Source organism: Paracoccus acridae (assembly GCF_014642735.1).
Taxonomy (GTDB): Bacteria; Pseudomonadota; Alphaproteobacteria; order Rhodobacterales; family Rhodobacteraceae; genus Paracoccus; species Paracoccus acridae.
The window spans coordinates 110,941-220,933 of sequence record NZ_BMIV01000001.1 but is presented as its reverse complement, the minus strand read 5'-3'; the positions used below and the strand labels follow the sequence as shown (position 1 = coordinate 220,933).

The 109,993-nt window shown below is 67.0% G+C and carries 114 protein-coding genes, 1 tRNA gene and 1 pseudogene (2 of these 116 running past the window's edge); 38 read left to right on the top strand and 78 right to left on the bottom strand.

Features of this window, described 5'->3' with window-relative positions:
* From rnhA to IEX25_RS01115, 4 genes are all read right to left on the bottom strand, one after another.
* On the bottom strand, positions 1-274 hold the 5' portion of the coding sequence (gene rnhA, locus IEX25_RS01130) for a ribonuclease HI (RefSeq protein ID WP_188713678.1). It extends 194 nt beyond the left edge of the window; only the first 274 of its 468 coding nucleotides appear in the window; its start codon is at positions 272-274; its stop codon lies beyond the left edge, outside the window.
* On the bottom strand, positions 267-881 hold the full coding sequence (locus IEX25_RS01125) for a glutathione S-transferase family protein (protein WP_229664984.1): 615 nt from the start codon (positions 879-881) through the stop codon (positions 267-269). Before IEX25_RS01125 ends, rnhA begins: the two co-directional genes overlap by 8 nt.
* A 62-nt stretch (positions 882-943) precedes the next feature.
* Positions 944-1,900 carry a 4-hydroxy-3-methylbut-2-enyl diphosphate reductase gene (gene ispH, locus IEX25_RS01120; protein ID WP_188713677.1) on the bottom strand — a complete coding sequence of 319 codons (957 nt, stop codon included), beginning with the start codon at positions 1,898-1,900 and terminating at the stop codon, positions 944-946.
* A gap of 47 nt (positions 1,901-1,947) precedes the next feature.
* Positions 1,948-3,381 carry a cobyric acid synthase gene (locus IEX25_RS01115; RefSeq protein WP_188713676.1) on the bottom strand — a complete coding sequence of 478 codons (1,434 nt, stop codon included), beginning with the start codon at positions 3,379-3,381 and terminating at the stop codon, positions 1,948-1,950.
* Between the two features lie 72 nt (positions 3,382-3,453).
* Here IEX25_RS01115 and secG point away from each other — a divergent pair, with 72 nt between their 5' ends.
* Both secG and pyrG read left to right on the top strand, forming a co-directional pair.
* Entirely contained in the window at positions 3,454-4,008 is a 555-nt protein-coding gene (secG, locus tag IEX25_RS01110) for a preprotein translocase subunit SecG (RefSeq protein WP_188713675.1), read from the top strand.
* A 165-nt stretch (positions 4,009-4,173) separates the two neighbouring features.
* Positions 4,174-5,817, top strand: coding sequence for a CTP synthase (gene pyrG / locus IEX25_RS01105; RefSeq protein WP_103171877.1), 1,644 nt, complete (start codon positions 4,174-4,176; stop codon positions 5,815-5,817).
* A gap of 37 nt (positions 5,818-5,854) precedes the next feature.
* Here the strand turns inward: pyrG and IEX25_RS01100 are convergent, their stop codons facing one another.
* Positions 5,855-6,409, bottom strand: coding sequence for a LabA-like NYN domain-containing protein (locus IEX25_RS01100; RefSeq protein WP_188713674.1), 555 nt, complete (start codon positions 6,407-6,409; stop codon positions 5,855-5,857).
* Positions 6,410-6,502: 93 nt separating this feature from the next.
* Here IEX25_RS01100 and folK point away from each other — a divergent pair, with 93 nt between their 5' ends.
* From folK to IEX25_RS01080, 4 genes are all read left to right on the top strand, one after another.
* A complete protein-coding gene (gene folK / locus IEX25_RS01095) occupies positions 6,503-7,102 on the top strand; it encodes a 2-amino-4-hydroxy-6-hydroxymethyldihydropteridine diphosphokinase (RefSeq protein WP_188713673.1) in 600 nt (199 codons plus the stop codon).
* A 71-nt stretch (positions 7,103-7,173) separates the two neighbouring features.
* A complete protein-coding gene (gene rpoZ, locus IEX25_RS01090) occupies positions 7,174-7,527 on the top strand; it encodes a DNA-directed RNA polymerase subunit omega (RefSeq protein WP_188713672.1) in 354 nt (117 codons plus the stop codon).
* A gap of 30 nt (positions 7,528-7,557) precedes the next feature.
* Entirely contained in the window at positions 7,558-9,672 is a 2,115-nt protein-coding gene (locus tag IEX25_RS01085) for a RelA/SpoT family protein (protein WP_103171881.1), read from the top strand.
* Positions 9,673-9,707: 35 nt separating this feature from the next.
* Positions 9,708-10,346 carry a DUF2062 domain-containing protein gene (locus IEX25_RS01080; RefSeq protein WP_188713671.1) on the top strand — a complete coding sequence of 213 codons (639 nt, stop codon included), beginning with the start codon at positions 9,708-9,710 and terminating at the stop codon, positions 10,344-10,346.
* 43 nt (positions 10,347-10,389) lie between these two features.
* Here the strand turns inward: IEX25_RS01080 and IEX25_RS01075 are convergent, their stop codons facing one another.
* Together IEX25_RS01075 and otsB are read right to left on the bottom strand one after the other, a co-directional pair.
* The gene (locus IEX25_RS01075; protein ID WP_188713670.1) at positions 10,390-11,745 is read right to left on the bottom strand and encodes an alpha,alpha-trehalose-phosphate synthase (UDP-forming); all 1,356 of its coding nucleotides are present in this window, start codon (positions 11,743-11,745) and stop codon (positions 10,390-10,392) included.
* A complete protein-coding gene (gene otsB, locus IEX25_RS01070; RefSeq protein ID WP_229665005.1) occupies positions 11,745-12,491 on the bottom strand; it encodes a trehalose-phosphatase in 747 nt (248 codons plus the stop codon). The genes IEX25_RS01075 and otsB overlap by 1 nt, the downstream gene beginning before the upstream one ends.
* A gap of 145 nt (positions 12,492-12,636) precedes the next feature.
* Between otsB and IEX25_RS01065 the strand changes: the two genes are divergently transcribed.
* The 3 genes from IEX25_RS01065 (at position 12,637) to msrA (ending at position 14,613) form a co-directional block, all read left to right on the top strand.
* The gene (locus IEX25_RS01065; protein WP_188713668.1) at positions 12,637-13,602 is read left to right on the top strand and encodes an NAD(P)H-dependent flavin oxidoreductase; all 966 of its coding nucleotides are present in this window, start codon (positions 12,637-12,639) and stop codon (positions 13,600-13,602) included.
* A 61-nt stretch (positions 13,603-13,663) separates the two neighbouring features.
* Entirely contained in the window at positions 13,664-14,110 is a 447-nt protein-coding gene (gene msrB / locus IEX25_RS01060; protein ID WP_103171886.1) for a peptide-methionine (R)-S-oxide reductase MsrB, read from the top strand.
* Positions 14,107-14,613 carry a peptide-methionine (S)-S-oxide reductase MsrA gene (gene msrA, locus IEX25_RS01055; RefSeq protein ID WP_188713667.1) on the top strand — a complete coding sequence of 169 codons (507 nt, stop codon included), beginning with the start codon at positions 14,107-14,109 and terminating at the stop codon, positions 14,611-14,613. Before msrB ends, msrA begins: the two co-directional genes overlap by 4 nt.
* Positions 14,614-14,622: 9 nt before the next feature.
* On the opposite strand, the gene IEX25_RS01050 is transcribed toward msrA, so the two are convergent.
* On the bottom strand, positions 14,623-15,234 hold the full coding sequence (locus IEX25_RS01050; RefSeq protein WP_229664983.1) for a YqgE/AlgH family protein: 612 nt from the start codon (positions 15,232-15,234) through the stop codon (positions 14,623-14,625).
* 102 nt (positions 15,235-15,336) lie between these two features.
* Here IEX25_RS01050 and IEX25_RS01045 point away from each other — a divergent pair, with 102 nt between their 5' ends.
* Complete coding sequence (locus tag IEX25_RS01045) at positions 15,337-16,107, top strand: protein-disulfide reductase DsbD domain-containing protein (protein WP_188713666.1); 771 nt, start codon at positions 15,337-15,339, stop codon at positions 16,105-16,107.
* On the opposite strand, the gene IEX25_RS01040 is transcribed toward IEX25_RS01045, so the two are convergent.
* The 3 genes from IEX25_RS01040 to IEX25_RS01030 all read right to left on the bottom strand — a co-directional run bounded on the left by IEX25_RS01040 (position 16,104) and on the right by IEX25_RS01030 (position 18,148).
* Complete coding sequence (locus tag IEX25_RS01040) at positions 16,104-16,847, bottom strand: uracil-DNA glycosylase (RefSeq protein WP_188713980.1); 744 nt, start codon at positions 16,845-16,847, stop codon at positions 16,104-16,106. The genes IEX25_RS01045 and IEX25_RS01040 overlap by 4 nt on opposite strands.
* Before the next feature lie 74 nt (positions 16,848-16,921).
* Positions 16,922-17,626, bottom strand: coding sequence for a response regulator (locus IEX25_RS01035; protein WP_188713665.1), 705 nt, complete (start codon positions 17,624-17,626; stop codon positions 16,922-16,924).
* Between the two features lie 9 nt (positions 17,627-17,635).
* Positions 17,636-18,148, bottom strand: coding sequence for a MarR family winged helix-turn-helix transcriptional regulator (locus IEX25_RS01030; RefSeq protein WP_103171890.1), 513 nt, complete (start codon positions 18,146-18,148; stop codon positions 17,636-17,638).
* 152 nt (positions 18,149-18,300) lie between these two features.
* Here IEX25_RS01030 and IEX25_RS01025 point away from each other — a divergent pair, with 152 nt between their 5' ends.
* Positions 18,301-19,170 (top strand): branched-chain amino acid aminotransferase, encoded by an 870-nt coding sequence (locus IEX25_RS01025; protein ID WP_103171891.1) that lies wholly within the window; start codon positions 18,301-18,303, stop codon positions 19,168-19,170.
* Positions 19,171-19,962: 792 nt separating this feature from the next.
* Entirely contained in the window at positions 19,963-20,220 is a 258-nt protein-coding gene (locus IEX25_RS01020; RefSeq protein WP_103171892.1) for a hypothetical protein, read from the top strand.
* A gap of 53 nt (positions 20,221-20,273) precedes the next feature.
* Here IEX25_RS01020 and IEX25_RS01015 read toward each other — a convergent pair whose 3' ends face one another.
* From IEX25_RS01015 to chvE (IEX25_RS00895), 25 genes are all read right to left on the bottom strand, one after another.
* A complete protein-coding gene (locus IEX25_RS01015) occupies positions 20,274-20,465 on the bottom strand; it encodes a hypothetical protein (RefSeq protein ID WP_229664982.1) in 192 nt (63 codons plus the stop codon).
* 60 nt (positions 20,466-20,525) lie between these two features.
* Entirely contained in the window at positions 20,526-20,987 is a 462-nt protein-coding gene (locus tag IEX25_RS01010; RefSeq protein WP_103171893.1) for a PTS sugar transporter subunit IIA, read from the bottom strand.
* An 82-nt stretch (positions 20,988-21,069) separates the two neighbouring features.
* The gene (hpf, locus tag IEX25_RS01005; RefSeq protein WP_103171894.1) at positions 21,070-21,645 is read right to left on the bottom strand and encodes a ribosome hibernation-promoting factor, HPF/YfiA family; all 576 of its coding nucleotides are present in this window, start codon (positions 21,643-21,645) and stop codon (positions 21,070-21,072) included.
* Positions 21,646-21,822: 177 nt separating this feature from the next.
* Positions 21,823-22,572 carry an LPS export ABC transporter ATP-binding protein gene (lptB, locus tag IEX25_RS01000; RefSeq protein WP_188713664.1) on the bottom strand — a complete coding sequence of 250 codons (750 nt, stop codon included), beginning with the start codon at positions 22,570-22,572 and terminating at the stop codon, positions 21,823-21,825.
* Positions 22,572-23,048, bottom strand: coding sequence for a lipopolysaccharide transport periplasmic protein LptA (gene lptA, locus IEX25_RS00995; RefSeq protein WP_103171896.1), 477 nt, complete (start codon positions 23,046-23,048; stop codon positions 22,572-22,574). Before lptA ends, lptB begins: the two co-directional genes overlap by 1 nt.
* 19 nt (positions 23,049-23,067) lie before the next feature.
* Positions 23,068-23,637, bottom strand: coding sequence for a hypothetical protein (locus IEX25_RS00990; protein ID WP_188713663.1), 570 nt, complete (start codon positions 23,635-23,637; stop codon positions 23,068-23,070).
* A gap of 4 nt (positions 23,638-23,641) precedes the next feature.
* Positions 23,642-24,586: a KpsF/GutQ family sugar-phosphate isomerase gene (locus IEX25_RS00985; RefSeq protein WP_188713662.1), complete on the bottom strand. Its 945-nt coding sequence runs from the start codon at positions 24,584-24,586 to the stop codon at positions 23,642-23,644.
* Positions 24,587-24,657: 71 nt separating this feature from the next.
* Entirely contained in the window at positions 24,658-25,272 is a 615-nt protein-coding gene (locus tag IEX25_RS00980) for a ribonuclease D (RefSeq protein ID WP_188713661.1), read from the bottom strand.
* Positions 25,273-25,407: 135 nt separating this feature from the next.
* Complete coding sequence (locus tag IEX25_RS20020; RefSeq protein WP_229664981.1) at positions 25,408-26,091, bottom strand: hypothetical protein; 684 nt, start codon at positions 26,089-26,091, stop codon at positions 25,408-25,410.
* A 97-nt stretch (positions 26,092-26,188) separates the two neighbouring features.
* Entirely contained in the window at positions 26,189-26,821 is a 633-nt protein-coding gene (locus IEX25_RS00970; protein ID WP_188713660.1) for a 2-dehydro-3-deoxy-6-phosphogalactonate aldolase, read from the bottom strand.
* The gene (locus IEX25_RS00965; RefSeq protein WP_188713659.1) at positions 26,818-27,696 is read right to left on the bottom strand and encodes a 2-dehydro-3-deoxygalactonokinase; all 879 of its coding nucleotides are present in this window, start codon (positions 27,694-27,696) and stop codon (positions 26,818-26,820) included. Before IEX25_RS00965 ends, IEX25_RS00970 begins: the two co-directional genes overlap by 4 nt.
* Positions 27,693-28,664 carry an aldose epimerase family protein gene (locus tag IEX25_RS00960; RefSeq protein ID WP_188713658.1) on the bottom strand — a complete coding sequence of 324 codons (972 nt, stop codon included), beginning with the start codon at positions 28,662-28,664 and terminating at the stop codon, positions 27,693-27,695. Before IEX25_RS00960 ends, IEX25_RS00965 begins: the two co-directional genes overlap by 4 nt.
* Positions 28,661-29,500, bottom strand: coding sequence for an SMP-30/gluconolactonase/LRE family protein (locus IEX25_RS00955; RefSeq protein WP_229664980.1), 840 nt, complete (start codon positions 29,498-29,500; stop codon positions 28,661-28,663). The genes IEX25_RS00960 and IEX25_RS00955 overlap by 4 nt, the downstream gene beginning before the upstream one ends.
* Positions 29,500-30,483, bottom strand: coding sequence for a galactofuranose ABC transporter, permease protein YjfF (gene yjfF / locus IEX25_RS00950; protein WP_188713656.1), 984 nt, complete (start codon positions 30,481-30,483; stop codon positions 29,500-29,502). Before yjfF ends, IEX25_RS00955 begins: the two co-directional genes overlap by 1 nt.
* Complete coding sequence (locus IEX25_RS00945) at positions 30,480-31,493, bottom strand: ABC transporter permease (RefSeq protein WP_188713655.1); 1,014 nt, start codon at positions 31,491-31,493, stop codon at positions 30,480-30,482. The genes yjfF and IEX25_RS00945 overlap by 4 nt, the downstream gene beginning before the upstream one ends.
* Complete coding sequence (locus IEX25_RS00940; RefSeq protein ID WP_229664979.1) at positions 31,493-33,016, bottom strand: sugar ABC transporter ATP-binding protein; 1,524 nt, start codon at positions 33,014-33,016, stop codon at positions 31,493-31,495. Before IEX25_RS00940 ends, IEX25_RS00945 begins: the two co-directional genes overlap by 1 nt.
* Before the next feature lie 24 nt (positions 33,017-33,040).
* Complete coding sequence (gene ytfQ / locus IEX25_RS00935) at positions 33,041-34,000, bottom strand: galactofuranose ABC transporter, galactofuranose-binding protein YtfQ (protein ID WP_188713654.1); 960 nt, start codon at positions 33,998-34,000, stop codon at positions 33,041-33,043.
* Between the two features lie 60 nt (positions 34,001-34,060).
* Positions 34,061-35,575, bottom strand: a complete 1,515-nt coding sequence (locus IEX25_RS00930; RefSeq protein ID WP_103171907.1) for an aldehyde dehydrogenase (NADP(+)) — start codon at positions 35,573-35,575, stop codon at positions 34,061-34,063.
* A gap of 10 nt (positions 35,576-35,585) precedes the next feature.
* Entirely contained in the window at positions 35,586-36,497 is a 912-nt protein-coding gene (locus tag IEX25_RS00925; RefSeq protein WP_188713653.1) for a Gfo/Idh/MocA family protein, read from the bottom strand.
* Entirely contained in the window at positions 36,497-38,239 is a 1,743-nt protein-coding gene (gene araD, locus IEX25_RS00920; protein WP_103171909.1) for an L-arabinonate dehydratase, read from the bottom strand. Before araD ends, IEX25_RS00925 begins: the two co-directional genes overlap by 1 nt.
* 9 nt (positions 38,240-38,248) lie before the next feature.
* A complete protein-coding gene (gene araD1 / locus IEX25_RS00915; RefSeq protein ID WP_188713652.1) occupies positions 38,249-39,238 on the bottom strand; it encodes an AraD1 family protein in 990 nt (329 codons plus the stop codon).
* A 4-nt stretch (positions 39,239-39,242) separates the two neighbouring features.
* Positions 39,243-40,448, bottom strand: a complete 1,206-nt coding sequence (gene mmsB / locus IEX25_RS00910) for a multiple monosaccharide ABC transporter permease (protein WP_188713651.1) — start codon at positions 40,446-40,448, stop codon at positions 39,243-39,245.
* A complete protein-coding gene (gene mmsA / locus IEX25_RS00905) occupies positions 40,445-41,977 on the bottom strand; it encodes a multiple monosaccharide ABC transporter ATP-binding protein (RefSeq protein WP_103171912.1) in 1,533 nt (510 codons plus the stop codon). The genes mmsB and mmsA overlap by 4 nt, the downstream gene beginning before the upstream one ends.
* A 51-nt stretch (positions 41,978-42,028) precedes the next feature.
* Positions 42,029-43,090, bottom strand: coding sequence for a multiple monosaccharide ABC transporter substrate-binding protein (gene chvE / locus IEX25_RS00900; RefSeq protein ID WP_188713650.1), 1,062 nt, complete (start codon positions 43,088-43,090; stop codon positions 42,029-42,031).
* 63 nt (positions 43,091-43,153) lie between these two features.
* On the bottom strand, positions 43,154-44,209 hold the full coding sequence (gene chvE / locus IEX25_RS00895; RefSeq protein WP_188713649.1) for a multiple monosaccharide ABC transporter substrate-binding protein: 1,056 nt from the start codon (positions 44,207-44,209) through the stop codon (positions 43,154-43,156).
* Positions 44,210-44,328: 119 nt separating this feature from the next.
* Here chvE (IEX25_RS00895) and IEX25_RS00890 point away from each other — a divergent pair, with 119 nt between their 5' ends.
* A complete protein-coding gene (locus IEX25_RS00890; protein ID WP_188713648.1) occupies positions 44,329-45,273 on the top strand; it encodes a LysR family transcriptional regulator in 945 nt (314 codons plus the stop codon).
* Here the strand turns inward: IEX25_RS00890 and IEX25_RS00885 are convergent.
* The 11 genes from IEX25_RS00885 to fliF all read right to left on the bottom strand — a co-directional run bounded on the left by IEX25_RS00885 (position 45,251) and on the right by fliF (position 54,381).
* A complete protein-coding gene (locus tag IEX25_RS00885; RefSeq protein ID WP_188713647.1) occupies positions 45,251-46,054 on the bottom strand; it encodes an ABC transporter permease in 804 nt (267 codons plus the stop codon). The genes IEX25_RS00890 and IEX25_RS00885 overlap by 23 nt on opposite strands.
* Complete coding sequence (locus tag IEX25_RS00880) at positions 46,051-46,932, bottom strand: ABC transporter permease (protein WP_103174998.1); 882 nt, start codon at positions 46,930-46,932, stop codon at positions 46,051-46,053. The genes IEX25_RS00885 and IEX25_RS00880 overlap by 4 nt, the downstream gene beginning before the upstream one ends.
* Positions 46,925-47,989 (bottom strand): ABC transporter ATP-binding protein, encoded by a 1,065-nt coding sequence (locus IEX25_RS00875; protein ID WP_188713646.1) that lies wholly within the window; start codon positions 47,987-47,989, stop codon positions 46,925-46,927. Before IEX25_RS00875 ends, IEX25_RS00880 begins: the two co-directional genes overlap by 8 nt.
* 55 nt (positions 47,990-48,044) lie before the next feature.
* On the bottom strand, positions 48,045-49,169 hold the full coding sequence (locus IEX25_RS00870) for an extracellular solute-binding protein (RefSeq protein WP_188713645.1): 1,125 nt from the start codon (positions 49,167-49,169) through the stop codon (positions 48,045-48,047).
* A 162-nt stretch (positions 49,170-49,331) separates the two neighbouring features.
* Entirely contained in the window at positions 49,332-49,877 is a 546-nt protein-coding gene (locus IEX25_RS00865; protein WP_188713644.1) for a biotin transporter BioY, read from the bottom strand.
* Between the two features lie 2 nt (positions 49,878-49,879).
* Complete coding sequence (locus IEX25_RS00860) at positions 49,880-50,497, bottom strand: energy-coupling factor transporter transmembrane component T family protein (protein ID WP_188713643.1); 618 nt, start codon at positions 50,495-50,497, stop codon at positions 49,880-49,882.
* On the bottom strand, positions 50,472-51,230 hold the full coding sequence (locus IEX25_RS00855; protein ID WP_229664978.1) for an energy-coupling factor ABC transporter ATP-binding protein: 759 nt from the start codon (positions 51,228-51,230) through the stop codon (positions 50,472-50,474). Before IEX25_RS00855 ends, IEX25_RS00860 begins: the two co-directional genes overlap by 26 nt.
* A 67-nt stretch (positions 51,231-51,297) precedes the next feature.
* On the bottom strand, positions 51,298-52,017 hold the full coding sequence (gene fliP, locus IEX25_RS00850) for a flagellar type III secretion system pore protein FliP (protein ID WP_188713642.1): 720 nt from the start codon (positions 52,015-52,017) through the stop codon (positions 51,298-51,300).
* Entirely contained in the window at positions 52,014-52,271 is a 258-nt protein-coding gene (locus IEX25_RS00845) for a FliM/FliN family flagellar motor switch protein (RefSeq protein ID WP_103173426.1), read from the bottom strand. Before IEX25_RS00845 ends, fliP begins: the two co-directional genes overlap by 4 nt.
* Positions 52,259-52,825 (bottom strand): hypothetical protein, encoded by a 567-nt coding sequence (locus IEX25_RS00840; RefSeq protein ID WP_188713641.1) that lies wholly within the window; start codon positions 52,823-52,825, stop codon positions 52,259-52,261. Before IEX25_RS00840 ends, IEX25_RS00845 begins: the two co-directional genes overlap by 13 nt.
* Positions 52,822-54,381: a flagellar basal-body MS-ring/collar protein FliF gene (fliF, locus tag IEX25_RS00835; RefSeq protein WP_268236115.1), complete on the bottom strand. Its 1,560-nt coding sequence runs from the start codon at positions 54,379-54,381 to the stop codon at positions 52,822-52,824. The genes IEX25_RS00840 and fliF overlap by 4 nt, the downstream gene beginning before the upstream one ends.
* A 127-nt stretch (positions 54,382-54,508) precedes the next feature.
* On the opposite strand from fliF, the gene IEX25_RS00830 reads away from it, so the two are divergent.
* From IEX25_RS00830 to IEX25_RS00790, 9 genes are read left to right on the top strand one after another with little or no spacing between them, the layout of a single operon-like run.
* On the top strand, positions 54,509-54,973 hold the full coding sequence (locus IEX25_RS00830) for a flagellar basal body-associated FliL family protein (protein ID WP_103173429.1): 465 nt from the start codon (positions 54,509-54,511) through the stop codon (positions 54,971-54,973).
* Complete coding sequence (locus tag IEX25_RS00825) at positions 54,970-55,335, top strand: hypothetical protein (protein ID WP_188713639.1); 366 nt, start codon at positions 54,970-54,972, stop codon at positions 55,333-55,335. The genes IEX25_RS00830 and IEX25_RS00825 overlap by 4 nt, the downstream gene beginning before the upstream one ends.
* On the top strand, positions 55,328-55,870 hold the full coding sequence (locus IEX25_RS00820; RefSeq protein WP_188713638.1) for a MotE family protein: 543 nt from the start codon (positions 55,328-55,330) through the stop codon (positions 55,868-55,870). Before IEX25_RS00825 ends, IEX25_RS00820 begins: the two co-directional genes overlap by 8 nt.
* A gap of 12 nt (positions 55,871-55,882) precedes the next feature.
* Positions 55,883-56,749: a flagellar motor stator protein MotA gene (gene motA, locus IEX25_RS00815; protein ID WP_188713637.1), complete on the top strand. Its 867-nt coding sequence runs from the start codon at positions 55,883-55,885 to the stop codon at positions 56,747-56,749.
* Entirely contained in the window at positions 56,749-57,027 is a 279-nt protein-coding gene (locus IEX25_RS00810) for a hypothetical protein (RefSeq protein ID WP_188713636.1), read from the top strand. Before motA ends, IEX25_RS00810 begins: the two co-directional genes overlap by 1 nt.
* Complete coding sequence (locus tag IEX25_RS00805) at positions 57,024-59,108, top strand: flagellar biosynthesis protein FlhA (protein ID WP_188713635.1); 2,085 nt, start codon at positions 57,024-57,026, stop codon at positions 59,106-59,108. The genes IEX25_RS00810 and IEX25_RS00805 overlap by 4 nt, the downstream gene beginning before the upstream one ends.
* A complete protein-coding gene (locus IEX25_RS00800) occupies positions 59,108-59,863 on the top strand; it encodes a flagellar biosynthetic protein FliR (protein WP_188713634.1) in 756 nt (251 codons plus the stop codon). Before IEX25_RS00805 ends, IEX25_RS00800 begins: the two co-directional genes overlap by 1 nt.
* On the top strand, positions 59,860-60,921 hold the full coding sequence (gene flhB, locus IEX25_RS00795; protein ID WP_188713633.1) for a flagellar type III secretion system protein FlhB: 1,062 nt from the start codon (positions 59,860-59,862) through the stop codon (positions 60,919-60,921). Before IEX25_RS00800 ends, flhB begins: the two co-directional genes overlap by 4 nt.
* 7 nt (positions 60,922-60,928) lie before the next feature.
* Positions 60,929-61,300, top strand: a complete 372-nt coding sequence (locus tag IEX25_RS00790; protein ID WP_103173437.1) for a hypothetical protein — start codon at positions 60,929-60,931, stop codon at positions 61,298-61,300.
* Positions 61,301-61,590: 290 nt separating this feature from the next.
* Here IEX25_RS00790 and IEX25_RS00785 read toward each other — a convergent pair whose 3' ends face one another.
* Complete coding sequence (locus tag IEX25_RS00785; RefSeq protein WP_188713632.1) at positions 61,591-62,619, bottom strand: endonuclease/exonuclease/phosphatase family protein; 1,029 nt, start codon at positions 62,617-62,619, stop codon at positions 61,591-61,593.
* Positions 62,620-63,068: 449 nt separating this feature from the next.
* Between IEX25_RS00785 and IEX25_RS00780 the strand changes: the two genes are divergently transcribed.
* Positions 63,069-64,652, top strand: a complete 1,584-nt coding sequence (locus IEX25_RS00780; RefSeq protein ID WP_188713631.1) for an OpgD/OpgG family glucan biosynthesis protein — start codon at positions 63,069-63,071, stop codon at positions 64,650-64,652.
* A 28-nt stretch (positions 64,653-64,680) separates the two neighbouring features.
* On the opposite strand, the gene IEX25_RS00775 is transcribed toward IEX25_RS00780, so the two are convergent.
* The 4 genes from IEX25_RS00775 to IEX25_RS00760 form a co-directional block, all read right to left on the bottom strand.
* Positions 64,681-65,337 (bottom strand): metal-binding protein ZinT, encoded by a 657-nt coding sequence (locus IEX25_RS00775; protein ID WP_188713976.1) that lies wholly within the window; start codon positions 65,335-65,337, stop codon positions 64,681-64,683.
* Positions 65,338-65,470: 133 nt separating this feature from the next.
* Positions 65,471-66,982, bottom strand: coding sequence for a malonate--CoA ligase (locus IEX25_RS00770; protein WP_188713630.1), 1,512 nt, complete (start codon positions 66,980-66,982; stop codon positions 65,471-65,473).
* On the bottom strand, positions 66,979-68,358 hold the full coding sequence (locus IEX25_RS00765) for a malonyl-CoA decarboxylase (protein ID WP_229664976.1): 1,380 nt from the start codon (positions 68,356-68,358) through the stop codon (positions 66,979-66,981). Before IEX25_RS00765 ends, IEX25_RS00770 begins: the two co-directional genes overlap by 4 nt.
* A 30-nt stretch (positions 68,359-68,388) precedes the next feature.
* On the bottom strand, positions 68,389-69,768 hold the full coding sequence (locus IEX25_RS00760) for an SLC13 family permease (RefSeq protein ID WP_188713629.1): 1,380 nt from the start codon (positions 69,766-69,768) through the stop codon (positions 68,389-68,391).
* A gap of 157 nt (positions 69,769-69,925) precedes the next feature.
* On the opposite strand from IEX25_RS00760, the gene IEX25_RS00755 reads away from it, so the two are divergent.
* The gene (locus IEX25_RS00755; RefSeq protein WP_188713628.1) at positions 69,926-70,585 is read left to right on the top strand and encodes a GntR family transcriptional regulator; all 660 of its coding nucleotides are present in this window, start codon (positions 69,926-69,928) and stop codon (positions 70,583-70,585) included.
* Positions 70,586-70,591: 6 nt separating this feature from the next.
* Here the strand turns inward: IEX25_RS00755 and IEX25_RS00750 are convergent, their stop codons facing one another.
* From IEX25_RS00750 to IEX25_RS00675, 16 genes are all read right to left on the bottom strand, one after another.
* Positions 70,592-71,632 carry an AbrB family transcriptional regulator gene (locus tag IEX25_RS00750; RefSeq protein WP_188713627.1) on the bottom strand — a complete coding sequence of 347 codons (1,041 nt, stop codon included), beginning with the start codon at positions 71,630-71,632 and terminating at the stop codon, positions 70,592-70,594.
* Positions 71,633-72,928 (bottom strand): MFS transporter, encoded by a 1,296-nt coding sequence (locus tag IEX25_RS00745; protein WP_188713626.1) that lies wholly within the window; start codon positions 72,926-72,928, stop codon positions 71,633-71,635.
* A gap of 152 nt (positions 72,929-73,080) precedes the next feature.
* Positions 73,081-75,657 (bottom strand): HWE histidine kinase domain-containing protein, encoded by a 2,577-nt coding sequence (locus tag IEX25_RS00740; protein WP_229664975.1) that lies wholly within the window; start codon positions 75,655-75,657, stop codon positions 73,081-73,083.
* Positions 75,654-76,184: a biliverdin-producing heme oxygenase gene (locus IEX25_RS00735; protein WP_188713625.1), complete on the bottom strand. Its 531-nt coding sequence runs from the start codon at positions 76,182-76,184 to the stop codon at positions 75,654-75,656. Before IEX25_RS00735 ends, IEX25_RS00740 begins: the two co-directional genes overlap by 4 nt.
* A gap of 103 nt (positions 76,185-76,287) precedes the next feature.
* Entirely contained in the window at positions 76,288-77,211 is a 924-nt protein-coding gene (locus IEX25_RS00730) for a 2-hydroxyacid dehydrogenase (protein ID WP_188713624.1), read from the bottom strand.
* On the bottom strand, positions 77,208-78,347 hold the full coding sequence (gene rodA, locus IEX25_RS00725; RefSeq protein WP_103173445.1) for a rod shape-determining protein RodA: 1,140 nt from the start codon (positions 78,345-78,347) through the stop codon (positions 77,208-77,210). The genes IEX25_RS00730 and rodA overlap by 4 nt, the downstream gene beginning before the upstream one ends.
* A 4-nt stretch (positions 78,348-78,351) precedes the next feature.
* Complete coding sequence (mrdA, locus tag IEX25_RS00720) at positions 78,352-80,292, bottom strand: penicillin-binding protein 2 (protein ID WP_188713623.1); 1,941 nt, start codon at positions 80,290-80,292, stop codon at positions 78,352-78,354.
* Positions 80,289-80,816: a rod shape-determining protein MreD gene (locus tag IEX25_RS00715; RefSeq protein WP_188713622.1), complete on the bottom strand. Its 528-nt coding sequence runs from the start codon at positions 80,814-80,816 to the stop codon at positions 80,289-80,291. The genes mrdA and IEX25_RS00715 overlap by 4 nt, the downstream gene beginning before the upstream one ends.
* Positions 80,816-81,751 (bottom strand): rod shape-determining protein MreC, encoded by a 936-nt coding sequence (gene mreC, locus IEX25_RS00710; protein WP_188713621.1) that lies wholly within the window; start codon positions 81,749-81,751, stop codon positions 80,816-80,818. The genes IEX25_RS00715 and mreC overlap by 1 nt, the downstream gene beginning before the upstream one ends.
* A gap of 27 nt (positions 81,752-81,778) precedes the next feature.
* The gene (locus tag IEX25_RS00705; RefSeq protein ID WP_103173449.1) at positions 81,779-82,813 is read right to left on the bottom strand and encodes a rod shape-determining protein; all 1,035 of its coding nucleotides are present in this window, start codon (positions 82,811-82,813) and stop codon (positions 81,779-81,781) included.
* A 236-nt stretch (positions 82,814-83,049) separates the two neighbouring features.
* A complete protein-coding gene (locus IEX25_RS00700) occupies positions 83,050-83,649 on the bottom strand; it encodes a VPLPA-CTERM sorting domain-containing protein (RefSeq protein ID WP_188713620.1) in 600 nt (199 codons plus the stop codon).
* Positions 83,650-83,896: 247 nt separating this feature from the next.
* On the bottom strand, positions 83,897-85,453 hold the full coding sequence (locus IEX25_RS00695; RefSeq protein WP_188713619.1) for a 2-isopropylmalate synthase: 1,557 nt from the start codon (positions 85,451-85,453) through the stop codon (positions 83,897-83,899).
* A 318-nt stretch (positions 85,454-85,771) separates the two neighbouring features.
* Complete coding sequence (locus IEX25_RS00690; protein ID WP_103173452.1) at positions 85,772-85,993, bottom strand: DUF2798 domain-containing protein; 222 nt, start codon at positions 85,991-85,993, stop codon at positions 85,772-85,774.
* A 224-nt stretch (positions 85,994-86,217) separates the two neighbouring features.
* Positions 86,218-87,684 carry an ABC transporter substrate-binding protein gene (locus tag IEX25_RS00685; RefSeq protein ID WP_188713618.1) on the bottom strand — a complete coding sequence of 489 codons (1,467 nt, stop codon included), beginning with the start codon at positions 87,682-87,684 and terminating at the stop codon, positions 86,218-86,220.
* Positions 87,681-88,388 (bottom strand): CDP-alcohol phosphatidyltransferase family protein, encoded by a 708-nt coding sequence (locus IEX25_RS00680; RefSeq protein WP_103173454.1) that lies wholly within the window; start codon positions 88,386-88,388, stop codon positions 87,681-87,683. Before IEX25_RS00680 ends, IEX25_RS00685 begins: the two co-directional genes overlap by 4 nt.
* A 49-nt stretch (positions 88,389-88,437) precedes the next feature.
* Entirely contained in the window at positions 88,438-89,163 is a 726-nt protein-coding gene (locus IEX25_RS00675; protein ID WP_188713617.1) for an SseB family protein, read from the bottom strand.
* A 123-nt stretch (positions 89,164-89,286) separates the two neighbouring features.
* On the opposite strand from IEX25_RS00675, the gene IEX25_RS00670 reads away from it, so the two are divergent.
* A complete protein-coding gene (locus IEX25_RS00670) occupies positions 89,287-90,285 on the top strand; it encodes a serine hydrolase domain-containing protein (protein ID WP_188713616.1) in 999 nt (332 codons plus the stop codon).
* A gap of 33 nt (positions 90,286-90,318) precedes the next feature.
* Here the strand turns inward: IEX25_RS00670 and IEX25_RS00665 are convergent, their stop codons facing one another.
* Positions 90,319-90,768, bottom strand: coding sequence for an outer membrane protein assembly factor BamE (locus tag IEX25_RS00665; RefSeq protein WP_103173457.1), 450 nt, complete (start codon positions 90,766-90,768; stop codon positions 90,319-90,321).
* A gap of 145 nt (positions 90,769-90,913) precedes the next feature.
* Here IEX25_RS00665 and IEX25_RS00660 point away from each other — a divergent pair, with 145 nt between their 5' ends.
* From IEX25_RS00660 to IEX25_RS00645, 4 genes are all read left to right on the top strand, one after another.
* A complete protein-coding gene (locus tag IEX25_RS00660; protein ID WP_188713615.1) occupies positions 90,914-91,450 on the top strand; it encodes a YceD family protein in 537 nt (178 codons plus the stop codon).
* Positions 91,451-91,686: 236 nt separating this feature from the next.
* Positions 91,687-91,893, top strand: coding sequence for a 50S ribosomal protein L32 (gene rpmF / locus IEX25_RS00655; protein WP_103173459.1), 207 nt, complete (start codon positions 91,687-91,689; stop codon positions 91,891-91,893).
* A 22-nt stretch (positions 91,894-91,915) separates the two neighbouring features.
* Complete coding sequence (gene plsX, locus IEX25_RS00650; RefSeq protein ID WP_103173460.1) at positions 91,916-93,016, top strand: phosphate acyltransferase PlsX; 1,101 nt, start codon at positions 91,916-91,918, stop codon at positions 93,014-93,016.
* Positions 93,013-93,987 carry a beta-ketoacyl-ACP synthase III gene (locus IEX25_RS00645; protein WP_188713614.1) on the top strand — a complete coding sequence of 325 codons (975 nt, stop codon included), beginning with the start codon at positions 93,013-93,015 and terminating at the stop codon, positions 93,985-93,987. Before plsX ends, IEX25_RS00645 begins: the two co-directional genes overlap by 4 nt.
* A 4-nt stretch (positions 93,988-93,991) precedes the next feature.
* Here the strand turns inward: IEX25_RS00645 and IEX25_RS00640 are convergent, their stop codons facing one another.
* Positions 93,992-94,270 carry a DksA/TraR family C4-type zinc finger protein gene (locus tag IEX25_RS00640; RefSeq protein WP_188713613.1) on the bottom strand — a complete coding sequence of 93 codons (279 nt, stop codon included), beginning with the start codon at positions 94,268-94,270 and terminating at the stop codon, positions 93,992-93,994.
* 159 nt (positions 94,271-94,429) lie between these two features.
* Between IEX25_RS00640 and ihfA the strand changes: the two genes are divergently transcribed.
* From ihfA to IEX25_RS00620, 4 genes are all read left to right on the top strand, one after another.
* Complete coding sequence (gene ihfA / locus IEX25_RS00635; RefSeq protein WP_103173462.1) at positions 94,430-94,732, top strand: integration host factor subunit alpha; 303 nt, start codon at positions 94,430-94,432, stop codon at positions 94,730-94,732.
* A gap of 15 nt (positions 94,733-94,747) precedes the next feature.
* A complete protein-coding gene (locus tag IEX25_RS00630; RefSeq protein WP_188713612.1) occupies positions 94,748-95,326 on the top strand; it encodes a MerR family transcriptional regulator in 579 nt (192 codons plus the stop codon).
* 79 nt (positions 95,327-95,405) lie between these two features.
* A tRNA-Pro gene (locus tag IEX25_RS00625) sits at positions 95,406-95,483 on the top strand.
* Between the two features lie 56 nt (positions 95,484-95,539).
* Positions 95,540-96,607, top strand: coding sequence for a 2'-deoxycytidine 5'-triphosphate deaminase (locus IEX25_RS00620; protein WP_188713611.1), 1,068 nt, complete (start codon positions 95,540-95,542; stop codon positions 96,605-96,607).
* Positions 96,608-96,659: 52 nt separating this feature from the next.
* On the opposite strand, the gene IEX25_RS00615 is transcribed toward IEX25_RS00620, so the two are convergent.
* From IEX25_RS00615 to argS, 7 genes are all read right to left on the bottom strand, one after another.
* Positions 96,660-97,760, bottom strand: coding sequence for a THUMP domain-containing class I SAM-dependent RNA methyltransferase (locus tag IEX25_RS00615; protein WP_188713610.1), 1,101 nt, complete (start codon positions 97,758-97,760; stop codon positions 96,660-96,662).
* Positions 97,761-97,798: 38 nt separating this feature from the next.
* Positions 97,799-98,002 carry a hypothetical protein gene (locus IEX25_RS00610; RefSeq protein ID WP_188713609.1) on the bottom strand — a complete coding sequence of 68 codons (204 nt, stop codon included), beginning with the start codon at positions 98,000-98,002 and terminating at the stop codon, positions 97,799-97,801.
* 4 nt (positions 98,003-98,006) lie between these two features.
* Positions 98,007-98,639, bottom strand: a complete 633-nt coding sequence (gene scpB, locus IEX25_RS00605) for an SMC-Scp complex subunit ScpB (RefSeq protein ID WP_188713972.1) — start codon at positions 98,637-98,639, stop codon at positions 98,007-98,009.
* Between the two features lie 5 nt (positions 98,640-98,644).
* On the bottom strand, positions 98,645-99,457 hold the full coding sequence (locus tag IEX25_RS00600; protein WP_229664974.1) for a segregation and condensation protein A: 813 nt from the start codon (positions 99,455-99,457) through the stop codon (positions 98,645-98,647).
* Between the two features lie 52 nt (positions 99,458-99,509).
* Positions 99,510-100,499: a beta-N-acetylhexosaminidase gene (gene nagZ / locus IEX25_RS00595; RefSeq protein WP_188713608.1), complete on the bottom strand. Its 990-nt coding sequence runs from the start codon at positions 100,497-100,499 to the stop codon at positions 99,510-99,512.
* Positions 100,499-101,611 carry an SPOR domain-containing protein gene (locus IEX25_RS00590; RefSeq protein WP_188713607.1) on the bottom strand — a complete coding sequence of 371 codons (1,113 nt, stop codon included), beginning with the start codon at positions 101,609-101,611 and terminating at the stop codon, positions 100,499-100,501. The genes nagZ and IEX25_RS00590 overlap by 1 nt, the downstream gene beginning before the upstream one ends.
* A 72-nt stretch (positions 101,612-101,683) precedes the next feature.
* Positions 101,684-103,426, bottom strand: a complete 1,743-nt coding sequence (argS, locus tag IEX25_RS00585) for an arginine--tRNA ligase (RefSeq protein WP_188713606.1) — start codon at positions 103,424-103,426, stop codon at positions 101,684-101,686.
* A 277-nt stretch (positions 103,427-103,703) separates the two neighbouring features.
* On the opposite strand from argS, the pseudogene IEX25_RS00580 reads away from it, so the two are divergent.
* Together IEX25_RS00580 and lnt are read left to right on the top strand one after the other, a co-directional pair.
* Positions 103,704-105,230: pseudogene (locus IEX25_RS00580) on the top strand (DEAD/DEAH box helicase); the annotation flags it as partial.
* Positions 105,231-105,773: 543 nt separating this feature from the next.
* Positions 105,774-107,246, top strand: a complete 1,473-nt coding sequence (gene lnt, locus IEX25_RS00575) for an apolipoprotein N-acyltransferase (RefSeq protein ID WP_188713604.1) — start codon at positions 105,774-105,776, stop codon at positions 107,244-107,246.
* 66 nt (positions 107,247-107,312) lie between these two features.
* Here lnt and IEX25_RS00570 read toward each other — a convergent pair whose 3' ends face one another.
* Positions 107,313-107,939 carry a J domain-containing protein gene (locus IEX25_RS00570; protein ID WP_103173471.1) on the bottom strand — a complete coding sequence of 209 codons (627 nt, stop codon included), beginning with the start codon at positions 107,937-107,939 and terminating at the stop codon, positions 107,313-107,315.
* 67 nt (positions 107,940-108,006) lie between these two features.
* Between IEX25_RS00570 and IEX25_RS00565 the strand changes: the two genes are divergently transcribed.
* From IEX25_RS00565 to recJ, 3 genes are all read left to right on the top strand, one after another.
* A complete protein-coding gene (locus IEX25_RS00565) occupies positions 108,007-108,258 on the top strand; it encodes a BolA family protein (RefSeq protein ID WP_188713603.1) in 252 nt (83 codons plus the stop codon).
* 78 nt (positions 108,259-108,336) lie between these two features.
* A complete protein-coding gene (gene glpX / locus IEX25_RS00560; protein WP_103173497.1) occupies positions 108,337-109,302 on the top strand; it encodes a class II fructose-bisphosphatase in 966 nt (321 codons plus the stop codon).
* A gap of 46 nt (positions 109,303-109,348) precedes the next feature.
* Positions 109,349-109,993, top strand: partial view of a single-stranded-DNA-specific exonuclease RecJ gene (recJ, locus tag IEX25_RS00555; protein ID WP_188713602.1) — the 5' portion only. Its footprint extends 1,092 nt past the window's final position; only the first 645 of its 1,737 coding nucleotides appear in the window; its start codon is at positions 109,349-109,351; its stop codon lies beyond the right edge, outside the window.

Below are 109,993 nucleotides of genomic sequence, written 5' to 3'. Positions count from 1 at the left end.
TCCGCTTCCAGCCGTGGATCCACTGGGTCACGCCGTTCTTCACATAGGCGCTGTCGGTGGTGATGGTGATCGTGCTTGGCCGCGCCAGCACCTCGAGCGCGGAAATCGCGGCCATCAGTTCCATCCGGTTGTTGGTGGTCAGCGCCTCGCCTCCGGCAAGCTCGCGTTCCTTGACGATCCTGCCGCCATCCATGGCGCGCATCAGAACGCCCCAGCCGCCGGGGCCGGGATTGCCGCTGCAGGCGCCGTCGGTCCAGGCGAAAAGCTCAGCCATCCAACCCCACATATCCCGGAAGGGCCGCCACGCGGGCCAGCCATGCATTGACGGCAGGAAAGCGCGCCATGTCGAAGCCGCCCCGTTCGCCCGCTGTATGGGTATAGGCGTAAAGGCAAATATCGGCCAGGCTGGCCGCATCGCCCACCAGCCAGTCGCGCCCCGCCAGCCGGTCCTCCATCACCTGCAGCAGCGCGTGGCCGCTGTCCAGCAGCGCCTCCATCCGCTCGGGCGTGGCCTGGGCGCGGCGATGGGGATAGGTCCGCAAGGCGGCGCGCACGGCGATCACCCCTTCGTGCTGGTTCTGTTCCCAGAACATCCAGGACAGCATCTCGGCCCGCGCAAAGGGATCGGCGGGCACGAAGCCCGTCCCCTCGCCCAGCCAGCACAGGATCGCATTCGATTCGGGCAGCAGCCGCCCGTCATCCAGTTCCAGCACCGGTGCCTTGCCGAAGGGCAGCCGCCCCAAGGCCTTGGCCCCCTCCAGCGCCTCGGTCATGTATTCGACGTCAACCGTTTCGACCGTCCGCCCCAACAGCGCCAGCAGCAGCCGCACCTTGTAGCTGTTGCCCGACGAAGGCATGGAATAAAGCCGCATCCCTGGCATCTCTTGTGTCCAAATATCCTCGGGGGGTCCGGGGGGCGAAGCGCCCCCGGCGCATGCGTGCCTCAGGCGGTTTCCCGCAAGACCTTCGGCACCTTGAATTCCACATTCTCCTGCGCCGTCTCGACGATCTCGACCGTCACGTCATAGCGCGCGCGGAAAGCGTCGATCACCTCGTTCACCAAGACCTCGGGCGCGCTTGCTCCTGCGGTGACGCCCACGGCGGTCGCCCCGTCGATGGCGCGCCAGTCGATCTGGTCGGCGCGCATCACAAGCTGCGAATAGGCGCAGCCCGCCGCCCGACCGACCTCGACGAGGCGCTTGGAATTGGACGAATTCGGCGCCCCGATCACCAGCAGCGCGTCGATCTTGGGCGCGACCGCCTTGACCGCCGCCTGCCGGTTGGTGGTGGCATAGCAGATGTCTTCCTTTGCCGGACCGGCAATGGCCGGAAACCGCGCCTGCAAGGCCGCCACGATTTCCGCCGTGTCATCGACCGACAGGGTGGTCTGGGTGATGAAGGCCAGCCGTTCGGGATCGCGGGGCGTGATCCGCGCCACATCCTCGACCGTCTCGACCAGGATCACTTCGCCCTCGGGCAACTGGCCCATGGTGCCCAGGACCTCGGGATGGCCGGCATGGCCGATCATCACCATCTGCAGGCCCTCGGCGTGATGGCGCGCGGCCTCGTTATGGACCTTGGTCACCAGCGGGCAGGTCGCGTCCACATGGATCATGTTGCGCCGCCGCGCCTCGGCGGGCACCGCCTTGGGCACGCCATGGGCGGAAAAGATCACCGGGCGGTCGTCGGGCACGTCGTCCAGTTCCTCGACAAAGACCGCGCCCTGGTCGCGCAACCCGTCCACTACGAACTTGTTGTGAACGATCTCGTGCCGGACATAGACGGGGGCGCCCCATTTCTGCAGCGCCAGTTCCACGATCTTGATCGCGCGGTCCACGCCCGCGCAAAAACCGCGCGGGGCGGCAAGATACAGCATCAGGGGGGGCTTTGCGTGTTCCATCCCCCCGAGGTAGCGCGCCGGGGCCGCTTCGTCCAGCGTCAAGCCCGTCACAAACCGGCAACCGCCAGCAGCCCGCCCACGTCCAGATGCGCCTCGAGGTGGTCGGCCAGATCGTCCAGCGCCTGATCGACCCCTGCCTCATATCCCGGCTGCGATGCCGCGCCCAGCCGCGCCAGCCAGGCGGCCCGGAAGCCGTCGTCGGAAAACAGCCCGTGCAGATAGGTGCCCATGATCCGCCCGTCGCGGCTGACAGCACCGTCGGGGCCGGGAACATGGGCCAAGGGCCGCGCGCAATCGGGGCCGGTGGTGCGGCCCATGTGGATCTCGTATCCGGTGACGGTCTGTCCCAGCGCGGTCCCGGTCACGCGTTCCAGCCGCTTGTCGGGCGCCATGACCGTTTCGACGTCCAGAAGCCCAAGGCCCGCGACCTCTCCTGCGACGCCATCACTGCCCAAGGGATCGCGGACCACCCGCCCCAGCATCTGGAAGCCGCCGCAGAGACCCAGCACATGCCCGCCCCGCCGCACATGAGCGGCAAGGTCGATGTCCCAGCCCTGCGCGCGCAGGAAGGCGAGATCCCCCAGCGTCGATTTCGTGCCGGGGATCACCACCACGTCGGCATCGCCGGGAATCGCCCGGCCCGGACCCAGCATGGTCAGGCGCACCCCGGGTTCCGCCGCCAGCGGGTCCAGGTCGTCGAAATTGGCGATCCGCGACAGGCACAGGCAGACCACATGCAGCCCCTGCCCGGCCGAGGCTCGCAGATCCACCGCATCCTCGGACGGCAGGCGGTGCGCGTCCGCGAACCAGGGCAAAACGCCGAAGCCCCGCCAGCCGGTCGCCCCCTCAATCATCCGGTAGCCGTCGTCGAACAGGCGCAGGTCGCCCCGGAACTTGTTGACCAGAAAGCCCCGGATCGTCGCGGCGTCGGCTGGGTCGATCACCGCCTGCGTGCCCACGATCTGCGCGATCACCCCGCCCCGATCGATATCGCCCGCCAGCACCACGGGCACCCGTGCTGCCCGCGCGAAGCCCATGTTGGCGATGTCGCGGGGGCGCAGGTTCACCTCGGCCGGGCTGCCTGCGCCTTCGACGATCACAAGGTCATGGGCGGCGGAGAGGCGGGCGAAGCTGTCCAGCACGCCCGCCAGCAACCGGGGACGCAGCGTCGCATAATCTCGCGCCTCGGCGCGCGCGATGGCGCGGCCCTGCAGGATCACCTGCGCGCCGGTATCCGTTTCGGGCTTCAGCAGCACCGGGTTCATGTCGGCCAGCGGTTCCAGCCCGCAGGCGCGGGCCTGGAGCGCCTGCGCCCGGCCGATTTCCCCGCCATCCGCTGTCACGGCTGCGTTGTTCGACATGTTCTGCGGCTTGAAGGGCGCGACCGACAGGCCCCGGTTGCGCGCGGCGCGGCACAGGCCCGCCACCAGCAGCGACTTTCCGACATTCGATCCGGTGCCCTGGATCATCAGCGCGGGCATGGGTTTACTCTGCTTGCCAACATCTGCCCGGATGACTAGATAGGCGCGTCCGAAAGCGAAAGGCCGAAAGCCGTGGAAAACGTCGTCCTGACCATCCATCTGATCCTTGCCGTGCTGCTCACCGGCGTGGTGCTGCTGCAACGGTCCGAGGGTGGCGGGCTTGGCATGGGCGGCGGTGGCGGCGGCGTGATGACCGGCCGGCAGGCCGCGAACGCCCTGACCCGGCTGACCTGGTTCTTCGGCATCGCGCTGTTCGTGACCTCGATCGCGCTGACCATCATCGCCGCGCGGCAGGTGTCCAACAGCTCGATCATGGACCAGTTGGGCGTTCCGGCCAGCCGCCAGGAATCCACGCTGCCGGCGGCCCCGGCCTATGTTCCGCCGCCCTCCTCCACGACCGGCGGCGATCCCCTGACCCCGCCCGCGCCCGATGCGCCTGCGGCTGACACCGCCGCGCCCGAGGCTGCGGCACCCGCGGTCGAACCCGTGGCCCCGCCTGCGGCCGAGCCTGCGACCCCGGCACCCGCCGAACCCGCAGCGACCCAGCCCGCAGAACCGCAGGCCGCCACCCCGGCCCAGCCCGAGGCCCCGGCGCCCGTCGCCCCGGCCCAAGCCCCGGCGAACTAAGTCACACCACAACTAGGGGCGGCTGATCCCGCCCCCACATCAACTTGCGGTTCCTTGCGACCACGGGGCGAATCGGCTATATCTCGGGTCCCGTGATGCAGGTCGCAGGACCCGCAACCATTTTGAACTTGCGAAATCACGCTTTCAGGAATCACGGGGGCCTTCATGGCGCGTTACATCTTCATCACCGGCGGCGTCGTGTCCTCGCTCGGCAAGGGCCTGGCATCGGCGGCATTGGGCGCGCTGCTGCAGGCACGGGGCTTCACGGTGCGACTGCGCAAGCTGGACCCCTATCTGAACGTCGATCCCGGCACCATGTCGCCCTTTGAACATGGCGAGGTCTTCGTGACCGACGACGGCGCGGAAACCGACCTGGACCTGGGCCATTACGAACGCTTCACCGGCGTCAGCGCGCGCCGCACCGACAGCGTGTCTTCGGGACGCATCTATTCCAACGTGCTGGAACGGGAACGTCGCGGCGAATACCTGGGCAAGACCATCCAGGTGATCCCCCACGTCACGAACGAGATCAAGGACTTCCTGTCCGTCGGCGATGACGAGGTCGATTTCATGCTCTGCGAAATCGGCGGCACGGTCGGCGACATCGAGGGCCTGCCCTTCTTCGAGGCGATCCGCCAGTTCATCCACGAACGCCCGCGCGGCCAGTGCATCCTGATGCACCTGACGCTGCTGCCCTATCTGGCGGCCAGCGGCGAGTTGAAGACCAAGCCCACCCAGCACAGCGTCAAGGAACTGCAATCCATCGGCCTTGCCCCCGACGTGCTGGTCTGCCGGTCCGAACACCCGATCCCGGAAAAGGAACGCGCCAAGATCGCGCTGTTCTGCAATGTCCGCCCCGACGCCGTGATCCCCGCCTATGACCTGAAGACCATCTACGAGGCGCCGCTGGCCTATCACCGCGCGGGCCTGGATCGCGCCGTCCTGGACGCCTTCGCCATCAGCCCCGCCCCGCGTCCCGACCTGTCCAAGTGGGAAGACGTCATGGACCGGCTGGAGAATGCCGAGGGCCAGGTGAACATCGCCGTGGTCGGGAAATACACCCAGCTTGAGGATGCCTATAAATCCATCGCCGAGGCGCTGACCCATGGCGGCATGGCCAACCGGGTTCGCGTCAAGGCCGACTGGGTGGACAGCGAGAAGCTGGAAGGCGAAGGCGCGCATCTTCTGGACGGATACCACGGCATCATCGTGCCCGGCGGCTTCGGCGAACGCGGGACCGAGGGGATGCTGGCCGCTGCCAGATACGCGCGGGAAAAGAAGGTGCCCTATCTGGGCATCTGCCTGGGAATGCAGATGGCCGTGATCGAGGCCGCGCGCAACCTGGCCGGGATGCCCGACGCCGGGTCCGAGGAATTCGACCACGAGGCGGGCAAGACGCGCTTTACCCCCGTCGTCTATCATCTCAAGGAATGGGTGCAGGGCAATTACACCGTGCAGCGCAAGGTGACCGACGACAAGGGCGGCACCATGCGGCTGGGCGCCTATACCGCCATCCTGACGCCCAATTCGAAGATCAGCGAAGTCTATGGCGGCGCCACGGAGATCGAGGATCGCCACCGCCACCGCTACGAGGTGGACGCCACCTATCGCGAAGCGCTTGAACAGGCGGGCCTGTGCTTTTCGGGCATGTCCCCCGACGGCAAGCTGCCCGAGGTGATCGAATATCCCGACCACCCTTGGTTCATCGGCGTGCAGTCCCACCCGGAACTGAAGTCGAAGCCCTTCGAGCCTGCGCCGCTGTTTGCGGGCTTCGTACGGGCCGCGATGGAAGAAGGGCGGCTGGTCTGATCCCGTTGCCCGGCCCCATGCGGGGCCGGGACATGCCTTAGCCTTCCGACGACGCCTGCTGTTCGCGCGGCGGACGGCCCACGATGTCACGCAGGGCGTCCAGTTCGATGAAGTTGTCGGCCTGCCGGCGCAGGTCGTCGGCGATCATCGGCGGCTGGCTGCGGATGGTGGATACCACCGAGACGCGGACCCCCTGGCGCTGCAAGGCCTCGATCAGGGGCTTGAAGTCGCCATCACCCGAAAACAGCACGGCATGGTCCAGCCGGGGGGCAAGCTGCATGGCGTCGATGGTCAGTTCGATGTCCATGTTGCCCTTGACCTTCCGGCGGCCCAGCGTATCGGTATATTCCTTGGCGGGCTTCGTGACCACGCAATAGCCGTTGTAGTGTAGCCAATCCACCAGCGGGCGGATGGGGGAATAATCCTCGCCCTCCATCAGGGCGGTATAGTAATAGGCGCGCATCAGCTTGCCGCGCCGGTCGAATTCCTGCCGCAGCAGCTTGTAGTCGATGTCGAAGCCCAGAGCCTTCGCCGAAGCGTAAAGGTTGGCTCCGTCGATGAAGATCGCCAGGCGATCGTCCTTGTAAAACATAGTACTTGCCTTCAATGGGACTGCGCGGTCCGACGGGCGCGCAACCTTGCACACGCGTGTTAAACACAGGACTTCATAGAACAAAGGGGCCTCATGGAAAACTTGTCTTTCGGTATCGTTTCCCTGGGCGCGAACCTGCCGTCCGCCGCAGGCGATCCCGCACGATCTCTCCGCGAAGCCCTGAACATTCTGCATGCTGAACCGAACATTTCAATAGCGGCCATCAGCCGCATCTGGCGGACCCCCGCCGTCCCGGCGGGATCCGGCCCAGATTACGCCAATGCCGTTGCCGCCATCCGCACGGGATTGGACGCGGCCAGCCTTCTGGACCGCCTGCACGGGATCGAGGCCCGGTTCGGCCGCGACCGCAGCACCGGCCGCTGGTCGGCGCGGGTGCTGGACCTGGATCTGATCGCGCTTGACGGCCTGATCCTGCCGGATCCCGAAACGGTGCGGCACTGGATGGGGCTTGGCGCAGCCGACCAGCAGACCTTGGCCCCCGACAGGTTGATCCTGCCCCATCCCCGGATGCAGGACCGCGGCTTCGTCCTGGCGCCCCTGGCGGAAATCGCCCCCGGCTGGCGCCACCCCTTGACGGGACTAAGCGTGTCGCGGATGCTGGCTGCGCTTGGACCCGATGCCATGTCGGGCATGACACCGCTGCCGCCGGGCGGCGGGCTTGTCTGTTCTTGACAATTCCAGCCATGACGTTCACAACCTCGGTTTCCGCCCGGATATCCGATTCGCAACTGCACAGGTGAGACATGGCCCGAGTAACGGTTGAAGACTGCGTTGACAAAGTCCCGAACCGCTTTGATCTGGTGATGCTTGCCTCGCATCGTGCGCGTGAAATCACCGCCGGCAGCCCGCCCACGGTGGACCGCGACAACGACAAGAACCCCGTTGTCGCCCTGCGCGAGATCGCCGAGGAAACGCAGCCCGTGGACGACCTGCGCGAACGGATGATCGAATCGACCCAGACCCAGATCGAGGTCGATGAGCCGGAAGAAGACGCCATGGCCCTGCTGCTGGGGGTCGAGGTGGATCGGCCCAAGCCCGCCGACGAGGAATCCGAGGAACGGATGCTGCGCATGATGCTGGAAGCGAACCAGCGTTAAGGCGACACGAACAGGGGTCTTCGGCCAAGAATGATCGACGTCGAAGACCTTATCGCGCTTGTCCGCAACTATAACCCGCGCAGCAATGCCCGCCTGATCCGCGACGCCTATGAATACGGGATGCGGATGCATGAAGGGCAGTTCCGCCATTCGGGCGAGCCTTACTTCACCCATCCCATCGCCGTCGCCGCCATCCTGACGGAAATGCGGCTGGACGATGCGACCATCGTCACCGCCCTTCTGCACGACACGGTCGAGGATACCCGCTCGACCAAGGAAGACCTGACGGCCGCCTTCGGCCCCGAAATCGCCGATCTGGTCGATGGCGTCACCAAGCTGACCAACCTGGAACTGTCCTCCGCGCAGTCCAAACAGGCCGAGAATTTCCGCAAGCTGTTCATGGCCATGTCGCGCGACCTGCGCGTGATCCTGGTCAAGCTGGCCGACCGGCTGCACAACATGCGCACCATCCGGTCCATGCGCCCCGAAAAGCAGGTCAAGAAGGCCCGCGAGACGATGGACATCTTCGCGCCCCTGGCCGGGCGCATGGGGATGCAGTGGATGCGCGAGGAACTGGAAGACCTTGCCTTCAAGGTCATCAACCCCGAGGCGCGCAATTCCATCATCCGCCGCTTCGTCAGCCTGCAAAAGGACAGCGGCGACATCATCGGGGCGATCACCGCCGACATCCGCGTCGAACTGGAACGAGAGGGGATCGAGGCCGATGTCTTCGGCCGCGCCAAGAAGCCTTTTTCCGTTTGGCGCAAGATGCAGGAAAAGCAGTTGGCGTTTTCCCGGCTGTCCGACATCTATGGCTTCCGCATCATCACCCGGTCCGACATGGACTGCTATCGCGCGCTTGGGGTGATCCACCAGCGGTGGCGCGCCGTGCCGGGGCGGTTCAAGGACTATATCAGCCAGCCCAAGTCCAACGGCTATCGGTCCATCCATACCACCGTATCGGGCCGCGACGGCAAACGGGTCGAGGTCCAGATCCGCACCCGGCAGATGCACGAGGTGGCCGAGGCCGGGGTTGCCGCGCATTGGGCCTATCGCGACGGGGTGCGCACCAAGAACCCCTTCGCGGTCGATCCCGCCGAATGGATCGACGCCCTGACCGACCGGCTGGAGGGCGAGGACCACAACGAGTTCCTGGAAGCCGTCAAGCTGGAGATGTACCAGGACCAGGTCTTCTGCTTCACGCCCAAGGGCGACGTGATCCAGCTTCCCAAGGGGGCGACGCCCATCGACTTCGCCTATGCGATCCATACGCGGCTGGGCAATTCCTGCGTCGGCGCCAAGGTGGACGGGATCCGCGTGCCCCTGTGGACGCGGCTGAAGAACGGCCAGTCAGTCGATATCATCGCCGCGTCGGGGCAGCGCCCGCAATCGACCTGGCTGGACATCGTCGCCACCGGCCGCGCCAAGTCCGCCATCCGCCGGTCCCTGCGCGAGGAGGACCGCGACCGCTTCATCCGCCTGGGCCGGGAACTGGTGCGCGTCAGCTTCGAACATGTCGGCCGCAAGGTGACCGACAAGGCGCTGCGCACCGCCGCCAAGCAGATGGGCCTGGCCGACGGCGACGAATTGCTGGCCCGCATCGGCAGCGCCGAGAATTCAGCCAAGGAGGTGCTGCAGGTCCTGTATCCCGACCTGGCCGCCCATCAGGACGAGATCGACGGCACCCGCCCCTTCGCCGGGGTCGAGGCCGATGCCGATTTCAAGCGTGCGCCCTGCTGCCGTCCGCTGCCCGGCGAACGGATCGTCGGCATCACCTATCGCGGCAAGGGCGTGGTGATCCATGCCATCGACTGCCCGGTTCTTGCGGAATACGAAGACAGCCCTGACCGCTGGGTCGATGTGCAATGGCGCGCGGGCAGGCACCCGGCGGTCTATTCGACCGTGCTGCACCTGACGATCCGCCACGATGCCGGGGTGCTGGGCCGCATCTGCAGCCTGATCGGCGCGCAGGGGGCCAATATCTCGAACCTTGAATTCCTGGACCGCAAGCCCGACTTCTACCGCATCGAGGTCGAGGTCGAATTGCGCGACCAGGAACATCTGCACAACCTTCTGACCGCGCTTGAAGCCGAAAGCGATGTCGCGCAGGTTGCTCGTATCCGTGACATCGCGAAGAAGCCCTGAACGGATGTCGCGTTAAGAAATAAGGGAACGAAACCGTGTTCAAGCGCAGCAAGCCGCGCACATACGGGCAACTGGCCAGCGAATTCGTCTATCCGCCGGGCGGGTTTCGCCGGTCCACCACCTATTTGTGGTATCGGTTGCGGCGCCTGCCGGATCAGCCGCATCGCATCGCGCGCGGCATGGCGGCGGGGGTGTTCCTGTCCTTCACCCCGCTGCACGGCTTTCACTTCATCGTCGCCGCGCTTTTGTCGCTGGCCATCCGGGGCAACGTGCTGGCGGCCTTTGTCGGCACCTTCGCGGGCAATCCGCTGACCACGCCCTTTATCGCGCTTGGCGCGGTCGGGTTGGGGCGGACGCTGCTGGGCCTGCCAGGCGACATGTCGCCGCAGGTGATCTTTCGCGAATTCGCCCATGCCACGGCGGAAACCTGGCACAACGTCATGTCCGCCGTGGGCCCCGGTCCGACCAGCTGGAGCGGGCTTTCCGAGTTCTGGCAAGAGATCTTCCTGCCTTATGCGGTTGGCGGCGCGGTCTTGGGCGGGATCGCCGCCGTGCTGTCCTATTACCTGACGATCCCGGTCGTGCGCCGCTATCACCGGCGCAAGGCACAGGCCATGGCCGCACGCATCGCCAAGGTGCGCAAGGCTGCGGATCAGGGTCGCGGCACCGGCTGATCCTGCCCGGCGAAAGCTCAAGAGTCCGATCTCGGATTGAATATCAGCTTCGGACCTGGGACAGCGCGTCCAGATAGGCCGCCGACCACCAGCCGACATCCTGTTCCATCACCCTTTTCAGCAGGGCCGAATGGCGGGCGCGGCGTTCCTCCAGGGGCATGTCAATCGCCTGCTGCATCGCCTGGGCCAGTTCCCCCGGATCGTGGGGGTTGATGATCAGGGCATCCTCCATCACCTCGGCCGCGCCGGCAAAGCGCGACAGGATCAGGACGCCGGGATCTTCGGGATCCTGGGCCGCGACATATTCCTTGGCGACCAGGTTCATCCCGTCGGCCAGGGGCGTGACCAGGCCCACCCGCGCCTGGCGGTAAAGGCCCGCCAGTTCGTTCCGCGGGATCGGGCGGTGGATGAAGCGGATGGGCGTCCAGTTGACGGTGGCGAACTGGCCGTTGATGCGGCCCGCCAGATGTTCCGTTTCCTCGCGGATCTGCTGATAGGCGTCCACGGATTCGCGCGTGGGCGGGGCGATCTGCAGCAGCATCACCTTTTCCGTCAGCGAGGGGTCGTTTTCCAGCAGATACTGGAAGGCCCGGAATCGCTGCGGGATGCCCTTGGAATAATCCAGCCGGTCCACGCCGATCATCGACAGGGCGCCCGTCAGGCTGCGCATCCGGTCTTCCTCTCGGGCGCTGCCTGCCTCGGCGACAAAGGCCGCCGCGTCGATGCCGATGGGAAAGACGCCCGCGCGAAGGGGGCGCCCGGCGATAAGGAAATCCGTGTCGGACAGCTGTTCGGCATCCGCCAGGCTGCGGGCGCTTGTCGCGAAGCGATCCAGGTCACGCTGCGCTTGAAAGCCCACCAGATCGTAATGGGACAGCCATTCGAACAGTTCGGCCGGATTGGGCAGGGTGGCGCAGTCGGCGGGTCCGGGAAAGGGGATGTGCAGGAAATGACCGATCGGACCCTGCACCCCCAGCTTACGCAGTTCCTGGGCCAAGGGGAACAATTGATAGTCCTGCACCCAGATCTGGTCGTCCGGCCGCAGATGCGGCACCAGCAGCCGGGCGATGCGTTCGTTCACCCGGCGATAGCCTTCCAGATATTCCGGCAGGATCCGCATCAGGTCCGGCCGGCCATGACAGACCGGCCAAAGAACGGAATTGGAATAGCCAAGGTAATAGTCGTCGTGATCCTGGACCGTCAGGTCGAACGAGGCGCGCTGGAAAGCCGCCCCTTCATGAAAGGCCAATTCTTCGCAAGGGTCCTCCACCGTCTCGCCCGAGAAGCCGACCCACAGCCCGCCGGATGTGCGCAAGGCGTCTTCCAGGGCGACGACAAGCCCGCCGGACGGACTGTCCCCCAAGGGAATACGGTTCGATATGACGACCAGACGCGACATCAGCGCAACCCCTCCAGCGCGTCGTCCAGCCAGCGGGCAAGCGCGGCGGGATCGGGCAGGCGATGGCGGGCGACGGTTTCGCCCGCGCCGATCTTGATCCCCTGCCCGCCCAGGGCCTGGGCACGGGCCATCGCCACCTCGTCCGTCAGGTCGTCGCCCGCATAGACGGGAACGCGGCCTGCAAAGGGGGCCATCGCCAGCAGCCGGTCCAGGGCACCGTCCTTGCCGCTGCCGGCCGGGCGCAATTCCATGGCCATCTTGGCGGGTTGCAGGACCAAGTCCGGGTTCGCATCGGCAAGCCGGGCCATCACCTCCTCGACCACCGGGCGCAGGGACGGGTCGGCGCGGTAATGCAGCGCCACACCATGCGGCTTGCGTTCGACCAGGATCGCGGGATGATCCGCCACCGCATCGGCCGCCGCCCGGTGCAGCGCGTCCGGGTCCAGATCGGCCTGATGCGTGGTCTCGATCACCTGCCCCGACAGCGCCAGTTCCGCCCCGTGGCTGCCCGCGATGGCACCGGGAAAATCAGGCAGGTGACGGCGCAGATCCGCGACATCCCGCCCCGAGATCAGCGCCACGGCCCCGTCCAGGGCATCGTGCAGGCGCGCCAGCCGTTCCGGCAGGCCCGGCGGGATCACCACCGCGTCCGGGCGGGGTGCGATGTCCACCAGGCAGCCGTCGAAATCCAGGAACAGGGCGGTGTCCGGGGTCAGAACGGGAAGGGACAGGGCCAGCGGCTGCATCGGCACGCATTCTCCTTTGCAACGAAGATCATGATCTCAACCCCCGGACTTGGATCGGGTTCACTGGCGGACCCGGTTTTTCCGCCGCGTCAGGCTTGCCCGATCCCGGCACGCAGGCCATCGTCGCGCAAACCCGGAGGATCCCATGCTGCCGCCTATCCTGTCCAACCTGCGCATTCCCGTCGTCGCCTCGCCCATGTTCATCGTGTCGGGGCCTGATCTGGTGATCGCGCAATGCAAGGCGGGCATCGTCGGCAGCTTTCCCGCGCTGAACGCGCGCGAGAGCGACGGCGAGGCCCCCTTGCTGGACGCCTGGCTGACCCGGATCGCCGAGGAGCTGGACCGCCACAACCAGGCCAATCCCGACCGGCCCGCCGCGCCCTTCGCGGTGAACCAGATCGTGCATCGTTCCAACGCGCGCCTGGAACGCGACATCGAGATCTGCCACCGCCACAAGGTGCCGATCTGGATCACCAGCCTGGGCGCGCGGGTCGAGGTGAACCAGGCCGCCCATGATTGCGGCGGCATCGCGCTGCATGACGTCATCAACAACGTCTTTGCCAGGAAGGCCATCGAGAAGGGCGCGGACGGGCTGATTGCGGTGGCGGCAGGCGCGGGCGGCCATGCCGGTCCGCAGTCGCCCTTTGCCCTTGTCCAGGAAATCCGCGACTGGTTCGACGGCCCCCTGCTGCTGTCGGGCGCCATCGCCACGGGGCGCGCGGTGCTGGCGGCGCAGGCGATGGGGGCCGATCTGGCCTATATCGGCAGCCCCTTCATCGCGACCGAGGAGGCCAATGCGCCCGCCGACTACAAGCGGATGATCACCGAAAGCGGAGCCATGGACATCGTCACCTCTTCGCTGTTCACGGGCGTGTCGGGCAACTATCTTGCCCCCTCGATCAGGGCGGCGGGGATGGATCCCGACAACCTGGAAACCGCCGATGCATCGGCCATGAACTTCGGCGGCGGCTCGTCCAAGGCCAAGGCCTGGAGCCAGATCTGGGGGTCGGGCCAGGGGATCGGCGCGGTCCGCGACATCGTGCCCGCCGCCACCCGCATCGACCGGCTGGCCTGCGAATACGCGGCGGCGAAGGCGGCGATCTGCGGCTGACCTTTGCGGATCGCCCCTTCGTTCCCATATAGGGGCAACGAAGGACCAGCGGAGGACAAGCATGGCCTATGAAAAGACTGCCGACGCCCTGGCGCGGCTGACGCCCGAGCAGTATCGCGTCACCCAGCAGAACGGCACCGAACGTCCCTTCACGGGCGAATACGACCATCATTTCGAGCCCGGCATCTATGTGGACGTGGTATCGGGAGAGCCGCTGTTCGCATCCTCGGCCAAATACGATTCCGGCTGCGGCTGGCCCGCCTTCACCAAGCCCATCGACGACAACATCACCGAATTGCGCGACACGTCCCATGGCATGATCCGGGTCGAGGTCCGGTCGAAGCACGGCGACAGCCACCTGGGCCATGTCTTCCCCGACGGCCCGCGCGAGGCAGGCGGGTTGCGCTATTGCATCAATTCGGCATCCCTGCGCTTCGTCCCCAGGGACCGGATGGAGGCCGAGGGCTATGGCGCCTATCTGTCCCAGGTCGAGGAGGCCGCACGATGACCGAACGCGCCGTTCTGGCCGGGGGCTGCTTCTGGGGAATGCAGGATCTGATCCGCCGCCTGCCGGGCGTCATCACGACGCGCGTGGGCTATACCGGGGGCGACGTGCCGAACGCCACCTATCGCAACCACGGCACCCATGCCGAGGGGATCGAGGTGGTCTTCGACCCGACCATCATCACCTATCGCAAGCTGCTGGAAGTGTTCTTCCAGATCCACGATCCCACCACGCCGAACCGGCAGGGCAACGACATCGGCCCCAGCTATCGCTCGGCGATCTATTACGCGGACGAGGATCAGAAGCGCGTGGCCCTGGAAACCATCGCCGATGTCAACGCGTCAGGCCTGTGGCCCGGCAAGGTCGTGACCGAGGTCGAGCCTGTGGGCGATTTCTGGGAGGCCGAGCCCGAACACCAGGATTACCTGGAACGGTTCCCCAACGGCTATACCTGCCACTTCCCGCGCCCGAACTGGGTGCTGCCCCGCAAAAGCGCCGCCGAATAAGGCGGCGCCTCAGGCCCGGCCCGCCGCCGCAGAGAGCAGCGACGGGTCGATGCCCTGGGCGCGCAGGGCGGCCTGCCACTTGTCGGAATGGGCGGTGCTGAAGATCAGATCCTCGGCCCCGTCGCCCGTCAACCAGCCGTTCTGCAGCATTTCCTGTTCCAGCTGCCCCGGTCCCCAACCGGCATAGCCAAGCGCCAGAACCGCGGATGCCGGCCCGTGACCATGGGCCAGATCCTCGAGGATGTCGCGGGTCGTGGTCATGGCAAGCGTCCGGCCGATGCGCAGCCGCCCTTCCGGGTCGTCGCCATGTTCGGGGACATTGTGCAAGACGAAGCCCCGCCCCGGTTCGACCGGGCCGCCGAACCGCACCTCGATCCGCCTGGCCGAGGCATCGGTGGCGATCCCAAGCTGTTCCAGCAGGTCGCCGAAGTCGATTTCCGGCATGGGCCGGTTCAGGACCAGCCCCATCGCGCCTTCGTCGGTATGGGCACAGATCAGCACGACCGAACGTTCGAACCTGGGATCGGCCATGCCCGGCATGGCGATCAGGATCTTGCCGGTCAGGTTGGTCCGGTTCTGGATGCCGACGGGTCGGCTGCCGTGCATGTCGGGACTGCTCATCGGTTCTCCTTCCCGTTCAAGATCGGTTCTGGGCCGTATCGTTGCAAGGCCTGCGCGCGATTGTGACTTCATCCCTGTACCGCCAACCGTTATCGCTGGGCCATGATCCGATCCCTGTCCTTCGCCTGCCTGTTCCTGTCGGCCACGGCCCTGGCGGCCGAAAGCCCGTCGCCCGGCTTGGCGGATGCCCGTATCCTGCCAGGCTGGATCCTGTCTGACGGAAGCCGCATGGGGGCCATCGAGTTCCGGCTGCAACCCGGCTGGAAGACCTATTGGCGAAATCCGGGCGACAGCGGCCTGCCCCCGACCTTCGACTGGTCGGGATCGGCCAACCTTGCCGATCTGACCCTGCATTGGCCCGCCCCCGAAGCGATCCCGTCGGGCGACGGCGTGGCGCTTGGCTATCACGACCGGCTGGTGCTGCCCTTTACCGCCCGGCCCGCCGACCCGGTCCAGCCCGTCGATCTGGCGGTCAGCGTCGATTTCGGGTTGTGCAAGGACATCTGCGTTCCGGCCCATGTCACGTTGACGGCCAGCCCGCCCGCCGATGCGGCCGATCCCGCCATCCTGTCCGCGATGGAAACCGTTCCCGGTCCTGCCACGGAACAGCCCGCCTGCACGGTCGCCGCCATCGAAGACGGAATGCGCGTGACCGCCACCCTGCCCCGCCCTCTGACGCTGGCGGCGGTGGAACTGGCCGACAGCGATGTCTGGACCTCGGGGACGCAGATGCGGGTCACCCCGGACATGACCACCCTCGTGACCGATTTCGTGCCGCCCGAGGCCGCGCCCTTCGATCTGTCCCACGACCGGCTGGTCTTCACGGTGATCGACGATGCCGGCGCGGTCGAGATGCGGGGTTGCGCGGGCTAGGACAGCCCGTCAAGCCGCGCCGACAGGGACAAGAGATCCGCCCAGGCTTCGCGCTTGGCCGGGGGGTTGCGCAGCAGATAGGCGGGATGCGTCATTGGCAGGGCGGGACGGCCGAAGGCCTGGTCCCAGGTTCCGCGAAGCCGCAGGATGCCGCGCCGTCCCAGACCCGCCTCGCAAGCGATGTTGCCCATCAGCACGATCAGGTCGGGCGCGGCCAGTTCGATATGGCGGCGCAGGAAAGGCATGCTGACGGCGATCTCGTCCGGCTGGGGGTCGCGGTTGCCGGGCGGGCGCCAGGTCAGGACATTGGTGATATACAGCGCCTTTTCCGCATCCACCGCCCGGCGGGACAGGCCGATGGCGTCGAACATCCGGTCCAGCAACTGTCCCGCGCGGCCCACGAAGGGGCGGCCCTGGCGGTCCTCCTCGTCGCCCGGCGCCTCGCCCAGGATCAGGACGCGGGCGGCGGGGTTGCCGTCGGCAAAGCAGAAATTGCGCGCGCCCTTCTTCAGCTCGATCCCGTCAAAGGCTTCCTGGGCGGCGGCAAGGGCGTCCAGCGTCCCGGCCTGCGCCGCCAAGGCCTCGGCCTGGGCCACCCGGGCGGGCAGGTCGTCATCCTCCGAGGTCAGCGACAGCACCGGCGCCACGGGCGCGGCCAGCGGGATCCTGGGTGCCGCCACAGGGGCCGGCAGGTCGAAGCGGTCCAGCGGAGCATCCAGCAGGGGTTCGTCCGCGCCCATCTCGGCCTGCCATTCCAGCAGGGCAAGCGCCGTTTCCGCGTCCAGTTCGATCCCGTGCCAGGTCGGATGGTCCACTAGTCCACCACCAGCATATAGCCCGTGCCGCGCACGGTTTGCAGAAAGCGCGGCTCGCGCGGGTCGGGTTCGATCTTGCGGCGCAGGCGGGTGATCTGCACGTCGATGGCGCGTTCGCTGTTCTCGGCCTCGTCCGCGCCGCCCCGGCCCAGATCCTCGATCAGGTCGGCCCGGCTGACGGGTTCGCCCCGGCTGGCGGCCAGGCGGCGCAGCAGCGCCTGTTCCGTGCCGGTCAGGCGCAGGTGATTCTCTCCCTGCCACAACTCGCCCTTGTCGATGTCGTATCGCAGCGCGCCCAGTGTCAGGAACTTGGGCTGGTGCATCTCGGGCGCGGGGATGCGGCGCAGGATCGCGCTGATGCGCAGCAGCAGCTCGCGCGGCTCGAAGGGCTTGGGCAGGTAATCGTCCGCGCCCACCTCCAGCCCGGTGATGCGGTCGGCGGTCTCGCCGCGCGCGGTCAGAAGCAGGATCGGCGTCGTCAGCCGTTCGCGCAAGGACTTGGTCAGGGCAAAGCCGTCCTCGCCGGGCATCATCACGTCCATGACGATCAGGTCGAATTCCAGCCCCGCCAGAAGGCGGCGGGCCTGGGCCGCGTCGCGGGCCAGCGTCACCAGGAAACCGTTCTTGCGCAGGAACCGCCCCAGCAGCGCGCGGATGCGTTCGTCGTCATCGACGATCAGCAGATGGGCATCGTTCTGGCTCATGGCGGGCCTTTATTCGGGCAGATCCTTCATCGACTGATACTGCGCCCGCGTATCGGGGTCCATCATCGCTTCCAGCACCTGACGGAACCCCGCCACCGCCTGCGGTCCGGCCGCCCGATAGGCCTGGCGCATCCGCGCCCGCTGCGCCTCGGACAGGCGGCGCTCCAGCGCCGCGCCTTCGGCGGTCAGGTGCAGGAGACGTTCGCGCCGGTCCCGCCGGCCGACGCGGCTTTCGACCAGGCCATCCTCGATCAGGGTGCGCAGCACGCGGTTCAGCGACTGCTTCGTCACCCCCAGCACGGCCAGCAGGGACGTGACGGTCAGGCCGGGATCGCGGTGGATGAAATGCAGCGCGCGGTGATGCGCCCGGCCATAGTCCATCCCCGCCAGGATCAGGTCCGGGTCGGCGGTGAAGGCGCGATAGGCGAAGAACATCGCCTCGATCCCGCGCCGGATCTGCTCGTCCGTCAGGAACAGCAGATCCTCGCCCCCAAGGGTATGCACGCGCATCGTCTCGGCCATGGCTTCCCCTTTCCCGAACGCTGCCTTGATAGGGCAGTCTTGTTGACTTTCCAAGATTCGATTGCTAGGCGTCAAGCACTTCGCGCAACAAATGTTTGGTTCCGGGCCAGTTGTCGCAAGAAACGCAAAGCCCGGCGGGATTGGAGAGAAAGATGACGGCGGCCTATGACGATCGCGACGGCAAGATCTGGATGGATGGCGAACTGGTCGACTGGCGCCAAGCGAATGTGCATATCCTGACCCATGCGCTGCATTATGCAAGCTCGGTCTTCGAGGGCGAGCGGTGCTATGACGGCAAGATCTTCAAGGGCCACGAACATTCGCTGCGCCTGATCGAATCGGCGCGCCTGCTGGACATGGAATCCCCCTATACGGCGGACGAGATCGACGCCGCGAAGGAGGCCGTGCTGAAGGCCAACGGGCTGACCAACGCCTATGTCCGCGCGGTGATGTGGCGCGGTTCGGGCCCGGACATGGGCGTGTCCGCCGCGCGCAACCCGATCCGCATGGCCATCGCGGTCTGGGAATGGGGCAGCTATTACGGCGACGCCAAATGGCAGGGCGCGAAACTGGACGTGGCGAAATGGAAGCGCCCGTCGCCCGAAACCATTCCCACCGCCGCCAAGGCCGCCGGCCTTTACATGATCTGCACCATGTCCAAGCACGCGGCCGAGGCGAAAGGCTGTTCGGACGCGCTGTTCATGGACTGGGAAGGCTATGTGGCCGAGGCGACCGGCGCCAACATCTTCTTCATCCGCGACGGAGAGGTCCACACCCCCCAGGCCGACCGCTTCCTGAACGGCATCACGCGCCAGACGATCATCCAGATGCTGCGCGACAACGGCACGACGGTCCACGAACGCCGCATCCGCCCCGAGGAACTGGAGGATTTCCAGGAATGCTTCCTGACCGGCACCGCGGCCGAAGTCACGCCCGTCGGACAGATCGGCGACTGGCACTTCCAGGTCGGCCAGACCACGCGGAAGGTGGCCGAGGACTATGAACGGCTTGTGAGGGCCTGACGGCGGGAAGGCCACCCCAAGGGGTGGCCTTTTTCATTTTGACCGCGGATGCGTGTCTGTCCGCGTCTCGCAGCTATCAGACGTCAAACTGTTGTTTTCAAAACGGGTGTCCTTTGAGAAAAATCGGTTTTCCATAAATCGCGATTTCTTGCGGCAATCCTGGGATCCAGTTTCATATTCACAAGATGATTATTCTATTCCACGCAAACAAATGATTATTTAAAATCGCATATATTATCTTCGATTTCATTGCGTATATAATTGAAAAATGTGGCGCAACATAATAATCTAATGCCGCGCCGATATTCTTGTGGCCTGGCGGGAATCGCCTTTCCGATGACAACAAGGCTCCGGTCTTCGATCGCGGGAATTTCGGCGGGTTGGTCAATGGGAGAAGGGCCAAAGACAATGACAGGAATTCGGAAGCACCCGATCATGTGCTTCCGGTCCGGCAACTGAACCAAAGCGAAATCGGATTATTGCCCTGCGCCAGGCCTGTTCCTTGAAGCGGCACATCCGAATGCCTACGCTGATTGCGTGACTTCAAACCGGCGCGGGCGTTCCTGGCCGTAACCTGCGGTCGGATGCCTTGCGACAGGCGGGTCCGCCTGACCCCTGATGACCAGGCTTACTGCAAGACCTTCCAATGCCAGCATCCTCACGACGCCGTCTCACCGGCGCTGGCATTCCTGTGCCGTTCCCATGCCGCGCCGCCTGAAACGGTGTCGCGAGGGACGGCACCTTACCCTGAACAATCGAGTGCGCGACGCGCCTCGGCCAATGGAGTTCGCCATGTCAAGATTGCTTGTTTGTATCGCTACCGCGTCCCTGCTTTCCGTCACGACCCAGGCGGGTCTGGCGCAGGATGCCCATGAAAGGCCCGAACCTGATCCGGGACCCTCCCAGGTTTCCCAGGTCGAGGTGGAAGCCGGCAAATTGTACAGTCCCTACGACCTCGCCACCAGCGGCCTGTCGGCAAAGGACCTGGTTCCCGTCTCGAATTTTGTCTCGTCTGGAAGGATCGACCCGCCAAGCAGGAACGACAACTGACAGGCGGCCTGTCTGAAAAAAGGCCGCCCCCATCGGACGGCCTTGCTGTCTGTTCAGCTCATCTGCCCGCGTTCGATCCGGGCATATTCCACGAACTTGCGGTTCGCCTCGGCCCTGGCCACCGGGCGCGACCGCAAGGCCATGATTGCCGGATGCATGCCCGATTCCCGTTCATGACGGGTGAATTCGCGCAAGCGGGTGGCGCCGCGTGGTTCGGACGTGTCACTGACAGGCTTGTTCATCATCGGCCCTCCTGACTGGTGGAAGGGCCTGTATAGGACCGAATCGGCCCAAGTCCAAAGCCTTTAAGCCGCCTTGACCCCTTGGGCGGCCAGAACCGCATGCAAGGCCACCGGATCGTCGTTCGCCCGCAACTTCGCGCGCAGATCGGTGTCGCGCAGCGTGCGGGACACAAGCGCAAGCGCCTTAAGGTGATCGACGCCGCTGGTCTCGGGCGCCAGCAGGCCAAAGATCAGATCGACCGGCTGGCGATCGACCGCGTCGAAATCCAGCGGCTTGTCCAGCCGCACGAACAGCCCCACCACCCGGTCCAGCCCATGCAGGCGCGCATGCGGCAAGGCCACGCCCTGCCCCACACCGGTCGGCCCCAGGCTTTCCCGTTCCTGCAGCGCATCCAGAACCTCGGTCGCGTTCAGGCCGTATTCGGCATGGGCCAGATCGGCCAGTTCCTGAAACAGGCGCTTTTTCGACGTAACCTGGCCCAGGGACCGCACGGCGCCCGGTCTGAGGATTTCGGTCAACTGCATGGCTTCGCGTCTTTCCCAAGGCTCAAGCGCCCCTGCGAAGGCAGAGGCGCATCGATTCAGTCAGGGATGCCGCGCGGCGGCCTTATCCATTGCCGCGCGGGTCGATCCAGCCCACATTGCCATCTTCGCGGCGGTGGACCACATTGACGCCCCCGTGTTTTTCGTTCCGGAACACCAGAAGCGGCGTCCCCGACAACTCCATCTGCATCACCGCGTCACCCACCGACAGGGTCGGGACGCGGGTTTCCATTTCCGCGATGATGATCGGTTGCAGGCCGCTGTCCTGCGCTTCCCATTCATCCTCGTCAGCGGCCAGCACATACATGCCTGCCTGGCCGAATTCAACCGGCTCGGACCTGTCCTTGTGATGGTCCTTCAGACGGCGCTTGTAGCGGCGAAGCTGCTTGTCCATCCTTTCGCGGCAAGCCTCGAATGCGGCATAGATCTCGGTGGCGGCACCCCGCGCCGTCACGTTCAGGCCGGTGGACAGATGCACGACGGCGTCGCAGGTGAACTGGTGGGCATCCTTGGAAAAGGTGACGGTCGCATCCGTCGGGCGCTGCGAATACTTGTCAATCGTCTCGCCCACCTGGGACTTCACATGCGTCGAAAGCGCATCGCCGATGTCGATCTGTTTTCCGCTGATGGTATAGCGCATCGTCTTTCCTCTCGGTTGCCCGTCTTCAAATGCGCCGGCCCGTCTGCCGGCACATGGCGGAAACGGGGGTGGCGGGATACGGTTCCTGCGCGTCCCGCATATGTCAATCTGGTGACAGGCCAGGGCGTCTGTCAACGGGGCGCCTGCAAAGGTCACGCAAATTCACGCGCGCAGCCCTTAGGCCATGCGGAACCCCTCGCCCAGATAGACCTCGCGGACGCGGGAGTCGGCCACGATCTCATCGGTCGTACCCGACATCAGCACATGCCCGTCATGCAGGATATAGGCCCGGTCCACGATGCCCAGCGTTTCGCGCACATTATGGTCGGTGATCAGCACGCCGATGCCGCGCGACTTGAGGTCATGGACCAATCCGCGAATCTCGCCCACGGCGATCGGATCGACGCCCGCGAAAGGCTCGTCCAGCAGCAGGAAGCTGGGATCGGATGCCAGGCAGCGCGCGATCTCGGCCCGGCGGCGCTCGCCCCCGGACAGGGCAAGGGCGGGCGCGGCGCGCAGATGCTCGATGGAAAAATCGCCCAGCAGCTCTTCCAGCCGGTCGCGGCGGTGGCGGGGATCCTCGTGGACGACCTCAAGGACGGCCATAATGTTCTGCTCGACCGTCAGGCCGCGAAAGATCGACATTTCCTGCGGCAGATAGCCGATGCCCAGGCGCGCGCGGCGGAACATCGGCAGGCGGGTCGCGTCACGGCCGTCGATCAGCACCTGTCCCGCATCGGGCGGAACAAGGCCTGCGATGCAGTAAAAGCAGGTGGTCTTGCCCGATCCGTTCGGACCCAGCAGGGCCACCACCTCTCCGCGCGCCAGATCGACCGAGACATCGCGGATCACCGGGCGGTTGCGATAGGACTTGCGCAACCCCCGGACCTTCAGCCCGTCGCCGCTTCGTGCCGCCGATCCCCGCATCAGTTGCCGCCCGGCTGCAGGACCGACCGCACCCGGCCCTGGACCTGCGCGGTGCCCGATTCCAGATTCACCTGCATGGTATCGCCCGTCAGCACATTCTGCCCCTGCGTCAGCACCACGTCGCCCGTCAGCGTGACATTGCCCGATTCCACGTCATAGGTCGCGGCCTCTGCCTCGGCCGCGTCCTGGCCCGACACCAGGGTCACGTTGCCGCTGGCCTCCAGCGACCGGATGCGGCTTTGCCCGCCCTCGGCATAGATGACCGTCACGCTGTCGGCGGACAGGCGCATCTCGCCCTGGCCGATCACGACATTGCCGGTAAAGACCGCGCTGCCGTCGGCCTGGTTGACCGACAGGTTGTCCGCCGCGACCTCGACGGGGGCGGAAATATCGGCGCGCATCCCCCCGAAGGTGACGTTCTGCGCCAAAGCCGGCGAAGCGGCAAGGATCAGGGCTGTCAGCAGGGGGCGCAGCATCGGCTTGTCCTTCGATGGGTCAGGGTTGGTATATCAGACGGACATCGCCCGAGAAATTCAAGATCGAAGCGTTCCGGTCCCCATCCGGCACAAGCTCCATTCGTTGCGCCGAGATCGCTCCGAAGGGCGCCTCGGCCTCGACCCCTTCCTCGGCCGCGATGCGGGACCGGTCGGTCGCGGCCTCGGCGCTTTGGGCATCCAGCGTCCAGCCCGAGGATGTGGTCATCCGCACCCCCCCGTCCAGCCGGATGGTCCCGTCCGCGACCCCGGCACGCGGCGCGGTCAGGTCGGCGCGCAGTCCGTCGGGGCGCTGCCAGTCCAGGCGCAGATCCTGGGCTTGCGCTTCCCCCTCGCCCGGAGAGGCTTGGGTCGCGCGCAGGGTCAGTTGGGCGCCGTCGCCTGTCACGCCCGCATATTCCGGCGCCACAAGCCGGTGATCGCGGGCCATCGCCTCGGCATCCACGTCGGCATAGGGGATGCGCGATTCGCTGCCGCCATTGCGCGAGAACAGAAACAGCGTGGACAGCATGACCAGCGCCAGCAAGGGCAGCAGCACGCGCAGCCAGCGGACGACACGCGTACGGTTCATGGGCTCACACGATCCCGGCGCGAAGGCAGTCGTGGATATGCAGGATGCCCTGCGGCACATCCTCGGACACAACGAACAGGCAGGTGATCTTGCGGTCCTGCATCTGTGCCAGGGCCGCCTCGGCCAGGGCATCGGGGGCGATCACGCGGGGGCTTGCGGTCATCACCTCGGACGCGCGGTGATCCAGCAGGCCCTGCATGTGCCGCCGCAAGTCGCCATCCGTGATGATGCCGGTCAGATGCCCCGCCCCGTCGGTCACGCCCGTCACGCCAAAGCCCTTCTGGCTGATGACCAGAAGCGCGTCCGACATCGGCGCGTCTTCTGACACCAGGGGCATGTCGCGGTGCATCAGGTCGCCCACCTTGGCCAGCCGCGCCCCCAGCTTGCCACCCGGATGGAAGGTGCGGAAATGCTCGGGCGTGAACTGGCGGTGTTCCATCAGCGCGACCGCCAGGGCATCGCCAAGCGCCAGTGTCATGGTGGTCGAGGTCGTGGGCACGATGCCGCTGCCGCAGGCCTCGGGCGCCACGGGCAGCACCAGCGCCACATCCGCCTGCCGCAGCAAGGTCGATTCAGGCCGCGAGGCGACCCCGATCAGCGGGATCTTGAAGCGACGGGTATGGGCGATCAGGTCGGCCAGTTCCGGCGTCTCGCCGCTGTTGGACAGCACCAGCGCCACGTCGGCCTGGATCACCATGCCTAGGTCGCCATGGCTCGCCTCGGCCGGGTGGACGAATTGCGCGGGCGTCCCGGTGGATGCCAGCGTGGCCGCGATCTTGCGCCCGACATGGCCCGACTTGCCCATGCCCGACACGATCACGCGACCCCGTGCGCCCAGGATCAGATCGACCGCGCGGGCAAAGTCGCCGTTCAGCCCCAGGGCCAAAGCTTCAAGCCCGGTGATCTCGCAGCGGATCACCCGCCGCGCCGTCTCGATGTAATCCGCCACGCGTCTGCCTTGTCTTCTGTGCCGCAAATATCCTCGGGGGTCCGGGGGCAGACAGCCCCCGGCCTTGCCATCTAGTGCCGGAAGATGTCGTTTTCATCCCCCCAGCCCAGCAGGTCCAGATGGGCCCGGGCGGGCAGGAAGTCGAAGCAGGCCTGCGCCAGGCCCATGCGGTTCTCTCGCCGAAGGCGCTCCTCCAGCGCTTCCTTCAGCTTGTGCAGATACAGCACGTCGGATGCGGCATATTCCAGTTGCGCATCCGTCAAATCCGGGGCGCCCCAGTCGCTGGTCTGTTGCTGCTTGCTGACATCGACATTCACCAGTTCGCTCAGCAGGTATTTCAGCCCATGCCGGTCGGTGAAGGTCCGCACCAGTTTCGAGGCGATCTTGGTGCACCAGACGGGCGCGGTCACCACGCCAAAGGCGTTTTCCAGGGCGGCGATGTCGAAGCGGCCGAAATGGAACAGCTTCAGGACCTTCGGATCGGTCAGCATCCGACACAGGTTCGGCGCCTCGGTCTGACCGCGCTCGATCTGGACCAGATGCGCGTTCCCGTCCCCCGACGACAGCTGCACCAGGCACAGCCGGTCGCGCCTCGGGTCGAGGCCCATGGTTTCGGTGTCGATGGCCACCACCGGGCCAAGCGTCAGGTCGTCGGGAAGGTCGTTGGGGTAAAGATGTATGCTCATCGCATCGTCCGTCCGGGCCAAGGCTGTGATGGCGCCCCTCTCACCAGAAAGCGGCGCCTCATTCCAGCCTTATTCGCCCGAACGGCCAAGATCGGCGCATATGGCAGGGGACAACGCCCCCCGCCCCGGATCATCTCAGAACGACTGCGCGGCCTGGACGGCCTGCATGCAGGCATCTTCGTCGCCTGCGGCCAGGGCGTCACGCGCGGCCTGGATATGGGCGTCACGGACGGACTGATCACCGGTGCCGGCCGAAGACCCGCCGGAAACCTGACCCGCCTGTTCGGCCGCGGTCGGCTGGCCTTCCTGCTGGGCCTGCGCATCGGCGCCCGACATGGCGACGCCCGCCTGCTGGCCCGAGGCATCCTCAAGCGGCGTGTGGGTTCCGTCCTTGGCGATCCCCTCGCCCTCGGCAGCGGCCGTATCCGTCGATGTCGCGCCGGTGGCGGCGGTATCGGTCGATGTGCTGCCATCGGGTGCGGCGCTGTTCATGCCGGCCGCCTCGGCCGTGTCCGCTGCGCCTGCTGCCGCCGGGTCGCTGGACGCGGACTGGGTGGTTGCCGCGCCGGTGGCCGTGGCATCGCTGGTCGTCGTGTCGGTGGACATGGAACCCGTGGCTGCGGCACCGGTGGCACCCGCATCGGATGCCCCTTCCAGCGGCGCCAGCGATCCGTCCTTGGAAATTCCTTCGGATGCGCTGCCGGACGCACCGCCCGCTTCGGTCAGGCGCGCAAGTTCGGCGGCGCAATCGGCCTGTGCGGAAACAGCGGTCATTGCCAGCAAGGCAGCCCCGACGATCCCTGTGGTCATGGGTTTCATCTGATTCTCCCGGATGTTGTCGCGCCTTCCCCTGCGGCGCACCGGGCCCAAACGCACCCCCTCCGGGCAATGTTCCCGCAGCAAGGACAGGCTTAACTTAAGTCAACGTGCCCAAGGCCCGCCAGGCCGCCATGAAATCCTGCGCCCGCCGGCCCGTGGTCGCCGCATCCTGGCCCGGCTTGTAAAGCGCCGATCCCAGCCCGAACCCGTCCGCCCCCGCCTGGACATAGTCCGCCATGGTGGCCGGGCCGATGCCGCCGACCGGCAGCAGGCGGGTCCCGTGCGGCAGGACCGCCCGCATGGCCTTGACGGCGGCAGGGGGGATCATCTCGGCCGGAAACAGCTTCAGCGCGACGGCCCCCGCCTCAAGCGCCGCAAAGGCCTCGCTGACGGTGCCGACGCCGGGGCAATAGGCCAGCGCCCGACGGCGCGCCTCGGCGGCGACGCGGGGGTCGAAGTTCGGGGCGATGACGATGCGCCCGCCGGCATCGGCCACCTGGCCCACCTGATCGGACGTCAGCACGGTGCCCGCGCCCACAAGCGCATCGGGAACGGCCGCTGCCATCCGGCCGATGCTGTCCAGGGGGGCGGGCGAATTCAGCGGCACTTCCAGGATGGAAAATCCCGCACCCGTCAGGGCAAGGGCGGTGTCGGCGGCCTCATCGGGGCGCAGGCCGCGCAGAATGGCGATCAGCGGGTTCGCGGCAAAGGCGGTGTCGAAGTCGGTCATGTCAGTCCCCCTTTCAGGGCAATGTCCCAAAGCCCCCGCCGCGCCATGCCCGGCGGCGCCACATCCGCCGAAATCCCCAGCACCGCAAAGGCCGTCTGATAGCGCGCGGCCAGATCCCCGCGCCCGATGATCGTGACGGGGCCGCTGGCGTCGCGAAGGCCATGCGCGACCTCGTCCCCGATCAGCAGGCCCGACAGGTAGTCGGCGATCTGGTCCGGCGGAAGCCGGTCCATCAGCGCCAGCGTCCGGGCGCTGAAGATGCGCCCCAGAAGCGCGCCGTCCTGCCGCCCGGCCTCGACACCCCGGCGGAAGGCGTCCCCGCTGCCCGGCCCCGGCTGGACCAGGCGCCCCAGGATGGTGTGATCGCGCAGCGCCCCGAAGACCTCTCCGGTCATCACGGTGCGGAAGGCCACCAGCCTGCCGCCCTCGGCCCAGGCCCATTTGCTGTGGGTGCCGGGCAGGACGAACAGGCCGTCCCCGCCCCCGCCCGCCAGATGGCCGATGATCTCGGTCTCCTCGCCGCGCATCACGTCGGGGGCGGGGCCGTCGGGGTCGCTGACCGCGCCGGTGACGAAATGGATGCCGTCATGCAGGGTCAGGCTGCGGGCCAAGCTGGCCGCGTCCAGGGGCAGCGGCAGATAGGGCGTTTCCACCCAGCCATTGCGGCTGGTGATCATGCCCGAGGCGATGACCGGCGTGCCGTCCATCCAGAGGCCGATGCGGTCGCGCAGCGCCTGACCGAAGCCGCCCGGCAGGGCGCTTGCGGCCAGGATGCCGGGGCCGTCGCCGACCTCCTCCAGCACCTCGCCCCCCTGCCCCATTCGCCAGGCCCGGAACGAGGTCGTGCCCCAGTCGATACCGATCAGCGCCGTCATCGGGAAAACCTATAGGCAACGTGGTGGCGCCAGGTCTCGCCGGGGCGCAGGATCGCATCGGGAAAATCGGGCCGGTTCGGCGCGTCGGGCCAGCCCTGGGTTTCCAGCGCGACACCGGCAAAGCGGTCATAGCGGCGGCCCTCCAGCCCCGCCAGCCCGTCGAAATGCACCCCGTCATAAACCTGAAGGCCCGGCTGGTCCGTCTCGATCTGCATTCGGACGCCGGATTGACCGGTCAGTTCGGCCACCACGCGCGGGGCGACGGTGCCATCCGACAAGCAGAAATTGTGGTCGTATTCGCCCGGCTCGATCTGGCGCGCCTGCCGGAAATCGAAGCGCGTGCCCTCGACCGGCGCTGTGCCCGGCAGGGGGATCAGGTCGTCATCGACCGGAACATAGCGGTCGGCCGCAATGCGAAGCCGGTGGCTTCGTACATCGTCCCCGCCATCCAGGTTGAAATAGCCGTGATGGGCCAGGTTGCAGGGCGTCGGCGCGTCGCTCTCGGCCGACAGGTCGAAGATCAGCGCGCCGTCGCGCAAGGCGATCGCGGCGCGGACGGCCATGGCGCCTGGAAAGCCCATCTCTCCGTCCGGCAGCAGCAGCGACAGGGTGGCGCTGTCGTCTCCTGCATCCTCGACGGTCCAGACATGCCAGTTCGTGCCGTGCTTTCCGCCATGAAGCGTGTGGCGATCCTTGAAGTTCGCATCGGTGCGGTATTCCCGACCGTCCAGCGTGAACCGCGCCCCGCCGATGCGGTTGGCAAAGCGCCCGACGATCGCGCCCATGTAGATCCCGTCGCCAAGGTAATCCGCCGGATCGGGGCAGCCGAGGACCAACGGGTGATCCACGCCGTCCATGCGCAAATCCTGCACGGTCGCGCCCAGCGTCAGCACCTGCGCCATCAGCCCGCCGCCGCGCAGGGTCAGGCGGTCCACGGAACGTCCATCGGGCAGGGTCCAGTGGCTCACAGGATCACCTGCGGTTCGGGAAGGCCGGTCAGGCCGGTCCGCACCAGATAGGTCTTGCCCTGCGCCGGGTCGGGATCCTCGATCCCGTCGAAGGCGGTCGTCACCAGCAGGTCGGACAGGTCCGCGCCGCCGAAGGACGGACAGGAGGACTGCCGCCCGCCCACGTCGAAACGATGGGTCTGCCGTCCCTGGGCGTCGAAGCGGATCACCGCCCCCTGCCCCCAGATCGCGCAGCAGAAGCCCCCTTCGGCATCCGTGACCGCGCCGTCGGGCGACCAGTCCTGCGCGGACAGGTCAAGGAACACCTGCGCCTCGCCCACGGGCCAGCCCTGGTCGTCAAGGCCCTGGCGCCAGACGATGCCGCCCTCCGTATCCGAATAATGCACCGTCCCCCCGTCGGGCGAGAAGCAGATCGAGTTCGGGATTGTGACCGGTGCGACCAGCCTGCGGATCTCGCCCCGGTAATACCGATAGATCGCGCCAAGGCCCGCCTCGCCGTTCCGGCCCATCGTGCTGAACCAGAATCCGCCCTGCGGGTCCGCGCGGCCGTCGTTCGACCGGGTGGCGGGATTGTCGGCCTCGACCGCCGCGACATCTGCCAGCGATCCGTCGGCCAGCGACAGGATCGCCAGCCCCGTCTCGGTCGCGATCAGCAGCCGGTCACGGTCGATCCAGCCGGCGGCCGAGGCCATGCGGTCAAAGCGCCATTCCACGGGCTGGCCGTCGTCCTGCGACAAAAGCCGCTTGCCCTTGATGTCGAACCAGAAGAACTGCCGGCGCTCGGGGTGCCAGAAGGCTCCCTCGCCCAGCCGGCATTGGCGGTTGTCGTGGATCATCATGTTCCCCTTATGGCGTCCTGGGCCAGCCGCATCTGCGACAGTTTCAGCAGGCCCTTTTGCAGCAGGATGAAGGCCAGCAGAAGGATCCCGATGACGATCTTGGTCCACCAGGACGACAGGCTGCCGTCGAAGACGATATAGGTCTGGATCAGGCCCATCGTCAGCACGCCCACGAAGGTCCCGAACATATAGCCCGCGCCCCCCGTCAGCAGCGTGCCCCCGATCACCACGGCGGCAATGGCCGTCAGTTCCGTCCCCACCGTCGCCAGCGAATAGCCCGACCCGGTATAGACCGAGAAGACGATGCCCGACAGTCCCGCCATCGCCCCCGAAAAGGCATAGACCAGCACCGTAGTGCGCCCCTGCCGGACCCCCATCAGCCGCGCCGCGGCCTCGCCCCCGCCCAGGGCATAGACCGAGGCGCCGAAGCGGGTCTTGTGGGCGACGATCATGCCAAGGACGAAGGTCAGGACCATCAGCACGCCGATCAGCGTCAGCCGCCCCTTGCCGGGCATCAGCCAATAGGCCCCTTGCAGCGCCTGATAAAAGGGATGCTGGATCGGCACGGAGTCGATGGACAGGATATAGGCCGCGCCGCGTGCCAGGAACATGCCCGCCAGCGTGACGATGAAGGCGGGCATGGCCAGCCGGTCGATCAGAAAGCCCATGCCCGCGCCGAAGGCGGTGGTCAGCCCCAGCAGCAGGGCAAAGACGGCCAGCGGATGCAGCCCGGTATCGCGCAGCAGGACCGCGATGAAGACGCCGGAAAAGGCGATCACCGATCCGACCGACAGGTCGATGCCGCCCGACAGGATCACCAGCGTCATGCCGACCGCGACGATGCCCAGATAGGCGTTGTCGGTCAGAAGGTTGCCGACGACCCGGGTGGACAGGATATTGGGGAATTGCAGCCAGAAGACCAGATAGGCCAGCAGGAAGATCCCGATGGTGACGTAAAGCGGCAGCGCGCGGGTGTTCATGCCTGCCTCCGTTGCGTGGCTTCGCGGCTTGCGCGGTGGCTGTCGCGCCACAGGCGCCATTCGGCGCTGATGCGCGGCGATTGCAGGACCAGGATCACCAGCACCAGCCCGGCCTTGATGATGAGGTTGTATTCCGACGGAAAGCCGATCAGCCGGATGCCGATGCTGATGGTGGTGATGATCAGCGCCCCGATGATGGATGCCGCGATGGAAAAGCGCCCGCCCAGCAGCGAATTGCCCCCGATCACCACGGCCAGGATCGCGTCCAGTTCTAGCCACAGCCCGGCATTGTTGGCATCCGCGCCCCGGATGTCGGCCGTGACGATCAGCCCCGCCAAGGCCGCGCAAAGGCCGGATGCCACATAGACCGCGATCAGCAGGACGGTCGCGTTCACCCCGGCCAGGGTGCTGGCGCGGCGGTTGATGCCGATCGCCTCGACCAGCAGGCCAAGGGCGGTGCGGCGCATCAGAAGCGCGGCGGCAATGGCGGTGACGATCCAGATCATCGTGGGCACAGGCAGGCCCAGCACCACCCCCGATCCGATCCAGCCGAAGCCCGGGTCGGTGAAGGTCAGGATGCGCCCCTCGGTGATCAACTGGGCGACGCCGCGCCCCATGGTCATCAGGATCAGGGTTGCGACGAAGGGCTGGATGCCCACCACCGCCACAAGCGTGCCGTTCCACAGCCCGGCAAGCGCGCCGGCGCCCAGGGCCAGCAGCAGCGCGGCGGGCAGCCCCCAGCCCGAGGCCACGGCGAATGCCGCGACCGCGCCGCAGATCGCCATGATCGTGCCGACCGACAGGTCGATCCCGCGCGTGGCGATCACCAGCGTCATGCCGACGGCAAGCAAGGCCACGGGGGCTGCGCGCTTCAGCACGTCGATGACCGGCCCGACCAGCCGCCCGTCGGTCAGCGAGACATCCAGGAAGGCCGGATAAAAGGCCGTCACCACCGCCACCAGGGCGGCCAGGGCCATCAGTTGCGGGGCAAGCCGTTTCAGCAGGTCCATCACGCGGCCTCCGTGGCGGCAATGGCCTGCATGATGCGGCCGGGGGCGATCTCGTCGCCCGTCAGTTCGGCGACATGGCGGCGGTCGCGCAGCACGATCACCCGGTCGGAGACGGCGATCAGTTCGTCGATCTCGCTGCTGATGACCAGAAGCGACATGCCCTGGTCCACCAGCTGATGGATCAGGCGGACGATTTCCGCATGCGCGCCCACGTCGATGCCGCGGGTCGGTTCGTCCAGGATCAGGAAGCGCGGGTTCATCGCCAGCCAGCGGGCCAGCACGACCTTTTGCTGGTTGCCGCCCGACAGTTCGCCGATGCGCTTTTCCCGGCCCGAGTTGCGGATGTCCAGCCGCTTGATATAGTCGTCGGCCAGCCGGTTCTGTTCGGCGCGCGGGATGGGCCGCGCCCAGCCGCGCCGGGCCTGGAGGCCCAGGATGATGTTCTCTCGGATGGACAGGTCGGCGACGATGCCGTCGGTCTTGCGTTCCTCGGGGACGAAGCCGAAGCCTGCGGCGATGGCGCTGCGCGGGCTGCGCAGGTCCAGCGGCCCCTGCTGGTCGGTCGCGGTGCCGGAATGGGCGTTGCGCAACCCGAACAGCAGTTCGGCGGATTCAGTGCGTCCCGATCCCAGAAGACCGGCAAGGCCCACGACCTCGCCCTGTCCCACGGCCAGGTCGAAGGGCTCGATGGTGCCGCGCCGCCCCAGGCCGCTGAAGTCCAGCATCGGCGGGCGGGGGCCGCGCGCGACGGCCTGATCGCCGGTCGCATCCTCCAGTTCACGGCCCAGCATGTGCTCGATCAGGCGCACGCGGTCCAGGCTGGCGGTGTCGGTGGTCACGATCTTGCGGCCGTTGCGCAGGACCGTCACTCGGTCGGTCAGGTCGAAGACCTGGTCCAGGAAATGCGACACGAAGACGATGCCAAGCCCGCGTTCGCGCAGGCCCCGCACCACGTCGAAGACCATCCGCACCTCGGCCGCGTCAAGGCTGGCGGTGGGTTCGTCCAGGATCAGCACCTTGCCCGACAGGGCGACGGCGCGGGCGATGGCGACGATCTGCTGGATCGCCACGGAATAGGTGCCCAGGTCGCGGTCCACGGCCAGATCCAGCCCGTATTCCGCCAGCATCGCGCGGGCCTGCCTGCGCATCGCGCGGCCGTCGATCAGGCCCCAGCGGCGCGGTTCGCGGCCGAACAACAGGTTCTGCGCCACGGTCAGGTTCGCCAGCAGGTTCACTTCCTGATAAACGGTGCCGATGCCCAGTTCCTGCGCATGGGCCGTGGACTGCGGGTCGATGGTCGCGCCGTCCAGCGTCACCGTGCCGCCGTCGCGGCGATAAGCGCCGGTCAGGCACTTGATCAGCGTGGACTTGCCCGCGCCGTTTTCGCCCAGAAGCGCATGAACCTCGCCCGCGCGCAGGTCGAAATCGACGGCGTCAAGCGCAAGCGTGCCGGGAAAGGTCTTGGTCAGGGACCGGATGGTCAGCAGCATGTCGCCCCCTTCGGCATGGTTGCCGGGCCGCATGGCGGCGGCCCGGCAGACAGGCGATCAGTAGCCCAGGCCCTTGCGGCGTTCGTATTCGCCCGCCGGATCGTCCGCCTGGGTGAACAGCTTCGATTCCGTCTGGATGAACTTCGGCGGCATGGTGCCGTCGGCCCAGTATGCCGCAAGCGCGTCGAAGGCGGGGCCGGCCATGTTGGGGGTCAGTTCGACCGTGGCATTGGCCTCGCCGTCGGCCATGGCCTTGAAGATGTCCGGGACCGCGTCGATGGACACAACCAGGATATCCTCGCCCGGCTTCAGGCCGGCTTCCTTGATGGCCTGGATCGCGCCCACCGCCATGTCGTCGTTATGGGCGTAAAGCGCGCAGATGTCCTTGCCGCCGTTTTCGGCCTGAAGGAAGCTTTCCATGACCTCCTTGCCCAGGGCGCGGGTGAAGTCGCCCGTCTGGCTGCGCACGATGGTCAGGTTCGGGTGATCCTTGATCGCGTTCTCGAAGCCGGTCTTGCGGTCGATGGCGGGGCTGGATCCGGTGGTGCCCTGCAATTCGACGATGCGGCATTCGCGGTCGCCGACCTCGTTGGCCAGCCATTCGCCCGCGACCTCGCCTTCATGGACCAGGTTCGATCCCACGGCGGTCAGATAGAGATCCTCGGAACTGTCCACCTGCCGGTCCAGCAGGACCACGGGGATCTCGGCCTCCTTGGCTTCCTGCAGGACGGAATCCCAGCCGGTTGCCACGACCGGAGCCAGCAGGATCGCGTCCACGCCTTGCGCGACAAAGGACCGGATCGCGGCGATCTGGTTTTCCTGCTTCTGCTGCGCGTCCGAGAATTGCAGTTGGATCCCGCGTTCCTCGGCCTGCTGCCGGGTCAGCGTGGTTTCCGCCGCCCGCCAGCCGGATTCGGAACCGATCTGCGAGAAACCGACGGTCTCTCCTTCGGCAAGGGCGCCGCCGGCCGTGACGGCCAGAAACGCCGCCGTGCCCAACAGGGTCTTGATGGTCATGGTTTTTTCCTCCCTTTCATGATCTCGCCGGTCTTTTCGCCGACGGATTGATGCAGGGCCTCAAAGGCCCCGCAAATCCTCGGGCAACAGCGCCTCGGGGATGTTCTGATAGCTGACCGGGCGCAGGAAGCGGCGGATCGCCATGCTTCCCACGCTGGTCGCGCCGAAGTTCGTCGTGGCGGGATAAGGCCCGCCATGGACCATCGCGTCCGCGACCTCGACCCCGGTGGGCCAGCCGTTCGCCAGGATGCGGCCCGCCTTGCGTTCCAGGATCGGCATCAGCCGCGCCGCAAGGTCGATGTCGCCATCATCCAGATGCAGGGTCGCGGTCAGCTGGCCTTCCATCGCCTCGGCCACGTCCAGCATCTGGTCTCCGTCGGAAACGGTGACGATCACGCCCATGGGACCGAACACCTCCTCGGCCAGGGTGTGATCGCGCAGGAATTCCTCGGCCGTGGTCTTGTAGATGGCGGGCAGGGCGTTGCGGCCATGGCTTTCGCCCTCGAAGACCGGCGTGGCCACCCCCGCCGCACGGTTGATGCCCGCGCGGTAAGCCTCGGCGATGCCGTCGGACAGCATGACCTGGGGCCCGATCTTGGCCAGTGCGTCGCCTGCGGCCTTGGCGAAGGCTTCGGCCAGAACGCCCTTGGGCATCACGATCAGGCCGGGATTGGTGCAGAACTGGCCCGCGCCCATGGTCAGGCTGCCCGCCCAGCCTTCCGCCAGCTTGGCACCCCGCGCGGCAAGCGCCTGGGGCAGGATGAAGCCGGGGTTGATGCTGCCAAGCTCGCCGAAGAAGGGGATCGGCTCGGGCCGCGCGGCACACAGATCGAAGAGCGCCCGGCCCCCGCGCAGGCTGCCGGTGAAGCCCACGGCCTTGATCAGCGGGTGCTGGACCAGGGCCGCGCCGACATGATGCGTGTTGCCATGGATGAAGTTGAAGACGCCGGCAGGCATTCCGGTGGACTGGACGGCGGCATGGACCGCCTCGGCCACGATCTCGCCCGTGGCGGGATGGGCGGGATGGCCCTTGACGACGACCGGGCATCCCGCCGCCAGCGCGGATGCGGTGTCACCGCCTGCTGTCGAAAAGGCCAAGGGAAAGTTCGAGGCCCCGAAGACCCCCACCGGGCCGATCGGACGCTGGATCAGCCGCAGGTCGGGCCGCGGCAGGGGCTGGCGGTCGGGCAGCGCGGGATCGTGGCGGCGGTCCAGGTAATCGCCCTTGCGGATATGGTCCGCGAACAGGCGCAACTGGCCCGTGGTGCGGCCCCGCTCGCCCTGCAGCCGCGCCTCGGGCAGGCCGGTTTCCGCCGTGCCCATGGCGGTGATCGCCTCGGCGCGTGCCTCGATCTCGTCGGCGATGGCGTCCAGGAAGCGGGCGCGCTCCTCTCGGCTGGTCGCGGCATAGGCGGCAAAGGCTGCCTCGGCTGCCTCGCAGGCGCGGTTCACCAGATCGGCGGTGCCGGCGCTGAAATCGTGGCCGTCGCCATGGGCGGGGGACGATCGGAACGTGCCTTCGCCCGTCAGCCATTCGCCTGCGACCAGATGTTTGCCATGGGGGGTGAAGGTCATTGCATTATCCTCAGAAATGAAAATCCGCGACGCTGTTGCGCCGCCCGAGGGTGAAGGCATCGGCCACCAGAACCATGGGCGCAAGGTCTGCGTCCCGGTTTCCGCCGGAAACCAGCCTTGCCATCTGCGCATAAAGCGCGGGATATTCGCCCATGATGTCGTCGGCGCCCTGGACATGGCGGCCGTCGATTTCCAGCCGGTTGCCGCCCATGCGCAGCGCCATCCGGCCCCCGTCGGTCTGAAACTCCATGTCCCAGGTCTGCGGGCCTTCCTGGCGGAAGTCGAAATCGGCGTCGATGCCCTGGCTGAACCGCAACCGCGCCGCGATGGGTGCCTGGCGGTTGGCCGGAAAATCCAGGTCGGCGGACAGCAGGCGCACGGGCTGGGGCAGGATCGCGGTCAAGATCGACAGGGCGTTGATGCCGGGGTCGAAGACGCCCATGCCGCCGGCCTCGAAGATCCAGTCCTGGCCCGGATGCCACTTGCGCACGTCTTCCCGCCAGGTGATGCGGCCGTCCTGGACGGTCTTGTCCGCCAGCCAGTCGCGCGCGGCAGCCACGGCCATCGCCATGCGCGAATGCCATGTGGCATAGATGGTGACGCCCTGCCGTTCAGCCAGGTCGCATAGGGCGTGAACCTCGGCCAGGGTGGCGCCGGGGGGCTTTTCCAGCATCAGGTGACGGCCCGCACGCAGCACCGCCTGCGCCACCTCAAAGCGGGGAACGGGCGGCAGGCAGAGGCTGACCACCGGGATGTCGGGCCGCGCATCCAGGATGGCGCCGATGTCCGTGAAGGCCTCGACGCCATCGACCGTGCCCTTTCGGCTGACGGTCGCGGCCAGTTCCCAGTCGGGGCTGACATCAAGCGCCGGCACATGCTGGTCCAGCGCGATCTTCCCGATGCCGACTAACGCGATCTTCATCAGTGGCTGTCCCGTCCGACCGGATTGCCCCGGCAACCCTTGAGGAAGTCCAGATCCGCCCCGGTATCGGCCCCTTCCACATGCGCTTGGTGCAGCCAGGCATAGCCGCTGGTCGGCAATTCATGGCTGGGCTGCCAAGCGGCAAGGCGCGCGGCCAGTTCCGTATCAGGAATGTCCAGGTGCAGGCGGCGATTCGGCACGTCCAGTTCGATAATGTCGCCGTCGCGGACCACGGCCAGCGGACCGCCTGCCGCCGCCTCGGGCGAGGTATGCAGGACCACCGTGCCATAGGCCGTGCCCGACATGCGCGCGTCGGAAATCCGCACCATGTCCGTGATGCCCTTGCGCAGCACCTTGGGCGGCAGGCCCATATTGCCCACCTCGGCCATGCCGGGATAGCCCTTGGGGCCACAGTTCTTCATCACCATGACGCAGGTCTCGTCGATATCCAGCGCCTCGTCCTCGATCCGGGCCTTGTAGTCGTCGATATCCTCGAAGACGACCGCGCGGCCGCGATGGACCAGCAGATGCGGGCTGGCGGCGGACGGCTTCAGCACCGCCCCCCTGGGCGCCAGGTTCCCGCGCAGCACGGCAATGCCGCCCTGGGCCATCAGCGGGCGGTCGGCGGGCAGGATCACGTCCTCGTTCCAGTTGACGACATCCTTGACCTCGTCCCAGATCGTGCTGCCGCTGACGGTCAGCGCGTCCTTGTGCAGCAGCCCGGCCTCGCCCAGGCGTTTCAGCACGACGGGCAGGCCGCCGGCATAGAAGAACTCCTCCATCAGGTATTGGCCCGACGGCATCAGGTTCACGATGGTCGCCACGTCGCGGCCGCAGCGGTCCCAGTCATCCAGCGTGATGTCCACGCCCACCCGGCCTGCGATGGCCAGCAGGTGGATCACCGCATTGGTGGACCCGCCGATGGCGCCGTTGGTGCGGATGGCGTTCTCGAAGGCAGCCCGCGTCATGATGTCCGAGGGCTTCAGGTCGTCCTTGACCATCTGCACGATGCGGCGGCCCGACAGTTGCGCCATCACGCGGCGGCGGCTGTCCACGGCGGGGATCGCGGCATTGCCCGACAGCGCCATGCCCAGCGCCTCAGCCATGCTTGCCATGGTCGATGCCGTGCCCATCGTGTTGCAGGTGCCGGTGGAGCGGGACATCGAGGCCTCGGCTTCCAGGAACTCCTCCTGCGTCATCTCTCCGGCCTTCACGGCCTCGGAAAACTTCCACAGATGCGTGCCGGAGCCGACCCGTTCGCCCCGGAAATATCCGTTCAGCATCGGCCCGCCGGTGACGACGATCGACGGGATGTCGGTCGAGGCCGCGCCCATCAGCAGGGACGGCGTGGTCTTGTCGCAGCCGACCAGCAGCACCGCGCCGTCGATGGGCTGGCCGCGCATCGTTTCCTCGACCGCAAGGGCGGCCAGGTTGCGGAACATCATCGCGGTCGGGCGGAAGGTGTTTTCGGATGCGGAAAAGACCGGAACCTCGACCGGGAAGCCGCCGGCTTCCCAGACGCCCGCCTTCACCTTTTCGGCCAGTTCGCGCAGATGGCCGTTGCAGGGGGTCAGGTCGGCCCAGGTGTTCATGATGCCGATCACGGGCCGCCCGTCGAACAGGTCATGGGGCCAGCCCTGGTTCTTCATCCAGCCGCGATGATAGATCGTGTCGCGCGAGGTGCCGCCATACCAGTGCTGGGAACGAAGCTGGCGGGGCCAGGGGGCGGGTTTGAACGTCATCTTGAGCCTCTAGAGAGTGGCGACGGCGACAGGGATTTCGCCGTTCTGCTGCTGGTCCAGCGGGTTGGACAGGGGCAGGCCGAAGTCGGGGGCTTCGATCTGGAAGACATCGCCCGTCTGCGCCTTGATCCCGTCCGCGAAGGACAGCGTCGCGGTGCCGAAGAAATGGACATGCACGTCGCCCGGCTGGCGGAACAGCGCATATTTGAAGTGGTGGTGTTCCAGGTTCGCCAGCGAATGCGACATGTTGGATTCGCCCGACAGGAAGGGCTTTTCCCAGATCGCCTGGCCGTCGCGCAGGATGCGGCTGGTCCCTTCGACATGCTGCGGCAGATCGCCCACCAGCATCTCGGGACCGAAGCTGGCCGGGCGCAGCTTGGAATGGGCCAGCCACAGGTAATTGCCGCGTTCGGTCACATGGTCGGAAAATTCGTTCGCCAGCGCAAAGCCCAGCCGGAAGGGCGTGCCGTCCGGCCCGATCAGGTAAAGGCCCGCGATCTCCGGCTCCTCGCCTGCGTCCAGGGCGAAGCCCGGCGACACCAAGGCCGCGCCGGGGGCAATCGCGTTCACGCCATTGCCCTTGTAGAACCATTCGGGCTGAACGCCGGCGGCACCGCCCTGTGGCTTGCCCCCTTCCAGCCCCATGCGGAACATCTTCATGCTGTCGGTCAGCGCCTCGGCGTCCGTCTTGGCATGCATCGAGTTGCGCGTGGCGGCGCTGCCCAGATGCGTCAGCCCGGTGCCGGTCAGGTGCAGATGCGCGGGATCGTCGTGGTCCAGCGGCAGCAGCACCCGGCCTTCGGCCAGGGCGGCGGCCAGATCGACGGCCTCGCCCTGCCCGCGCGCCTTCACCTCGGCCGCAAGGCCGTGGCCGGCGGCGATGGCGGCCAGGGCCAGATCGCGGGTGGAACGCGCACCCGGCACGATCCAGGCGCTGTCGTTCTCGCGTGCGGCGACAACCCGGTCCCCGCCGGGGCTTTTCAGTTGCGACAGAAACATGGTTCTAGCCTTGCTTGTTCTTGTTGTAGACGTCGAAGATCACGGCGGCCAGCAGCACCAGCCCCTTGATGACCTGCTGATAGTCGATGCCGATGCCCATGATAGACATGCCGTTGTTCATCACGCCCATGATCAGCGCGCCGACCACGACCCCGATGATGCGCCCCACCCCGCCCGACATCGAGGCGCCGCCGATGAACACGGCCGCGATCACGTCAAGCTCGAACCCGACGCCGGCCTTGGGGGTGGCGCTGTTCAGGCGGGCGGTGACGATCATCCCGGCCAGCGAGGCCAGCACGCCCATGTTGACAAAGGTGAAGAAGACCAGCCGTTCGGTCTTGATGCCCGACAGCTTGGCCGCCTTCTCGTTCCCGCCAAGGGCATAGATTCGCCGCCCGGTCGTCGTGGATTCCGTGAAGAAGGCGTAAAGGACGATCAGCACCGACATGACCAGCAGCACGTTCGGCAGGCCGCGGAAGCTGGCCAGCTTCCAGCCCACGAACAGCAGCGCGACCACCACCACGGCATTGCGCGCCCAGAAGAAGCCCGCGGGCTCGGGGGTGATGCCGAACTCGGCCTCGCGGGCGCGGGCGCGGACGCCGGTCCAGACGATCGCGGCGGCGGCCACCGCGACCAGGATCAGCGCGGTGAAGTTCGGCTTGTCCGGGCCGAACAGGTCGGGAATGAAGCCGGTGGACAGCGCCTGGAAGGACCGCTCGAACGGGCCGATGTTCTGGCCGCCTAGCAGCCACAGGGTCAGGCCGCGAAAGACCAGCATCCCAGCCAGCGTCACGATGAAGGACGGAATGCGCCAATAGGCGATCCAGTATCCTTGGGCGGCGCCGATCAGCCCGCCCACCACCAGCACGATCGGGATCACCACCAGCACCGGCAGGCCCATCCGCACCATCAGAACGGATGCCACCGCGCCCGTGAAGGCCGCGACGGAGCCGACCGACAGGTCGATATGGCCCGCCACGATCACCAGAAGCATCCCCAGGGCCATGATGATGACATAGGAGTTCTGCAGGAACAGGTTGGTGATGTTCTGCGCCGACAGGAAGTCCACCCCCTGGGTCGCGCGCACGATCACGAAGAAGAACAGCACGATGGCGACAAGCGCCAGCATCATCCCGTTCTCGCGCAGATGGCTGCCCAGATGGGCGCCGATGCCTGTCGTGGCAGGCTTGTTGGTCTCGGCGGTGCTCATGCAGCCTCCCCCTTCATTCCGTCTTGCAGGATCAGGGCCATGATCCGTTCCTGGCTGGCCTGTTCACGGGTCAGCTCGCCGGCGATCCGGCCCTCGTTCATCACATAGATTCGGTCGCACATGCCCAGAAGCTCGGGCATCTCCGAGCTGATCATGACGACGCCATGGCCCTGGGCCGCAAGCTCGTTCATGATGTTGTAGATTTCGAACTTGGCGCCCACGTCGATGCCGCGGGTCGGTTCGTCCAGGATCAGCACCTTGGGATCGGTGAACAGCCACTTGGACAGCACCACCTTCTGCTGGTTGCCGCCCGACAGGTTCACGACCCGCTGAAAGACGCTGGGCGTGCGGATGTTCATGGCCTTGCGGTATTTCTCGGCCACCTGCTGTTCGCGGCCCCGCGACAGGACCGCCCCCTTGGCGACGCCTTCCAGGTTCGCCAGCGAGATGTTGCGCAGGATCGGCTCGTCCAGGATCAGGCCCAGGGCCTTGCGGTCCTCGGTCACATAGGCCAGCCCGGCGTCGATGGCCTTGGACACGGTGGACAGGTCCGGCGTGCCGCCCGCCAGGCTCACCTCGCCCCGGATGTCGCGGCCATAGCTGCGGCCGAACAGGCTCATGGCGAATTCGGTGCGCCCCGACCCCATCAGCCCGGCGATGCCCACGATCTCGCCCTTGCGGACGGTCATGGACACGTCGCGGATCACCTGGCGCGGCTGGTCCGGGTGCATGACCGACCAGTTCCGCACCTCCATCAGCACCTCGCCGATCCTGGGCGTACGGTCGGGATAGCGATGCGCCATGTCGCGGCCGACCATGTCGCGGATGATGCGATCCTCGGTGATCTCGCTGCGGTCCAGGGTGGACACGGTGGATCCGTCGCGGATCACGGTCACGCGGTCGGCGACGCGGCGGATCTCGTTCAGCTTGTGGCTGATGATGATCTGGGTAACGCCCTGCCCCTTCAGTTCCAGCATCAGGTCCAGAAGCTTCTGGCTGTCGTTTTCCTGAAGCGCGGCGGTCGGTTCGTCCAGGATCAGAAGGCGCACGTTCTTGGCCAGCGCCTTGGCGATTTCCACAAGCTGCTGCTTGCCCACGCCCAGCTTTTCGACCTTGGTGGTCGGCGCCTCGGTCAGGCCGACCTTCTTCAGCAGGGTTTCGGTCTTCTGATAGGCCAGGGGCCAGTTGATCACGCCGCCCGTGGCGACCTCGTTGCCCAGAAACAGGTTCTCGGCCACGGACAGCAGCGGCACCAGGGCCAGTTCCTGGTGGATGATGACGATGCCCGCCTGTTCGCTGTCGCGAATGTCGCGGAACCGGGCGGGCTTGCCGTCATACAGGATCTCGCCGTCATAGCTGCCGTGCGGATAGACGCCCGACAGCACCTTCATCAGCGTGGACTTGCCCGCGCCGTTTTCCCCGCAGATCGCGTGGATCTCGCCTTCGCGGACCGACAGGTTCACGTTGCTCAGCGCCTTGACGCCGGGAAAGGTCTTGGTGATGCCCTGCATCTCAAGAATGGCTGTCATCGTGTTCCTCCGATCATGTGGGGTCCCGGCGCAAGCCGGGACCGCCGTTGATCACTTCAACTGGTCTTCGGTGTAATAGCCCGAATCCACCAGAACCTCTTTCCAGTTGTCGGCGGTGACCGAGACAGGCTCCAGCAGATAGGACGGCACGACCTTGACGCCGTTGTCATAGGTCTCGGTGTCGTTCACCTCGGGCTCCTTGCCCTCCAGCATGGCGTTGACCATGCCGACCGTGACCTTGGCCAGTTCGCGCGTGTCCTTGAAGACCGTCGAATACTGTTCGCCGTCGATGATCGCCTTGATGCCGGGAATCTCTGCGTCCTGGCCGGTGATGATCGGCATCTTCAGGTCGCCCGAGCCGTAGCCCACGCCCTTCGCGGACGAGATGATCCCGCGCGCCAGCCCGTCATTGGCCGACAGCACGCCATGAACCTCCTTGTCGCCGTAGTTCGCGGACAGGATGTTGTCCATGCGCGCCTGCGCCGTGGCCGCGTCCCAGCGCAGCGTGCCGACCGTGTCCAGCCCCATCTGACCCGAGGGGATCACGATATCGCCCGAATCGATCAGCGGCTGCAGCACGCTCATGGCGCCGTCATAGAAGAAATAGGCGTTGTTGTCGTCCGGGCTGCCGCCGAACAGTTCGACATTCCAGGGCTTCTGGTCCGGGAAACGTTCCTTCAGGCCTTCCACCAGCGCGGTGCCCTGCATCACGCCGACCTTGAAGTTGTCGAAGGTGGCGTAATAATCGACATTCGGCGTCTCGCGGATCAGCCGGTCATAGGCGATGACCTTGATGTCGGACGCGGCCGCGTTTTCCAGCGCGTTCGACAGCGTCGTGCCGTCCAGCGCCGCGATCACCAGCACCTTGACGCCGGTGGTGATCATGTTCTCGATCTGGTTCAGCTGCGTCGGGATGTCGTCGTTGGCATATTGCAGGTCGGGCTGATAGCCGGCCTCCTGGAACTGCTTGACCATGTTCTCACCGTCGGCGACCCAGCGCGCGGTGACCTTTTCGGGCATCGAGATGCCCACCTTCTCGTCGGCCGCCACCGCAGCCAGCGGGACCGTCAGCGCGATGGCGGCAACGGTCAGCATCTGTCTCAGCTTCGTCATTCGCATCCCCTCCCAAGGTGCCGGTCGATCGGGGGGCGGACGCTTTGGCCCGCCCCGCAAGGGTCACTTCAGCTGGTCTTCGGTGTAGTAACCGGAGTCGACCAGAGCCTCCTTGATGTTGGCCTTCGTCACCGGCACCGGCTCCAGCAGATAGGACGGCACGACCTTGACGCCGTTGTCATAGGTTTCGGTGTCGTTGATCTCGGGCTCGGTCCCCTTCAGGACGGCATCGACCATGCCCACGGTGACGCGGGCCAGTTCGCGGGTGTCCTTGAAGATGGTGGAATACTGCTCGTCCGCCTGGATCGACTTGACCGACTGGACCTCGGCGTCCTGGCCGGTGACGATGGGCATCTGCATGTCGCCCGACCCATAGCCCACGCCCTTGAGCGAGGACAGGATGCCGATGGACAGCCCGTCATAGGGCGACAGCACCCCATGGACCTGCTTGTCGGCATAGTTCGAGGACAGAAGGTTGTCCATGCGCGCCTGCGCCACGGCCGGATCCCAGCGCAGCGTGCCCACGGTCTCCATCCCGGTCTGGCCCGAGCCGATCACGATGGATCCGTCGTCGATCAGCGGCTGCAGGACCGACATCGCGCCGTCATAGAAGAAGAAGGCGTTGTTGTCGTCGGGGCTGCCGCCGAACAGTTCGACATTCCAAGGCTTCACGTCCGGGAAGCGTTCCTTCAGTCCGTCCACCAGGGTGGTCGCCTGCTGGACGCCGACCTTGAAGTTGTCGAAGGTCGCGTAATAGTCGACATGTTCCGACCCGCGGATCAGGCGGTCATAGGCGATGACCTTGATGTCGGCGGCGGCGGCGTTTTCAAGGGCGTTCGACAGGGTCGTGCCGTCGATGGCGGCGATCACCAGGACATCGACGCCCTTGGTGATCATGTTCTCGACCTGGGCCAACTGGTTGGGGATGTCATCCTCGGCATATTGCAGGTCGGTGTCATAGCCTGCTTCCTGCAACTGCTTGACCATGTTGTTGCCGTCGTCGATCCAGCGGGCCGACGATTTCGTCGGCATGGCGATGCCGATGGTTTCGGCCATGGCACCGGTCGCCAGCCACGAAACCCCGATCGCCAGCGCGACCGCAGCGGTTCTGAACTTCATCTGTATCCTCCCTGGCGCGGCGTCGCTGGCCGCGCATCCCTCATAGGTCAGAAAGATCTAGCGCAAAGGTGGCATGACAGTAAAATGAGAAAATAGCCGGCCTGGATAACCAAATAGATATGTCGTTTCGCGCGCTCAAACCCGCCCAACTTCGCCTGGTCCACGAGATCGCGCTGCACGGCCAGTTGCAGATGGCGGCCGACCAGCTGGCCATGACCCAGCCCGCAGCCTCGCGGATGCTGGCCGATGCCGAACGCCAGGTCGGCGCCGCCCTGTTCGTTCGCCAGCCCAAGGGGATGGAGGCGACCGAGATCGGCACCGCCGTGTTGCGGCGCGCCCGCGTCATCCTGCGCGAGATGGCCAGCATCGAGGCCGATGTGAACGCCCTGCGCGGCGGCTATGCCGGGTCGGTCCGGGTCGGCGCGGTGACGGGGCCTGCGATCAGCTATCTTGTCAGCGCGATCCGCAGCATCAAGGAAGAAAGCCCCGGCGCCGACATCACCGTGGACGTGATGCCCTCGCGAGAGTTGCTGATGCAGCTGGCGGCTGGCGAGATGGACTTCGTGCTGGGTCGCATCCTGCCGGATTTCGACAGCGACAGCTTCAACATCCTGCCCATGTCGGATGAAAAGGTGGCCCTGATGGCCCGCGCCGATCACCCGCTTGCCCGGGCGCAACTGGTCACGCTGACCGAACTGGCAAGCCAGGAATGGATCATGCAGCAGCGGGGCGCCCCCATCCGCGAGGCGACGCTGGCGGCCTTTGCAAGCGTGGGCCTGTCGGAACCCGCCAACATCGTCAACAGCCCGTCGCTTCTGCTGACGATTGCATATCTGGCGCAGACGAACGCGATCACTCCGGTCTCGCACGAGGTGGCCGAGCTTCTGATCCAGCCGCCGGTCGGGGCGGGCTTCACCATCATCCCGACGCCCCGGCCCATTCGCGTGTCGCCCTATTTCCTGCTGGACCTGAAGCGCCGCCCCTTGTCGCCCTTGGGAAAACGCCTGCGGGACGCGGTGGCGCAGATGTCGCGCAGCCCGATCAGGAACGCGGCCGCGCTGTGACCTGCCGGCGCCGAGCGATCTCGTATGCGATGGCGCCGATAATGGTGGCGGCGATGATGACCAGTGCCAGGGCGTTGACAGCGGGGGTCAGGCCGGTGCGGACCTTGGTGGCGATGAAGACGGTCAGCGGCGTTTCAAAGCCGCGCACGAACAGGGTGGTGTTGTAATTCTCGACCGATTGCAGGATCGCAAGTCCCCCGGATGCCAGAAGCGCAGGCCGCAGGAAGGGCAGCAGCACCCGGCGGAACACCATCACCCGCGACGCGCCCAGGCCAAGGGCCGCTTCCTCCTGCGTGCGGTCGAAGCGTTGCAGCCGCGCCATGACCATCAGCATCACATAGCAGATGATGAAGGTCGTCTGCGCCACCACGATCAGCGCGATCCCCCCGCCCACGCCCACCTGCCGCCACAGGATCAGCGTGGAAATCCCGATCACCACCCCCGGCGTCAGCAAGGGCGACACCATCACCGCATAGGCCACGCTGCGCGCCCGCGAATGCAGCGTGGTCAGAACCAGGGCGGCGGCCGTGCCCACCGGCAGCGCGACGACCACCACCAGCACCGCCACGATGGCCGAGGTCCAAAGCGCCCTCCACATCGCGGCATCCGCCCACATGGCGGAAAACCAGTCCATCGTCGTGCCCTGCCAGGGGATCACGGTGGGAAAGCGGCTGGTGTTGAAGGCCGCGACCGACATGATCAGCAGGGGCGCGAACAGATAGATCACGAAGGCCAGCAGATAGAGGACGAACAGGCCCCGGAAAATGCGATCCGCCGTCATTTCGCCACATCCGTCAGGTTGACCCGGAACAGCCGCAGCGTGACCAGCACCACCGCCAGGCACAGCACCAGAAGCGTCAGCGCATAGGCCGCGCCCCGGTTCCAGTCGCCCCCTTCGAAGAACCAGTTGTAGATGATCTCGGTGAACCAGCGGCTTCCCGGCGACCCCAGCAGCGCGGGCGCGACATAGGATCCGGCGGCCAGCATGAAGGTGAAGACGCAGCCCGTGGCGATGCCCGCCTTGGCATGGGGAATGACCACCCGCCAATGCGTCCGCCAGGTGGGCGATCCCAGATCCCGCGCGGCCTCGAGCTGCGACCGGTCGAGGCTTTCGATGGCGTTATAGATCGGCAGCAGCATGAACAGGATATAGGCATAGACCATCCCCGCCAGCACGCCGCCGTCGCCCTGCCAGCGGATCGGCGCGTCGATCAGCCCGATCCCCTGCAGCACCGCGTTCAGCGGCCCGCGATAGGCCAGGATGATGAACCAGGCCAGCGTGCGCAGAACCTCGTTAATGAAGAAGGGGATGATGACCAGCATCAGGGCGATGGACAACTGCCCCGGCGTTGCGCGCTGCGCCATCCAGAAGGCGATGGGATAGCAGACGACCAGGGTCAAAGCCGCGACTAGGGCGCTTGCCCAGACGGTCTTGAAGAAGATCGCGCGATGCACCCCTTCATTCGCCAGATACAGAAAATTGTCCAGCGACCAGGTATCGGCCTCGGACCCGATCTGCGCGGGGGGCAGGTTCGGCCGCAGGGCATAGTCGATCATCATCAGGTTCGGCGCCAGCACCATGGCCGCCAGCCAGATCAACACCAGCGACAAGAAGATCGTCGCCAGGCCCCCGCCGAAGCGCGCGTAAAGATCACGCATCGGCCAGCACCACCGCATGTTCGGGGGCGAAGAAGAAGCTGGCATCCGTTCCCGGCGCGGGGGCATCGGCCAGCCGGGTCGAAGGCACCGCCGCCGTCAGCGCCGCCCCGTCGGAAAACTGGCCGTGGACGAGGGCAAAGGCGCCCTCGAAATCCATGCGGCTGACACGGGCGCGCAGGGTATTGGCGCCGACGCCGGGCACCAGCGCCTCGGGGCGGACATAAAGCGTCGCGGCCTGCCCGATGGCCAGGGTTCCATCCGCCCGCCCGTGCAGCGGCCCAAGTGCGGTATCGACCCGCGCCACGCCGTCGCCGATGGCGCTGACCCGGCCCTTGATCGCATTCGTCTCGCCCACGAAGCTGGCGACGAAGGGGGTGGCGGGGTTGTCGTAAAGCTGGCGCGGGGTGGCAACCTGCTGCAGCAGGCCCGCCGACATCACCGCCACGCGGTCGGACATGGCCAGCGCCTCGGACTGGTCATGGGTGATATAGATGAAGGTGACGCCCGTGCGCTTCTGAAGGCTGCGCAGTTCCGCCCGCATGTGCTGGCGCAGCTTCAGGTCCAGCGCAGACAGGGGTTCGTCCAGCAGCAGGACATCGGGTTCGACAGCCAGCGCGCGGGCGATGGCGACACGCTGGCGCTGCCCGCCGGACAACTCGCCCGGCATCCGGTCGCCGTATCCTTCCAGCGCGATCAGCCGCAGCAGGTCATCGGCGCGCTTGCGACGCTCGGCCTTGCCCATGCCGCGCGCCTCCAGCCCGAAGGCGATGTTTTCCCAGACCGGCATCAGCGGGAACAGGGCCAGCGACTGGAAGATCATCGCGGTCGGTCGCTGGTTCGGGCCAAGCCCGCGCATGTCGCGCCCGCCGATCAGCACGCGCCCCTCGGTCGGTTCCAGGAACCCCGCGATCATCCGCAGGATCGTGGTCTTGCCGCAGCCCGAGGGCCCGAGGATCGAAAAGAACTCTCCCGCCCCGACCGTGAAGGACACGTCGCTGACCGCGCGCGTCGAACCGAAACTCATCCCGATCCCGTCAAGCTCGACCGAATGCGACATCCATCCCCCGTGTGTTCTTGGTGGGGACAGGGGCTGCCCCCTGTCCCATGCGTCATCAGGCCGACAGGAAGCGGTCCTGGTATTCGTTGCGCTTGGTGATGTACCAGCTTTCCTGGATCGGCCACCACCACAGTTTCTCCAGCGCGTCGCCCGGATAGGCGGCGGCGAAGAAGGCCTTTGCCTCGTCCGACAGCAGGTCGGCCGACCCGACGGCGGTCGAGTTGATCGAGGTGGCGTTGGTGTACATCGCCCCCGCTTCCGGAGTCAGGAACCAGTTGATGAAGGCATAGGCGTTGTCCAGGTTCTCGGCCCCGGCCGGGATCGACAGCCCTTCCATCCAGGCCAGCGCGCCTTCCTTGGGCGCGACAAAGCCCACCGGCAGCCCTTCCTTGGACAGGGCGGCGGCGGTCGAGTCCCAGGTCTGGCCCACGGCAGCGCCATTGACGCGGAAGGCGCCCTGGGCCTCGTTCTCGTTGTTCCAGAACTGGATGATGTTGCCCTTGCGGGCCACGGCCTCGGCCAGGATCACGTCGAAGATCTCGACCTGCGCTTCGGGGCTGGTGAAGGCGTCCAGCAGCGGGCGCGGCAGCTTGCCCTCGGCTTCCAGCCACAGGCCCAGGCCCACCAGGGCGGAATGGGCGCGCACGGTGGCCTTGCCTGCCGCCGATTCGCCCCAGATATCGCCATAGGAGGCCTGGCCGTATTCCAGCGGCATCTGGTCGCGGTCGAAGGCCACGGCCTCGGTGCCCCAGTCGGTCGGCACCTGGTAACGCTTGCCGTCCACCACCGCGCCCAGGTTGGTCGAATTTTCCCAGGCGCTCGGCAGGACCTTCGCCACCTCGATCTTGGATTCGTCCACCGGCTGGACCAGGCCGAATTCGACATAGTTCGGGACCCGGTCCACCGTCGGCCAGATCAGGTCGAAGCCGCCGCCATTGTTGGCGCGCAACTGGTTCAGCAATTCGTCATTCGTGCCATAGCCGGTATAGTTCGGCTTGATTCCCGTGGCCTTTTCAAAGGCGCCCAGGATTTCGTCGTTCAGATAGCCCGACCAAGCGAAGATGTTCACCGTGCCCGAGCCTTGGGCAAAGCCCGGACGCGCCACCAGCGGCGCGGCCAGGGCCAGGCCCGCGGCGGCACCCGCGCCCTTCAGAAGCCCGCGGCGATCAAGTCTGCTCATGTCTAACAACCCCCAATAGCGCCGTCCGGCAGGGCCTTTCCCCTGGAACGGCAGGAACCTGACCGTCCGCCCCCATGGGCGCCGGTCAACCGCCCCGAAGCATATCCCTGCCGCGTGACAGGTCAAAGACTCTTTGATCTTTCACCGAAAATTCCGGCCGTTCTACTGTCGCGACAACAGGGCGGCGGGCCGGGAACGGGCCAGGGCCTGCGCGATCAGCCCGGTCAGCACCGCCTTGACGATGTCGCCCGGAACAAAGGCCGTGACCAGCACCGCGCATTCCGCCAGGGTCTTGTCCAGCGCGATCGACATCCCGACGATGCCGAAGCCATACATCACCAGGATGCCGCCGATGATCGAGGCCAGCGCGACCGTGACCGCCAGCGGCCCGCTGCGCAGCCGTTCCACGATCAGGCCGATGACAAAGGCCGCGACCGGCCAGCCCAGGAAAAACCCCGAGGTCGGGGCGACAAAGGCCCCAAGCCCCCCGCGCCCGCCCGCCAGCAGCGGCAGGCCCAGCGCCACCAGCACCATGAACAGCAGCACGGCCAGCGCGCCGCGTTTCGCGCCCAGGATCGCGCCCGCCAGCATCACCCCCATGCTTTGCGCGGTGATCGGCACGCCGAAGGCCAGCGTCAGGCTGGGGATCAGCCCTAGGGCTGCGATCAGCGCCGCGAACAGCGCGATCCGGGTCATGCCTCGTTCCATTCTCAGTCCCTCCGGTGGATGTCGGGCAGAATCCCGCCCCGCGCGCGCAAAGCTTCGGCCACATGGTCGGCGTCGTCCAGTGCCAAGGCGGCCATCGGCATCACGATCCGCCAGTTCGGCCGCCGGCGCGACCGCGCCCGCCAGGACATCGCCAGCCTTTGCCCGTTCTCGACCAGCATCGGGGTGAAGCGCAACACCATGGCGATGGCCAGTTCGACCGCGCGGGTGGACAGACCCAGGCGGCGCAGCGGCGCCAGCAGCCAGGTCAGCACCGCGATCATGTCGGTCAGCCGCGAGGTCATGGTGACGAAATTCGCCAGCGCCAGCGCGGCCAGAAGGCGCAGCGCAATGGCCGCGCCCGCCTGGATCTGGCCCGTCACGCCATGCCACAGGGCGATCAGCAGCAGGAAAGGCCACAGCATCCGCAGATGAAGCGCCCCCTGCGCGGCGAAGGCCAGGCCCCCGGACAGATAAAGGCAGGCGACCCCAAGGGCCGCCAAGACAAGCCCCGTCAGGTCCAGCCGGAACAACAGCACCGTCAGCACCGACAGCGCCAGCAGCTTGAACCCCGCCGGCACCCGGTGCGCCCAGGTCCTAATGGGCGAGGTGAGCGAGATCATCCATGCCTCCCCAGTCCAGCATCTGCGCCTCGAAGGCGGGCAGCACCTGCGCAGGCGGACCGTCGGCAATCAGACGCCCCCCTTCCAGCCACAGGATCCGGTCAAAGCCCCGCACCTGGGCGGGATCATGCGTGACCAGCACCACCTGCGCCGCAATGCCGTCCAGATAGCGCATCAGTTGCAGCCGCGTCGGAATGTCGAGGCCCGAGAAGGGCTCGTCCATGACGATCACCCCCGGCCGCATTGCCAGCACCGACATCAGGCACAAAAGCTGCTTCTGCCCTTGCGACAGGCTGTGCGTCGCGGCATCCGCCCAATGCGCCTTGCCGAAGCGGACCAGCATCTGCTGCGCCTCGGCCTCGGCCTGGGACTGGCGCAGGCCCTGTTGGGCCAGGCCAAAGGCGATTTCCTCGATCACGGTCGGGAATATGATCTGGTGATCAGGGTTCTGGAAAATGATTCCAACGTCTTTCAGGGCGGCGCGGCGGTCTTTCGCCATGTCGATGCCAAAGGTCCGCGCATCGCCCGCATCCGGCACGATCAGGCCCGCGATTACTCGCGCCAGCGTGGTCTTGCCCGAGCCATTGCGCCCGACGATGCCGATCCGCCCCTCGGCCAGTCGGGCCGTCACGTCCCGCAGGACCGCGCGCCCGGCCAGGGTCACGCCGATGCCGCGCAGATCCACGCTCATCCGCGGCCGCGTCCCCGGCTGTTCCTTGGATCCTGCCGCCATGCCCCGGCCTCCTGACGTCCCGGCCCGGATTTGCCCGGAACGCCGTAGCCGCGCAACCCCGGACCACCTATTGATAGCTGCGCACCAGGGCCCCCGCGATCATGGACCAGCCATCCACGGCCACGAAAAAGGCCAGCTTGAAAGGCAGAGACACCACGACCGGCGGCACCATCATCATGCCCATCGACATGAGCACGGCCGACACCACCAGATCGATGATGAGGAAGGGCAGCGCGATCAGGAAGCCGATCTCGAAGGCGCGCTGGATTTCCGACAGCATGAAGGACGGGATCAGCACCGACAGCTGCGTGCTGCGATCGCCGCTGCCGGGCGCGATCTCGGCCAGGCCGGCCAAAGTGTCGGGATCGGTGCGCGCGGCCATGAAGTCCTGGAAGGGCAGGATCCCGCGCCGGATCGCCTCGCCCAGGGTGATCGAGCCGTCCTGCAAGGGTGCGCCCGCGACCGCCCAGGCTTCGCGCAGGACCGGGTCCATGATGAACCAGGTCAGAAACATCGCCAGGCTGACGATCAGCATGTTGGGCGGCGAGGATTGCAGGCCGATCGACTGGCGCAGGATCGACAGCACGGTGACGATGAAGGGAAAGCAGGTCACCATGATGGCGATGGCCGGCGCCAGAGACAGCGCCGTCAGCGCCCCCACCAGCAGCACGGCGTTCTGGCCCAGGCCCTGTCCCACCTGCTGGGCGACCTGCCCGAACCCGTCCTGCGCCAGGGCGGCGGCGGGCAGCATTGCCACCAGTGCCGCCAAGTCGGTGCTGCGGATCATGCGGCGCCGGGCGCGGGCAGGATGCGCACGCAAAGCCGGTCCTCGGCGGTGGCGTCGGCGGTCAGTTCGCCCCGCGCGATGACCTTGTCGCCCACGCAGATTTCGACCCCTTCGTCGATGGATTGATCCAACAGCAGGATGTCGTCGGCCCGCAGCGACGAAAGCTGCGCGACCGTCTGGCGGGTGCGGCCCAGCCGGACCGTCACCTCGACCTGGATGGCGTCGGTGTCGATCAGATGATTCAATGCGTCCATGATGTCTCGTCCCCGTTGATTTCGGCAATCAGCCTGCGGATGTCCTGTGTCACGCCTGCGGGATCCAGTTCGATCCGGCCCCCCTGCAGCGACAGCGAAATCCGCTCCGCCTCGCCAGCCGTGACCTCGATGCCCTCAAGCCCGCATTCGGCAAGGCAGCGGTCCACCATCGCGCGCAGCGATGGTCCACAGGTGATGGAGGCACGCAGAGGCGGGGCGGACCGGGACAGGCGCAGCAACTCCTCGGTCAGGGCGGCTTCCAGGCGGCGCGATTCGCCGGCAGGGGCAAGGCAGTCGAGGATCTGCGCCAGGATCGGCGCCAGCGCCTCGACCGCCTCGCGGCGCAGTTCGGTCCGGCGCGCCTCGTCATCGGCCAGGGCGCGGGCCAGCCGGTCCAGTCCGGCATTCAGGGTGCGGACCTGTTCGTCCTGCTGGCGGGCCATGCCTTCGGCCAGCCCGTCGGCAAAGGCCTGGTCCACGGCGTCGCGGCCGAAGGTCAAGGCCCCCTGGGCCGGCGCACCGAAGGATTCGAGTTTGAAGACGGCGAGGCTCAAAGGGCATTCTCCTTGTTGTCGATCCAGCCGGTCAGGATCTTGACGCTTTCGTCATGGCGTTCCTTCATCATGTTGCGCAGCCGGGCCACCGGGTCGCCGGGGGGCAGCGCAAGCTGTTCAGGCGCGCGCGGGGGCACGATAGGGGCGACGGGTTCCGCGATGACCTCTGCGGCAGGCAGGACCGTTCCCGTCAGGGCGGGGGCCTCGGCGGGCGGGCGGCTGTCATCCAGCGCGGGCCGCGGGGCACGTCCCTTCAGGATCGGGCGCAGCACCAGGAACACCAGGGCCAGCGCAAAGAGACCGATCAGCCCGATCCGTGCGAGGCCGTTCAGTTCCAGCCGGTCCATCCAGCCTGGCGCAGCCGCCGTTCCGCCTTCGCCCAGGCCGGTGAAGGGCAGCGACTTGACGGTGATCTGGTCGCCCCGAGTCTCGTCATAGCCCACGGCCGAGGCGACAAGTTCGCGCAGCACGTCCAGTTCCGCCTGCGGCCGCGGCACCATCTGGGTTTCGCCCTGGGCGTTTTCGGCAGCCACGCCGTTGACCAGCACCGCCACGGTCAGCCGCCGCGTCGATCCGGGCTGGCGGGAGACTTCGCGGGTGGTGCGCGTGACTTCGTAATTCGCCTGCTGGCGGGTTTCCTGGCGATTGGCCTCGGACCGATCGCCCCCTGCCGCATCGCCGTCGGGCAGGTTCGAGGCCGCGGTGACCGCGCCCGTGCCGGTCGAGTTGCTTTGGTCGGTGGTTTCCTCGGTCACCTGGGAAATCAGCGCGCGGCTGTCAGGGTCGAAACGCTGTTCGGTCAGCAACTCGGTTTCGGTGACGACATCCAGGTTCAGTTCCACGATGGCATTGCCGATGCCGACATGCGGTTCCAGGATGCGTTCGACATTGCGCTTCATCTCGGCCGCGCGGTCGGCGCCCGCCTCGTCCTCGCCGGCGGCGACGATGCCGTTGCGGGTGTCGATGACCGTCACCGCTTCCGGCGCCATCCCCGGCACGCCCGAGGAAATGAGGAATTTCAGCGCCGCCGCCTGCTCTCGGCTGATGGCCTGGCCGTTCGTGGCGATGGTCACGGACGCGCTGCCCTGCCCGTCGCGGCGATAACCCCGCCCGGTTTCGATCGCCAGGTGGACACGCGCGGTCTTGACGTTGGGCAGCGCCAGGATCGTCCGGGCCAGCTCGCCCTCCTTCGCGCGCCAATAGGCGGCGTCGAACATCTGCGAGGTGGTGCCGAAGCCCGACATGCCGTCCAGCAGTTCGTAACCCGCGCCGCCGGCGGCGGGCAGGCCCTGCGCCGCCAGATCCATCCGCAGCTTGTCGCGGCTGGCGGCATCGACCCAGATCGAATCGCCGCGCACCTCGTAGGCCACGCCGGCCCGCTCGATCCCGGCCACCACCTCGCCCGCCTGAGCCGAATCGAGGCCGCCGTAAAGCAGGCTCATCGAGGGGCGGTTGGCCATCCAGGCAAAGCCCGCGATGGCCATGAATGTCGCCAGAAACGCCGCCACCAGGACAGCTTTCTGTTGAGAGCTTCGCTCTGTCCAATAGTCCTGCAATTTTTGCAAAACCGGCCCTTTCGAATCAGCGTCAGGTTCCCTTGTCCCGATGGTGATCGCATGGGCGTCGTTAAGATTTGGTTAGTCGCGGGGTGCTAATTCCGTCTTGTCACGACGGAGAATCACCATGACCGATGCGACCATCGACCCCGCCGCCAAGCCGTCCGGCAAGAAGAAGCTGATCCCGATCCTGGCGGCCGCGGTTCTGGCGGGGGGCGGCTTCGCCTCGACCTATCTGGGGCTGTGGTCGCCCGCAGCGATCCTTGCCCCGAAAGAGGAAGCGCCCGCCCTGCCCGCTGTGGTCTTCGTGCCCGTCCCCGCCATCGACCTGAAGATCCCCGGCGGATCGGGCCAGAGCCTGGTCCTTTCGGCCAGCATCGAGACCGACAGCGCCCACCAGGCCCAGGTGGCGCATCTGATGCCGCGTGTGTCGGACGCCTTCACGAGCTTTCTCTCGGGGATCGACCCCGCCGCCTATGACAAGCGCGGCGTGCTGGAGATCATCCGCGCCGAACTGCTGACCCGATCCCGCTATGTCCTCGGAACCGAGGCGATCAAGGACCTGCTGATTACGGAGTTTCGCTTCAAATGATACTGGAACATGCCTTTCAAGCCGCGCTTCTGGCGGCATCGCTGGGGCTTGGCGCCTTCTGCATGATCCTGTCGCGCAGGCTGCGGCGGCTCAACGACCTGGAAACCGGCCTGGGCGGCGCGATCGCGGTCATGGCGGCCGAGGTCGACCGGCTGGACCGCGCCGTCCGCGACGCCAAGACCGAGGCCGCCGCCGCCGCCGAAGCCCTGTCGCGAGAGATCGTTTCGGCCCGCAAGGAACGCGCCCTGTGGGACCTGCGCCAGAAGATCACCCAGGCTCAGGCCCAGTCGCCCGTGGCGGCGCCCGCCCCGGTCATCCCGATGCGCCGGCTGCGCAAGCGTGTGGTGGCCGCCGATGCGTAGATCCGCGCTGATGATGCTGACGCTGGCCTTTGCGGTGCCTGCGGGCGCGGCCATCTGGCAGGCGGGGGATCTGTCGCGGTTCTTCGCGGCCTCGGCCAGTTCGGGGGACCTGCTGCAAGGCTGCACCGATGTCCCGGAAGCCGTGGCCCTGGCCACCGAACTGCGCGATCGCGCCCTGCGAATCGAGCGCTACATGGAGGCGCTGGACACCCGCAAGGCCGAGATCGCCACCGCAGAAGCCGCCCTGAAGGCCCGCGCCACCGAGCTTCGCCAGCAGAAATCCGGCATCCGGTCGCGCCGCGACACGGCGTCCGAAGCCGTGCGCCAGGACATCGACCGCCTTGTCGCCGTCTATGACCAGATGAAGCCCGCCGAGGCCGCCGCGGTCCTGACCAACCTGCCCCCCGATTTCGCAGCCGAGATCCTGATGCGCGTCCAGCCCGAGACCGGCGCCCGCATCATCGCCTCGGTCGAGCCGCGCCAGGCCGCGCTGCTGACCGCCCAGATGGGCGCGCGCAGCGTCCAGAACGACTAGGAGAGAAAGCCCATGTTCGGCATCGTCGGCATCGTCGTCACCTTCGCCATGGTCTTTGGCGGCTATATCCTGGCCGGGGGCAAGATGGGCGTGATCACCCATTCCCTGCCCTTCGAGATGATGATGATCGGGGGGGCGGCCATCGGATCCTATCTGCTGACCAATGACAGCCACACGCTGAAACATACCCCGAAAGGGATCATCCAGGCCTTCAAGGGGCCGAAATGGACCGAATCCGACCATCAGGACGTGCTGTGCCTGATGTTCCAGCTTCTGAAGATCGCGCGCGAAAACCCCGTGGCCCTGGAACAGCACATCGAAAATCCGACAGAATCGTCCATCTTCACCGCCTATCCCCGGCTTCTGGCCGATCACGAGGTCGTCTCGCTGATCGCGGACACGCTGCGGTCGGCCAGCCTGAACTATGACGATCCCTACCAGGTCGAGGACATGCTGGCGCGCCGCCTGGCCGGCCTGCGCGAGGACGCGATGCATGTCCCCCACGCGTTGCAAAGCATGGCCGACGCCCTGCCCGCGCTTGGCATCGTGGCGGCGGTTCTGGGCGTGATCAAGACCATGAGCGCGATCGACCAGCCCCCCGCCGTGCTGGGGGGCATGATCGGCGGCGCCCTGGTCGGCACCTTCCTGGGGGTGTTCCTGGCCTATGGCTTCGTGGCTCCCCTGGCGGGGCGTCTGGGCGGCGTCCTCAAGCAGGATCTGGCCTTCTTCGACGTCATCAAGTCGGTGCTGATCGCAGGCCTGCACCAGCACGCCACCAACCTGTGCGTCGAGGTCGGCCGCCAGACCGTGCCCGATCACGTCCGGCCCAGCTTCAACACGCTGGAGGCCGCGCTGCGCGATCTCAAGAAGGCGGCGTGATGATCGGGGCGATGGTGATGGTGATCGCGCTGTCGGGCAGCGCCCCGGCTGAACCGGCCCTGCTGCCCGATGCCGCGGCCCTGGCCGATGACGCGACGGACTGGCTTCTGGAGGGCGAGGCCCTGCCCCCCGATTATCGCGCGCGGCTGATGCGGATGCCGCCCGAGGCGCGGCTGCAGGCCCTGGTCTTCCTGCGCCGGTCAGGCCTGCTGACGAGCAACGCCTGGGCGCTGCCTGATATCCTGGATCCCGCGCCCGGCCAGGAAGCCACGCCATGAGCAGCGCCAGCAGTCGTCTGAAATCCATCGACACCTCGGTCCTGGTCACGGGCGGTCTGGTGGTGATCGTCCTGTCGATGGTCATTCCGCTGCCGTCCTCGGTCCTGGACTTCGGCATCGCGCTGTCCATCGCGGCGGCGACGCTGATCCTTGTCATGGCCTCGCTGGTTGACCGGCCGACCGACTTCCAGGCCTTCCCGATGCTGCTGCTGGTCACGCTGGTGATCCGGCTGTCGCTGAACGTGTCCTCCACCCGGCTGATCCTGACCGAGGGCCATACCGGCACGGATGCGGCGGGCCATATCATCAACGGCTTTGCCAGCTTCGTCGCGGGCGGCTCGCTGATGGTCGGGCTGACGGTCTTTGCCGTCATCTCGATCGTGAACTTCATCGTGATTACCAAGGGTTCCGGCCGCATGGCCGAGGTCGCGGCGCGCTTTGCGCTGGATTCGCTGCCCGGCAAGCAGCTTGCCATCGACGCGGATCTCAACGCCGGCGCCATCGACCACCAGGAGGCCAAGGCCCGCCGGGCGCGCGACCAGCAGGAGATCAACTTCTTCGGCTCGCTGGACGGGGCGTCCAAATTCGTCAAGGGCGACGCGGTTGCAGGCATCGTCATCACCCTGGTCAACCTGCTGGTGGGCCTGGGCATCGGCATCGTGGCCCATGGAATGCCCGTGGGCGAGGCGATGGCGACCTATTCCCACCTGACCATCGGCGACGGGCTGGTCAGCCAGATCCCCGCCGTCATCACCTCAATGGCGGCGGCCCTGCTGTTGTCGCGGGGCGGGGCCACCGACACGACCGCGCGGATGCTGTCGCATCAGCTGATCCGCGGCTGGCAGCCCGCCGCCGTGGTCGCCGCCGCGATGCTGCTGATGTCCTTCGTTCCGGGAATGCCGCGCCTGCTGTTCCTGGCCATCGCGGGCGCCCTGGCTTTCGGCGGCTGGCGGCTTTACCGAAAGGGCACGATCCCCCCGGCCCTCCCGGAACCCCAAGCGGATGCCGCAGCCCCCCGCCCCGCCGCCCGGATCGGCGATGTCCTGGACACAGACGAGATCAGCGTCGAGATCGGCAGCGACCTCGTTCTGATCTCGCTCGATCAGGCGCGCGGCCTTGGCAGCCGGATCACCAACCTGCGCATCCATATCGCCCGCGCCTATGGGCTGATCCTTCCCGATGTGCGCATCACCGACACCGACGACCTTCATCCGGGCGATTATCAGATCCGCATCCACGGCGTCGTGCGCGGGCGCGGCAGCCTGCGCCCGGGCGCGATCCTTGCGCTTGGACCCGATCATGTGCTGCAGGGCCTGCAAGGGGAGGCGGTGCGCGAACCCGTTTATCTCAGCCCCGCGCGCTGGATCGACCGCGACGCCCAGGACGAGGCGGCGACCCAGGGGGCAACCGTCGTCACCCCCATGGAGGTTCTGTCCACGCATCTGATGGAGGTCGTGAAGGCCAACCTTTCGGCGCTGCTGACCCTTGGCGCCATGCAGCGCCAGATCGAGGAGCTGAAGTCCCTGTCCGACCCCGCGCGGGCCGAACGCAACCGGCGCTATTTCGACGGCATGATCCCCGACAAGGTCTCGCCCGAGACGCTTCTGGCGGTGTTGCGCGCGCTTCTGGACGAAAAGGTCTCGATCCGGAACCTGCCGCTGATCGTGGATGCCATGGCCGAATTCCGGGCCATCGATTCGATCGAGACGGTCTATGAACTGGTCCGCAAGCGGCTGCGCGGCCAGATCACGCAGCAATACAGCGACCCGGCGGGCGCCGTCTCGGCCTTGCAACTGCATCCGGCCTGGGAGGCCGAGTTCGTCCGAGCCGATGCCGAGACCGGCCGCGCGGGCGGCGGGGCGATCACGCCCGCTTTGTCGCGCAAGCTGCTGGAAGCCGCGCGCCGCGCCATGGCAGCGGTCGAGCCGGCCTTGCAGACGGTGCTGGTGGCCCCCGATCATCGCCGCCGGATGCTGCGGGCGGTTCTGGGATCGAACGGCATCGCCATGCCGGTCCTGGGGCTGGAGGAAATCGACCCCGGCGCCGAACTGCGCCTTGTCGGCACCATCGAGGTCGGCTGATGTGGGACCAACTGTCCCAGTTGCTGCCGGGCTTCAGCTGGACCTGGGTGCTGGTCTATCTGCGCGTGCAGGCCCTGGTCCTGGTCCTGCCGGGCTTGGGGGAACGGGTGATTCCGGTCCGCGTCCGCGCCGCCGCCGCCATGGCCGTGACACCGATGCTGGCGGGGCTGATACCGCCCGTTCCCGCCCCGGGCGACACCCTGGCGACCCTGGGGCAGGCGGCGGGCGAAACGCTGATCGGGCTGGCCGCCGGCATGGGCCTGCGGCTGCTGGCGCTGTCGCTGGACATCGCGACATCGGCCATCGCGGCCACGGCATCGCTTTCGCAACTGATCGGCGGCCAGAACGAGGCCGCGCCCCATCCGATCGGCAACCTGGTCCATCTGGCCGGGCTTGCGGTGCTGATGGTGCTGGGCCTTCCGGTGATGCTGGTGCAGCTGATGGCCGACAGCCTGGCCATCTGGCCCCCCGGCGGCTGGCCCGACGCGGACGGCCTTGCCGCCGAGGCGATCCGCCTGGTGGCCCGCAGTTTCTGGATCGCCATGCTTCTGGCCGCGCCCTTCACGCTGGGCGGCTTCATGTTCCAGGCGCTGTCCGGCGTCATCAACCGCGTCATGCCTGCCCTGCCGGTGATCTTCATCGGCTCGCCCGCCGCGATCATGCTGGCCCTGGCGGCTCTGGCCCTTCTGGCGCCCGTTCTGATCGGGCTGTGGGCCGATGCCGTCCTGGGCTACATGCTGCCAGGTGCGCCATGAGCGAGGAGAACGACGACAAGCCCTTCGAGGCCTCCGAACAGAAACTTCGCCGTGCCCGCGAAAAGGGCGACATCCCCCGTTCGGCCGAATTGAACGTGGCGGCGATGTATCTTGGGGCCTGGATTGCCTTCGCGGTGGGGGCGGGCTTTGCCGTCAAGGCCTGGATGACGATGGCGACGCGTGCCCTGGGGTCCGAAGGCTGGACGCCCGGCACGACGGGGGCAATGGCCGTGGGCTTGGGCCAATATGCCGGCTGGGCGGTGCTGGGACTGGCCGCCGTGCCGTCGCTGGTGATCGTGGTGGCGCTGATCGGCGGGCGGGGGCTGGTCTTTGCGCCGACGAAGCTGGCTTTCGATCTGAACCGGATCAACCCGATGAAGACGGCGGCGCAGAAATTCGGCAAGTCAGGCCTGGTGAACTTCGGCATCTCGCTGGGCAAGGTGACGCTTGTGGGCGTGGGCGGCTGGTTCCTGTTCCGGAACCTTCTGGGACATCTGGCCGCAAGCCCGCTGGCGGGGGATCGCTGGATCGCCGATCTGGGCGTGCTGCTGGGGCGGGTGCTGGCCCTGGCGCTGGCGATCTCGGTCCTGTTCGCGGGCCTGGACATGGGCTGGCAGTGGTTCGACCACCGCCGCAAGAACCGCATGAGCCGCAAGGAAATGGAAGACGAATACAAGGATTCGGAAGGCGATCCGCATTTCAAGGCCGCCCGCCGCCAGCGCGCGGTGGATATCGCCACCAACCAGATGCTGGCCGATGTCGCCAAAGCCGATGTGGTGATCGTGAACCCCACCCATTACGCCGTGGCCCTGGAATGGAAACGTGGCAGCGGGCGGGCGCCGGTGTGCCTGGCCAAGGGCACGGACGAGGTCGCGGCCCGGATCCGCGAACGCGCGCGCGAGGGCAAGGTGCCGATCTTTTCGGACCCGCCCTGCGCGCGGGCGATCCACGCCACCGTCGAGATCGGCCAGGAAATCCGCCGCGAACAGTTCGCCGCCGTCGCCGCCGCGATCCGCTTCGCCGAAAAGATGCGCGAAAAGGCAAGGGCGGGGTGGTGAGGGCCGGATGACACGGGAAAGCGACAAGCTGGCGCAACTGGAACGGATCGCCCGCATCAAGGCGGAACGCGAGTTGAAGCGGTTCGCGGCCTTCAGCCTGCACATGAAGCAGACGCAAAGCCACGCCGAGGCGATGCGCACCGCCCTTGACCAAAGCTATCGCAGCGGCGCCCCCCTGTCCGTTGCCGAGGCTCGCATCGCCAATGCCCAGGCGGGTCGCAGCGCGCGCGAACTGCGCCAGGCCGAGGCCGAGGTTGCCCGGATGCAGCCCCGGTTCGAGGCCGCCCGCCGCGACGCCGCCCGAGAATTCGGCCGGGCCGAGGTGCTGCTGAACCTGTCGGAACAGCGACGCGCGGATGAAAAGGCACCGAAGTATTGACCGCCTGATGTCGCAGGGCGGCTCTTGCACCCACGATGGCGGGGGAAACTTACCCAGTGGTGCGGATAGGTGCGGCCTGAGGACTGCGCAACGGCACGATCCCTATGGCAGAAGGATCCACAGGTTCGACCCACACAAACCAGACCTTCGTGACGATTGCCGGCGTTCCAGGCAATGCCTGAATCGGACGGCATTGCCGCGGCCGGGATTTGCGTCTCCCGGCCATTCCTGACGGAATGCTGCCGACCCGATCCCGAGCCGCTTTGGCGGGTCCATATTCCCGCCGCAGGTCAACGACCGGCTTGGGCCGCCATCGAATCCAGGTCGATGTCCACCCAGACCAGCCGGTGATTGGAGGCGGCCTCGACCGTCGCTGCCAGGGATTCGCCGGGCGCAGGCCAGACCACGCCGCTGTCGATGATCCGCAGCCCCCTTGCAGGCCAGGCATAATCGACCCGCAGGTTGCCCGGTCCGGCGGGATCATAGACCGCCGTGTCCAGGGCGGGATCGCCGCCCTGCCCCGCATTGGCCCCCGTCTGTTCCGGCTGGAACGTCCCCTTCGGTTGCGGATCCTGGGCGTGGTCCAGCAGCGCGGTCATGGCCTGCGCCCGCCCTTCGCCATCGACGATGTCCAGGTTCGGATTGCCCAGCAGCACAAAGGGGGCGCGCGGCAGATGGTGCAGCCAGAAGGCCGCCTCGTCATGGTTGCGGCGGCCGTTCAGATCCTCGGGCCCGTCGAAGACCGGCGGGGTCGCCGACCAGGCCAGCAGGTGCAGCGGACCCGCGTCGGTCAGAACCGGCACGTCCCAATGCGCCGTGGACGACAGGCGCTGATCATCGGGCGCCGCGGGTGGCATCAGGTTGCCCGGCAGGTCGCGCCACAGGGCCGCGGTATGATCCGTCACCTGGCCCAGCGGCAGGCGCGACAGGACGGCCATGGCATTTTGCCCCGTGAACTGCCCGAAACCCTGCGCATCGCCCGCCCCTCCGGTCCGGCCATCGCCGTCCAGGTCAAGGCCGGTCGGCATTCCGCTGTTCGGACGGGCGGCGAAGCTGTGGGGCATCGGGTGGCCGGCCTGCCCGAGGACTTGGGCAAAGGCCGCAAGGGCCAGGCCGTCGTGATCCCAGTCGATGCCGGTCAGCAGGATCACGTCGGGCGCCGCCGCCGCGATCACTTGGGCCGCCGCCAGCACCTGCGGATCGTCGCGCCGGATGTCGCGCAGCAGCAGGCCCGGTCCCTTGCGCGTCAGGCCGGGATCATAGGTCGCCACGCGCAGCCCCTCGGCCGCCGCAGGCGCGGCCAGAAGAAGGCAAATCATCCAGACAAAACGTCCCATGCGGCAGATGTCGCATGGGTCATGCAGGCTGCCAAGCCCTTTGGCAGGGCCACCAGCCGGGCGCTGGAGATCGCGCGCCGGGTCGCGCAGCATGTCGCCCAACTAAGCCGGCGACGGCGGCATCGACCGAATCACCGATCTCGAACATGGCGACGACAAGATCGACCCGTCGGCCTTGGACCCGTTCAGCAGCTTTGGGCACCAACCGGCGGGTGGTCGAAGACAGGCGCCTGAACCAATCGGATGGCGCTGACTTCATCCGGTGACGCAAAGGCCGGGCGGCGATAGGCGGCCCCGGCCCCCCCGATGGCACGGGTGCGGCAGGGTCGGGCAATTCGGCGGCAAGGGATCGCCGACCATTCGGCCTGCACTTGCATTTGCGCCGGAAGCAAACATGTGATGCCGCGGAACGATTTGTCATCCGGGTTTCCATGCCGACCGACCACCTGAGCCGCCGCCATATCCTGCAAGCCGCCTTGGGCAGCGGGGCTTTCTTCCTGCTTCCGCATCTGGCACTGGCACAGGGCGCGGCGGGCGGCAGCCAGCCCTTTTCCCTTGACTGGCTGCGGGACATGGCCCGCGACATGGCCCAAAGACCCCATGCCCCCGAGGAGATCGCCGATCCCGAGATCCTGGACCAAGTGGATTACGACAGCCACAATCAGGTCCGTTTCCGTCCCGAGCGCAGCCTGTGGCGGGGTCAGGGCGATACCTCGCCCGTGCAGGCGTTCTTTCCCGGCATGTATTTCCGCAATCCCGTGCGGATCTTCACGGTCGAGGACGGCATGGCGACCGAGGTTCCCTTCTCGCTGGACCTGTTCGACATTCCCGAAGGCAATCCGGCCCGCCAGTTGACGCGCACCAAGGGATTCGCGGGGTTTCGGGTGCAGGACGCCCGGACGGAAATCGACTGGATGGCCTTTCTGGGGGCCTCCTACTGGCGCACCTCGGGATACAGCGGGCAGTTCGGACTGTCGGCGCGGGGCCTGGCCATCGACACGGCGATCCCCGATGGCCCCGAGGAATTTCCCCTGTTCACCCGCTTCTGGCTGGAACCTGCGGAAAACGGCGACCTGACCACCTATGCGCTGCTGGACAGCCCGCGGGCGACCGGCGCCTATCGCATCGAATCGCGCCGCGGCGACGGTGTGGCCCAGGACATCACCGCAACGGTCTTCCTGCGCGATGCGGTGGACCGCCTGGGCATCGCGCCGCTGACCTCGATGTTCTGGTTCGGCAAGAACACGCCCCATGTCTCGCCCGACTGGCGGCCCGAGGTGCATGATTCCGACGGGCTGGAGATCCTGGCGGGCAATGGCGAACGCATCTGGCGGCCCCTGAACAACCCGCCCGGAACGATGGTGAACAGCTTTGCCGCGCCGGGGGTCAAGGGCTTCGGCCTGATGCAGCGGGAACGCGATTTCGCGCAATACCAGGACGACGGCGTCTTCTACGACCGCCGCGCAAGCGCCTGGATCACGCCCAAGGGCGATTGGGGCGACGGATCCGTCGTGCTGACCGAACTGCGCACCGACGACGAAATCCACGACAACATCGTGGCCTTCTGGCAACCCGCCGCGCCGACGGCCAGGGGCCAGAGCCACGATTTCGCCTATCGTCTGGACTGGGTGCGCGACAACCCGGCCACCAGCGCCATCGCGCATTTCACCGCCAGCCGCCTTGGCGCGGGCGGGGTGCCGGGCCAGCCGCGCCCCAAGGGCGTGGTCAAGGTCGTCTGCGACTTCAAGGGGCCGAACCTTGCGGGCCTGTCCCGCGATGACGGGCTGTCCATCGCCGTCTCGACGGCACAGGCGCAGGTGTCGAATACCGCCGTCTATCCCGTGGTGGGCACCGATCACTGGCGCGCCCTATTCGACCTGTCCTTCGCTGACACGAGTGATGCCCCCATCGACCTGCGCGCCTATGTGGATCACAAGGGCACGGCCATGACGGAAACGCTGATCCTCCAACTGTTCCCGTCGCAACTTCGCGACCTGCTTGCCCGCGCGCCCTAGGGTGCGTGATGTCACGCACCCTACGCCATCAATGCGCCAGCATTTCCGCCACGATGCCTTGGCCGTCCAAGGAGGCAGGATAGAAGGTCGGCCAGTTCGTCACCTCGGCTAGCAGGGCGGCGCGGTCGTCGCCCCAATACAGGTGGAAATGATCGGACGCCTCGGGCGCGATACGGTGATCGCTGAACTGGATGAACTGCGGCGCGGCCTCGTCTCCGTGAACCTTTTCGAAGATGAAGCGGACGCCGCGATTGCCCTTGGCATAGGTCAGGATCTCGTGCCCGTCGGCCTGATAGCGGCCTTGGACGGAATTGCCGTCCCGATGGAAGGTGACGATGTCCCCGTCGATGTCGATGCGGTCCACATCCGTCCTGTAGCCCACTTCGTAATAAGTGCGATATTCGGCAGCGGTCTTGTCGCCGTGTTCGGCCTTGTGCGCCATCACCGGATCCAGGGTGCCATCCGCCAGATAGGGATGGACCGACTGCCAGTTCCCTTCCCAGTCGGACAGGGGACGATCCCGCACCTGCGCGTCGTCGAAATAGCCGTCTTGGACCGCTTTGTCCGCATGGGAGTGATCGTGGGCATGGGCATGGCCGTCCTTGTGATCATGCGCCGCTGCCGGGGTACCCAAGGCAAGCGCAGCCACCAAAGCCGCCGCCGCCATTTGCCAGGATTGATCCATCATTCTCGCTCCACAAAATGATATGTTATTACGTTTCATTAGACGCAGATGGACCAGCTGACAAGAAAAAGAAAGCACCGAATGGAAAACGGGGCGAGCCGCGCCCGCCCCGTGCCATGATTCCGAAGTCCGTTCAGCGATACAGGTCGGCGAATTGATCGCGCAGCAGGTTCTTCTGCACCTTGCCCATGGTGTTGCGCGGCAGTTCGTCCACGAACAGCACCCGCTTGGGCTGCTTGAACTTGGCCAGCCGCCCGTCAAGCGCCGCCAGGACCTTGCCTTCGTCGGTGGCGTCCCGGGCGGTGGGGACGATCACTGCCGTAACCCCTTCGCCGAAATCGCGGTGCGGCAGGCCGATCACCGCGGATTCGACAACGCCGGGAAGGGCGTCGATCTCGGACTCGATCTCCTTTGGATAGACGTTGTAGCCGCCGGTGATGATCAGGTCCTTGCCGCGCCCGACGATGTGCAGATAGCCCCGGTCGTCGAATTTTCCCAGATCGCCGGTGATGAAGAAGCCGTTGCCGCGCAGTTCGGCCGCGGTCTTTTCGGGCATCTGCCAATAGCCCTTGAAGACATTGGGGCCGCGCACCTCGATCATGCCGATCTGGCCCCCGGGCAGTTCGGCGCCGGTTTCGGGATCGGTCACGATGATCTCGACCCCCGGCAGGGGCATTCCCACCGTGCCCGCGATCCGGTCGCCGTCATAGGGGTTGGACGTGTTCATGTTGGTTTCCGTCATCCCGTAGCGTTCCAGGATCGCGTGGCCGGTGCGGGCCTGCCATTCGCGATGCGTTTCCGCCAGCAGCGGCGCGCTGCCGGAAATGAACAGCCGCATGGGGGCGGTGGTGTCGCGGTTCAGCCGGTCGTCCCCCAGCAGGCGGACATAGAAGGTCGGCACGCCCATCAGCACCGTCGCCCGGTCCATCAGCGCGATGATCCGGTCGGGGTCGAACTTCGGCAGGAAGATCATGCTGGCGCCGGAAAACAGCGTCACATTGGTGGCGACGAACAGGCCATGCGTGTGAAAGATCGGCAGCGCATGGATCAGCACGTCCCGCGCGGTGTATCGCCAGGCATCCCGCAGAGCCATGCTGTTGGACACCAGGTTGCCATGCGTCAGCATCGCCCCCTTGCTGCGCCCCGTCGTCCCCGACGTGTAGAGCAGCGCGGCAAGGTCGTCCGAACCGCAGGCGACGGTGGCGAAATCGGCTGGCTGGCCTGCCGCGGCATCCGTCAGGCTGCCCTGCCCGGCAGCATCCAGAGTCATGATCCGCGCACCCGCCCGCGCCGCCGCATCCGACAGCGCATCGGCCCTGGCCGGGTCGCTGACAAGGATCGCGGGCGTGGCGTCGCCGATGAAATAGTCGATCTCGGACGGCGTATAACCCGTGTTCAGCGGCAGGAAGACCGCACCGGCACGCACCGTCGCCAGATAAAGGATGATCGCCTGGACCGACTTTTCGACCTGCGCCGCCACGCGGTCGCCGGGCTTCACGCCCAAGGACACAAGCGCATTGGCCATCCGGCCGGTGCGCGCGACCAGATCGCCATAGCTGATACGCTCGCCCCCGGCCGTCTCGATGGCGGCGGCATGGGGATCGGTGATGCCGGTTTCCAGAATGTCGAACAGGTTGGCGTTCATGGCTTTTCCTTCCTGGTGGTGGCCTGCCCGGCGGGCAGGTGGCGGCGGACCGCGTCGGATGCGGCGATTTCGGTGCGTTCGGCAAAGGCTTCGTGGTTGGACTCGATCCGGTCGGGATCGTACAGGTAATTGACCATCAATCCATGCGATTGCCGAAGGCCGTTGGCCGAAACGTCGCCCCCGAAATTCAGCCGTTCCAGGCAGGCGCCGTTGCCCAGGTGGAACCGCGCGACGGGATCGACCGCCCGGCCCTTGGCGTCGCGGGCCTGCAAGAAATAGACGGCGGCCGCAGCCAGCAGCGGTTCGCGCAGGGCCTCTGCCGTGTCCCGGTCCACATGCCAGCCCGGCTGGTCCAGGGGCTTCAGGGCCGCGCGCAGATCGTCGTCCAGCATCTTTCCGTCCTCGCGCTCGCGGGCCAGCCAGGCGGCGAAGCCCGGCACCGGCGACAGGGTGACAAAGGTCTGGATGTCGGGCAGTTCGGCCTTCAGTTCCTCGACCACCTGCTTGATCAGGAAGTTGCCGAAGGACACCCCCGCCAGTCCCTTCTGCGTGTTCGAGATGGAATAGAACACCGCCGTGGTGGCACCGTCCGCGTCGATAGGCGTGCGGTCCAGATCCAGAAGCGGCGCCACGGTGTCGGGGATCGCGCGGGTCAACGCGACCTCGACGAAGATCAGCGGTTCATCGACCAGTTGCGGGTGGAAGAAGCCATAGCAGCGCCGGTCGGTCGGTTGCAGGCGGTTGCGCAGGTCGTCCCAGTTCTGGATCGCATGGACGGCTTCATAGCGGATGATCTTTTCCAGGATCGCGGCGGGCGTGTTCCAGTCGATATGGCGCAGCACCAGGAAACCCCGGTTGAACCAGGACGCGAACAGATGCGAAAAATCGCTGTCCACCCGGCGCAGGGCGGGGTTGTCCTTCAGGTGGCGCAGCAGTTCCTCTCGCATCCGCACCAGGGCCGCGGTGCCGCCGGGCGCCAGGTTCAGGCGGCGCAGCAGTTCCTGACGGCGGGGCTCCGAGGCGATGTGCAGCGCCTCGATCGCCTCGGCCGATCCGGGATCGCGCTGCATATCCTCCATCGCCTTGCCGATGGCCTTGGGATCGGGACCGAAGCGGTCGGCCAGGGTCGCCAGGAATTCCAGGCGCCGGGCCTCGTCCGCGTCCTCGAAGGCGGTGACCAGGGCGCGGGCCAGGGCCACGCCCGAGGCCTCGCCACGGCGCGACAGCAGCAACTCGCCCATCTCGGGCAGGCCGGGGGGCGCGGTCACCCGCCCCGCCGGATCGCGCCAGCGCAGCAGGGCGCGGCCGCGGTCGGTCAGCATGTCGAACAGGTCGCCGAAGCGGGTCGTCCGGGGGGTCTGCACGGTCCTGGTCACGCGGTCTCTCCTTTCAAGGGTGCCGGGGGATCAGCCCGGCAGCACGACGAAGATCAGCCACAGCACCACGGGCGCCACCACGGTGACGATGGCGCCATAGTTCAGCAGCTTGCGGAAGAAGGCCTGCTTGTCCACGCCATGCGCATTCGCCAGCACCAGGGCGCCATTGGTGGAAAACGGGCTGACATCGACGATGGTGGACGCAACCGCCATCCCGGCGATGAAGCCGACGGCGCCCACGCCGCTTTCCCCTTGCAGGAACGGCACCGCCAGCGGGATCAGCGACCCCAGGACCGCGGTCGAGGATGCGAAGGCCGACACCACCGCGCCGATGAAGAACAGCATCAGCGCCGCCAGCAGGGGCGAGGCCATGCCGGCCACGCTGTCGCCCACGAAGTCGATGGTGCCCATCTCCTGCAGCACCGCGACATAGGTGGAGACACCCGTGATCAGCATGATTTCCGGCCAGGCGACCTGCGCCATGGCACGCTTCTGCATGGTCGGGTTCCACAGCGCCAGCGCCAGCCCGATGCTGAGCGCGACAAAGCCGATGTCCAGGTTGAAGGCCAGCACCAGGATCGCCAGCAGGACAAGGCCCAGCAGCGTGAAGATCTGATAGGGCGTGCCGTCGGGCTGGTTGCCTTCCTCGACCTCGGCCACCAGGCGGTTGGAATCGCCGCCCGCCTCCTGGCTCACGCGCTTGGTGAGGGCTTGCGCCTCGCTGTCACCGAAGATCTGCGGGCCGGTGGCGGCGCGGGCGATTTCCACATGCGGGACAGGCATGGCCTCGATGGTGTCGCGGGCGGTCATCAGCGCCCGCCCGCCCAGGACCATGAACAGGATCGCCGCCACCGCCGCGTTGACGAAGAAGCTTGCCGCAAAGGTCGTCAGCGGCGACAAGGGCAAGCCTGCCTCCTGAACCACGCCGTTGGTGATGCCGCCATAGATGCTGATGGGCGAAAAGCCCCCGGCCTGCGCGCCATGGACGACCATCAGGCCCATCAGCAGCGGGTTGATATGGTATCGGAAGGCAAAGCCCAGCGCGATGGGCGCCACGATCGCCACCGCGCCGGGGCTGACTGCGCCCACGGCGGTCAGCAGCGCGGAAATGCCGAACATGATCCAGGGGATCGCCCCGATGCGGCCCTTGACCGCGCGCACCGCCATGCGCACCAGCCAGTCGATCGTGCCGTTGTTCTGCGCCAGGGCGAACAGCCAGGTGATGCCCACCAGGGTCAGGAACAGCCCGCTGGGAAAGCCCCCAAGGATGTCCTTGGTCGTCTGCGCGGCCAGCAGCGTGCCGACCAGAAAGGCCCCGACAAAGGCCAGAACGCCCATGTTGATCGGCCAGATGGTCGCCACGACGAACATCAGGACCAGGGCATAGATGGAAATCAGATGTGGTGTCATGCGGTTCTCCCCTTCCTGCATGAACTTGGGGATCCGCCTCCACACGAATCCTCGGATTAACGACGTTATACGCCCACGCCGATGTGATGTATATAACAGAATGGGTGATGAATGTTTCAGGCTTGTTTGCTAGGCTGGACCGGCAAGGAGGCAAGTCTTGACCAGCGTTCCCAACACCCTGCGCATCAGGCGCGCCCTGGAAGACGCCATCGTGGCAGGCCGATACCTGCCCGGCACCCGCCTTGACCCCGAGGCGCTGGAGCAGGAATTCGACTGTTCCCGCACCCCCATCCGCGAGGCGTTCCAGCAGCTTGAAGCATCGGGGCTGGTGCGCGTCATGCCCAAGCGCGGCACCTTCGTCAGCCAGTGGTCGCCCGAGGAACTGGCCGAACGCTTCGAGGTCATGGCCGAGATCGAGGCAAGCTGCGGCCGCCTGGCCGCCCGCCGCATCACCCAGGCGGAACTGGACGCCTTCCAGGGGGTCCACGACGATTGCCGCCGCCTGGCCGAGGCGGGCGAGGTCGAGGCCTATTACGCGCGCAATTCGGAATTCCACCACTGCATCTATCGCGCCACGCACAACGCCTTCCTGGTGCAAGAAGCCGCGCGGCTGCATGCCATGCTTCAACCCTATCGGCGGATGCAGTTGCAGGTCCGAAACCGCATGGGGCGGTCGTTTGCGGAACACGACGCCATCGTGACGGCGATCCGGGATGGTGACGGTGACGGCGCGGCACGGGCCTTGCACGATCACGTCATCGTGCAGGGGGACCGCTTCCATGACCTGATCGCCGCCATGCGCCGGACACTGGCCTGAGGTTGCCTAGGGGCGGCGGCGCCGGACCAGCGCGAACAGGATCGGCGCGCCCGTCAGGACCAGGATCACCCGCGTGATGTGGTGGACCACCACGAAGCTGAGATCGGCCCCCGCGATCAGCGCCAGCATGGACATTTCCGCCTGCCCGCCCGGCATGAAGGCCAGGAACCCCTCGACCGGCGGGGCAAGGCCGGTCAGGGTCACGAATTCCGTCACCGCGCCCGCGATCACCGCCAGGATCAGGACGAAGACCGCGCCACCCGCCACCGTTTCCCGCAACTCGCGCAGCGTGACGCCGACATAGCTGGTGCCGATGCCGATGCCGATCAGGAACTGCGCGGCCAGCAGCGCCTCGCGCGGGGGGCGCATGTGCAGGACGCCCGCCAGCGACAGCGCCATAGCCAGGATCAGCGGGCCAAGGATCGCCGCGCCGAACAGGCCAAGGCGTTCCGCGACCTTCCAGCCGATCAGGGCGGCAGCCGCCATGACCGCCAGTTCGGACAGGGGGATGTCGGCTGCGGGCCGACCCACCGGGTGCGTCAGTTCAACACCGTAAACCGATACCAGCACCAGCGGCCCGACAACCATGATGACCAGCAGCCGCGTGACATGGACAAGCGAGACCTGGCGGATGTTGGCGCCTGCCTCGGCCCCGAAGATGGTCATGTCGGCCGCGCCGCCCGGCATCGCGGCATAAAAGGCCGTCACCAGATCGAAGCCGCAGAAGCGGCGGAAGAACGGCACGCCCACCAGGCCGATCGCCGCGACATAGACGGGGATGATCGCGACCGAGGCCAGCATCGACGGCAGTTGCGCCACAAGCGCGGGCGTCACCGAGGCGCCGATGGCCACGCCCAGCACGGACCGTGCCGCGACCGACATCTGCCCCAGCCCCGCCAGCCGCGCGCCCAGCAGGGCGGCGGCAAGCGACGCGATCATCGGTCCGAACAGGAAGGGCAGCGGCAGGTGCAGCAGCCAGAACAGCGCCACGCCCGCGGCGCCGATCAGCACGGTGGCCGCTTGCCGCCCGCGCAACCCTTCGGCCATTCAGACCTCGTCCCGGCCCGATGCCAGGATGCAGATCAGCGTGATCACCGATGCCGCCAGCATGTAATAGCCGACATGGGCCAGGCCATAGGTCTGCTGCAACCAGGTTGCGGCATAGGGTGCCAGCGAGGCCCCGAAGATCCCCGCGAAGTTGAAGGTGATCGACGCCCCCGTGTAGCGCACCCGCGTCGGGAAGGGCGCGGCCAGGGCGGCGCCGATGACGCCATAGGTCAGGCCCATCAGGAACATGCCCAGGGTCACGAACAGGTAAAGCCCGCCCTGCCCCCCGCCCATCAGCGGCGCCAGGAAGAACGAGAAGATGCCGATCAGCACCGTGACGACGACCAGGAACGGACGGCGTCCGACCGCATCCGCGACCTTGCCCGCCATCGGGATCGCAAGCCCGAAGATCACCGAGCCATAGATCTGCATCAGCAGCGCGTCCATGAAGGTGACCTGGCGCACCTTGACGTTATAGGACAGAAGCCAGGCCGAGCAGATATAGAACAGCACGAATGTCACAAGCGCGACAAAGGTGCCCAGGACCAGGCTGCGCTTGTGGTTGCGGAACAGTTCCACGACCGGGACGGACACCCGCTGGTCGCGCTTGACGGCCTCGGCGAATTCCGGGGTCTCGGTGATGGACAGGCGAACCCACAGGCCCAGCACGATCAGGATGATCGAGGCCAGGAAGGGCAGCCGCCAGCCCCAGGCCAGCAGGTCTTCCTGCGACATGAAGTGAAGCAGCACCCAGAAGAAGCCCGACGACAGGAACAGCCCGACCGGGGCGCCAAGCTGGGGGAACATGCCATACCAGCTTCGCTTGCCCTCCGGGGCGTTCTCGGTCGCCAGCAGGACCGCCCCGCCCCATTCGCCGCCCAGGCCGAAGCCCTGCCCGAACCGGCACAGGGCCAGAAGCGCGGGCGCCGCGACGCCGATCTGGGCATAGGTCGGCAGCAGGCCGATGATGACGGTGGACACCCCCATGGTCAGCAGCGCCGCGACCAGCGTGGCCTTGCGGCCGATGCGGTCGCCGAAATGGCCGAAGACGATGGCGCCGAAGGGACGCGCGAAGAAGGCGATGGAAAACGTGGCGAAGGATGCCAGCAACGCGGTGGTCGCGTCCTCGGCCGGGAAGAACAGGGTCGGGAAGACCAGCACGGCAGCCGTCGCATAGACGTAGAAATCGAAGAATTCGATCGTCGTGCCGATCAGGCTGGCCAGCAGCACCCGTGCAGGAGAGTTGACGGGCGTGCCGCGCGCCGTGGCGGGCGCAGTGATGGTCTGATCAGTCATGGTTCATCGTCCGCTTGTCAGGGAAAGGCCAGCATCGCGGAAGATGCCGGACGGGCTGCGCTAACCCAAATGCTGCGGAAAGAGAATGCCGAACGTCCCGAAAGTTGCGCAAACATGGCAGGGTTGCGGCCAGGGATTACCTAACCGCCCTGTCACCTGCCCTGCCGTTCGGCCTCGGCCAGCTTTTGCAGGATGTCGCCCACCTGATAGGGCTTGCCGACGATGGGGATGGCCCCGAAGCCCTGGGGCAGGCCGATCCCCCCGCCATAGCCGGTGGCAAAGACGAAGGGGATGGCACGGTCGCGCAGGACTTCGGCCACGGGCAGCGAATCCTCGTCCGCCAGGTTCACGTCCAGAACCGCCAGATCAGGCGCGTCGCTGTCGATCATCGCCAGGGCGGCCTGGACCGTGGCGGCACGTCCCGTGACCTGCAAACCGTGGTCCTGCAATTCGCTTTCCAGGGCCATGGCGATCAAGGTCTGATCCTCGACCAGCAGGACGCGCCGTCCGGTCAGGGCCGAGGCGGGGGCAGCCTGGACGGCAGGGGCAGCCTGGACCGCGGGGCGCAGGGATGGTGCAGGACCGGGATCGGCAGGGTGCAGGAAATCCGCGGGCAGCATGAAGGCGGCGGCGATCCCTTGCGGGCGATAGGCGATCCGCGCCTCGCCCCCCAGATCGAAGGGCAGCGATTGCTCGATCAGCGCGGAACCGAAGCCTGTCCGTTCCGGGGGCGTCACCCCGTGCAGCCCGTCCTCGGTCCAGCGGATGCGGCAATGGCCGTCCGCGTCGATGCGCCAGTCCACCGACAGATGGCCGCCGGGCTGCGACAGGGCGCCGTACTTGGCGGCATTGGTCGCCATCTCGTGGAAGATCAGCGCCATGACGGAAAAGGCCCGCCCGTCCAGGACCACGGCCGGCCCGTCCATCCGGATCGGCTTGCCGTCGTCCGCATAGGGGCCAAGTTCCGCCCCCAGCAGGTCGTGCAGCATCCCGCCCTGGTCGTCGCGGATCACCTGGTCATGGGCAAAGGCAAGGGCCTGGATGCGCCCGCGCAGGGCATTGGCGTAATCCGCCAGGGCTTCGCCGTCCTTGGGCTTGCGGCTGACAAGCGACTGGATCACCGCCAGGATGTTCTTGACCCGGTGGTTCAGTTCCTGGTTCAGCACCCGCTGGCGGACGGCGGCACGGGTACGCTCGTCTGCCAGAAGCTCGTTGTTGAACAGCAGCACCTCGACCACGGCGATGCGCAGCGCCTCGGCAAAGCGGCGGTCGCTTTCGGACCAGGGGTGGCTTCGGTCGCGAACGGTTTCCTTCCAGATGGCAAAGCTTTTGCGCGGCGTCAGCCGGTCGCCGAACTTGCCGGTGACATAGGTCTTGTTCGGATCGCCCGCCCAGTCCAGCGTCTGGACGGCCTCCTTGCGGAAATAGAACAGGAAATCGCGCGGGCGCCGCGACAGCGGCACGACCATCAGCCCCGCGATCCCGGCCGCCGACGCATCCACCGGCACCAGCCCGGCCAGGTTGTCGGTCGAGAAGACCTGGCCCTCGGGCAGGCTTTCGGCCAGGGCCAGGATCGGGGCGATGTGGCGTTCGGCGGGCGCATGGCCAAGCGCCGTCCAGCAGCCGTCCAGCCACATCCCGATGCCGTCCGCGGGGATCAGCTTTGCCAGCTCCGGCAGGCGGGCATGGAGGGCGGCGGTCGCATCCTCGTTCTTGCGGGCATCGACCAACAGGTCGTCAAGCGCGCTGCGGGCGGCCAGCTCGGCTTCTCGGGTCTGGCGGCGGGTCAGGGCGTCCAGATGCATCGAGAAGAACTCGCCCACCATTTCGGCGGCGGCGCGGTCGGCCATGGTCAGGATCTTGGGCGAATAATGGTGGCAGGCGATCAGCCCCCACAAGGCGCCGTCGATGATGATCGAGACCGACATGGATGCGGACACACCCATGTTGCGCAGGTATTCGCAATGGATCGGAGACACGCTTCGCAGATGGGCATAGGACAGGTCCAGCGGCTCGTCCTGGGAATCGCCGGCCCAGATCGGCACCGGCACGAAGGACGCGTCGCCGATCACCCGGATGGGATTGCGCAGATACAGGGCCCGTGCCTGCTGGGGGATGTCGCCGGCGGGAAAATACTGGCCGCGGAAGCTTTCATGTTCGTCCAGCTTGGCTTCGGCCACCACCTTGCCTGCGCCGTCCTCGCCCAGTTGATAGACCATCACCCGGTCGTATCCCAACTGTGCCTGCATCAGCATCGCCGCCTGCTGGATCAGCCGTTCGGCGTCGCTCATGACGCGCAGCCGTTCGATGACGGTCCGCGACAGGCTGATGATCGTGCCCAACCGCTCGGACGCCGGTTCGAATTCGATGATCGTGCGGCCCTTGAAGCGGTGGATGGTGGCATCCAGCGTCCGCCCGTTCACGGTCATGCCGAAGATCAGCGATGGACGGGGGCTTCGTCCCGACACGGCAAGGGCGTTCAGCAGCCGATGCACGTTTTCCGACCCCAGCACCTCGGTCAGCGGCTGGTCCAGTGGTGCCTGGGCCAGGTTCAGAAGGGCGGCGGCATTGTCCGAATGATACAGGACGACCCGGCCCGCATTGTCGCAGCCCAGCAGGCAGCCATGGGGCTGGATGCTGCCGGGGATATGGATCGGCTCTCGATCGCAATTCGTCAGGTCGATGGGCTTGCCGACCAGGGACGCGTCGGATGCGGTGTTTTCGTTCATGTCGCAGACTTGACGCCATAGGCGCAGAGCGCAACCCCAAATACGGCCCGCGCTGCCGCAAGGGCAGGCGCTGCGGGAAGGTCGGCGCGCTCCATCCAGTCCAGGAACTGCCGCCAGCGATGCGGCGATTCGGTCTGCGCCGCCAGGTGGCGCGCGCCATGGACCGAGGTGAAGCCAAGATCCGCCGCGCGCCGTGCCAGCAGCCGCGCACCCAGGGCGGACCCCTCCAGCACATAGCGGGCGGCGGCCTGCGCGGCGGGGCCTGCCAGCACCGGCGCATGGGGAAGCGCGGGGCGGGGCTGGTCCAGATCGGCCAGGTCCTGCGCGATCACCGGGGCCAGCCGCTGCAACGGCCAGTCCTCGCCGGTCAGCGCGGGTTCGACGGCCGCGCGAAAGGCATAGCTGCCGGACAGGAATGCGCGATAGGCACCGTCGTCGGCAAATGTGCCGACCGCCTGATCCAGACGATCATGCAGGTCACGCGTCCCGGTCATCAGAACGCGGCGCAGGGAATCGTCCTTGGTCATGAAGCACCGGCTTTCCAGTTGTCCCCCTGACATACCTGCCCTTGCCGGAATGTCGCAATAGCTGACCTTACCGGCGCGTTAACAAATGACAACGGGTTTCGGTTCAATAGCCCTTGTCGCGATCCACCAGATACAGCACCGGCTGCCCCGACATCGCGCGGCGCAGGTTTTCCACGGCAACGGGGGCGGCGGTTTCCACCCGCGTCTCGGCGGCGATATGGGGGGTGACGGTGACGCGGGGATGGGACCAGAAGGGATGGTCGCGGGGCAGCGGCTCGGCGCGGAACACGTCCAGCACGGCGTGACCCAGATGGCCGCTGTCCAGCGCGGCCAAGACCGCCTCGTCATCCAGGACCGTGCCGCGCCCCGGATTGATCAGCCAGGCCCCCTGCGGCAGCCGCGCCAGCCGATCGGCATCCAGAAGCCCGCGCGTCTGCGGCGTGTCGGGCAGCAGGGCGATCAGGATCTCGGCCGCAGCCAAGGCCCGGTCCAGGTCGTCGGGACCAAAGACCCGCACCCCCGGCACCGGTCGGCCCGACGCGCTGAAACCCGACACCGGAAAGCCGATGCCGTCCAGCATGGCGGCCACGCTGCGGCCCAGTTCGCCCATGCCCAGGATCGTCACCTGCCGGTCGCAGGCCAAGGGCGGGGTCAGGCCGTTTCGCCATTCGCCGTCCTGCGCATAGCGGTCCATCCCCAGATGCGCGCGCAAGGCCCAGCCGGTGCAATATTCCGCCATGCCGCGTGCCAGCCCAGGATCGACCATCCGCGCCAGGGGCTGGGTCAGCGTCGGATTGGTCACGATGCGTTCGACCCCGGCCCACAGGCTTTGCACCAGCCGCGCGTTGACGAAGGGCGACAGGTCGTCCAGGGACCCGCCCGGCGCAAAGATGATGGCGTCGATGCGGGCCGGATCGACGGCATCGTCGGCGCGGACCAGCTCCATCTCGGGCGCAAGGCGCATCAGGGCGGGCGCCCAGGCGGGCCACAGCGCATCGGGGGCGGCGAACAGGACGCGCATCGTCATCGCGGCCTGTGGACATGGGCGGCCTGCACCAGCCCGAAGCCCAGCATCAGGATCATAAGCGACGTCCCGCCATAGCTGACCAGCGGCAGGGGCGACCCCTTGGCGGGCAGCAGCCCCATCACCGTGGCCATGTTGATCGAGAAATACAGAAAGAACGTCCCGCTGATGCCCACCGTGATCAGCGCGGCGAAGCGGTCGCGGTTCGTCAGCGCCGAATACAGGCAAAAGCCGATGATCAGCGTGTACAGCGCCAGAAGCGACATGGCGCCGACAAAGCCGAACTCCTCGGCCAGGACGGTGAAGATGAAGTCGGTGTGCTTTTCGGGCAGGAAGTTCAGCCGCGACTGCGTGCCCTGCATGAAGCCCCGCCCCGACCAGCCGCCCGACCCTAGGGCGATCTGGCTCTGGATGATGTTGTAGCCCGCGCCCAGGGGATCGGCGGTCGGGTCCAGGAAGGTGTCGATGCGGCGGAACTGGTAATCCTTCAGAAGCTGCCAGTCCGTGCCCCGGCTTTCCAGCACCGCCACGACCAGCCCCACGGCGGCCGCGATCACCACGCCGAAATACCACAAGGACACGCCCGCCGCGAACATCACGATGCCGCCCCCCGCCACCAGCATGATCGATGTGCCCAGGTCCGGCTGGATCAGCACCAGACCCGTGGGCGCCAGGATCAGCACCACCGGGATCAGCACCCACAGGGGCCGCGACACCCGCCGCGCGGGCAGCCAGTCGTAATAGGCCGCCAGCAGCAGCACGAGCGCGATCTTCATCAGCTCGGACGGTTGCAGGCGGATCGGGCCGATGTCGATCCAGCGCTGCGCGCCCATGCCGATGGTGCCCACCAGCTCCACCGCGATCAGCAGCAGGAAGCAGCAGACATAGGCGGGGACCGAGATGCCGCGCCAGAACCACATCGGCACGAAGGCCAGCGCGATCATGATGACCATGCCGGCGGCAAAGCGGTACATCTGCGGCTCGGCCCAGGTGTCCACGCGGCCCCCCGCGACGGACACCAGCATCAGAAAGCCGATGCTGGCCACGGCGGCGATCAGGAAGACCAGCGGCCAGTTCAGATGCAGGATCTTGCGGATGCCGGTGGGCGTCTGGGCGACCTTGTAGTCGAGATAGGACATGGCGTCAGGCCCGCGTCAGCCGGGGCGCCTCGGGCGCGAACAGGTGCATGGCGTCGTGACGTTCCTTCATCGCGGCGCGCTGATCGTCGGGCACGGCGTCCAGCGGCGGCAACCCGCCGTTCAGCGCGAACAACAGGATGTCGCGGGCAACGGGCGCCGCCACCGCCGATCCGCCGCCGCCATGTTCGACGACCACCGAAACGGCATAGCGCGGCGCCTCATACGGCGCATAACAGACGAACAGCGCATGGTCGCGGCGGTTCCAAGGCAACTGGTCGTTCGACACCACGCCCCGCGCGCGTTCGGCGGCGGTGATGTTGCGGACCTGGCTGGTGCCGGTCTTGCCCGCCATGCGCCAGCCTTCGCGGATGATGCGCGAGCGCCGGGCGGTGCCGCTGGCGGAATTCATCACCTCGTCCATGCCCAGGCGGGCCACGCGCAGGAAGGCCGGGTTCAGCCCCATGTCCGGGAACTCGGGAACCGGCTGGGCCACCCCGTCAATGGCGCGGACCAGCCGCGGCCTGATCTCCAACCCGGTGGCGATGCGCGCGGTCATCACCGCCAGCTGCAGGGGCGAGGCCAGCACATAGCCCTGCCCGATGGATGCATTCAGGCTGTCGCCCACCTGCCAGGACTGGCCGTGGCGGGCCTGCTTCCAGGCGCGGTCGGGGGCAATGCCCTCGGCCACGGCGGACATGGGCAGGTCGTGTCGCTGGCCCAGGCCCAGCCTGCGGGCCATGGCGGCGATGCGGTCGATGCCCACCTTCTGGGCCAGTTCATAATAATAGACGTCGCAGCTGTGCGACAGGCTGGTGACGGCGTCCACGCTGCCATGCCCGCCCCGCCGCCAGCAATGGAACCGCCGTCCGCCGACCTCGGTATGGCCGGGGCAATAAAAGCGCGTTCCGGCATTGATGACCCCGGCCTCCAGCCCGGCCATCAGGGTGACCATCTTGAAGGTCGATCCCGGAGGATAGACCCCCTGCACCGTCTTGTCGGCAAGCGGGCGGTGGTCATGGTTCATCAGCGCCTTGTAGTCCGAAGACGAGATCCCGCGCACGAACTTGTTCGGATCGAAGGACGGGGACGAACAGATCGTCACGATATCCCCCGTCTGGCAGTCCATCACCACGGCGGCGGCGCTTTCGGTGCCCATGCGCTGGGCCGCATAGTTCTGCAACTGCGCGTCGATGGTCATCTGCACGGTCGCGCCCTGATCGCCTTCCTGGCGGGACAGTTGGCGCATCTCGCGGCCGGCGCTGTTTACCTCGACCCGGCGCTGACCGGCCTTGCCGCGCAGGACGTCCTCCATCCGCGCCTCGAAGCCGACCTTGCCCAATTGGAATTCCGGCAGCATCAGGACGGGATCAGGATCCTCGATCTTGGACAGGTCGTAATCGGACACGGGACCCACATAGCCCAGCACATGCGCCAGATCGCCCGCACGGGGATAGACGCGCGACAGCCCGGATTCCGGCGTGACCCCGGCCAGCGACGGCGCGTTGACGGCGATGGAACTGAATTGTTCCCAGGTCAGGCGGTCGGCCAGGACGATGGGCGTGACGGCGCTGCGCTTGGCGAATTCGTCCAGAAGCTCGGCCATGCGGGCGTCGCTGATGGGGATCAGGCGGGCCAGCCTTCGCAGCACGGGTTCGACATCGCCGCCCGCCTCCTCTCGCGCCAGCGTCACGCGATAGTTCTGTTCGTTGCCGGCGATCACGATGCCGTTGCGGTCGTGGATCAGGCCGCGCGCGGGCACCAGCAGGCGGATCTTGATGGAATTGCCGTCGGCCAGCATCCGGTATTGCTCGGCCTGCTCGACCTGCATCGACCGCAGCTTCAGCGCCAGGGTGGTGACCACGCCCAACTGGATTCCCGCCAGCATCAGGCCCCGCCGCGTGATGCTGCGGCCATCCGTGTCGCCGGGGCGGGGGGGTTTGGTCATCGCGCGGCCCTCATCTGCTCGACCTCGATATCGGTGATGCGGCGCAGGCCCAGCAGCGCGCGCGCGCCCAGCACCACCAGGGGATAGGCAGCGATGGTGGCGATGTAGTGCAGGATCACCAGACCCAAGGCCGGAACCGGCATCATGAACAGCACCTGCACGATACGATAGCCCAGCATCATGGCGCCGATCAGCACCGCGATGCGCAGCCATTCAACCATGAATGGCGCATCCCGCCAACGGGCCTCACGCAAGCGTGCGGCCTCGGTCCCCATCAGGATGATGGCGGGCCACAGCCCCAGGGGATTGAGCAGGATGATGTCCTGGACGACAAAGGCCAGCACGATCGCCAGGGCCGTCAGCTGGTCGGGACGGCGCAGCACCCAGGCCAGCACCAGGCAAAGACCCAGGTCGGGGCCGGGCAGGCGCGCGGCCCCGGCCGACAGCGGCAGCAGACGCAGGAACAGCAGCACCGCCATCGCTGCGCAGAACAGCACCGTGCCGATCAGCACCTGCCGGTTCATCAATCCGTTCCGGCGGCAAGGGGGTCGGACATGGCCGCGGCCTCGACCGGGGATGCGGGGATCTGCGGGCCGATGAAGCCCTGGTCGCCCGGCGTGATGACCGCGCCCGAATCCACCACCGTTTCCGCCGGATGGGACCGCAGCACGCGCAGGAATTCCAGCCGCCCGTAATCGGCGGCCATGCGCAGCCGCATCCGCCCGTCGCTGCCCTGGACGACCTGCCCGGCCAGAAGCCCCGGCGGAAAGACCCCGCCATCGCCCGAGGTGACGACCCGGTCGCCCGGCCGCACATTGTCGGGCATCTCGATGAAGTCCAGGAAAGGCAGCGGCGTGTTGTCGCCCGTCAGCAGCGCCCGTTCGCCGGAGGGCTGGATGGTGACGGGGATGCGAGAAGACGGGTCGGTCAGCAGCACCACCCGGCTGGTCCGCTTGCCCACCCCGGAAATGCGTCCCACAAGACCCAGCCCGTCCATCGTGGCCCAGCCCTCGACGATGCCGTCGTCGGCACCGACGTTCAGCAGCACCGACTGGCGAAAGGCGGACCCGCTGTCCACCATGACCCTGCCCGTGACGCTGGTCAGGGCGGGGTCGATGCGGACGTTGTTCAGCGCCATCAGCTTGGAATTTTCCTGTTCCAGCTGGACGGCGGCTTCCTTCCAGGCCTGCATCTTCTGCAATTCGCGACGCAGTTCCTGGTTCTGTTCATAGATCCGGGCATAGGACTGGAACCCGCCGATCATCTGGCTGACCTGGGTGACGGGCGCCATGGCCCAGTCGAACGAGGGGATCACGCGGTCGATGATGGCGACACGCATCCGTTCGGCGCGCGGGCTGTCGATGCGCCAGAACAGGAACAGCGCGATCAGCACAAGCGCCAGCAGCGCGATCAGCACGCGCCGGACGGGGGTGGTGAAATCTGGACGCTTGCGTGCCATTCAGGCAGCCCCCGACAGGTCGGCCCCTCAGCTGTCGTAGTCGATGACGTGGCGCAGTTGCTTTTCGTATTCCAGCGCCTTGCCGGTGCCCAGGGCGACGCAGTTCATCGGCTGGTCGGCCAGCGTGATCGACAGGCCCGTCTGCTCGCGCAGCGCAAGATCCAGGTCGCCCAGCATCGCCCCGCCGCCGGTCAGGATCACGCCCCGGTCCACGATATCGGCGGCCAGATCTGGGGGCGTGGCTTCCAGCGCGACCATCACGGCCTCGCAGATGGCCTGCATGGGTTCGGCCAGGGCTTCGGCGACCATGGCCTGGCTGATCTCGATCTCCTTGGGGATGCCGTTCAGCAGGTCGCGGCCGCGCACCATGATCGTGGCGCCCCGCCCGTCGTCGGGCATCCGGGCGGTGCCGATGCTGGTCTTGACGCGCTCGGCGGTGGATTCGCCGATCAGCATGTTCTGGTTGCGGCGCAGGTAATTGATGATCGCCTCGTCCATGCGGTCGCCGCCGATGCGGACGGACCGGGCATAAACCACGTCGCCCAGCGACAGGACCGCGACCTCGGTCGTGCCGCCGCCGATGTCCACGACCATGCTGCCGGTGGGTTCGGTGATGGGCATCCCCGCCCCGATGGCCGCCGCGATCGGTTCGGCGATCAGCCCAGCCCTGCGGGCGCCCGCCGACAGAACCGACTGGCGGATCGCGCGCTTTTCAACCGGGGTTGCGCCATGGGGCACGCAGACGATGACCTTGGGCTTGGAAAAGCCGCTGCGCTTGAACACCTTCTTGATGAAGTGCTTGATCATCTGCTCGGCGCTGTCGAAATCGGCGATGACGCCTTCGCGCATCGGCCGGATCGCCTCGATGGAACCGGGGGTGCGGCCCAGCATCAGTTTCGCGTCCTCGCCCACGGCCAGGACCTGCCGCTTGCCGTCCTTGACGTGATAGGCCACGACCGAGGGCTCGTTCAGGATGATGCCCTTGCCCTTGACATAGATCAGCGTGTTCGCCGTCCCGAGGTCGATTGCGATGTCGGTCGAAAACAAACCGCCGAATGCCATGCCCGTATCCTTTCGCGCCGGTTTCACCGGCTGTCCCCATTCTTGCCCGTCGCCAAGCGCCATCGCCGCGCGGATTCGCCTGCACGGCGGTGCCCCCATATAGAAGCCCGGGGCGCGGCGGGAAAGCCCTGTTCCCGTGATGCGCGATTGCCTGCAGGCAGCATCGAAGAAGACGGGCGCATGAAAAAGGCGCCACGCAGGTCGCGGGCGCCTTTCGACGGATTGGGGGCGGGGGATCAGCGCTTCTTGCGACGGCGCAGGACCGCCAGGGCCGCAAGGCCCCCGGGCAGCAGCGCCGCACCGGCGGGCAGCGGAACCGGGGCGGGCTGAGGTTCGGGCAGGCTCAAGGCATTGCCCGGAACCGAGATGTTGTAGTTCAGGCTGCCATGCGTCCCGTAAAGCGACAGGTACAGCACGCCGCCGAAATCGTCGCCGAGATTCAGCGAATAGGTGAAGTCCTTCGTGCGGTTCCAGTGCTGGATGTTCACCGACCCGAACTGGGTTCCTTCCCATGCGCTGTATTGGGGCGCGGAGGTCTTGTAATAAAGGCTGCCCCCGGCCGAGAAGGACCAGTCCGTGTCCCCGATCGGCTTCATGGGCGAGAAGCTGAGCGTCACGGTCTGCGCGCCCTTCTTCAACGAGGTGAAGGACAGCATGTCATAGTCGTTCTGACCGTTCCAGCTGCCCGAGATCGTGTCGATCCCCGCTGCCACCACCGTCGGATTCTTCCAGTCACCCGAAAATGCGTCCGCACCGGTGCCTTCGTGCAGCGTGGCGGCCCCAGCCGCACCAGCCATTGTCACGGCCAAAGCCGCAGCGAGACGAAAAACCCGCATCACAAACCTCGTGAACATGCGCCAAACAGACGCAAACCATTGAAAAAAGGCAAAACTATACCTGCCCTGCCGAACCCGTCCGCATTGCCGCGACCGTCGATCCGGGCAATGCCGATGTCGCATCGATTGACGTGTCCGTCAACGAGGCAGAACACGCATTGCGGGTGTCTTTTCGGGCAGGTTGCCGCAATCGGACACGGCACCTAATCGGAATGAAGGGCGGAGGCCACTCCTCCGCCCGTACGGCCTAGTGCGAATACATGCTGATTTCCTTGCCGTCCCTGCCCGCCCGCGTGCGGCGCACGATCAGGTGGTTCAGGGCGCCAACATAGGCCTTGACGGATGCCAGGATCGTGTCGGTATCGGCGGCCTGGCCGTTCACGATGCGGCCCTCCTCCTCCATCCGCACGGACACGGTGGCCTGGGCGTCGGTGCCCTCGGTCACGGCATGGACCTGATACAGCTTCAGCGTGGCGTTATGCGGGAAGATCTGCTTGACCGCGTTGAAGCAGGCATCGACCGGGCCGTCGCCGGTGGCGTGGACGGTCTTTTCCTGTCCGTCCACGATCATCGTCAGGTCGGCCGATTGCCCGTCGCTGCCGCAGACGACGCGCAGGTGCTTGACCTGCAGGTGGTCGTCGCCGGTATTGGCCGTGGCGTCCTGGACCAGGGCCACGATATCCTCGTCATAGACCTCTTTCTTGCGGTCGGCCAAGGCCTTGAACCGCACGAAGATGTCCTTCAACTGGTTGTCGCCCACGTCATAGCCCAGGTCGGACAGCTTGGCGCGCAGCGCGGCGCGGCCGGAATGCTTGCCCATGGCGATGTTGGTTTCGTTAAGCCCGATATCGGCGGGGCGCATGATCTCGAAGGTCTCGACATTCTTCAGCACGCCGTCCTGGTGGATGCCGGATTCGTGCAGGAAGGCGTTCTTGCCGACGATGGCCTTGTTGAACTGCACCGGAAAGCCCGAGACCTGCGCCACCCGGCGCGAGATGCCCATGATCTTCGTGGTGTCGATGCCGGTGGTGAAGGGCATGATGTCGTGGCGCACCTTCAGGGCCATCACGACCTCTTCCAGCGCGGTGTTGCCGGCGCGTTCGCCCAGGCCGTTGATGGTGCATTCGATCTGGCGCGCGCCTGCCTCGACCGCAGCCAGGGCGTTGGCGGTCGCCATGCCCAGGTCGTTGTGGCAATGGGTGGCGAAGACCACCGTGTCGGCGCCCGGCACGCGTTCCAGCAACATGCGGATCAGCGCGGCCGATTCGCGCGGCGCGGTATAGCCCACGGTGTCGGGGATGTTGATCGTGGTGGCGCCCGCCTTGATGGCGATTTCGACCACGCGGCACAGATAGTCGTGTTCGGTGCGGGTCGCGTCCATGGGCGACCACTGCACATCGTCGCACAGGTTGCGGGCGTGGGTCACCGTCTGTTCGATGCGCTCGGCCATCTGGTCCATGTCCAGGTTCGGAATGGCCCGGTGCAGCGGCGAGGTGCCGATGAAGGTATGGATGCGCGGGCGGCGGGCGTGGCGCACGGCCTCCCAGCAGCGGTCGATATCGGGCAGTTGCGCGCGGGCCAGGCCGCAGATCACGCTGTTCTTGGACTGCTTCGCGATCTCGCTGACGGCGGCGAAATCGCCTTCCGAGGCGATCGGGAAGCCTGCCTCGATGATGTCCACGCCCATCTCGTCCAGCATGGAGGCGATTTCCAGCTTTTCCTCGTGGGACATGGTGGCACCGGGCGACTGTTCGCCGTCGCGCAGGGTAGTGTCGAAGATGACGACGCGGTTCTTGTCGGTCATGGGATGTGCTTTCTTACGGAGGTTCTGTCGCTGGGTTTGCCCGGGCACGTCCTGGCTGAGCGGCGGCCCGGAGACCCGCTCAGCGCAGCGTAAGAAGCAGCAGACCGCGGAGGTTCACGGCCAGACGCGCGCCATGGGGCGCGGTCGGGGCAACGGGAATGTCCAGCATCCGGGTCATGGCCGGGACTATGCCGCCGGAAACCCGCGATGAAAAGAGGGAATTGCGGAAATGGCGGCCGCCCTGCCCATGCTGCCGCCCTGCAGGGCGCAGGGGGCGGGGTGAAATCCCCCGCCGCGCCCCTGGCCCCTGCCGCCCGGTCACAGGAACCGGCGCAGCCGGAAGGCCAGCGGAAAGGCGATGCGGGTGGCCACCTGGGTCAGCACGAAGGCGATCGGCCAGGCCATGGCGAATTGCCCGGGCCAGGCGTAAAGCCATTCCCGCGTCAATCCCAGGCCAACTGCCGACATGACGCCGGACATCGAAAAGGCCATCAGGCAGGTGATGATGATTTGGGCGATGATAAGGGTCTTCTTGTCCATGTTCGTCCGGATGCGATGCGGCACTGCTTGAACGGACAAAAAGGCCCCGGACATGACAGCACCATGGTTGCGATGGTGCCGTGGGTTCGTGGCGGGCACGACTTGATCCTGCCAAGGCAGGGACCGGAATAACCGAACCGGTCTCGAATCTTTTCGACAAGGGGGGATTAGGATGCGATGACCCCCAGGTCAAGGCAGGTTCAGGCTGCCCCCCCTGGCAGGCGTCAGTTCGTCCACCGCACCTTCGTCAGGTCATTGGCCTGGGTGGGCGCGTTTTCCCACAAGCCCTCGATCCGGGCGTCCGCCACGCCCGTCTTGGCAAGCTGGAACAGGAAGGCGTTGACGTGATCGTTCGCGATCATCTCCTGCGCCTGCCGGTACAGGTCGCCGCGCTGCTGCGGCGTCACCGCCGCCTGCAACCGGTCCATCAGCGCGACGAATTCGGGCTTGGCATAGCCGAAGTAATAATCCGGCCGGGCATAGATATCGATGTCCAGGGGCTCGGTATGGCTGATGATGGTCAGGTCGAAATCCCCGCCCTTGAAGACGGTTTCCAGCCATTGCGCCCATTCCATGTTGGCGATCTGGGTCTGGATGCCCACGGCGGCCAGTTGCGCCTGCACGATCTCTCCGCCGCGCCGGGCATAGGGCGTGGGCGGCAAGGCCAGACGCAGGGTGACGGGGCCGGTGCCCGCCTCGGCCAGCAGGGCCCTGGCCTTTTCGGGATCATGACCGGACAGGCCGGTCAGATCGACGTAATCGGGATGGTGGGGCGCGAAATGGCTGCCGATGGGGGTGCCGTATCCGAACATCGCGCCGTCGATGATGTCCTGGCGGTTGATCGCGTGCGCGATGGCCTGGCGGACCCGGATGTCGTCCAGGGGCGCGCGGGCGTTGTTCATCGCCAGGATCGTCTCGCCCTCGGTCGTGCCGACGATGACCTTGAAGCGGGGATCGGCCTGCAACTGGGGCAGCGTCTCGGGCGCGGGGAAGTTCGGGAAGGCGTCCACGTCGCCCGCCATCATCGCCGCGAAGGCGGCCGAGGGATCGGGGATGAAGCGGAAGGTCGCGGTTTGCAGCGCAGGCCTGTCGCCCCAGTATCCATCAAAGGCAGACAGCACGATCCTGTCTCCCTGCACCCACTGGTCCAGCCGGAAGGGACCCGTGCCGACCGGGTTCGTGGCAAGGCCGTCAGCGCTTGCCGGATCCAGCATCACCGCGTCGCCCCAGGCCATCTTGAAGGGAAAGTTCCCGTCCGGCGCCGTCAGGGTGATGCGGACGGTCAGGGGATCGACGGCCTCGACGGCTTCGATCCCCTGGAACAGGGCCTTCTGGGCATTGGTCGAATCCGGCGCCCGCGCGCGGTCCAGCGTGAAGACCACGTCGCTGGCATCAAAGGCGGCGCCGTCGTGGAAGGTCACGCCGTTCCGCAGATGAAAGACATAGACGCGGCCGTCCTGATCCACGTCCCAGCCTTCGGCCAGGCCGGGTTCGATGGCGCCGTTCGGGCCGAAGCGGGTCAGCCCCTCGAAGACATTGGCATAGACCACCTCGTCGGTCGCAGCCGCCGCCCCGCCGGTGGGATCCAGATTGGGGGGTTCAAGCACCATGCCCAGGGTGATGGCGTCCTGGGCGCTTGCCGGCAGGGCCAGAAGCACCAGGGCGGCCAGCGGTTTCAGGGCATGGATCATGGGCGTCCCCCTTGGGCGCGTTCGGGCATCAACTGCTGCGCGGCCCCCGCCAGCATCAGCCAGAGCGAGGTGATCACCAGCCCCCAGTTGGCCCAGCTGTCGGGGTGGAAATCGACCCAGGCGGCGCGGGCGGCAAAGACGCACCACAGGATCGCGATGGGCAGCGATATGGCCCGCCAGCGTTCGGTGCGCACCGGGTGGATGAACTTGATCGGCAGGAACATCCCCACCGTCAGGGCGGCAACGATCAGCAGGATCACCGTCCAGTGCGGATCGGTCGCGAACAGCACCAGAACCACCATGTTCCAGCAGCCCGGAAAGCCGGAAAAGGAATTGTCCCGGGTCTTCATGCGGGTGTCGGACCAATAGATCACGCTGCCATAGACGATGGCGATGATCGCCAGCCAGCCGGTCCAGCCCGACAGCAGCCCCGACTTGAACAGCGCATAGGCCGGGATGAAGGCATAGGTCAGATAATCGATGATCAGATCCATCAGCACGCCGTCATAGTTCGGCGAATGGATCTTGACGTCGTATTTGCGCGCCAGGGGACCGTCGATGCCGTCAACCACAAGGGCCACGACCAGCCACAGGAACATCAGCGCCCATTTCTCCTCGACCGCGGCCAGCATGGCCAGCATCGAAAGCACGGCGCCGGTGGCGGTCAGCAGGTGGACGGACAGGGCTTTGTGTTGCGTCTTCATGGTCCGGTTCTGGCAGCTTGGGGGCGATCACGCAACCGTGCTTGGCCGATCAGCGCAGGATCGGCGGACCTTTCGGGCGCGGCGGGGCGGCAGGCGCTTCGGGCTGGGAAAGGTCGAAGCGCAGGACCTGCGGGGGCAGCGCGGCATCGGTGAAGCTGACATCCACGCCGCCGGGCTGTTCCGGCAGAAAGGCCAGCGCCTCGGCCAAGGCCTTGGCGATGGCGGGCTGATGGGCCGGATCGGCGCCTGCGACCAGGACGACATGGCCGTCGCCCGTGCCCGCAAGCGCCGCACCCGCGATCAGACCGCGCATGTCGCCCAGCCGTTCGGCCAGGGGCTGCGCCAGGGCTTCGATCACGGCAGGCGCGGGCGCGGTCAGGCGCAACCGGGCATCGGTGGCTTGGGGCGCGGCGGACAGCGCGCCGGTCAGCCAGTCCAGCATCGCCGCGTCCAGCAGCATCTCCGACGGCAGGCCTGGATTGACCAGCAGGCCCGCGTTTTCGGATTTCAGAAGGCCCGCCAGCACCCGCCCCGGCATCGCCGCATAGGCCACGGGGCCGCCGAAAAAGCCCGCCAGCCGATCCTCGGTATCGCAGGCAAGCGCGACGGAGCCGGTTTCCAGCGGGAAGATGCGCAGTTCGACCTGATCGCCCTGGGGTTCCGCCACCAGGGCCACGGCCAGTTCCGTATCCGCCAGCCGCGACAGCATCCGCGCCCGCTGCGGGGCGTCGGCGTCGTGGAAGGGAACCGGGGCAAGATCGTCAAGCGCGGTCATGGCGGAGCCTTTCGCAGCGGCAAGGGGAACGCCCCTGCCCTAATCGCGCCGCGCCCCCCGGACAAGCCCAAGCTGACGCAACCGTGATTCCGCCGCAACCGCAGGGCGCCGCATATAGGGCAGATGAACCGACGCACCCTTCTGCTGACCGCCAGCCTGTCGCCGCTGCTTGCCGCGCCTGCCCTGGCGCAATCCCGCCTGACGCCGATCCTTGACGGCGCCGAACGGCTGGAAAACCTGCGCGCCGTCGCCGTCTGGTCGGGCGGGACCGAGGTCGCGGCCCGCGGCTATGGCCGCTTCACCCCGGACAGCCCGACGAACATCAAGTCGGCCTCAAAGTCAATCATCTCGGCCCTGGCCGGGATCGCGATCGAACGCGGCCTGCTGGAAGGCCCCGGCCAGCCCATCGCGCCGATCCTGCGCGACCAATTGCCCGCCGATCCCGATCCGCGGCTGGCAACCGTGACGCTGGGCCACCTTCTGTCCATGCAGGCGGGGCTGGAGCGCCAGTCGGGCGCGAATTACGGGGCCTGGGTCAGCAGCCGCAACTGGGTGCGTGCCGCCCTGGCCGCGCCCTTCACGCAGGATCCGGGCGGGCGGATGCAATATTCCACGGCATCCACGCATCTGGTGTCCGCCATCCTGACACGGGTGACGGGGCGATCCACGCTGGATCTGGCACGCGACTGGCTGGATCCGGTGCCGGGCTTTCGCATCACCGATTGGGAACGCGACCCGCAGGGCATCTATCTGGGCGGCAACCAGATGGCGATGAGCACGCGGTCCCTGCTGGCCTTCGGCGCGATGTATGCCAGCGGCGGCCAGGCGGGCGGGCGGCAGGTCGTGCCCGCCGGATGGGTCGAAGAAAGCTGGCGGACGCGCACCGCCTCGATCTTCAGCGGGCAGGGTTACGGCTATGGCTGGTTCATCGGCCAGGCCAGCGGGCGTCCCGTCAGATACGGCTGGGGCTATGGCGGGCAGATGATCTATGTCTTTCCCGCGACGGGGCGCCAGCCTGCGGCTGCCATCGCCATGACCTCGGATCCCGACCAGCCGTCCGCGCGGACGGGATACCGCAACGACCTGCACATGCTGGCCGACCGGATCGTGCAGACGCTGTAGGGTGCGTGCTGGCACGCACCGCACCCGCAGCCGTCAGTCGATGAAATCGCCCGCCTGGAAATTGCCCAGGTTGCCCAGAAGCTGCCCGATCAGCGAGATTTCGGTCACGCTGCCCTCGGTCACGCGGCGCGACAGGGTGACGACCCGACCCCGTTCCAGCCCGAAGCGTTCGACATTGGTGACGACGCCGCTGGGCGCGAAGGACACGGCCACGACCTCTCGGCTGATCTCGCGCGGTTCCAGCGCGCCGAAATGACGCCAGCGGGATCCGACGTAATACCAGCCCGACCCCGTCAGCAGGCCCTGGGCGGACGGGCGGCCGATCAGGCCCTGCAATTCGTCCACGGTGGTCTGGCCCACGACCACCTGGGACAGATCCTCGGGCGCGGGGATGAAGCCGTGGTTGCGATAAACCGGCGCGCAGGCCGCAAGGCCAAGAAGGGCCACGAAAGCCAGAACCATTAGATGCCGGATGGCTGTCATTCCGTCTTTCCCTTGCAAGGCGCTGTTGACGCGGCCCGCCCGGCTTAGCAAACTCGGGCACCGCGCTCAAGAATGACAATCCCGTCGGGGATTTGGCGCCGCCTGCCGGTGCGGAACCCCGACCGACAGCAGACAAAGGCCCGCCATGACCGCCCCCGCCAACCAGCCCGCCCACCAGCCGGAACGCCTGCGCGTGGCGCATCTGAACCCGCGCGCGCCGACGCCCTTTTCGCTGGTGCCCGATGCGGAACGCTGTGCCGCCATTGCCACCGAACTAGGCATCCCTGCCCTGTCGCGCCTGTCCTTCGCCGGGGAAATCCGCGCCGAAGCGGGCGAGGCCTGGGTGCTGACCGGCCGACTGCGCGCCCGTGTCACGCAGCCCTGCGTCGTCACGCTGAAGCCCGTCAAGACCGCCCTGGACGAAGAGGTCGAGCGTCACTATTCTCCCCATATCTCCACCCCCGAAGGGGACGAGGTGGAGATGCCCGACGACACGCTGGAACCCTTGGGCCAGTTCATCGACCTGGGCGCCGTGATGATCGAGGAACTGGCCCTAGCCCTGCCCGAATATCCGCGCGCCGAAGGTGTCGCGTTCGAAGCGGCGCCGGACGAGGACGCCCCCGATACCCGCCGCCCCTTTGCCGATCTGGACAAGCTGCTGCGCAGCCGCGACACGGACTAGGCGATTCGATCCCGGACCGTTGCGCAAGGGTCACATCAAGCGGGTGTTGTCGCCGGACGGCACGCCCGAGACTGGCGCAAACCGGGCCATCCGGTGCAATTAGCCCTGCCTGCCCCGCCGCAAGGGGTTGCGGGCGGGGCCGTCATGGCGTATCTGCGCGGTTCATTTTCGAATTCAAATCCCTGGGATGCGCCAGACGCCCGCGCGTTGCATCCCGTCTAGCCCGAGGTTGTGACATGGCTGTCCCTCAGAATCGCGTTACCCGGTCCCGCCGGAACATGCGCCGCTCCCACGATGCCCTGGTTGCCGGCAATCCCAACGAATGCTCGAACTGCGGCGAACTGAAGCGTCCGCACCACGTCTGCCCGTCCTGCGGCCACTACGCCGACCGCGAAGTCGTGGCGCAGGCGAACACGATCGACCTGGACGACGACGCGGCCTGAACGGGCTTGGCATTCGCGCCAGATGACCGACCGTGACGTGACCCTCTCCTCGGCGCCGACCCCTGACCGGGGGGACGTCGTGGTGATATCGGTCGATGCCATGGGCGGCGATCGCGGCCCTGCGGCGGTTGTCGCGGGCATGGCCGAAAGCGCCGCGGTGAACCCCGACATCCGCTTCATCGTGCATGGCGACGAGGCCGAGCTTCGCCGTCTGGTCGGCCGCCGCAAGGTGCTTGCCGGCCGCTGCGACATCCGCCACGCCGGTGGCGTCGTCACCATGGAAGACAAGCCCAGCCAGATCGTCCGCAAGGGCGACGGCACCTCGATGTGGTCGGCCATCGAATCGGTCAAGACCGGCGAGGCGGGGGCCGCAGTCAGCTGCGGCAATACCGGGGCGCTGATGGCCTTGTCGATGCTGCGCCTGCGCAAGCTGCCGGGCGTGAACCGTCCCGCCATCGCCTGCCTCTGGCCCTCGACCAACCCGCAGGGCTTCAACATCATGCTGGACGTGGGCGCCGATATCCGCGCCGACGCGCCCGATCTGCTGCAATACGCGCTGATGGGGGCGTCCTATGCCCGCAACGGCCTGGGCCTCGACCGTCCGCGCGTCGGGCTGCTGAATGTCGGGACCGAGGAACACAAGGGCCGCGCCGAACTGAAGCAGGCCCAGGATCTGATCCTGGCCGCGGCCGAGGCAGGCCGGTTCGACTATGTCGGCTTTGTCGAAGGGGGCGACCTGCCCTCTTCGCGCGCGGATGTGATCGTCACCGACGGCTTTACCGGCAACATCGCCTTGAAGACCGGCGAGGGCACGGCCAAGCTGGTCGGCACGCTTCTCAAGGACGCCTTCGCGAATTCCATCATGTCCAAGTTTGCCGCCGTTCTGGCGATGACCTCTCTCAAGCGCCTGCAAAAGCGGATTGACCCCCGCCGCGTCAATGGCGGGATTTTCCTGGGCCTGAACGGCACCGTCATCAAGTCGCACGGCTCGGCCGATGCGACGGGCGTGTCGGCGGCGATCAAGCTGGCCTTCACGCTGGCAAGGTCCGGCTTCCAGGACCGCCTGGCCGCGCGCGTGGCGCAAGCCGCAGCAAGCGCCCCCGGCGCCGAGGCCGCATCGTGACCATTCGTTCCGTGGTGCGCGGCACCGGCCATTATCTTCCCGAACGCGTGGTCCCGAACAGCTGGTTCGAGGAACGCCTGGACACCAGCGACGAATGGATCCGCACCCGCACCGGGATCGAACGGCGCCATTTCGCCGCCGAAGGCCAGGCCACCAGCGACATGGGCCTGCGCGCGGCCCGCGCAGCCCTGGACAAGGCCGGGCTGCGGCCCGACGACATCGACGGGATCGTGCTGGCGACCTCGACCCCCGATTACACCTTCCCTGCCTCGGCCACGATGATCCAGCACGGGCTGGGCATGACGCATGGCTTTGCCTATGACGTCCAGGCGGTCTGCGCGGGCTTCGTCTTTGCGCTGGCCAATGCCGACGCGATGATTCGCGGCGGGCTGGCAAAGCGCGTCCTTGTCATCGGAGCCGAGACGTTTTCCCGCATCATGGACTGGACCGACCGCGGCACCTGCGTCCTGTTCGGCGACGGCGCCGGCGCCCTTGTCCTCGAGGGGCAGGAGAGCGCCGGGACCAACGACGACCGGGGCATCCTGGCCAGCGACCTCAACAGCGACGGGCAGTATCGCGACCTGCTGTATGTGGATGGCGGCGTGTCCACCACCGGCACGGCGGGACAGTTGCGGATGCAGGGCAACCTGGTCTTCCGCCATGCCGTCGAAAAACTGGCCAAGACCGCGCATATCGCGCTGGACAAGGCCGGGCTGACCCCTGCCCATGTGGACTGGCTCGTGCCTCACCAGGCCAATGCGCGCATCATCACGGCGACCGCGCAGAAGATGGGCCTGCCGATGGACAAGGTGGTGCTGACGGTCGCCGACCACGGCAACACCTCGGCCGCCTCGATCCCGCTGGCGCTGTCGGTGGCCGACGGCCAGGGCCGCTTCAGCCCCGGTGACGTGATCGTGACCGAGGCGATCGGCGGTGGCCTCAGCTGGGGATCGGTCGTCCTTCGCTGGTAGGGGCTTACTTCAGCTGCGAATCCTTGCTGCCGCGCCGGTTGATGCCGCCTGCGGGGCGCCATGCCCTGTCCCGGTCGCGCTGGCAATCCAGGCACAATTGCACCCCCGGCAGCGCCTGACGCCGCGCCTGCGGAATGGGCTCGTCGCAGTCGATGCAGGTCATGGCGCTGTCGCGGACGGCCTTGCCCTGTCCGGCACGCAGCCGGGCGCGGGCCACGGCCTCGGCCGTGCTGATCTCGATCTGGTCGTTCACCGCATCGTCGCGCGCCCATCCACCGGCCATGACCGCCTCCTTGTCTCAGGGCAGAAAGATAGGATCGGCGGGTTTTGTTGCAATGCCGGACGCCCCATCTTCACGTGACGCGGGGGAACGAAAAAGCCCCCTTCTCGTTGACAGCGGGAAGAATTCCAACCATCCTAGTGAAATCAAAGGGGAAAAGTCATGAGTGACAAGACGCTGACTCGGATGGATCTCGCAGAGGCCGTTTTTCGGGACGTAGGCCTGTCCCGGCACGAGTCCGCCCAACTGGTCGAATCGGTTCTTGAACATATCTCCAACGCCTTGGTTCGGGGCGAGCAGGTGAAGATTTCGTCCTTCGGCACCTTCAGCCTGCGCGACAAGAACGAACGCATCGGCCGCAACCCCAAGACCGGTGAGGAAGTGCCGATCACCCCGCGCCGCGTGCTGTCCTTCCGCCCTTCGCATCTGATGAAGGATCGCGTCGCTGCCGGAAACAAGGGTTAAGGACGTTCTGACTGAATGACGAAAGGCGCAGACGCATTCCGGTCTATTGGCGAGGTCGCAAGGCTTCTGGGCGTGGCACCGCATGTCCTGCGCTACTGGGAAACCCAGTTTCCCTTGCTGAAGCCGATGAAGCGCCCGGACGGGCGGCGTTACTATCGCCCCGATGACGTGCGTCTGGCGGCGGGTCTCTGCACCGTGCTGCGGGACGAGGGGTTGACGATCCGGGGCGCCAAGAAGCTTTTGGCCCGCGACCGCGGCGCATCGGTCCGCGAACGCGGCATGGCGCGCCTGAACGATGCCATCGAAACTCTGGCCGACAGCGACATTCCCGAACCCGACGGCGTCGAGGACGATTTCGACAGCCTTCCCCGGCACGAACCGCGATCCAGGATGCGCAGGCGGCCCATGTCCGTCCCGCACGCCGCATCGAACCGCCACCACGATCATTTCCATGACGGCCCGCCCGCCGGGTGGCTTGGCGACATGGTGGCGCTGAACGCCCGGCTGCGCGATTTGCACCCCAGCGATGCGACCGCGCCCCATCATCGCGCGTCCTTGTCGCGGCTGCGCGATGCCCTGGCACGGTTTTGCTGACCGGCTGGGCCTTTATGGCGCAGATTTCCGCATTGCAGCCCTTGTGCAGCGCCGCAGGATCGCTCTATACGGTGCGCGTCGGGCCGTGGCGCAGTCTGGTTAGCGCGTCCGTCTGGGGGGCGGAAGGCCGCGAGTTCGAATCTCGCCGGCCCGACCATTTCGAAAACGCCCATTCCCTGCCGGGGGTGGGCGTTTTCGCATGAAAGGACCAGCATGAACGGCGTTCTTCCCGACAGCGGCATCCGCGACCTGATCCGGTCGGGCGCGATCTCGGCGGATCCCGCCATCATCCCCGAACAGATCCAGCCCGCCAGCCTTGATCTGCGGCTGGGATCGGTCGCCTATCGGCTGCGCGCCAGCTTTCTGGCGGGGCGTGGGAACAGGGTCATGGACCGCCTGGCCGACGTTCAGATGCATCAGATGGACCTGAGTGACGGTGCAGTCCTGGAACGTGGCTGCGTTTATCTGGTGCCGCTGATGGAACGGGTGGCGCTGCCCGCCGGATTGACGGCGGTGGCCAATGCCAAATCCTCGACCGGCAGGCTTGACCTGCTGACCCGGCTGGTCGCCGATGACGGCACCGAATTCGACCGCCTGCCCGAAGGCTATGACGGGTTCCTTTTCGCCGAGATCTGCCCGCGCAGCTTTTCGGTCCTGGTCCGTCCCGGCATGAGGCTGAACCAGTTGCGGCTCCGGCGGGGTCAGGCGGTTCTGTCGGACGCCCAGTTGCGTGAGCTGAACGCCCGCGAGCCCTTGGTGGGCGGCCCGGCCCTGATCGACAACGGCCTGGGATTTTCGGTCGATCTGAAGCCCGCCAGCGGCAATCTGGTGGGATACCGCGCCAGGCCCCACAGCGGGGTGATCGACCTGGACCGCATCGGCGCCTATGAGGCCCGCGATTTCTGGGACGAATTGCATACGACCGATGGCCGCCTGATCCTGGATCCCGGCGCCTTCTATATCCTCGTCAGCCGCGAATCGGTGGCGATACCCGCCGATTACGCCGCCGAGATGGCCCCCTATCTGGCGATGGTCGGCGAATTCCGCGTCCATTACGCAGGCTTCTTCGATCCCGGCTTCGGCATCGGCGAAACCGGCACCGGCGCGCGCGGCGTGCTGGAGGTCCGCTGCCACGAGGCGCCCTTCGTGCTGGAACATGGCCAGGTCGTCGGCCGACTCGTCTATGAACGCATGGCGGCCCGCCCGGACTGTCTCTATGGCGCGGGCATCAAGTCCAACTATCAGGGCCAGGGGCTGAAGCTGGCCAAGCAGTTCCGCTAGGCCCCTTCACTTTGGCGCAAATATCCCGGGGGTCCGGGGGCTGGCCCCCGGCTTACAGCGCCCCCGTCTGCCACAGCCGCACCTTCAACCCGCCATGCGCGACCACCGGCCCCGATTCGAGCGGCAGCCCCGTCGCCTTGGCCAAGGCGCCTTCGCTGGTGACGATCCCCACACGCCAGCCTCGCAGACGTTCCCGGAACACCTGCCCCATCGCGGCATGCAATCCGAACAGCGGCCCCTTGTTGCCGATCCGCGCGCCATAAGGCGGGTTCACCATGACGATGCCGGGGGGTCCGTCGGGGCGTTGCAGGTCGCCGATGGCGCGGCAATCGAATCGGGTGAATGCGCCGACCCCTGCCCGTTCGGCATTGGCCTGGCTCATGCGGATGGCGCCTGCGTCGCAGTCGCTGCCGAAGAACTGCGCGGGCGCGGGTCGGGGCGCAACGGCACCCCGCATGGCGTCCCAGGCGGAAGGATCGAAGCTGGCAAGCTGCTGGAAGCCGAAGCTGCGGCTGCGGCCGGGGGCAAGGCCTGCCGCGATCTCGGCGGCCTCGATCACGAAGGTGCCCGACCCGCACATCGGGTCCAGCACCGGCTGGCTGCCGTCAAAGCCCATTCCGCGCAGGAACATCGCGGCCATCGTCTCGCGCATGGGGGCCTTGGCGACGGCTTCCTTGTGGCCGCGCTTGTGCAGCGATTCGCCCGTCGTATCCAGGCTGAGGGTGACCAGGTCATCCTCGATCCGCGCCTTGACGACCAGACCGGCATCCGGGGCAATCGGCGCGCCCAGTTCCTCGGCGATGGCGCGTTCGATCCGCTGCGTGGCCGCGCCCGCGTGATAGATGCGGCTGGCCTTGCAGGTGGTTTCCACGCGGACCGGCACATCGGGCCGCAGCACGGTGGCCCAGGGGAATTTCCGCGCCCGCTTGTCCAGCTGCGCCAGATGCAGCGCGCGAAAGCTGCCCAGGCGGGCCAGAACGCGCGTGGCGCCGCGCAGCCACAGGTTCGCGCGCCACACATCGGGCCAGCCGCCGGTGATCGTCACGCCGCCCGGCTGCACCGACGGCTGCCAGCCCAGGCCGGCGGCTTCTGCGGCCAGCGGTGCTTCCAGCCCCGGCGTCGCCACCAGGAAAATCTCGAATCTGTCATCCATCGCGCAGCCCTATCGCGGCCGCGCGGCAAAGGCGAGTGTCAGCGCCCGATGCGGCGGGTCAGCCGGGCGGCCTGGCGGGCGCGCTTGACGGCCGTGCGCATGTCCTTGGCCTGCTTGGCCGACACCTTGGCGGGCTTGCCGCCCGATTTCGCGATGCGGTCGATGCCCTTGTTGATGCCCCAGTTCAGGGCACGACGGGAAACCATGCGGGTCAGCGTATTGATGATGGACTGGAGGCTCATCGGGTCATTCGTCCTCGAACAGGTCGTCGGCGGGTGCCGTGGCTGACATATCGTCATCCCCGTCCAGCAAGGCAAGGGGCACATGCAGCCCCGGCGCAGGCGGGCGCGATTCCAGCAGCCCCGCCGCGCGCAGTTCCGCAAGCCCCGGCAGGTCGCGGGCGGATTCCAGGCCGAAATGGTCCAGGAAGGTTTCCGTGACCACGAAGGTCGCGGGCCGTCCCGGCGTCATCCGCCTGCGGCCGATACGGACCCATTCCATCTCGATCAACTGGTCCAGCGTGCCGCGCGACACGGCCACGCCGCGGATTTCCTCGATCTCGGCGCGGGTGACCGGCTGGTGATAGGCGATGATCGCCAGCGTCTCGATCGCGGCGCGCGACAGGCGGCGCTGTTCGACGGTTTCCGTCCGCATCAGGAAGGACAGATCCGGCGCGGTGCGAAAGGCGTAACCGTCGCCGATCCGTTCCAGCACCACGCCGCGATCCGCATAGGTCCGGCGCAACCCCGCCAATGCCTCGGCCGGATCGCAGCCTGTGGGCAGGCGCTGCGCCAGATCGCGCACCGTGACGGGGGCCGAGGACGCGAACAGGATCGCCTCGACCATGCGTTCCTGCTGATCCAGCGATGGGGGCGGCATATCGGTCACGGCTGGTCCCCGTCGGGCTTGCGGCGGAACTGGATCGGGGCAAAGGAAGCCGCCTGCCGTATCTCGATCCGGCCTTGGCGCGCAAGTTCCAGCGATGCCGCAAAGGTCGCGGCCGTCGCCGACCGCCGGCGTTCGCCCCCCGTGCCCCAGCCTTCGGGCAGGAAGTCGGCCAGTTCCGTCCAATCCCCCGCATAGCCGATCATGCTGCGCAGGCGGTCCAGGGCTTGTTCCATCGTGAAGACATCCTGCCGGTCGAAGGCATAGGGGCGGAATTCGTCGCGGGTCTTCAGCCGCGCATAGGCGCGCATCAGGTCGATCAGCCCCGCCTGCCATTCGGTGCGCCGCCGTTTTGCCACGGTTTCCGGTGCCCCGCGCGCGAAGCGGCTGATGCCAAGGCGGTCACGCGCCATCAGTTGCGCCGCGACCTCGCGCATGGCCTGCAAACGCTCAAGCTGGAAGGCCAGGTGCGCGGCCATGTCCTCGGCGGATGGTCCCTCGGCCTCAGGATCGGGGGGCAGAAGCAGGCGGGATTTCAGGAAGGCCAGCCAGGCCGCCATGACCAGGTAATCGGCGGCCAGTTCGATCCGCAGGGCGCGGGCCTGGTCAACGAAGGCCAGGTATTGTTCCGCCAGATGCAGGACCGAAATCCGCATCAGGTCCACCTTCTGCGTCCGCGCCAGCGTCAGCAGCAGGTCCAGAGGGCCTTCGAAACCGTCCACATCGACGATCAGCGATTCGCCCGCGCGGCGTTGCGCGACACTGTCGCCGTCGGGAACGGGGCGCAGATAGGGGATGTTGGGTGCGGTCACGGTTTCGGCTGTCTTTCCGGGCGTGCCAGAATCCGCGCCTGCGGCTTCCCTGTCAAGCGACGGCTGCCGTCAGGTCGCGCCATTCCGCCATCAGGGCATCGGGATCGGCGTCCTGCGGTGCGCGACGCAGCGCCAGGGCGGCATCGGCGCGGCGCTGCGCATCCAGGCTCAGGGGGCCTGCGGCGGCGACCACCTGCTCCATGCTGGCGATCGTGCCATTGCAATGCAGCACCAGGTCGCAGCCTGCGGCGATGCTGGCAGTGGCGCGTTCGGCCTCGGTCCCGGACAGGGCGTTCATGGTGATGTCGTCGGACATCAGAAGACCGTCGAAGCCGATCCGGTCGCGGATCAGGGCGATCATGCGCGGCGATGCGGTGGCGGGCGCATCGTCCAATGCGGTAAAGCGGATATGCGCGGTCATGCCCATGGGCAGGTCGCGCAAGGCGCGGAACGGTGCGAAGTCCATCGCGTCCAGGTCATCGGCGGGCGCGGTGACGGTCGGCAGGCCGTGATGGCTGTCGGCGACGGCACGGCCATGGCCCGGCATGTGCTTCATCACCGGCAAGACGCCCGCGGCCAGCATCCCGTCGGCAGCGGCGCGGCCCAGGGTGGCAACGGTCGCAGGATCGGTACCGAAACAGCGGTTGCGCAGGAAGGGATGCGTATCGTCCTGCGCCACGTCCAGCGTGGGGGCGCAGTTGCTGTCGATGCCGACCGCGCGCAGTTCCCGCCCGATCAGGTGATAGCGCAGCCACATGGCGCGCGGCCCGGCGGCGGCCTGATCCAGCGGCGCGGGCCAGTCGAACCAATGGGGACCGCGCAGGCGCTGCACCCGGCCGCCTTCCTGATCGACGGTGATGACGGCGTCGCGGCCCACGGCCTCGCGCAGCGCATCCGTCAGGCGGCGCAGCTGGTCGGGGCTTTCGACATTGCGGCCGAACAGGATGAAGCCCCAGGGGTCGGCCGCGCGGAAGAAGTCCCGCTCGGCCGTGGTCAGCTCCGTTCCGGCGATGCCGCCCAGGATGGTGGCGTTGGCAGGCATCAGTTCAGGGCAAGGCAGTCCGTGCCCGCCGATTTCAGCGCGGCGCAGAACTGGCGTGCCTCGGACAGGGAATCGAAGCCCGCGACACGCAGCCGCCAGAAGGTGCGGCCGTTCGACTGGTGCTGCTGGATCACCTGCTGCTTGCCGCCGAAGACGACATGCTTGTTCATCAGCCGGTTCCATTCGCTGGAGGCGATGGCGCTGCTGTCAAAGGCGCCAAGCTGCACCTGCGGGCCGCTGGCCTGCGCCACGGCGGGCGCGGCTTCGGGCGCTTCGGCCGGACGATCCTGCGCCACGGGGCGCGCATCGGTCGCGGTGGTTCCGGCCGAGGCGACGCGGGTGCTGCGCGGACGCGGCGTGGGCCGGGTCGAGGCGGTCAGCACGCCCGGATTGGCCTCGGCCTGGGCCTGGACCAGGGCCTCGGCAATGGCGGCAGCCTGGGCGGGGGCGCCGTTTTCATCGGTCAGGGCCTCGTTCACCGGGCCTTCGCTGGCGGGGGCGTCGATGATGGTGGCTTCCTGGACGGCGCTGTCGGCCATGGCCAGCCGCTGGGCCTCGGCCTCGGCCAGGGCGCGGGCCTCGCTGTCGGACAGCGGCACGATCGGGTCGCCCGCAAAGCTCAGCGGAACCTCCGAGGTGGTGACGGGCTCGCGGGCGGTGGCGCCCAGCTGGCCCATGGCCACATCCTCATCCGACAGGCCCACGGGCGCGGGGGCGATGGCGACCTGCTGGGTCGGCTGATGGTCGGTCCCCTCGGCCACCGTATTGACGGCATAGCCGGTATAGTTGGTCAGTTCGCCACCCGGATCGGCAGGGGTGGTGCGCGCGTCGCCGGAAATGGCGCGGATCACCGGGACGCCCGACACATCGCGCGACACCAGTTGCCAGCCCCAGACCATCAGCCCCACCATCAGCGCGACCGATGCGACCGCGCCCAGGTAATGGGTCAGCCGCGCGAAGCGGGTGGTCAGGCTATCGTCGCCCTGGGGGTCGGCCGCCATGCGCGCGCCCTGCGGCCGGTCGTCCCAGCCGCCCTGATCATACGAGAATTCGCGCTTCACCTTGTGACGCGAGAACACATAGCCGCCTTCGCGGAAATCCATCACTGCCATGCCTGCCTGCCTGCCGGTTGATCCGACCTGAACTTGACTGCCCGTTCCGACCGGTCGGGGCGCTTTGTGACTTCAGCGCATTTCCTTGACCGGCGTGACACCAAGGATAGCAAGACCACTTGAAATAACAACGCCAACTGCGCGAACCAGCGCAATTTTTGCCTGGGACGTGGCAGGATCGCCATCCTGCACGAAGCGCAACGACAGGTCGTCATTGCCGCGGTTCCACAACGAATGCAGGTCAGAGGCGATTTCATACAGGAAAAACGCAACCCGGTGGGGTTCGTGGGCGCGGGCCGCATGTTCGACAAGCCGGGGCCATTCGGCAACTTTCCGCGCCAGATCCAGTTCCGCCGGATGCGACAGCCGGGTCAGATCCGCGGAAGCCAAGACCGAATCACTGACATCGATGCCTGATTCGGTCGCCCGGCGCAGCACCGAATGAACCCGCGCGCTGGCATACTGGACATACCAGACCGGGTTGTCCTTGGACTGTTCCAGCACCTTGGCAAAGTCGAAGTCCAGGGCTGCGTCGTTCTTGCGCGTCAGCATGATGAAGCGGGTGACATCCGCGCCCGCTTCCTCGACCACGTCGCGCAGGGTGACGAATGTGCCCGCGCGCTTGGACATCTTGAACGGCTCGCCGTTCTTGAACAGCTTGACCAGCTGGATCAGCTTGATGTCCAGCGGCACGCGACCGTTCGACAGCGCCTTCACGGCCGCGTTCATGCGCTTGACATAGCCGCCGTGATCGGCGCCGAATACGTCGATCAACTGATCGAAGCCCCGGTCGATCTTGTCCCAGTGATAGGCGATGTCGGGCGCGAAATAGGTCCAGGCCCCGTCCGACTTCTGGATGGGCCGGTCCACGTCGTCGCCATGGGCGGTGGACCGGAACAAAAGCTGCTCGCGCTCCTCCCAATCCTCGGGCAGCTTGCCCTTGGGCGGTTCCAGCACGCCGCGATAGATCAGGTCCAGCGACCGCAGCCGCTCGATCGCGGCCTCGATCTTGCCGGTGCCGTACAGGGCCTTTTCGCTGGAATAGACGTCCATGCGCACGCCAAGCGCCGCCAGATCCTCGCGGATCATCGCCATCATCGCCAGGGTCGCGAAATCGCGCACCTCGGCCAGCCAGTCGGCTTCGGGCCTGTCCAGCAGGCTGGCGCCGTATTTCTGCTTCAGCGCCTCGCCCACGGGGATCAGATAGTCGCCGGGATAAAGCCCTTCGCGGATCTCGGGCTCCAGCCCGTTGGCCTCGCGATAGCGTTCATAGGCGGACCGGGCCAGCACATCGACCTGCGCGCCGCCGTCGTTGATATAGTATTCGCGCGTCACATCATGGCCCGAAAAGGCCAGCAGGTTGGCAAGCGCGTCGCCGAAGACCGCGCCCCGGACATGGCCCACATGCATCGGGCCGGTGGGATTGGCGCTGACGAATTCCACGTTGACCTTTTGCCCCGCCCCGATGTCGGAACGCCCGAAATCGGCGCCTTCTCGGATGGCGGTCGCCACCACCCCCTGCCAGACGGCGGGGGACAGGCGCAGGTTCAGGAAGCCCGGCCCCGCGACCTCGGCCGCCGCGATGCGCGGATCGGTCAGGCGGGCTGCCAGCTTGTCGGCGATCTCTCGCGGCTTCATGCCGGCGGGCTTGGCCAGCACCATCGCGGCATTGGTGGCCATGTCGCCATGGGCGGGATCGCGCGGGGGTTCCACGGCCACATTGGCGAAATCCAGGCCCTGCGGCAGCTCGCCCGCCTGCGTCATCTGCTCCAGCGCGGCCAGAACGACGCCGCGCAGATCGGTGAATAGGTTCATCATCGCTTTCCTGACTGTCCCGCGCGGGTTACCGCCTGGGGCGGGTCCTGGTCAACACAAAGCCCGAAAACCTGCATTTTTCGCAACGTTTCCGGGCCGAAACATTGACGTTGCGGTCCACTTGGTCTAAGTCCCTGCATGGCTCCGCATCCGGCGGGCCGACTGAAGGGGCGTGCGAGTCTTGCGTCCCATTGCAGGCCGCACCAGCCATCCGGGCAACGCGGCAATGGAACGCATCGCGCCGGACATGTGGCGCACAAGTCTTGGAAAGCCCTGAATGACCAAATTCTCTGACCTGAAGCTTGACCCCAATGTGCTGAAAGCCATTGCAGAAGCCGGGTATGAAACGCCGACGCCGATCCAGGCCGGCGCCATTCCGCCCGCGCTGGAAGGCCGCGACGTGCTGGGCATCGCGCAGACCGGCACCGGCAAGACCGCAAGCTTCACTCTGCCCATGATCACGCTGCTGGGCCGTGGCCGCGCCCGCGCCCGGATGCCCCGCTCGCTGGTCCTGTGCCCCACGCGCGAACTGGCGGCGCAGGTTGCGGAAAACTTCGATACCTATGCGAAACACACCCGCCTGACCAAGGCGCTGCTGATCGGCGGCGTATCCTTTGGCGAACAGGACAAGCTGATCGACCGGGGCGTGGACGTGCTGATCGCCACGCCTGGCCGGCTGCTGGACCATTTCGAACGCGGCAAGCTTCTGCTGACCGGCGTGCAGATCATGGTCGTGGACGAGGCCGACCGGATGCTGGACATGGGCTTCATCCCGGATATCGAACGCATCTTCCAGCTGACCCCCTTCACCCGCCAGACGCTGTTCTTCAGCGCCACCATGGCGCCCGAGATCGAGCGGATCACCGACACCTTCCTGCACGCCCCCGAGCGGATCGAGGTCGCGCGCCAGGCCACCACCAGCGAGACGATCACCCAGAAGCTGGTGGAACTGGCGCCCTCGCGCCGGGATCTGGCCGCCAAGCAGAAGCGCGACCTGCTGCGGGCCCTGATCGACGGCGAAGGCGAAAAGCTGACGAACGCGATCATCTTCTGCAACCGCAAGACCGACGTGGACATCGTCGCCAAGTCGCTGGCCAAGCACGGCTATGACGCGGCGCCCATCCATGGCGACCTGGACCAAAGCCACCGCACCCGTACGCTGGACAATTTTCGCGACGGCAAGCTGCGCCTGCTGGTGGCGTCCGACGTGGCGGCACGTGGCCTGGACATTCCGGCCGTCAGCCATGTCTTCAACTACGACCTGCCCTCGCATGCCGAGGATTACGTCCACCGCATCGGCCGCACCGGTCGCGCCGGACGTCTGGGCAGCGCCTTCAGCATTGCCACTCCGGCGGACGACAAATACCTGTCGGCCATCGAAAATCTTGTGAAACAGACCTTGCCCCGCGCGCCGCTGCCAGAAGGATTCACCTTGTCCGAGACCGATCGCAATGCAGGACGCGAGGATCGTCGCAATGGCCGCGACAAGAACCGCGGCCGCGACAAACACCGGAACCGCGACGAGGAACGCCGCGAACCGCGCGAGGAACGCGCCGAGGCCGTGCGCGAGGAACCGCGCCGGGAAGAGCGCGACCGCCGCGACGACAAGCGTGAAGACCATCGCGACGACCGCCGCGATCCCTCGCGCGATCGCCGGGGCCGTCGCGAGGATCATCGCGGCCCTGCCGTGATGGGCATGGGCGATCACGTTCCCGAATTCATGCTGGTCGAACTGCGCCCCGCGCTCGCCTCGCTCGCTGCCGAGCCGGAGGACCGCGCCGAGAAGCCGGTCGAGACAGCCGAGGCTGCACCTGCCCAGGCCGACAAGCCGCGCCGCGGCCGCAACCGCCGCAAGAAGTCCGAGGCGCGGCCCGACGCCGCAGCCTCCGTCGAAGTGGCAGCAGCCGGCTTGCCCGAAACAGAAGCCGCACCCGTCGAGGCAGTATCGGTCGAAATGGCCTCGGTTGAGGAAGCCCCGTCGGACGCCGATCCGGTCCAGGCCGCGCCGGCTGAGGCCATCGCGCCCGAAGCCGGGGCCGAGACGCCTGCCCCGGAAGCTCCGGTCACCGAAGACCCTGCTGCCGAGCCGGTGGCCGTCGAGGAAACGCCCAAGCCCAAGCGCACCCGCCGCAAGAAGGCCGAAGCCGAAGCCGCGCCGGAAGCCTCCGAACCCGTGGCCGAGCCTGCCGAGAAGCCCAAGCGCACCCGCCGCAAGAAGGCCGAGGATCCCGTAGAACCCGTGGCCGAGGAGGCCCCGAAGCCCAAGCGCACCCGTCGCAAGAAATCCGACGAGGCGCCTGCCGCGGAACCCCAGGCCAACGTCGAAGCGGACGCCTGACCGCCACCGATGCACGTCCCGGTGCCACAAGGGCGGCTTCGGCGGCTTTGGGTTGACCTGGCGCTTGGCCTGATCGCGGCGCTTGGCCTGCAACCCTTTGGCATCTGGATCGCGACCCCATTGGCCTTGGCGCTGCTGGTGCGCCGCGCCGCAGGTCCGGGAAACGCCTTCTGGCCCCTGCTGGCAGGCGGAGTCGGCTGGTTCGGCCTGTCAATGGCCTGGATCGTCGAGCCCTTTCTGGTCGAGGCCGCGATCTATGGCTGGATGGCCCCTTTCGCGCTTGTCCTGATGGCCTTGGGCGGTGCGCTGTTCTGGGCAGTCCCCGCCGCCTTGGCCGCGCGCCTTGCAACCGGTGTTCCCCGCCGGGCCCTGGCCATTGCTTCTGCCTTGGTGCTGTCTGACTGGTTGCGCGGCTGGATTTTCACCGGCCTGCCCTGGTCGCTGACGGGACATGCCTGGATCGACACGCCTGTGGCCCAAACCGCCGCCTGGACGGGGGCCATCGGCCTCAGCCTGATCACGCTGGCCCTTGCCGTGCTTCCCTCGCTGCTGCGCCTGCTGCCGGCCACGGCCTTGGCGCTGGCGCTGACGGGCGGCTTGTGGGGGGCGGGACTGGCACGGCTGGCGCAGCCCCTGCCCTCTGACAGGCCAACCATCCTCCGCATCGTCCAGCCGAATGCGGAACAGCACCTGAAATGGGACCCGAAATGGGCGGCAGTGTTCTTCCAGCGCCTGCTGGAGCTGTCGGCGGAACCTGGCGCGCGCGATCTGGTCATTTGGCCCGAAACCGCCGTGAACTTCCTGCTGGAGGATGCAGGCCCGGTTCTGCCCCCCATGGCCCAGGCGGCAGGCGCGCCGCTGGTGATGGGCATCCAGCGGCGTGACGGCAGCCGCTTCTACAACAGTCTGGTCACGCTGAACCCGGACGCGACGGTGGGCCAGGTCTATGACAAGTTCCACCTCGTTCCGTTTGGCGAATACATCCCCTGGGGCGACGCGCTGGCTCAAGTCGGCATCACCGCCTTTGCGGCGCAGCAGGGCAACGGCTATTCCGCAGGTCAAGGGCCGGCGATCATGTCGGCACCCGGTGCCCCCGATTTCCAGCCGCTGATCTGCTATGAGGCGATCTTTCCGCAACATCTGCGGGGCCTTGGCCAACGCCCCGAATGGCTGTTGCAGGCCACGAACGACGCCTGGTTCGGCCAGTTCTCCGGCCCTTACCAGCATCTGGCCCAGGCCCAGTTGCGCGCAATCGAATCCGGCCTGCCGCTGATCCGTGCGGCCAATACCGGCATCAGCGCGGTCATCGACCCGCATGGCCGCATCCGGCAGTCGCTGGGTTTGGGCGTTCAGGGCAAGATCGACACGCCCCTACCTGCCGCCCTGCCTGAAACGCCCTGGATGAAATGGGGCAATTCCCCTGCCATCCTGATCGCGCTTGTCGCGCTCGCAGCCGCGCTTGTCCGCCGCAAGCCGGCCTGATCGCTTCTCCGTTGCAAAATACCCGCGGGGGAGTCCGAAGGACGGGGGCGGCAGCCCCCTGCCCGGTCAATCCTTGAAGAACCGGCTGTCCTTGACCTGGTCCCAGGCCCAGACGACCTCGGCCAGGCGATCCTCGTCGGACCGGTCGCCGCCGTTCATGTCGGGATGCAGGTCCTTGACCAGGGACTTGTACTGCTTGCGGATCTCGGCGCGGGTCCAGCTGTCCTTGGCTTCCAGGATGTCCAAGGCCTTGCGTTCGGTGGGCGGCAGCTTGCGGCTGGCCTTGGCGCGGGCCTCGGGCGCGGTGCCGTTGGCGCCCAGGATCTCCAAGGGGTCGCTGACGCCGTGTCGCGCCCATTTGTCTTCCTGCGCGGCACGGCCAAAGGGCTTGGTCGGACGTTCCCAGACGGTCGCGTTGTCGATGAACTGCTGGAACTCCTCCTCGGACTGGCCCTGGAAATAGTTCCAGTTCGCGTTGTATTCGCGGACGTGATCCTTGCAGAACCAGAAATAGTCATCGAGGTTGCGGGGGTTCTTGGGGGCCCGATACTGCCCCGGCTCGTCGCAGCCCTGCTTGTCGCAGGTGCGGGTCGATGTCTCGAAGGCGCCGGACATGCCGCGACGGCCCTTGTTCTTGCGTTTCTTGTCCTTCGCGGCCGAGATGTCGAAGCCGAAGGGGTCGTTCCTGCTCATTGGGGCACCTTTGCGACTCGGAGGCGGCAGTTTAGGGTTTTTGACGCGACATGAAAGGTCTTGACGGATGATTGCGGATGAAATGCGCGAAAGGCTTGCAGAGCTTGGCCCCACCCGGCTCGAAGTCATCGACGAAAGCGAAAGCCATCGGGGCCATGCCGGATACCGCGATGGCGGGCAGACCCATTTCCGCATCCGCATGGCCAGCCCGGCCTTCGCGGGCCTGGGCCGGGTGCAGCGGCACCGCCTTGTCCACCGCACCCTGGGCGACATCGTGGGGCGCATCCATGCCCTGGCGCTTGATCTGGCTGACACCTAGGCGTTAGCGCCGACAGGCTTGCCGCTGCGGCGGGCGGGGCGTAAGACCCCTCCCAAGCTGTCGCAACGAGGGATGGACATGACCGCGCCCAAGGATTTCAACGACCGGATGCTTTCGCTGGGCCTGGCCCGCGTCAGCGAGGCTGCGGCCCATGCCTCGGCCCGGCTGATCGGGCGCGGCGACGAGAAGGCGGCCGACCAGGCCGCCGTCAACGCCATGCGCGACCAGTTGAACATGCTGGACATCAAGGGCGTCGTGGTCATCGGCGAGGGTGAGCGCGACGAGGCGCCGATGCTCTATATCGGCGAGGAAGTCGGCACCGGCGAAGGCCCCGAAGTGGACATTGCCCTGGATCCGCTAGAAGGCACCACGCTGACCGCCAAGGACATGCCGAACGCCCTGACCGTGATTGCCATGGCGCAACGCGGCACCCTGCTGCACGCGCCGGACGTGTATATGGAAAAGCTGGCCATCGGGCCGGGCTATCCGACCGACGTGGTCAGCCTGGACATGTCCCCGTCCGAACGCGTGCGCGCCCTGGCGCGCGCGCGGGGCGTCGAGGACAGCGACATCACCGTCTGCATCCTGGAGCGTCCCCGTCACGAGGATCTGGTGGCCGAGGTCCGGTCCACCGGCGCGGCGATCCGGCTGATCACCGACGGCGACGTGGCCGGCGTGATCCACTGCGCCGAGGCCGAGTTGACCGGCATCGACATGTACATGGGATCGGGCGGCGCCCCCGAGGGCGTGCTGGCGGCATCCGCGCTCAAATGCATGGGCGGGCAGATGTGGGGCAAGCTGTTGTTCCGCAACGACGACGAAAAGGGCCGCGCCCGCAAGGCCGGGATCACCGACCTGGACCGCATCTATTCGCGCGACGAACTGGTGACGGGCGACGTGATCTTTGCGGCGACAGGCGTGACGAACGGCTCCATCGTGGCGGGCGTCAAGCGCGAGCCGAACTATCTGCAGACCGAGACGATCCTGATGCGGTCGAAGACCGGATCGGTCCGGCGGATGATCTATCGCAACCCGATCAGGTAAGAGGGGCTTCGCCCCAGGGTATTTCGACAACGAAGAAGGTGCTGCCGTGACGTTTCTGGGAATCGAGCAATCGCTGACCAATCGGCGATGGGTCGGCCCGGACGGGACGGCGGATCGCCTGGCCGAGGGTCTGGCCCAGCGCACCGGCCTGCCCCTGGCGGTCGCGCGCGTCCTGGCCGAACGCGGGGTCGAGGCGGAAGGGGCCGAGGGTTTCCTGACGCCGCGCCTGCGCGACCTGTTGCCCGACCCGCTGTCCCTGCGCGACATGGGGGTTGCTGCGGACCGGCTGGTGGCGGCTGCCGTCAAGGGCGAACGCATCGCCATCTTTGCCGATTATGACGTGGACGGGGGCAGTTCGGCCGCCTTGCTGCTGGACTGGCTGCGCGGCCAGGGGCGGGACGCGACGCTCTATATCCCCGACCGCATTGACGAGGGCTATGGCCCGAACGCACCCGCGATGGCGGCCCTTGCGGCCAGTCACGACCTGATCGTCTGCGTCGATTGCGGCACGCTGAGCCATGACGCCCTGGCCGCTGCGGCTGGCACGGACATCATCGTGCTGGATCACCACCTGGGCGGAGAGACGCTGCCCCCCGCGCTTGCGGTCGTGAACCCGAACCGCGCGGACGAGGACGGTTCGCTGGGGCATCTTTGCGCGGCAGGCGTGGTCTTCCTGACGCTGGTCCAGGCG

What these genes read in the sequence shown, in the direction of transcription:
- IEX25_RS00790 (WP_103173437.1), top strand. Translation starts at nt 60,929, where the DNA reads ATGACACGGGAAAGCGACAAGCTGGCGCAACTGGAACGGATCGCCCGC.
- ytfQ (WP_188713654.1), bottom strand. Translation starts at nt 34,000, where the DNA reads ATGACCATCAAGACCCTGTTGGGCACGGCGGCGTTTCTGGCCGTCACG.
- IEX25_RS00970 (WP_188713660.1), bottom strand. Translation starts at nt 26,821, where the DNA reads ATGACCGACTTCGACACCGCCTTTGCCGCGAACCCGCTGATCGCCATT.
- IEX25_RS01025 (WP_103171891.1), top strand. Translation starts at nt 18,301, where the DNA reads ATGACGGCGGCCTATGACGATCGCGACGGCAAGATCTGGATGGATGGC.
- IEX25_RS00800 (WP_188713634.1), top strand. Translation starts at nt 59,108, where the DNA reads ATGTGGGACCAACTGTCCCAGTTGCTGCCGGGCTTCAGCTGGACCTGG.
- folK (WP_188713673.1), top strand. Translation starts at nt 6,503, where the DNA reads ATGGAAAACTTGTCTTTCGGTATCGTTTCCCTGGGCGCGAACCTGCCG.
- IEX25_RS00675 (WP_188713617.1), bottom strand. Translation starts at nt 89,163, where the DNA reads ATGACCGCGCTTGACGATCTTGCCCCGGTTCCCTTCCACGACGCCGAC.
- mreC (WP_188713621.1), bottom strand. Translation starts at nt 81,751, where the DNA reads ATGGCACGCAAGCGTCCAGATTTCACCACCCCCGTCCGGCGCGTGCTG.
- ihfA (WP_103173462.1), top strand. Translation starts at nt 94,430, where the DNA reads ATGAGTGACAAGACGCTGACTCGGATGGATCTCGCAGAGGCCGTTTTT.
- plsX (WP_103173460.1), top strand. Translation starts at nt 91,916, where the DNA reads ATGACCGACCGTGACGTGACCCTCTCCTCGGCGCCGACCCCTGACCGG.
- IEX25_RS00730 (WP_188713624.1), bottom strand. Translation starts at nt 77,211, where the DNA reads ATGACGATGCGCGTCCTGTTCGCCGCCCCCGATGCGCTGTGGCCCGCC.
- IEX25_RS00805 (WP_188713635.1), top strand. Translation starts at nt 57,024, where the DNA reads ATGAGCAGCGCCAGCAGTCGTCTGAAATCCATCGACACCTCGGTCCTG.
- IEX25_RS00640 (WP_188713613.1), bottom strand. Translation starts at nt 94,270, where the DNA reads ATGGCCGGTGGATGGGCGCGCGACGATGCGGTGAACGACCAGATCGAG.
- IEX25_RS01010 (WP_103171893.1), bottom strand. Translation starts at nt 20,987, where the DNA reads ATGCAGTTGACCGAAATCCTCAGACCGGGCGCCGTGCGGTCCCTGGGC.
- msrB (WP_103171886.1), top strand. Translation starts at nt 13,664, where the DNA reads ATGGCCTATGAAAAGACTGCCGACGCCCTGGCGCGGCTGACGCCCGAG.
- chvE (WP_188713650.1), bottom strand. Translation starts at nt 43,090, where the DNA reads ATGACGAAGCTGAGACAGATGCTGACCGTTGCCGCCATCGCGCTGACG.
- IEX25_RS00620 (WP_188713611.1), top strand. Translation starts at nt 95,540, where the DNA reads ATGAACGGCGTTCTTCCCGACAGCGGCATCCGCGACCTGATCCGGTCG.
- chvE (WP_188713649.1), bottom strand. Translation starts at nt 44,209, where the DNA reads ATGAAGTTCAGAACCGCTGCGGTCGCGCTGGCGATCGGGGTTTCGTGG.
- IEX25_RS01020 (WP_103171892.1), top strand. Translation starts at nt 19,963, where the DNA reads ATGTCAAGATTGCTTGTTTGTATCGCTACCGCGTCCCTGCTTTCCGTC.
- araD (WP_103171909.1), bottom strand. Translation starts at nt 38,239, where the DNA reads ATGACGTTCAAACCCGCCCCCTGGCCCCGCCAGCTTCGTTCCCAGCAC.
- lptB (WP_188713664.1), bottom strand. Translation starts at nt 22,572, where the DNA reads ATGCGGGGATCGGCGGCACGAAGCGGCGACGGGCTGAAGGTCCGGGGG.
- IEX25_RS00830 (WP_103173429.1), top strand. Translation starts at nt 54,509, where the DNA reads ATGACCGATGCGACCATCGACCCCGCCGCCAAGCCGTCCGGCAAGAAG.
- IEX25_RS01040 (WP_188713980.1), bottom strand. Translation starts at nt 16,847, where the DNA reads ATGGGCGCGGACGAACCCCTGCTGGATGCTCCGCTGGACCGCTTCGAC.
- IEX25_RS00990 (WP_188713663.1), bottom strand. Translation starts at nt 23,637, where the DNA reads ATGAACCGTACGCGTGTCGTCCGCTGGCTGCGCGTGCTGCTGCCCTTG.
- IEX25_RS00750 (WP_188713627.1), bottom strand. Translation starts at nt 71,632, where the DNA reads ATGGCCGAAGGGTTGCGCGGGCGGCAAGCGGCCACCGTGCTGATCGGC.
- IEX25_RS01085 (WP_103171881.1), top strand. Translation starts at nt 7,558, where the DNA reads ATGATCGACGTCGAAGACCTTATCGCGCTTGTCCGCAACTATAACCCG.
- IEX25_RS00630 (WP_188713612.1), top strand. Translation starts at nt 94,748, where the DNA reads ATGACGAAAGGCGCAGACGCATTCCGGTCTATTGGCGAGGTCGCAAGG.
- IEX25_RS00705 (WP_103173449.1), bottom strand. Translation starts at nt 82,813, where the DNA reads ATGGCATTCGGCGGTTTGTTTTCGACCGACATCGCAATCGACCTCGGG.
- IEX25_RS00855 (WP_229664978.1), bottom strand. Translation starts at nt 51,230, where the DNA reads ATGGCGGCAGGATCCAAGGAACAGCCGGGGACGCGGCCGCGGATGAGC.
- IEX25_RS01015 (WP_229664982.1), bottom strand. Translation starts at nt 20,465, where the DNA reads ATGATGAACAAGCCTGTCAGTGACACGTCCGAACCACGCGGCGCCACC.
- msrA (WP_188713667.1), top strand. Translation starts at nt 14,107, where the DNA reads ATGACCGAACGCGCCGTTCTGGCCGGGGGCTGCTTCTGGGGAATGCAG.
- IEX25_RS00610 (WP_188713609.1), bottom strand. Translation starts at nt 98,002, where the DNA reads ATGAGCCTCCAGTCCATCATCAATACGCTGACCCGCATGGTTTCCCGT.
- ispH (WP_188713677.1), bottom strand. Translation starts at nt 1,900, where the DNA reads ATGGAACACGCAAAGCCCCCCCTGATGCTGTATCTTGCCGCCCCGCGC.
- araD1 (WP_188713652.1), bottom strand. Translation starts at nt 39,238, where the DNA reads ATGTTTCTGTCGCAACTGAAAAGCCCCGGCGGGGACCGGGTTGTCGCC.
- IEX25_RS00930 (WP_103171907.1), bottom strand. Translation starts at nt 35,575, where the DNA reads ATGACCTTCACCCCCCATGGCAAACATCTGGTCGCAGGCGAATGGCTG.
- IEX25_RS00695 (WP_188713619.1), bottom strand. Translation starts at nt 85,453, where the DNA reads ATGACCGACAAGAACCGCGTCGTCATCTTCGACACTACCCTGCGCGAC.
- IEX25_RS00785 (WP_188713632.1), bottom strand. Translation starts at nt 62,619, where the DNA reads ATGATTTGCCTTCTTCTGGCCGCGCCTGCGGCGGCCGAGGGGCTGCGC.
- yjfF (WP_188713656.1), bottom strand. Translation starts at nt 30,483, where the DNA reads ATGAACACCCGCGCGCTGCCGCTTTACGTCACCATCGGGATCTTCCTG.
- IEX25_RS00735 (WP_188713625.1), bottom strand. Translation starts at nt 76,184, where the DNA reads ATGACCAAGGACGATTCCCTGCGCCGCGTTCTGATGACCGGGACGCGT.
- mmsA (WP_103171912.1), bottom strand. Translation starts at nt 41,977, where the DNA reads ATGACAGCCATTCTTGAGATGCAGGGCATCACCAAGACCTTTCCCGGC.
- IEX25_RS00870 (WP_188713645.1), bottom strand. Translation starts at nt 49,169, where the DNA reads ATGAGCAGACTTGATCGCCGCGGGCTTCTGAAGGGCGCGGGTGCCGCC.
- hpf (WP_103171894.1), bottom strand. Translation starts at nt 21,645, where the DNA reads ATGCGCTATACCATCAGCGGAAAACAGATCGACATCGGCGATGCGCTT.
- IEX25_RS01075 (WP_188713670.1), bottom strand. Translation starts at nt 11,745, where the DNA reads ATGTCGCGTCTGGTCGTCATATCGAACCGTATTCCCTTGGGGGACAGT.
- IEX25_RS00810 (WP_188713636.1), top strand. Translation starts at nt 56,749, where the DNA reads ATGATCGGGGCGATGGTGATGGTGATCGCGCTGTCGGGCAGCGCCCCG.
- IEX25_RS00820 (WP_188713638.1), top strand. Translation starts at nt 55,328, where the DNA reads ATGCGTAGATCCGCGCTGATGATGCTGACGCTGGCCTTTGCGGTGCCT.
- glpX (WP_103173497.1), top strand. Translation starts at nt 108,337, where the DNA reads ATGACCGCGCCCAAGGATTTCAACGACCGGATGCTTTCGCTGGGCCTG.
- lptA (WP_103171896.1), bottom strand. Translation starts at nt 23,048, where the DNA reads ATGCTGCGCCCCCTGCTGACAGCCCTGATCCTTGCCGCTTCGCCGGCT.
- IEX25_RS00685 (WP_188713618.1), bottom strand. Translation starts at nt 87,684, where the DNA reads ATGATCCATGCCCTGAAACCGCTGGCCGCCCTGGTGCTTCTGGCCCTG.
- IEX25_RS00665 (WP_103173457.1), bottom strand. Translation starts at nt 90,768, where the DNA reads ATGACAGCCATCCGGCATCTAATGGTTCTGGCTTTCGTGGCCCTTCTT.
- mrdA (WP_188713623.1), bottom strand. Translation starts at nt 80,292, where the DNA reads ATGACCAAACCCCCCCGCCCCGGCGACACGGATGGCCGCAGCATCACG.
- motA (WP_188713637.1), top strand. Translation starts at nt 55,883, where the DNA reads ATGTTCGGCATCGTCGGCATCGTCGTCACCTTCGCCATGGTCTTTGGC.
- IEX25_RS00965 (WP_188713659.1), bottom strand. Translation starts at nt 27,696, where the DNA reads ATGACGGCGCTGATCGGTATCGACTGGGGCACGACCTCGTTCCGGGCC.
- IEX25_RS00565 (WP_188713603.1), top strand. Translation starts at nt 108,007, where the DNA reads ATGATTGCGGATGAAATGCGCGAAAGGCTTGCAGAGCTTGGCCCCACC.
- IEX25_RS00980 (WP_188713661.1), bottom strand. Translation starts at nt 25,272, where the DNA reads ATGAGCATACATCTTTACCCCAACGACCTTCCCGACGACCTGACGCTT.
- IEX25_RS00570 (WP_103173471.1), bottom strand. Translation starts at nt 107,939, where the DNA reads ATGAGCAGGAACGACCCCTTCGGCTTCGACATCTCGGCCGCGAAGGAC.
- IEX25_RS00780 (WP_188713631.1), top strand. Translation starts at nt 63,069, where the DNA reads ATGCCGACCGACCACCTGAGCCGCCGCCATATCCTGCAAGCCGCCTTG.
- IEX25_RS00760 (WP_188713629.1), bottom strand. Translation starts at nt 69,768, where the DNA reads ATGACACCACATCTGATTTCCATCTATGCCCTGGTCCTGATGTTCGTC.
- IEX25_RS00955 (WP_229664980.1), bottom strand. Translation starts at nt 29,500, where the DNA reads ATGATCCACGACAACCGCCAATGCCGGCTGGGCGAGGGAGCCTTCTGG.
- IEX25_RS00880 (WP_103174998.1), bottom strand. Translation starts at nt 46,932, where the DNA reads ATGCGTGATCTTTACGCGCGCTTCGGCGGGGGCCTGGCGACGATCTTC.
- IEX25_RS00715 (WP_188713622.1), bottom strand. Translation starts at nt 80,816, where the DNA reads ATGAACCGGCAGGTGCTGATCGGCACGGTGCTGTTCTGCGCAGCGATG.
- IEX25_RS00945 (WP_188713655.1), bottom strand. Translation starts at nt 31,493, where the DNA reads ATGGACCTGCTGAAACGGCTTGCCCCGCAACTGATGGCCCTGGCCGCC.
- otsB (WP_229665005.1), bottom strand. Translation starts at nt 12,491, where the DNA reads ATGCAGCCGCTGGCCCTGTCCCTTCCCGTTCTGACCCCGGACACCGCC.
- IEX25_RS20020 (WP_229664981.1), bottom strand. Translation starts at nt 26,091, where the DNA reads ATGAAACCCATGACCACAGGGATCGTCGGGGCTGCCTTGCTGGCAATG.
- IEX25_RS00885 (WP_188713647.1), bottom strand. Translation starts at nt 46,054, where the DNA reads ATGACGGCGGATCGCATTTTCCGGGGCCTGTTCGTCCTCTATCTGCTG.
- IEX25_RS00740 (WP_229664975.1), bottom strand. Translation starts at nt 75,657, where the DNA reads ATGAACGAAAACACCGCATCCGACGCGTCCCTGGTCGGCAAGCCCATC.
- IEX25_RS00775 (WP_188713976.1), bottom strand. Translation starts at nt 65,337, where the DNA reads ATGGATCAATCCTGGCAAATGGCGGCGGCGGCTTTGGTGGCTGCGCTT.
- IEX25_RS01115 (WP_188713676.1), bottom strand. Translation starts at nt 3,381, where the DNA reads ATGCCCGCGCTGATGATCCAGGGCACCGGATCGAATGTCGGAAAGTCG.
- lnt (WP_188713604.1), top strand. Translation starts at nt 105,774, where the DNA reads ATGCACGTCCCGGTGCCACAAGGGCGGCTTCGGCGGCTTTGGGTTGAC.
- rodA (WP_103173445.1), bottom strand. Translation starts at nt 78,347, where the DNA reads ATGTCCTATCTCGACTACAAGGTCGCCCAGACGCCCACCGGCATCCGC.
- argS (WP_188713606.1), bottom strand. Translation starts at nt 103,426, where the DNA reads ATGAACCTATTCACCGATCTGCGCGGCGTCGTTCTGGCCGCGCTGGAG.
- IEX25_RS00745 (WP_188713626.1), bottom strand. Translation starts at nt 72,928, where the DNA reads ATGACTGATCAGACCATCACTGCGCCCGCCACGGCGCGCGGCACGCCC.
- IEX25_RS00825 (WP_188713639.1), top strand. Translation starts at nt 54,970, where the DNA reads ATGATACTGGAACATGCCTTTCAAGCCGCGCTTCTGGCGGCATCGCTG.
- IEX25_RS00875 (WP_188713646.1), bottom strand. Translation starts at nt 47,989, where the DNA reads ATGTCGCATTCGGTCGAGCTTGACGGGATCGGGATGAGTTTCGGTTCG.
- flhB (WP_188713633.1), top strand. Translation starts at nt 59,860, where the DNA reads ATGAGCGAGGAGAACGACGACAAGCCCTTCGAGGCCTCCGAACAGAAA.
- IEX25_RS00925 (WP_188713653.1), bottom strand. Translation starts at nt 36,497, where the DNA reads ATGAAGATCGCGTTAGTCGGCATCGGGAAGATCGCGCTGGACCAGCAT.
- IEX25_RS00865 (WP_188713644.1), bottom strand. Translation starts at nt 49,877, where the DNA reads ATGGAACGAGGCATGACCCGGATCGCGCTGTTCGCGGCGCTGATCGCA.
- rpoZ (WP_188713672.1), top strand. Translation starts at nt 7,174, where the DNA reads ATGGCCCGAGTAACGGTTGAAGACTGCGTTGACAAAGTCCCGAACCGC.
- nagZ (WP_188713608.1), bottom strand. Translation starts at nt 100,499, where the DNA reads ATGCCTGCCAACGCCACCATCCTGGGCGGCATCGCCGGAACGGAGCTG.
- IEX25_RS00700 (WP_188713620.1), bottom strand. Translation starts at nt 83,649, where the DNA reads ATGCGGGTTTTTCGTCTCGCTGCGGCTTTGGCCGTGACAATGGCTGGT.
- IEX25_RS01035 (WP_188713665.1), bottom strand. Translation starts at nt 17,626, where the DNA reads ATGAGCCAGAACGATGCCCATCTGCTGATCGTCGATGACGACGAACGC.
- IEX25_RS00860 (WP_188713643.1), bottom strand. Translation starts at nt 50,497, where the DNA reads ATGATCTCGCTCACCTCGCCCATTAGGACCTGGGCGCACCGGGTGCCG.
- IEX25_RS00890 (WP_188713648.1), top strand. Translation starts at nt 44,329, where the DNA reads ATGTCGTTTCGCGCGCTCAAACCCGCCCAACTTCGCCTGGTCCACGAG.
- IEX25_RS01045 (WP_188713666.1), top strand. Translation starts at nt 15,337, where the DNA reads ATGATCCGATCCCTGTCCTTCGCCTGCCTGTTCCTGTCGGCCACGGCC.
- IEX25_RS00845 (WP_103173426.1), bottom strand. Translation starts at nt 52,271, where the DNA reads ATGGACGCATTGAATCATCTGATCGACACCGACGCCATCCAGGTCGAG.
- IEX25_RS00670 (WP_188713616.1), top strand. Translation starts at nt 89,287, where the DNA reads ATGAACCGACGCACCCTTCTGCTGACCGCCAGCCTGTCGCCGCTGCTT.
- IEX25_RS01065 (WP_188713668.1), top strand. Translation starts at nt 12,637, where the DNA reads ATGCTGCCGCCTATCCTGTCCAACCTGCGCATTCCCGTCGTCGCCTCG.
- scpB (WP_188713972.1), bottom strand. Translation starts at nt 98,639, where the DNA reads ATGCCGCCCCCATCGCTGGATCAGCAGGAACGCATGGTCGAGGCGATC.
- IEX25_RS01100 (WP_188713674.1), bottom strand. Translation starts at nt 6,409, where the DNA reads ATGTTTTACAAGGACGATCGCCTGGCGATCTTCATCGACGGAGCCAAC.
- pyrG (WP_103171877.1), top strand. Translation starts at nt 4,174, where the DNA reads ATGGCGCGTTACATCTTCATCACCGGCGGCGTCGTGTCCTCGCTCGGC.
- fliP (WP_188713642.1), bottom strand. Translation starts at nt 52,017, where the DNA reads ATGATCCGCAGCACCGACTTGGCGGCACTGGTGGCAATGCTGCCCGCC.
- IEX25_RS00770 (WP_188713630.1), bottom strand. Translation starts at nt 66,982, where the DNA reads ATGAACGCCAACCTGTTCGACATTCTGGAAACCGGCATCACCGATCCC.
- mmsB (WP_188713651.1), bottom strand. Translation starts at nt 40,448, where the DNA reads ATGAGCACCGCCGAGACCAACAAGCCTGCCACGACAGGCATCGGCGCC.
- IEX25_RS01125 (WP_229664984.1), bottom strand. Translation starts at nt 881, where the DNA reads ATGCCAGGGATGCGGCTTTATTCCATGCCTTCGTCGGGCAACAGCTAC.
- IEX25_RS00590 (WP_188713607.1), bottom strand. Translation starts at nt 101,611, where the DNA reads ATGGCAGTGATGGATTTCCGCGAAGGCGGCTATGTGTTCTCGCGTCAC.
- IEX25_RS00615 (WP_188713610.1), bottom strand. Translation starts at nt 97,760, where the DNA reads ATGGATGACAGATTCGAGATTTTCCTGGTGGCGACGCCGGGGCTGGAA.
- IEX25_RS01050 (WP_229664983.1), bottom strand. Translation starts at nt 15,234, where the DNA reads ATGAGCAGTCCCGACATGCACGGCAGCCGACCCGTCGGCATCCAGAAC.
- IEX25_RS00690 (WP_103173452.1), bottom strand. Translation starts at nt 85,993, where the DNA reads ATGGACAAGAAGACCCTTATCATCGCCCAAATCATCATCACCTGCCTG.
- IEX25_RS00660 (WP_188713615.1), top strand. Translation starts at nt 90,914, where the DNA reads ATGACCGCCCCCGCCAACCAGCCCGCCCACCAGCCGGAACGCCTGCGC.
- IEX25_RS00680 (WP_103173454.1), bottom strand. Translation starts at nt 88,388, where the DNA reads ATGAAGACGCAACACAAAGCCCTGTCCGTCCACCTGCTGACCGCCACC.
- rpmF (WP_103173459.1), top strand. Translation starts at nt 91,687, where the DNA reads ATGGCTGTCCCTCAGAATCGCGTTACCCGGTCCCGCCGGAACATGCGC.
- IEX25_RS01030 (WP_103171890.1), bottom strand. Translation starts at nt 18,148, where the DNA reads ATGGCCGAGACGATGCGCGTGCATACCCTTGGGGGCGAGGATCTGCTG.
- IEX25_RS00940 (WP_229664979.1), bottom strand. Translation starts at nt 33,016, where the DNA reads ATGCGGCCCGGCAACCATGCCGAAGGGGGCGACATGCTGCTGACCATC.